Source organism: Micromonospora sp. CA-111912, from assembly GCF_050948415.1.
Lineage (GTDB): Bacteria > Actinomycetota > Actinomycetes > Mycobacteriales > Micromonosporaceae > Micromonospora.
In genome coordinates, this window is record NZ_CP192007.1 from 6,927,501 (window position 1) to 7,042,843 (window position 115,343).

At 70.0% G+C, this 115,343-nt stretch carries 92 protein-coding genes, 2 tRNA genes and 9 pseudogenes (1 of these 103 only partly in view); 26 read left to right on the forward strand and 77 right to left on the reverse strand.

Going from position 1 to position 115,343, the window contains the following annotated elements; translation table 11 throughout:
- The 8 genes and pseudogenes from ACQPZO_RS29615 to ACQPZO_RS29650 all read left to right on the forward strand — a co-directional run.
- Positions 1-207, forward strand: partial view of a DUF6069 family protein gene (locus ACQPZO_RS29615; RefSeq protein ID WP_433345392.1) — the 3' portion only. It extends 249 nt beyond the left edge of the window; the window shows 207 of its 456 coding nt (coding positions 250-456); its start codon lies beyond the left edge, outside the window; its stop codon occupies positions 205-207.
- Between the two features lie 75 nt (positions 208-282).
- Positions 283-777: pseudogene (locus ACQPZO_RS29620) on the forward strand (DsbA family oxidoreductase); the annotation flags it as partial.
- A gap of 99 nt (positions 778-876) precedes the next feature.
- Positions 877-1,329: a nitroreductase family deazaflavin-dependent oxidoreductase gene (locus ACQPZO_RS29625; protein ID WP_433351342.1), complete on the forward strand. Its 453-nt coding sequence runs from the start codon at positions 877-879 to the stop codon at positions 1,327-1,329.
- Positions 1,330-1,483: 154 nt separating this feature from the next.
- Positions 1,484-1,972 (forward strand): redox-sensitive transcriptional activator SoxR, encoded by a 489-nt coding sequence (gene soxR, locus ACQPZO_RS29630; RefSeq protein ID WP_433345394.1) that lies wholly within the window; start codon positions 1,484-1,486, stop codon positions 1,970-1,972.
- Between the two features lie 346 nt (positions 1,973-2,318).
- Entirely contained in the window at positions 2,319-2,846 is a 528-nt protein-coding gene (locus ACQPZO_RS29635) for a DUF6244 family protein (RefSeq protein ID WP_433345396.1), read from the forward strand.
- Positions 2,847-3,900: 1,054 nt separating this feature from the next.
- Positions 3,901-4,224 carry a MerR family transcriptional regulator gene (locus tag ACQPZO_RS29640; RefSeq protein ID WP_433345398.1) on the forward strand — a complete coding sequence of 108 codons (324 nt, stop codon included), beginning with the start codon at positions 3,901-3,903 and terminating at the stop codon, positions 4,222-4,224.
- Between the two features lie 229 nt (positions 4,225-4,453).
- Complete coding sequence (locus tag ACQPZO_RS29645; RefSeq protein ID WP_433345400.1) at positions 4,454-4,834, forward strand: ATP-binding protein; 381 nt, start codon at positions 4,454-4,456, stop codon at positions 4,832-4,834.
- 2 nt (positions 4,835-4,836) lie between these two features.
- Positions 4,837-5,178 (forward strand): STAS domain-containing protein, encoded by a 342-nt coding sequence (locus tag ACQPZO_RS29650; RefSeq protein WP_433351344.1) that lies wholly within the window; start codon positions 4,837-4,839, stop codon positions 5,176-5,178.
- A 246-nt stretch (positions 5,179-5,424) separates the two neighbouring features.
- Here the strand turns inward: ACQPZO_RS29650 and ACQPZO_RS29655 are convergent, their stop codons facing one another.
- Together ACQPZO_RS29655 and ACQPZO_RS29660 are read right to left on the reverse strand one after the other, a co-directional pair.
- Positions 5,425-6,591: a pentapeptide repeat-containing protein gene (locus ACQPZO_RS29655; RefSeq protein ID WP_433345401.1), complete on the reverse strand. Its 1,167-nt coding sequence runs from the start codon at positions 6,589-6,591 to the stop codon at positions 5,425-5,427.
- A gap of 335 nt (positions 6,592-6,926) precedes the next feature.
- Complete coding sequence (locus ACQPZO_RS29660) at positions 6,927-7,424, reverse strand: hypothetical protein (RefSeq protein WP_433345403.1); 498 nt, start codon at positions 7,422-7,424, stop codon at positions 6,927-6,929.
- A 371-nt stretch (positions 7,425-7,795) separates the two neighbouring features.
- On the opposite strand from ACQPZO_RS29660, the gene ACQPZO_RS29665 reads away from it, so the two are divergent.
- Positions 7,796-8,200, forward strand: a complete 405-nt coding sequence (locus ACQPZO_RS29665) for a hypothetical protein (protein ID WP_396672025.1) — start codon at positions 7,796-7,798, stop codon at positions 8,198-8,200.
- Positions 8,201-8,247: 47 nt separating this feature from the next.
- Here ACQPZO_RS29665 and ACQPZO_RS29670 read toward each other — a convergent pair whose 3' ends face one another.
- Together ACQPZO_RS29670 and ACQPZO_RS29675 are read right to left on the reverse strand one after the other, a co-directional pair.
- A complete protein-coding gene (locus ACQPZO_RS29670) occupies positions 8,248-11,355 on the reverse strand; it encodes an AfsR/SARP family transcriptional regulator (protein WP_433345405.1) in 3,108 nt (1,035 codons plus the stop codon).
- Positions 11,356-11,477: 122 nt separating this feature from the next.
- On the reverse strand, positions 11,478-12,362 hold the full coding sequence (locus ACQPZO_RS29675; protein ID WP_433345408.1) for a calcium-binding protein: 885 nt from the start codon (positions 12,360-12,362) through the stop codon (positions 11,478-11,480).
- Positions 12,363-12,562: 200 nt separating this feature from the next.
- On the opposite strand from ACQPZO_RS29675, the gene ACQPZO_RS29680 reads away from it, so the two are divergent.
- A complete protein-coding gene (locus ACQPZO_RS29680) occupies positions 12,563-13,375 on the forward strand; it encodes a class I SAM-dependent methyltransferase (protein WP_433345410.1) in 813 nt (270 codons plus the stop codon).
- 42 nt (positions 13,376-13,417) lie between these two features.
- Here the strand turns inward: ACQPZO_RS29680 and ACQPZO_RS29685 are convergent, their stop codons facing one another.
- From ACQPZO_RS29685 to ACQPZO_RS29710, 6 genes and pseudogenes are all read right to left on the reverse strand, one after another.
- The gene (locus ACQPZO_RS29685) at positions 13,418-15,283 is read right to left on the reverse strand and encodes a hypothetical protein (RefSeq protein ID WP_433345412.1); all 1,866 of its coding nucleotides are present in this window, start codon (positions 15,281-15,283) and stop codon (positions 13,418-13,420) included.
- A gap of 11 nt (positions 15,284-15,294) precedes the next feature.
- The gene (locus ACQPZO_RS29690; protein WP_433345414.1) at positions 15,295-19,608 is read right to left on the reverse strand and encodes a DUF6603 domain-containing protein; all 4,314 of its coding nucleotides are present in this window, start codon (positions 19,606-19,608) and stop codon (positions 15,295-15,297) included.
- Between the two features lie 10 nt (positions 19,609-19,618).
- On the reverse strand, positions 19,619-21,478 hold the full coding sequence (locus ACQPZO_RS29695) for a ComEC/Rec2 family competence protein (RefSeq protein WP_433345416.1): 1,860 nt from the start codon (positions 21,476-21,478) through the stop codon (positions 19,619-19,621).
- 31 nt (positions 21,479-21,509) lie between these two features.
- Positions 21,510-24,743, reverse strand: a complete 3,234-nt coding sequence (locus ACQPZO_RS29700; RefSeq protein WP_433345418.1) for a LamG domain-containing protein — start codon at positions 24,741-24,743, stop codon at positions 21,510-21,512.
- Positions 24,740-28,759: a hypothetical protein gene (locus ACQPZO_RS29705; RefSeq protein WP_433345420.1), complete on the reverse strand. Its 4,020-nt coding sequence runs from the start codon at positions 28,757-28,759 to the stop codon at positions 24,740-24,742. The genes ACQPZO_RS29700 and ACQPZO_RS29705 overlap by 4 nt, the downstream gene beginning before the upstream one ends.
- Positions 28,760-29,616: 857 nt before the next feature.
- Positions 29,617-29,943, reverse strand: a pseudogene (locus tag ACQPZO_RS29710) (DUF4143 domain-containing protein); the annotation flags it as partial.
- A gap of 109 nt (positions 29,944-30,052) precedes the next feature.
- Between ACQPZO_RS29710 and ACQPZO_RS29715 the strand changes: the two are divergent.
- Positions 30,053-30,298 carry a hypothetical protein gene (locus ACQPZO_RS29715; protein ID WP_433345422.1) on the forward strand — a complete coding sequence of 82 codons (246 nt, stop codon included), beginning with the start codon at positions 30,053-30,055 and terminating at the stop codon, positions 30,296-30,298.
- Here the strand turns inward: ACQPZO_RS29715 and ACQPZO_RS29720 are convergent.
- From ACQPZO_RS29720 to ACQPZO_RS29750, 7 genes are all read right to left on the reverse strand, one after another.
- Complete coding sequence (locus ACQPZO_RS29720; protein WP_433345424.1) at positions 30,283-31,050, reverse strand: glucose 1-dehydrogenase; 768 nt, start codon at positions 31,048-31,050, stop codon at positions 30,283-30,285. The two genes, ACQPZO_RS29715 and ACQPZO_RS29720, sit on opposite strands and share 16 nt — an antisense overlap.
- An 18-nt stretch (positions 31,051-31,068) precedes the next feature.
- Positions 31,069-32,277, reverse strand: coding sequence for an ROK family protein (locus ACQPZO_RS29725; protein WP_433345426.1), 1,209 nt, complete (start codon positions 32,275-32,277; stop codon positions 31,069-31,071).
- Between the two features lie 22 nt (positions 32,278-32,299).
- Positions 32,300-33,106: an aldose 1-epimerase gene (locus ACQPZO_RS29730; RefSeq protein ID WP_433345428.1), complete on the reverse strand. Its 807-nt coding sequence runs from the start codon at positions 33,104-33,106 to the stop codon at positions 32,300-32,302.
- An 11-nt stretch (positions 33,107-33,117) separates the two neighbouring features.
- Entirely contained in the window at positions 33,118-33,861 is a 744-nt protein-coding gene (locus ACQPZO_RS29735) for an ATP-binding cassette domain-containing protein (protein WP_433345430.1), read from the reverse strand.
- Positions 33,858-34,868, reverse strand: coding sequence for an ABC transporter permease (locus ACQPZO_RS29740; protein WP_433345432.1), 1,011 nt, complete (start codon positions 34,866-34,868; stop codon positions 33,858-33,860). Before ACQPZO_RS29740 ends, ACQPZO_RS29735 begins: the two co-directional genes overlap by 4 nt.
- A 90-nt stretch (positions 34,869-34,958) precedes the next feature.
- On the reverse strand, positions 34,959-35,936 hold the full coding sequence (locus ACQPZO_RS29745; RefSeq protein ID WP_433345434.1) for a substrate-binding domain-containing protein: 978 nt from the start codon (positions 35,934-35,936) through the stop codon (positions 34,959-34,961).
- Between the two features lie 663 nt (positions 35,937-36,599).
- On the reverse strand, positions 36,600-36,929 hold the full coding sequence (locus ACQPZO_RS29750; RefSeq protein WP_433345436.1) for a GNAT family N-acetyltransferase: 330 nt from the start codon (positions 36,927-36,929) through the stop codon (positions 36,600-36,602).
- A gap of 129 nt (positions 36,930-37,058) precedes the next feature.
- On the opposite strand from ACQPZO_RS29750, the pseudogene ACQPZO_RS29755 reads away from it, so the two are divergent.
- Positions 37,059-37,250, forward strand: a pseudogene (locus ACQPZO_RS29755) (hypothetical protein); the annotation flags it as partial.
- Between the two features lie 158 nt (positions 37,251-37,408).
- On the opposite strand, the gene ACQPZO_RS29760 reads toward ACQPZO_RS29755, so the two are convergent.
- The 10 genes from ACQPZO_RS29760 to ACQPZO_RS29805 form a co-directional block, all read right to left on the reverse strand.
- On the reverse strand, positions 37,409-38,173 hold the full coding sequence (locus ACQPZO_RS29760) for an endonuclease/exonuclease/phosphatase family protein (RefSeq protein WP_433345438.1): 765 nt from the start codon (positions 38,171-38,173) through the stop codon (positions 37,409-37,411).
- Positions 38,174-38,199: 26 nt separating this feature from the next.
- A complete protein-coding gene (locus ACQPZO_RS29765) occupies positions 38,200-39,228 on the reverse strand; it encodes a glycoside hydrolase family 43 protein (protein ID WP_433345440.1) in 1,029 nt (342 codons plus the stop codon).
- A 511-nt stretch (positions 39,229-39,739) separates the two neighbouring features.
- On the reverse strand, positions 39,740-39,991 hold the full coding sequence (locus tag ACQPZO_RS29770; protein WP_433351404.1) for a hypothetical protein: 252 nt from the start codon (positions 39,989-39,991) through the stop codon (positions 39,740-39,742).
- 37 nt (positions 39,992-40,028) lie between these two features.
- Positions 40,029-41,588: a phytoene desaturase family protein gene (locus ACQPZO_RS29775; RefSeq protein WP_433345442.1), complete on the reverse strand. Its 1,560-nt coding sequence runs from the start codon at positions 41,586-41,588 to the stop codon at positions 40,029-40,031.
- 14 nt (positions 41,589-41,602) lie between these two features.
- Entirely contained in the window at positions 41,603-43,393 is a 1,791-nt protein-coding gene (locus ACQPZO_RS29780; protein ID WP_433345444.1) for an ABC transporter ATP-binding protein, read from the reverse strand.
- Positions 43,390-44,160 (reverse strand): class I SAM-dependent methyltransferase, encoded by a 771-nt coding sequence (locus ACQPZO_RS29785; RefSeq protein ID WP_320069458.1) that lies wholly within the window; start codon positions 44,158-44,160, stop codon positions 43,390-43,392. The genes ACQPZO_RS29780 and ACQPZO_RS29785 overlap by 4 nt, the downstream gene beginning before the upstream one ends.
- Positions 44,157-44,723 (reverse strand): hypothetical protein, encoded by a 567-nt coding sequence (locus ACQPZO_RS29790; protein ID WP_433345447.1) that lies wholly within the window; start codon positions 44,721-44,723, stop codon positions 44,157-44,159. Before ACQPZO_RS29790 ends, ACQPZO_RS29785 begins: the two co-directional genes overlap by 4 nt.
- Positions 44,720-46,579: an alpha/beta fold hydrolase gene (locus tag ACQPZO_RS29795; RefSeq protein ID WP_433345449.1), complete on the reverse strand. Its 1,860-nt coding sequence runs from the start codon at positions 46,577-46,579 to the stop codon at positions 44,720-44,722. The genes ACQPZO_RS29790 and ACQPZO_RS29795 overlap by 4 nt, the downstream gene beginning before the upstream one ends.
- Before the next feature lie 144 nt (positions 46,580-46,723).
- A complete protein-coding gene (locus ACQPZO_RS29800) occupies positions 46,724-46,951 on the reverse strand; it encodes a hypothetical protein (RefSeq protein WP_350920193.1) in 228 nt (75 codons plus the stop codon).
- 37 nt (positions 46,952-46,988) lie between these two features.
- Complete coding sequence (locus ACQPZO_RS29805) at positions 46,989-47,210, reverse strand: hypothetical protein (RefSeq protein WP_433345451.1); 222 nt, start codon at positions 47,208-47,210, stop codon at positions 46,989-46,991.
- A 161-nt stretch (positions 47,211-47,371) separates the two neighbouring features.
- On the opposite strand from ACQPZO_RS29805, the gene ACQPZO_RS29810 reads away from it, so the two are divergent.
- The 4 genes and pseudogenes from ACQPZO_RS29810 to ACQPZO_RS29825 all read left to right on the forward strand — a co-directional run.
- Positions 47,372-47,851 carry an XRE family transcriptional regulator gene (locus tag ACQPZO_RS29810; protein WP_433345453.1) on the forward strand — a complete coding sequence of 160 codons (480 nt, stop codon included), beginning with the start codon at positions 47,372-47,374 and terminating at the stop codon, positions 47,849-47,851.
- Positions 47,841-48,353, forward strand: a complete 513-nt coding sequence (locus tag ACQPZO_RS29815) for a hypothetical protein (RefSeq protein ID WP_433345455.1) — start codon at positions 47,841-47,843, stop codon at positions 48,351-48,353. Before ACQPZO_RS29810 ends, ACQPZO_RS29815 begins: the two co-directional genes overlap by 11 nt.
- A gap of 15 nt (positions 48,354-48,368) precedes the next feature.
- Positions 48,369-49,532, forward strand: a complete 1,164-nt coding sequence (locus ACQPZO_RS29820; RefSeq protein ID WP_433345457.1) for an MAB_1171c family putative transporter — start codon at positions 48,369-48,371, stop codon at positions 49,530-49,532.
- Between the two features lie 117 nt (positions 49,533-49,649).
- Positions 49,650-49,889: pseudogene (locus ACQPZO_RS29825) on the forward strand (hypothetical protein); the annotation flags it as partial.
- Here the strand turns inward: ACQPZO_RS29825 and ACQPZO_RS29830 are convergent.
- From ACQPZO_RS29830 to ACQPZO_RS29875, 10 genes and pseudogenes are all read right to left on the reverse strand, one after another.
- Positions 49,867-50,073 (reverse strand): annotated as a pseudogene (locus ACQPZO_RS29830) (IS701 family transposase); the annotation flags it as partial. The pseudogenes ACQPZO_RS29825 and ACQPZO_RS29830 sit on opposite strands and share 23 nt — an antisense overlap.
- A 324-nt stretch (positions 50,074-50,397) precedes the next feature.
- A complete protein-coding gene (locus ACQPZO_RS29835) occupies positions 50,398-51,621 on the reverse strand; it encodes a glycosyltransferase (protein ID WP_433345459.1) in 1,224 nt (407 codons plus the stop codon).
- A gap of 90 nt (positions 51,622-51,711) precedes the next feature.
- On the reverse strand, positions 51,712-53,124 hold the full coding sequence (locus ACQPZO_RS29840; RefSeq protein WP_433345461.1) for a glycosyltransferase family 2 protein: 1,413 nt from the start codon (positions 53,122-53,124) through the stop codon (positions 51,712-51,714).
- A gap of 118 nt (positions 53,125-53,242) precedes the next feature.
- Positions 53,243-53,608, reverse strand: coding sequence for a GNAT family N-acetyltransferase (locus tag ACQPZO_RS29845; protein ID WP_433345464.1), 366 nt, complete (start codon positions 53,606-53,608; stop codon positions 53,243-53,245).
- A 229-nt stretch (positions 53,609-53,837) separates the two neighbouring features.
- Positions 53,838-54,557 (reverse strand): IS6 family transposase, encoded by a 720-nt coding sequence (locus tag ACQPZO_RS29850; RefSeq protein WP_433345465.1) that lies wholly within the window; start codon positions 54,555-54,557, stop codon positions 53,838-53,840.
- Positions 54,558-55,305: 748 nt separating this feature from the next.
- A complete protein-coding gene (locus tag ACQPZO_RS29855) occupies positions 55,306-57,051 on the reverse strand; it encodes a hypothetical protein (RefSeq protein ID WP_433345467.1) in 1,746 nt (581 codons plus the stop codon).
- A 101-nt stretch (positions 57,052-57,152) separates the two neighbouring features.
- Positions 57,153-58,334: a toll/interleukin-1 receptor domain-containing protein gene (locus tag ACQPZO_RS29860; RefSeq protein WP_433345469.1), complete on the reverse strand. Its 1,182-nt coding sequence runs from the start codon at positions 58,332-58,334 to the stop codon at positions 57,153-57,155.
- Between the two features lie 183 nt (positions 58,335-58,517).
- A pseudogene (locus tag ACQPZO_RS29865) lies at positions 58,518-58,721 on the reverse strand (ArsR/SmtB family transcription factor); the annotation flags it as partial.
- Between the two features lie 447 nt (positions 58,722-59,168).
- The gene (locus ACQPZO_RS29870; RefSeq protein WP_355170872.1) at positions 59,169-59,594 is read right to left on the reverse strand and encodes a toll/interleukin-1 receptor domain-containing protein; all 426 of its coding nucleotides are present in this window, start codon (positions 59,592-59,594) and stop codon (positions 59,169-59,171) included.
- Between the two features lie 453 nt (positions 59,595-60,047).
- On the reverse strand, positions 60,048-60,494 hold the full coding sequence (locus ACQPZO_RS29875; RefSeq protein ID WP_433345471.1) for a DUF4231 domain-containing protein: 447 nt from the start codon (positions 60,492-60,494) through the stop codon (positions 60,048-60,050).
- 380 nt (positions 60,495-60,874) lie between these two features.
- Between ACQPZO_RS29875 and ACQPZO_RS29880 the strand changes: the two genes are divergently transcribed.
- On the forward strand, positions 60,875-61,027 hold the full coding sequence (locus ACQPZO_RS29880) for a hypothetical protein (RefSeq protein ID WP_433345474.1): 153 nt from the start codon (positions 60,875-60,877) through the stop codon (positions 61,025-61,027).
- Between the two features lie 70 nt (positions 61,028-61,097).
- Here ACQPZO_RS29880 and ACQPZO_RS29885 read toward each other — a convergent pair whose 3' ends face one another.
- The 4 genes from ACQPZO_RS29885 to istA form a co-directional block, all read right to left on the reverse strand.
- The gene (locus ACQPZO_RS29885; protein ID WP_433345476.1) at positions 61,098-61,730 is read right to left on the reverse strand and encodes a hypothetical protein; all 633 of its coding nucleotides are present in this window, start codon (positions 61,728-61,730) and stop codon (positions 61,098-61,100) included.
- Positions 61,731-61,879: 149 nt separating this feature from the next.
- Positions 61,880-62,599 carry a hypothetical protein gene (locus ACQPZO_RS29890; RefSeq protein WP_433345478.1) on the reverse strand — a complete coding sequence of 240 codons (720 nt, stop codon included), beginning with the start codon at positions 62,597-62,599 and terminating at the stop codon, positions 61,880-61,882.
- 173 nt (positions 62,600-62,772) lie between these two features.
- Complete coding sequence (gene istB, locus ACQPZO_RS29895; protein ID WP_433345480.1) at positions 62,773-63,561, reverse strand: IS21-like element helper ATPase IstB; 789 nt, start codon at positions 63,559-63,561, stop codon at positions 62,773-62,775.
- Complete coding sequence (gene istA, locus ACQPZO_RS29900; RefSeq protein WP_433345483.1) at positions 63,561-64,790, reverse strand: IS21 family transposase; 1,230 nt, start codon at positions 64,788-64,790, stop codon at positions 63,561-63,563. The genes istB and istA overlap by 1 nt, the downstream gene beginning before the upstream one ends.
- A 116-nt stretch (positions 64,791-64,906) precedes the next feature.
- On the opposite strand from istA, the gene ACQPZO_RS29905 reads away from it, so the two are divergent.
- A complete protein-coding gene (locus ACQPZO_RS29905) occupies positions 64,907-65,848 on the forward strand; it encodes a toll/interleukin-1 receptor domain-containing protein (protein WP_433345485.1) in 942 nt (313 codons plus the stop codon).
- A 195-nt stretch (positions 65,849-66,043) separates the two neighbouring features.
- Here ACQPZO_RS29905 and ACQPZO_RS29910 read toward each other — a convergent pair whose 3' ends face one another.
- The 14 genes from ACQPZO_RS29910 to ACQPZO_RS29975 all read right to left on the reverse strand — a co-directional run bounded on the left by ACQPZO_RS29910 (position 66,044) and on the right by ACQPZO_RS29975 (position 80,348).
- Entirely contained in the window at positions 66,044-66,796 is a 753-nt protein-coding gene (locus ACQPZO_RS29910; RefSeq protein ID WP_433345487.1) for a hypothetical protein, read from the reverse strand.
- A gap of 114 nt (positions 66,797-66,910) precedes the next feature.
- A complete protein-coding gene (locus tag ACQPZO_RS29915) occupies positions 66,911-67,690 on the reverse strand; it encodes a transposase family protein (RefSeq protein WP_433351346.1) in 780 nt (259 codons plus the stop codon).
- A gap of 498 nt (positions 67,691-68,188) precedes the next feature.
- Positions 68,189-69,796: a vWA domain-containing protein gene (locus ACQPZO_RS29920; RefSeq protein WP_433345489.1), complete on the reverse strand. Its 1,608-nt coding sequence runs from the start codon at positions 69,794-69,796 to the stop codon at positions 68,189-68,191.
- A gap of 26 nt (positions 69,797-69,822) precedes the next feature.
- Entirely contained in the window at positions 69,823-70,941 is a 1,119-nt protein-coding gene (locus ACQPZO_RS29925) for an AAA family ATPase (RefSeq protein WP_433345491.1), read from the reverse strand.
- 162 nt (positions 70,942-71,103) lie between these two features.
- On the reverse strand, positions 71,104-72,261 hold the full coding sequence (locus ACQPZO_RS29930; protein ID WP_433345494.1) for a DUF4314 domain-containing protein: 1,158 nt from the start codon (positions 72,259-72,261) through the stop codon (positions 71,104-71,106).
- Positions 72,262-72,602: 341 nt separating this feature from the next.
- Positions 72,603-73,673, reverse strand: a complete 1,071-nt coding sequence (locus ACQPZO_RS29935; protein ID WP_433345496.1) for an NlpC/P60 family protein — start codon at positions 73,671-73,673, stop codon at positions 72,603-72,605.
- On the reverse strand, positions 73,670-74,167 hold the full coding sequence (locus ACQPZO_RS29940) for a hypothetical protein (RefSeq protein WP_433345498.1): 498 nt from the start codon (positions 74,165-74,167) through the stop codon (positions 73,670-73,672). Before ACQPZO_RS29940 ends, ACQPZO_RS29935 begins: the two co-directional genes overlap by 4 nt.
- Before the next feature lie 50 nt (positions 74,168-74,217).
- Positions 74,218-74,481 carry a hypothetical protein gene (locus ACQPZO_RS29945; protein WP_250100378.1) on the reverse strand — a complete coding sequence of 88 codons (264 nt, stop codon included), beginning with the start codon at positions 74,479-74,481 and terminating at the stop codon, positions 74,218-74,220.
- Entirely contained in the window at positions 74,478-75,056 is a 579-nt protein-coding gene (locus tag ACQPZO_RS29950; protein ID WP_250100379.1) for a hypothetical protein, read from the reverse strand. Before ACQPZO_RS29950 ends, ACQPZO_RS29945 begins: the two co-directional genes overlap by 4 nt.
- A gap of 82 nt (positions 75,057-75,138) precedes the next feature.
- Complete coding sequence (locus ACQPZO_RS29955; protein ID WP_433345500.1) at positions 75,139-75,774, reverse strand: GGDEF domain-containing protein; 636 nt, start codon at positions 75,772-75,774, stop codon at positions 75,139-75,141.
- 101 nt (positions 75,775-75,875) lie between these two features.
- Positions 75,876-76,688 (reverse strand): MarR family transcriptional regulator, encoded by an 813-nt coding sequence (locus ACQPZO_RS29960; protein WP_433345502.1) that lies wholly within the window; start codon positions 76,686-76,688, stop codon positions 75,876-75,878.
- Between the two features lie 128 nt (positions 76,689-76,816).
- On the reverse strand, positions 76,817-77,332 hold the full coding sequence (locus tag ACQPZO_RS29965; protein ID WP_433345504.1) for a hypothetical protein: 516 nt from the start codon (positions 77,330-77,332) through the stop codon (positions 76,817-76,819).
- A 693-nt stretch (positions 77,333-78,025) separates the two neighbouring features.
- Positions 78,026-78,844: a hypothetical protein gene (locus tag ACQPZO_RS29970; RefSeq protein ID WP_433345506.1), complete on the reverse strand. Its 819-nt coding sequence runs from the start codon at positions 78,842-78,844 to the stop codon at positions 78,026-78,028.
- Positions 78,845-79,421: 577 nt separating this feature from the next.
- Positions 79,422-80,348 carry a replication-relaxation family protein gene (locus ACQPZO_RS29975; protein WP_433345508.1) on the reverse strand — a complete coding sequence of 309 codons (927 nt, stop codon included), beginning with the start codon at positions 80,346-80,348 and terminating at the stop codon, positions 79,422-79,424.
- Positions 80,349-80,821: 473 nt separating this feature from the next.
- Between ACQPZO_RS29975 and ACQPZO_RS29980 the strand changes: the two are divergent.
- The 3 genes and pseudogenes from ACQPZO_RS29980 to ACQPZO_RS29990 form a co-directional block, all read left to right on the forward strand.
- Positions 80,822-80,956 (forward strand): annotated as a pseudogene (locus tag ACQPZO_RS29980) (transposase); the annotation flags it as partial.
- A gap of 789 nt (positions 80,957-81,745) precedes the next feature.
- A complete protein-coding gene (locus tag ACQPZO_RS29985) occupies positions 81,746-83,098 on the forward strand; it encodes an SWIM zinc finger family protein (RefSeq protein ID WP_433345510.1) in 1,353 nt (450 codons plus the stop codon).
- Positions 83,098-85,692 carry a DUF6493 family protein gene (locus ACQPZO_RS29990; protein ID WP_433345512.1) on the forward strand — a complete coding sequence of 865 codons (2,595 nt, stop codon included), beginning with the start codon at positions 83,098-83,100 and terminating at the stop codon, positions 85,690-85,692. The genes ACQPZO_RS29985 and ACQPZO_RS29990 overlap by 1 nt, the downstream gene beginning before the upstream one ends.
- Positions 85,693-85,717: 25 nt before the next feature.
- Here the strand turns inward: ACQPZO_RS29990 and ACQPZO_RS29995 are convergent, their stop codons facing one another.
- Positions 85,718-85,870, reverse strand: a complete 153-nt coding sequence (locus tag ACQPZO_RS29995) for a hypothetical protein (protein ID WP_433345514.1) — start codon at positions 85,868-85,870, stop codon at positions 85,718-85,720.
- Positions 85,871-85,996: 126 nt separating this feature from the next.
- On the opposite strand from ACQPZO_RS29995, the gene ACQPZO_RS30000 reads away from it, so the two are divergent.
- The gene (locus ACQPZO_RS30000) at positions 85,997-86,101 is read left to right on the forward strand and encodes a hypothetical protein (protein WP_433351347.1); all 105 of its coding nucleotides are present in this window, start codon (positions 85,997-85,999) and stop codon (positions 86,099-86,101) included.
- A 356-nt stretch (positions 86,102-86,457) separates the two neighbouring features.
- Here the strand turns inward: ACQPZO_RS30000 and ACQPZO_RS30005 are convergent, their stop codons facing one another.
- Both ACQPZO_RS30005 and ACQPZO_RS30010 read right to left on the reverse strand, forming a co-directional pair.
- Entirely contained in the window at positions 86,458-88,995 is a 2,538-nt protein-coding gene (locus ACQPZO_RS30005; protein ID WP_433345516.1) for a type IV secretory system conjugative DNA transfer family protein, read from the reverse strand.
- Complete coding sequence (locus ACQPZO_RS30010; RefSeq protein WP_433345518.1) at positions 88,992-90,467, reverse strand: helicase HerA domain-containing protein; 1,476 nt, start codon at positions 90,465-90,467, stop codon at positions 88,992-88,994. Before ACQPZO_RS30010 ends, ACQPZO_RS30005 begins: the two co-directional genes overlap by 4 nt.
- Before the next feature lie 217 nt (positions 90,468-90,684).
- On the opposite strand from ACQPZO_RS30010, the gene ACQPZO_RS30015 reads away from it, so the two are divergent.
- Positions 90,685-91,572, forward strand: a complete 888-nt coding sequence (locus ACQPZO_RS30015; RefSeq protein WP_433345521.1) for a PIN domain-containing protein — start codon at positions 90,685-90,687, stop codon at positions 91,570-91,572.
- Positions 91,573-91,829: 257 nt separating this feature from the next.
- Here the strand turns inward: ACQPZO_RS30015 and ACQPZO_RS30020 are convergent, their stop codons facing one another.
- The 16 genes and pseudogenes from ACQPZO_RS30020 to ACQPZO_RS30095 form a co-directional block, all read right to left on the reverse strand.
- Entirely contained in the window at positions 91,830-92,567 is a 738-nt protein-coding gene (locus ACQPZO_RS30020; RefSeq protein ID WP_433345523.1) for a hypothetical protein, read from the reverse strand.
- 235 nt (positions 92,568-92,802) lie between these two features.
- Positions 92,803-93,435, reverse strand: coding sequence for a GNAT family N-acetyltransferase (locus tag ACQPZO_RS30025; RefSeq protein WP_433345525.1), 633 nt, complete (start codon positions 93,433-93,435; stop codon positions 92,803-92,805).
- Entirely contained in the window at positions 93,432-94,088 is a 657-nt protein-coding gene (locus ACQPZO_RS30030; protein ID WP_433345528.1) for a GNAT family N-acetyltransferase, read from the reverse strand. The genes ACQPZO_RS30025 and ACQPZO_RS30030 overlap by 4 nt, the downstream gene beginning before the upstream one ends.
- Before the next feature lie 12 nt (positions 94,089-94,100).
- A complete protein-coding gene (locus ACQPZO_RS30035; RefSeq protein WP_433345530.1) occupies positions 94,101-95,594 on the reverse strand; it encodes an APC family permease in 1,494 nt (497 codons plus the stop codon).
- A 42-nt stretch (positions 95,595-95,636) separates the two neighbouring features.
- On the reverse strand, positions 95,637-96,236 hold the full coding sequence (locus ACQPZO_RS30040) for a GOLPH3/VPS74 family protein (protein WP_433345532.1): 600 nt from the start codon (positions 96,234-96,236) through the stop codon (positions 95,637-95,639).
- A gap of 1,247 nt (positions 96,237-97,483) precedes the next feature.
- Complete coding sequence (locus ACQPZO_RS30045) at positions 97,484-98,212, reverse strand: hypothetical protein (RefSeq protein WP_433345534.1); 729 nt, start codon at positions 98,210-98,212, stop codon at positions 97,484-97,486.
- Between the two features lie 911 nt (positions 98,213-99,123).
- Positions 99,124-99,993, reverse strand: coding sequence for a phosphotransferase enzyme family protein (locus tag ACQPZO_RS30050; RefSeq protein ID WP_433345536.1), 870 nt, complete (start codon positions 99,991-99,993; stop codon positions 99,124-99,126).
- A 244-nt stretch (positions 99,994-100,237) separates the two neighbouring features.
- Positions 100,238-101,401, reverse strand: coding sequence for a hypothetical protein (locus ACQPZO_RS30055; protein WP_433345538.1), 1,164 nt, complete (start codon positions 101,399-101,401; stop codon positions 100,238-100,240).
- Complete coding sequence (locus tag ACQPZO_RS30060; protein WP_433345540.1) at positions 101,398-102,357, reverse strand: thiopeptide-type bacteriocin biosynthesis protein; 960 nt, start codon at positions 102,355-102,357, stop codon at positions 101,398-101,400. Before ACQPZO_RS30060 ends, ACQPZO_RS30055 begins: the two co-directional genes overlap by 4 nt.
- A complete protein-coding gene (locus tag ACQPZO_RS30065; RefSeq protein ID WP_433345542.1) occupies positions 102,354-102,959 on the reverse strand; it encodes a lanthionine synthetase LanC family protein in 606 nt (201 codons plus the stop codon). The genes ACQPZO_RS30060 and ACQPZO_RS30065 overlap by 4 nt, the downstream gene beginning before the upstream one ends.
- A gap of 181 nt (positions 102,960-103,140) precedes the next feature.
- A pseudogene (locus ACQPZO_RS30070) lies at positions 103,141-103,557 on the reverse strand (lanthionine synthetase LanC family protein); the annotation flags it as partial.
- A complete protein-coding gene (locus ACQPZO_RS30075; protein ID WP_433351349.1) occupies positions 103,554-106,589 on the reverse strand; it encodes a lantibiotic dehydratase in 3,036 nt (1,011 codons plus the stop codon). The gene ACQPZO_RS30075 and the pseudogene ACQPZO_RS30070, both read right to left, overlap by 4 nt.
- 117 nt (positions 106,590-106,706) lie before the next feature.
- The gene (locus tag ACQPZO_RS30080; RefSeq protein WP_101415307.1) at positions 106,707-106,895 is read right to left on the reverse strand and encodes an FxLD family lanthipeptide; all 189 of its coding nucleotides are present in this window, start codon (positions 106,893-106,895) and stop codon (positions 106,707-106,709) included.
- Positions 106,896-106,951: 56 nt separating this feature from the next.
- The gene (fxlM, locus tag ACQPZO_RS30085; RefSeq protein ID WP_433345544.1) at positions 106,952-108,130 is read right to left on the reverse strand and encodes a methyltransferase, FxLD system; all 1,179 of its coding nucleotides are present in this window, start codon (positions 108,128-108,130) and stop codon (positions 106,952-106,954) included.
- Between the two features lie 618 nt (positions 108,131-108,748).
- Positions 108,749-109,813 carry a hypothetical protein gene (locus ACQPZO_RS30090; protein ID WP_433345545.1) on the reverse strand — a complete coding sequence of 355 codons (1,065 nt, stop codon included), beginning with the start codon at positions 109,811-109,813 and terminating at the stop codon, positions 108,749-108,751.
- 167 nt (positions 109,814-109,980) lie between these two features.
- Positions 109,981-110,224, reverse strand: a pseudogene (locus ACQPZO_RS30095) (hypothetical protein); the annotation flags it as partial.
- On the opposite strand from ACQPZO_RS30095, the gene ACQPZO_RS30100 reads away from it, so the two are divergent.
- Entirely contained in the window at positions 110,186-110,368 is a 183-nt protein-coding gene (locus ACQPZO_RS30100) for a hypothetical protein (protein ID WP_433351406.1), read from the forward strand. The pseudogene ACQPZO_RS30095 and the gene ACQPZO_RS30100 sit on opposite strands and share 39 nt — an antisense overlap.
- Before the next feature lie 936 nt (positions 110,369-111,304).
- Here the strand turns inward: ACQPZO_RS30100 and ACQPZO_RS30105 are convergent.
- Both ACQPZO_RS30105 and ACQPZO_RS30110 read right to left on the reverse strand, forming a co-directional pair.
- Positions 111,305-111,377 (reverse strand) — tRNA-Arg (locus ACQPZO_RS30105).
- A 35-nt stretch (positions 111,378-111,412) separates the two neighbouring features.
- A tRNA-Ser gene (locus tag ACQPZO_RS30110) sits at positions 111,413-111,503 on the reverse strand.
- Between the two features lie 709 nt (positions 111,504-112,212).
- On the opposite strand from ACQPZO_RS30110, the gene ACQPZO_RS30115 reads away from it, so the two are divergent.
- Positions 112,213-113,145 (forward strand): hypothetical protein, encoded by a 933-nt coding sequence (locus tag ACQPZO_RS30115; RefSeq protein ID WP_433345547.1) that lies wholly within the window; start codon positions 112,213-112,215, stop codon positions 113,143-113,145.
- Positions 113,146-113,220: 75 nt separating this feature from the next.
- Here ACQPZO_RS30115 and ACQPZO_RS30120 read toward each other — a convergent pair whose 3' ends face one another.
- Positions 113,221-113,991 carry a CPBP family intramembrane glutamic endopeptidase gene (locus tag ACQPZO_RS30120; protein ID WP_433345549.1) on the reverse strand — a complete coding sequence of 257 codons (771 nt, stop codon included), beginning with the start codon at positions 113,989-113,991 and terminating at the stop codon, positions 113,221-113,223.
- A gap of 144 nt (positions 113,992-114,135) precedes the next feature.
- Here ACQPZO_RS30120 and ACQPZO_RS30125 point away from each other — a divergent pair, with 144 nt between their 5' ends.
- Positions 114,136-115,254, forward strand: coding sequence for a globin domain-containing protein (locus tag ACQPZO_RS30125; RefSeq protein ID WP_433345551.1), 1,119 nt, complete (start codon positions 114,136-114,138; stop codon positions 115,252-115,254).
- The last annotated feature ends 89 nt before the right edge of the window (positions 115,255-115,343 follow it).

The following is a 115,343-nucleotide window of genomic DNA, read 5'->3' on the forward strand; positions in this document are numbered from 1 at the left end:
TGGGCCTCGCTCGCGGTGCTGGAGAAGATCACCAAGCGTCGGGGGGGCCTCATCTGGGCCGTCGTCGCGACCATCGTCTTCCTCGTCACCCTGCCCTGGCAGATGCCCGGCTTCAGCACCGCCAACCAGCTCACGCTGGCCCTGCTGCACATCGCGGTCGCGGCCGTGCTGATTCCGGCGTTGCCACGAGCGGCCCGGCTCGGCTGACCGGATTGACCTCTACCGCTGTTGAGGTTGGAGACTGGGCACATGACGATCGGAGATGCCAAGGTCCAGGTGGACATGGTGTTGGACCTCATTTGCGTGCACTCGTACATCGGGTACGCCCGGCTGACCCGGGCCGCCGAGCGGTTTCGGGCCGGCGGGGGCGAGGTGGAGATCCGCTTCGCCCCCTTCGAGCTTGCGCCTGGCGCGCCCACCGAGGGGATGCCACTGATCGAGGCGCTCACCCAGAGTTTCGGCGAGAAGACGGTGCAGCAGTTGGGTTACCTCGTCACCGAGGCGGCGAAGGACGGTCTGGAACTCCACTACGACCGGGCCATCGCCACCGGGACGTTCGGGGCGCACCGGCTCATCGCCCAGGCCGCCCACCAGGGCCGGGGGGAGGCGATGGTGGAGCGGCTGTTCCGCGCGCACTTCACCGACGGGCTGAACATCGGGGACGCCGGGACGCTGGCCCGGCTGGCCGCCGAGGTCGGCGTCACCGCCGACGACTCCGGCACCGAGGAGGTTCGCGCCGCGCTGCGCTTCGTGCGGGAGGCCGGGATCACCAGTGTGCCGCTCTTCCGGATCGAGGGTGCCCCGCCGATGCTCGGCGAACAGCCGGAGGAGGCGATGTTCGCGGCGCTGACGGCCGCGAGTCGGACCGGATCGGTGATCCCGTCGAGCGAGCCGGACGCGGCCGGGGTACGCAACAGCCCTCTGCCCGACGTGCAGAACCATGTGCAGCGGTACCTGGCCACCGACGGGGCCGACGGTCACGACTACTACGGCTTCCCGACGCTGCTGCTGACCACGCGGGGGCGGCGCACGGGCCGGCAGATCCGCACGCCGCTCATCTACGGCCGGGACGGCGACCGGGTTGTCCTGATCGCCTCCAACGGCGCCTCGCCGAAGAACCCGAACTGGTACCAGAACCTCGTGACTGACTCGGAGGTCAGGGTTCAGGTGCGCGCGGACAAGTTCGTCGCGACGGGCCGGCTCGCCACCCCCGAGGAGCGACCGCGCCTGTGGGAGCTGATGGCAAAGATCTTCCCCAAGTACGACGAGTACGCCACCGAGACGACCCGGGACATTCCGGTGGTCGTCCTGGAGCCCCGCAGGGACTGACCTTGGCCCGGGGCGGGCCCGTGTCCAGTTGAACAGTTCGGCGGCCGAGACGCCCGGGCGATCCTCGACGTCACCGCCGGGCTGCTCGCCCAGGGGCCGGGCGGCGGGCCGCCGCCCGGCTCCGACGCCCCATCCGACGGCAGGGGACACCACGATGATTGACCACCGCCCCGATCAGCCCGAACTCACTGTCGGACAGCTCTCCTCCCGCAGCGGGGTGAGCGTCTCGGCCCTGCACTTCTACGAGCGCCAGGGCCTGATCAGCAGCCGACGCACCACCGGCAACCAGCGGCGCTACCCCCGCGACGCGCTGCGCCGGGTGGCGTTGGTCCGCATCGCCCAGCGCGTCGGTGTGCCGCTGGCGAAAGTCGCGGCGGTGCTGGCGCTGCTGCCCGACGGCCGCACCCCCACCCGGCAGGACTGGAAGCGGATGACCGAGTGCTGGCAGTCGGACCTCGATGCCCGGCTGCGCGAGCTGCAACAGCTCCGCGACGACTTCGCGGACTGCGTCGGTTGTGGGTGCATCTCGCTGGACCGCTGCCCGATGATCAATCCGATGGACCAGCTCGGGGCGGACGGGCCGGGCCCGCGATGCCTCATCGAACCGGTCGGCACCGGGCGGGACGACGTCACCGCCGGCTGACCGGCTCCTGCGGTCGAACATCGTCCCGGTGCGCCAGGACGTCGCCGGCGGGGCGTCCGCCAGGAGTCGTCCTGCGGGGCCAGGAAGCCGTGCCCCACCCCCTCGGGCAGTCCACCACGAGTCGCGCAGCGCGTCCCGTACGCAGCAGATGTTCGTTTCTCGCCTGCTCCGCCGCGTCCTGGTTGCTCTGGTGGGACCCCCGCCTCCGGGTCGAGCACCCGCCACGGATGGTCACAGATGCGGCAGCGGAAACCCCGGGGACCTCCGGCGGACAGCGGGGGCGGCGGCTGATCGGTACGGTCGATGTACCGACCTCTCCGCCGCCCCCGATCGAGAGAAGCCCGCCGTGTCGCACGTCGAAAAGATCACCGGTGAGCTGCGGGCACTGACCACCGGCGTCGAGCGTGCACAGGGGCTGGCCGCCGCCGCCCACAAGCAGGCGCAGGAGGTGGCCCTGCGTGCCGCCGCCGCCGGCTTCGCCGCCGTCGCGGCCGGCATGACCCGGGTACAGGCCGCGGTCTCGGAAATCCAGGGTGTCCTGAACGGGCTGGCCACATCCCTGGGCGAGGCGACGAAGACCACGGCGGCGGTCCCCCACCGGGCCACCCCGCAGGAGACCATCACCGGGCTCACCCCCGTGCGGAACGCCGTCGACGGTGTCCGCGACACCACAACCAGGACCATCGGCCAGCTCGGCGAGGCCCGGCAACTCGCCACCATGGTGCTCCAGGGCGGGCAACCCGGTCCGATGCTGTCGGCCCTGGAGAGCATCAGGCAGGTCCTGACACTGGTCGTCCAACGCACCGGCGTCACCCGCCAGTCCGTCGAGGCGGCCATCGCCGAGGCACGACAGCTCGGTTCCTCTGGGAACTGACCGGGGCGGCGGCCCGGCACCGGCCGACCCCGTCCCTCCCCACGTCGGGGCTCGACCTCAGCCGCCACTGCGAGCGGGTGCCTCACCCGGGCACGCGGGGACGCCGTGCCCCAATTGCCACGCTCCTAGTCCCTGGCCCGGGCCCTCTCCGCCGCTCACATACCCGGCAGGCGATACCCGAGGTGGATGATCCGCACATCGGAGTCCGCGAAGTCCGCCGGCTGCTGCTGCACCGACACCAGGCGAAGCCGGTCCGGCGAAGGAACGCCGTGCAGATTCCTGGGGCCTACGAGTCGCGGAGTCGTGACGAGGGTTTCGGTCGATCACTGATGGCGCTGGCCGCGTCGGCGGAGCGTGCGGGTGGGAGTACCCATTCTGCGCACCCTCCGTCGCAAGATGCTGACCCGCCGTCCACCGACCGCGCCACCCGCCAGCCTTCCCCGACGCCCCTGCCTGGCCGCCGTGCCTGCCGGCGGCCGGGTAGAAAATCTATGCCGAACCAACTAGACATTCCTGGTGGTGCGGGATAGTCTTACTCCCGTCGAAAGCAGAGGGTCACCAAAGACGCAGACGGACCGCCCGGCCGTGAGGTCACGACGGGCAGCGAGGAACGGGAGCGGTTTCCCCGCTTCTCACGAACGACGGCAGAAGCACGCCAGCCCTGACGCGATTGTGCGACGGGGCGCCGCAGGTGGGGCCAGGCAGTCTCAGGGCTCCAGCTGATGTTCGCCGCACCTGTACGGGGCCAGAAGTCGCGTGGGCTCCGACACCGGCGGACCGCACGTCAGTAAGGGAAAGAGGAAACAGAGGAAAGGGAGGGCCGCACACCGTTGGATCGCCCGCCGCCGGCCGTCAACCCAGGCCGGGCGGACACCGCAGTTTCCATCGATAGAGAGGTGGTCTCCGGTCACGCTTATGCGATCCTCGCACCCAAAGCCCTCACTTGCGGCTGGTGCGGATACGACGAGCCGACGGTCATGTCGGCAGATGGTGTTCTGACCCGTAACCCTGGGCCCCGGCGCGTGAGCGCCGGGGCCCTCGACGTGGAGGTGGCATGGGGCAGAACCCCGATGACATGTTCGGCGACGAGGACTACCCCGCCTACACCATTGGTCGGGCCGCAGAGATACTCGGCGCCTCGCAGGACTTCCTGCGCCGTTTGGACGAGGCGAAACTGATCGACCCGCACCGCTCCGCCGGCGGGCACCGCCGATACTCCAGATACCAGCTACGCCTGGCCGCCCGGGCCCGCGAGATGGTCGACCAGGGCACCGCCCTGGAGGCCGCCTGTCGGATCATCATCCTCGAAGACCAACTCGAGGAAGCCCTGCGGCAGAACGAGATGCGGAAACATCGTGGGACGAGGCAGCACGACTGACCGCCGCGCCCTCGCGTGAATTCGTCGGCGGGCCGCTGGTGCCGCAGGACAGGACAGCCGCCAGGCCCGGCGGTCCGGGCACCGCCATTCGAGCGGCCGGCCGTGCCCGAAAGCGGCTGGTCGGCGGCGCGTGTAGCGTCCGACCATGGGCAGCGGCGGGACGGACGACGCCGGTACGGGATCGGACGCCTCTCGTATCGGAGGCGAAGTGACGTTATTGTCGGAATCGGTGACCGCTGCAAGGGTGACCGGGTTGCGACACGCGGTCGCCGCGGCGGCTCACTCGGCAGGTCTGGTGGACCACGGGTTGGAGGACTTCGTCTTGGCGGTACACGAGTTGGTCACCAACGCGGTGCGCCACGGCGGGGGCAGCGGTGAGGTACGGCTGTCGCAGCGCCACGACATGCTCACCTGCGAAGTCAGCGATCACGGGCCCGGCCTGGATGACGTGGCCGTCGCCCTACCTGCGCCGGGGGAGGTAGGACACCGGGGCCTGTGGCTGGCCCAGCAGCTCACCGGGGGGCTGATGATCGTCACCGCCGGCCAGGGAACCAGCGCCTCGGTGACGGCGCGACTCCCCACCCGACCGACCGTAGGCGAGGAACGGTGACGATGCCCCCGGAGCAGACCTGGCACTGGCGCGTCGACGCCAGCGCCCGCCGCAGGGTCCTGACGCTGTTCGGTGAGATCGACATGTCGGGAGCCGATCGACTCGACGGTCTGCTGCACGAGACGATCTCCCAGGCCGGGGCGGTCGAGGTGGATCTGGAGCGGGTGACCTTCATCGACTCCATCGTGCTCAGCATTCTGGTCGGCGCGCACCACCACGCGGCCGACAGGGGCGTGGACCTCATCTTGGTCAACGCCGCCGGACAGGTCCGCCGGGTCCTCGACATGACCGGCATCATGCAGCTCCTCGGCAGTCCCGCCGGGCCGTCGCCGGTCGCGACCTGACCGTGTAACTCGCCGCAGCCGGAACGCATGCCGTCCGGCGTCAGGCGTGGAGGCCGGCCCAGCTCGGCACCCATACCTCAGCCGGGGTGGCCGGCCGTGATGCCACCAGGTGCCGGCGGTGCTCGATGATCCGGGCCGTGCTCGGCATGGTCGTGACCGGGAACGACCATGGGGTCCGCGGGCAGGTGGTCACTCTTGGCCCTGGTTGTGTGCGACGACGCCTACCCGGCTCGGAAGCGACGTGGTCTACTCGTCGCCCCGCAGCCATGGAGGCAGTCGTAGCCCGACGGGTACCGGATGCCACGCCGGCCACAGTTCCGACGCCGATGGCGACTGCCCCTCGTCGATCCTCGACAGATCGACCACACCCCCTTTGAAGTTGGCGCCGGTGAGGGAGATGCCGCCTCCGACGAACCGGGCACCGTCGAACGAGACGGTTCCGCCGGCGAACGTGGCACCGTCGAACGAGATCGGGCCGGTGATCGTGGCGTCGGCGAACGTGACGGCACCGGCACCGTCGAAGGTCGCGCCGCTGAAGTCCGCTCCGTCCAGGACCGCCCCGGAGAAGTTGAAGTCATGGCCGCGCCAGGTGCGGGGATCGTCGTCGGGCCGGTGAAGGTTGTCGCGAATGAGCCGGATGATGGTGAGCCGGACCGAGCGTTCCTGCCTCGGGTCACCGCCGGCGTCGGCCAGGTCGGTCGTGGCGTGTGCCTGCCCGCCCTGGTCCTGGGGGATAGCACCGACACGGTCGTCCTCCGGTCGAGAACGGTAGGGCTGCCGAAGGTAGGCACAGAGCACGTCTATGCAGCCCTGGCGGGCCTCGGGTGCGTCGTTGGCCAAGGCCGCGAAGGCGTAGACGCTCGCGATGCGGACAGCACTGTCGGGCGACCCCAGCAGTTCAGCCGACTTACAGAAGCGATCGAGCATGACCTTCGTGTCCTCGCGGTAGGCCTCTACTTCGCTCAGGCGCTGCCGCCGATAGCTCGCGGTCAGCGCCACCACCGCTCCGACGCCACCCACCACGGTCAGTACGATCTTCACCGCGTCGAGCGCCTCCTGCGCACTCCACGTCGTCGCCGTTGGCACCACCGGCGTCGGCAGCTGGCCGGGGGCGGCCCCGACAGCGGGCTGTCCAAGAACTCGCCACAGCAGCACGCCGACGACCCCCGCGACCGCTGTCGCCACCACGAGCAGCAGCACGACCTGCACGAGGAAGGGCATGGCGGGGGTACGAGGTCGCCTTCCGACCGCCATCGTGAACTTCCGGCGTCGGCCGCTGGCCAACAGCGCGGCGGCCAGCAGCACCAGGACCACCACCGGCCAGAATCGGCCGACCCACCGGGCAGCCGAGAACGCGACCTGACACCACCAGCCTGGTGCGAGGAGCACGACCGCGACGACGAGCAGCCCCACCGCCAGCATCTGCCGCAGGGGCGGCCTACGTGGGAAGCCCCGCACCGCCCGACTCACCTGTAACCGCTCGCTCACACTGACACTGTGACCGAGTCGCGCCAGCCCTCACGCGCCCACCGACGCCCGCCAGCGGAGGGCCGCTCGGCGTCGTACGACCGCATGGCGGACCCTGTGCGGACGGTGGCTTCTCACGTCGACACGGACAGCCAAGGTGGTCTCTCGGATCGTCGCGGGAAGGGAACCGGCTGGTTACTCGCCGGCCAGCACTGGACCGCGTCTCGGCCGGGCGAAGGTAGGTGGCGAGAGGTGTCCTGCTGGAGGCGTCTGCTGCGTTCTCAGACGTAGCCGATCGGGCAGCCGTGCCGCAGCGAGTGTTCGGCGGCCTGTCGAAAGACCGCGACGTAGAAGGTGACGGGGTCCTCGATGCTGGTGGTCAACGCGAGCCCGCCGCGTGGCAGGTCGACGGGCAGGCCGATTTCGGTGGCCATTGGTTCGACCGCGTCCCGAAGGCGGTACGAGCTGAGAACCCGGGTCTGCTTGTCGTACCCGTTGCCGACCGGCAGTGTGATCAGGCCGTCGAACGGCACGGGGACGAACAGGGCCGCGTTGAGCACGTCTTCGGCATCGTGGCGGGCGCACAGATCGACGAAGCCGTCCAACGCCGGCAAGATCTTCTCCTCGAAGCTCTCCTCGGGCGGCACCTCGCGTAGCGGCCCGGGGTAGGTGCCGAGGCCTCGCTTGGCGAGGGCGTGGTCGAGCAGTGAGCCGATGCCGGACGTGAGCTCGTCCTGGGCCCAACTGTCAGGCCCGAGGTCGACCAGGTAGATGCCCACGGGGCAACGGTACAACCTGGACCGTATGTGTCGTCCCACAGTTGTACCTGACCGGCGACGCACGGGGGCGATGCTGTCGGCGTACGCGTTCTCGTTGAGCTGCCGGGGTTGCCCCGGTTGCTCGCGGGCTTCCAATGGTGGAGGTCGGCCGTGGGCATCAGGTAGGTGGCGTTCGGAAGGTCGGCACCCACTGGCGCGGGTGTTCCAGCCGACGTGGCCGACGTGCAGGTCCCGTCTGCACTGATCAGGTGCCGACCAGGCCGGCGACCGGGCGATCGCAACCCGATCACAACCGGTCCACAGCCGCCGGTGCCTAGAAATGGGTCAGTCCCCGACGGGAAGTTCCCGGGACCGGTGCAAAGGAGAACGACATGTTGAAGACCACGAAGGCCCGCCGGATCGGGGCGATGCTGGGGGCCGCCGCTGCGGTGGCGGCGCTCAGCGCGGCGGCGGGTCCGGCGCCCGCCGTCGCCGGCGTCGACGCCGAGGTCGGTTCCGCGGGTGCTTACAAGATCGCTGACGTGACCGCGCTGGCACCGGGTTCGAGCACCTCCGGAGGGTGGAACAACACGCCCACCACCCGGTACTACAACGTGGACGTCCGGCCGGTCGCGACCACCGTTACCCAGAGTTGCCAGCTCGAGGTCACCCGGCAGTGGCGCAAGCAGAACTGGAACGCCGACAACACCCGCGAGCTCGAGATCTACTGGACGGTCAAGAACGTCGGTTCCTACACCTGCGACGGCGACGTCTACCTCTCCTGGGTCAGCAACTGACCGAGCACGCCCGACCGGGCCCCGGCCAGCCGCCGGGGCCCGGCCCGTCAGCCACTGGGCACGGGTTGCCGCCCGGTGGGCACCAGCTCGCGGAGGCGGGCCGGCAGTTCCTCCAGCCGGTACGACTCGCCACGCGCCCAGGCGGCGTAGAAGGCCCGCTCGGTCAGCGCCAGACGGACCCGGTCGAGGGTGGCCGCGTGTGCGGCGTGTTCCTGCGCCGGCACCGGCGCCCCGATCGCGGCACGGATGGCGCTGGCCGCGCCGAGCAACTCGACCGCCGCCGGATGCCGGTTGTCGGCGGCGAGGACGGCGGCGAGCGCCTCCAGCAGGCTGGCGCCGCGCCACCGGTCACCGACCGCACAGTGCAACTCCAGGCTGCCCCGGAGCAGTTCGGCCGCCCGCCACCGGTCGCCGTCGCGGGCCTCGACCAGCCCGACGATGTTCAGTGCCCAGGCGATGCCTTCCTGAAAGTCGAACTCCCGGAACCGGCACAACGCGTCCTCGGCCAGCCAGCGGGCGCGGGCGTCCTGCCCCCGGTGGTACGCCACGGCGGCAAGGTGGACCCGGGCGGACGCGATCCCCTCGGGATCAGCGAGCTGGTGGAACTCCGCCAGGGCCGCCTCGACGAGGGGTTCGGCCCGGTCCAGCTCGGCGCCGAGCCAGGCCGTGAAGCCGGTCATCAGCAACGTGTCCGCGATCCCACGCCGGTTGTCGACGAGCCGGTGGACGGCCAGCGCCTCGGCGTACCGGGCCAGCGAGCGGTCCAGCCGGCCCTGTTCCCGGTCGACCGAGCCGAGCAGGCTCAGCGCCCGGGCGGACCCGCTGTCGTCGGCGAGCTGCCGGTGCACCTCCAGCGCCCGCTCACCGTGCCCGGTGGCGGCGACGTAGTCGCATTCGAAGAGGGCCAGGTACGCCGCGGAGAGGCAGGCCCTGGCCAGCTCGGGCGCGGGCGCGTCGTCGGTGCCGGTGAGCGCGTCGGCGAGCCACCGCCGGCCCTCCCGGTACCGGCCGCGCAGATGGCAGTACCGCCCCAGGCCGGCGGCGAGCCGGAGCTGTTCGGAGCGGGAGCCGTGCCGCCGGTGCCACTGCTGCGCGGCGACCAGGTTGTCGTGCTCCACCGCGAGCCGGTCCAGCAGCGCCTCCAGTTCCGGGCCGTGCAGTTGCCGGTCGACCTCCTCGGCCAGCCGCCGGTAGTGCATGGCGTGGCACCGGTACGCCTCGGCGGACTCCACGGCGGATTCGGCGAGCCGCTCGGTGGCGTAGTGCCGGATCGTCTCCAGCAGCCGGTAGCGGGCCCGGTCCCGGCGGCGGTCGGTCACCACCAGCGACCTGGCGACCAGGTCACCGAGCACGTCGATGGCCTCCTCGGCCGGACCGGGCGCCACCGCCTCGACCGCGTCGAGGGTTCCGCCGCCCCGGAACACCGCGAGCCGGCGGAACCACCGCTGCCGGGCCGGGCTGAGCAGGTGGTAGCTCCAGGCCATGGCGGCGTCGAGGGCGGACGGCCGGCCGGCACCACCCGGGCCGGTGCGGAGCAGCCCGGGTTCACGCAGCCGGTCGGCGATCTCCGGGAGGGTGAGCACCGACGTACGGGTGGCGGCCAGCTCGATCGCCAGTGGCAGCCCGTCGAGCCCGGCGCAGATCGCCACCAGCGCTTCGGCGTCGGCGTCCCGCAGGTCGCGTACGACCGGCACGGCCGCCCGGTCGAGAAAGAGCCGGACCGCGTCGTAGCGGCGGGCCTCGGCGAGGCCGCCGGTGAACGGGCCGGTCGGTACCGCCAGCGGAGCCACCGGGAACGCCCGCTCCCCCGGCAGGCCGAGGGTCTCCCGGCTGGTCGCCAGCACCCGCAGCTGCGGGCAGCGGCTCAGCAGGGTGCCGGCCAGCGCCGCGCAGGCGGTGGCGAGGTGTTCACAGTTGTCGAGCACCAGCAGCAGCCGGGCCCGGCGCAGCTGCCGCGCCATCGCGTCGACGGGCGACGGATCGCCCTGGTCCGGCAGGCCGAGCGCGGTGCCCACGGTGCCCGCCAGCCGGTCCGGGTCGACGAGCCCGGCGAGTTCCACGAACCGGACCACCGGGTCGTCCCCGGCGCCGAGTTCCGCGGCGACCGCTAGGGCCAACCGGGTCTTGCCGCACCCCCCGATACCGGTGAGGGTGACCAACCGGTGGTCGGCGAGGAGCGCGCCGATCTCGGCCACCTCGGCACGGCGGCCGATCAGTCGGGTCAGTGGTGCCGGCAGCGGTGGGTCGGCGACGGTCGGCCAGCCGGATGGGCCGGCTTCCTCCGGTGCCGGATCCGCCGCCGCCCGGCCCGCGTCGCCGCCAGCCGGTCGGTCGAGGGCCGGTCGGTCGAGGGCCGGTCGGTCGGGGGCCGGCCCGACGGGCGCGACGATCTCCCCGGCCAGGACGGCAGCCTCCACCTCCCGTAGCCGCCGGCCCGGCTCGATGCCGAGCTGCGCCACCAGGACACCCCGGGCCCGCCGGTACGCGGCCAGTGCGTCGGCCCGTCGACCGGCCAGGTGCAGCGCGGTCATCAACAGTTCCCAGAGCCGTTCCCGCAGGGGTTCCCGGGCGACCAGGGTCTCCAGCTCGGCGGCGACCTGGGCGTGCTCGCCGAGCGCCAACTCGGCGGCGCAGAGATCCTCCACGGCGTTCCACCGGGCCTCGTGCAGGGTGGCCGCCTCGGCCCGGGCCCACTCGCCGATCGGGCAGTCGGCCAGGACGTCGCCCCGCCACAACCGCAGGCCGGCCCGGAGCAGCTCGGCCGCCTCGGCAATCGCACCGGAGCGCAGGGCCCGGTTGCCCCGTCGGGCCAGTGCCTCGAAGCGCCGCGCGTCGGTCTCGCCAGCGGCCAGGGCGTACCCGGGTGGTCGGGTGGTGATCAGCTCGGGCAGGCCTGCGGCGGTCAGCGCCCGGCGCAGATGGGCCAGGTGGGCGTGCAGCGTCTTGGTCGCCGAGGCGGGCGGTTCCTCGCCCCAGATACCGTCGATCAACTGGGCCCGGGAGACGACGTCCGGGGCGCGCAGGGCCAGCAGCCCGAGCAGGGTCCGTTGCCGGGGCCCACCCAGCCCGGCCCGGCCCCCGGCACCCGTGGTCACCTCCAGTGGCCCGAGCAACCGGACCTCTGCCACCACCGTCGGCCCAACCTCTGCGGCCATCGCGCCCCCCCTCCCCCGGGGAGGAGGAGAGCACGACGGGGCTCCGCAGGCAAAGCGGCCGTCCGAAATCCGTCCGACGTCGACTGCGGCACCGGGCAGTCAGCCGAGGGCTGATTTACCGGTCAGCGGACGACCTCGCAGCCGGAGGCGGTGCCGCCACCCGGACCGAGCTCGCAGACGTCCCGCCCGACCGGGCCGAGCACGAGGGGCGACTGATCGCCGAAGACAGTGTCGGCCCCGGCCTCACCGAGGATGAGGTCGTCCCCGCCGCCGCCGACGAGCGTGTCGTCCCCCGCCCCACCGGCCAGGACGTCCGACCCGCCGGTGCCGACGAGCAGGTCGGCACCGCCGCCGCCGACGATCTTCTCGACGTCGGCGCGGATGGTGTCACCCTCCAGCGCCGCACCGTCGTCCCCGGCCACGCCGTCCGCGTCGGCGCTGACCGACGTCGCGTGGTCGGCGTAGGTGACGGTGTCGGTGCCGGTGCCGCCGGACATCAGGTCGGCCCCCGCTCCGCCGAGCAGGATGTCGGCGTTGCCGAGACCGTAGAGCCGGTCGTCGCCACTACCACCGTCGATGGTGTCGCCGGCTTCGCTGCCGTACACGACGTCGTCGCCGTCCATCCCGTAGACCGCCGTGCCGCGCACCCCCCGCAGCTCGACCAGGTCGTCACCGGCCCCCACATTGATCTTGGCGAGCATCACGGCGGCCGTGACGCGCACCTCGTCGGCCAGATCCCCGGTCCAGACCGCGACGGTCACCGCCCCGGTCACCTGGCAGGTCACCCGGTTGCTGGTGACCGACACGCAGCCGACGCCCGGCACCACCGGCGACCCGGTGTCGGTGACCGCGACACCGCCGGCAACCGATTCCACCGTCACGTCGTTGGCGACACCCGCCGGGGCGACGTAGGACACCGTCGATCCGCTCACCTGCACCGTGCCGCCCGAGGCGTGGGCCGGGGCGGCGGCCCAGAGCAGGTGCGCCACCCCCACCGTCAGTGACATGCCGGCACCGAGCGCGGTCCTGCGCAGCTTCTCGGACAATTCAGCCTCCAGCTTTCTCCCCCGGCGATCCGCCGCCGGTGCCGCGGAGTGAACCAGCCGGCGGTTGTGATCCGGTTGCGGCCCGCGGCCGGTCCGACGGCAGCGATGCCGCACCAAGGACACCTTCCACATATCAGGAAGTTGCTACTAACATGTGGGACATGGATGCCGCTGTCTACACCCACGGACACCACGAGTCGGTGCTGCGCTCACACCGCTGGCGCACCGCCGCCAACTCGGCCGGCCATCTCCTGCCGGTCCTGCGGCCCGGGCTGACCGTGCTGGATGTCGGCTGCGGGCCGGGCACCATCACCGCCGACCTGGCGGCCCTGGTGGCCGCCCCGGACGGGACCGGGCGGGTCACCGCCGTCGAGATCACCACCGGGGCACTGAAACTGGCCCGGGCCGAGATCGGGGCCCGACGGCAGGGGAACGTCGACTTCACCGTCGGCGACGTGCACGCGCTCCCCTTCCCGGACGACTCCTTCGACATCGTGCACGCCCACCAGGTGCTGCAGCACGTCGGTGATCCGGTCGGGGCGCTGCGCGAGCTGCGCCGGGTCTGCCGGCCGGGCGGGCACATCGCGGTACGTGACAGCGACTACGCGGCGTTCACCTGGTATCCCCGGCGACCCGAACTCGACGAGTGGCTGGCGCTCTACCAACGGCTGGCCCGGGCCAACGGTGGCGAGCCGGACGCCGGGCGCCGGCTGCTCTCCTGGGCACACGCCGCCGGGCTGACCGACGTCACGGCGACGTCGAGCACGTGGTGTTTCGCGACCCCGCAGGACCGGGCCTGGTGGGGTGGCCTGTGGGCGGAACGGGTGGTCGACTCGACGCTGGGGCACCAGGCCCTCGCCACGGGAATCACCCCGGAAGCGTTGGCACGGATCGCGGCCGGCTGGCGGGCCTGGGCCGCCGAGCCGGACGGCTGGCTCTCGATCCTGCACGGCGAGTTGCTGGCCCGGCCCTGAGCGCCGCCCACCGGCCGGAGGCCCTGCGGTGAGCCGGACCGTTCAGGAGCGGCGGAACAGCACGCTCGGCACGCCCTCGATCATCTCCTTGGCGAACCGGGCCGGGGTCATCGGGCCACCGATGTCGCCGGCCAGCGCGGCCACGTCCACGACCTGCTCGACTGGCCGGGCGGTCCCGGCGCGGGTGATCCGGCGCCACCGCACCGGGACACCACGTCCCTTCTTCAGCTTGCCCGCGTCGTCGCGCAGCAGCTTGCGCCAGCCGGTCGGGGCGTGCGGGTCGTGGTCGACGCCGAAGTGCAGGGTCTCCGGTCGCAGGTGCAGGTGCAGCGTGCTGACGTCCCCCACGAACAGGCAGAGCAGCACGTTCTCGCTCAACCGCCGGGCGGGCAACGCGGTCATCGGGGTCAGCCCGGTCAGATCGCCGTTCTCCGGCACCGGCACGTCGTACCCGTCGATCAGCATGCCGGGAAAGCCGGAGACCAGTGCGGAGCGGACCAGGAAGCCGCTGACCACCGGATAGCGCTGAGCGCCCAGGTCGGCGAGGTGTTTCCGGTCGTAGGCGACGTCCCCCTCGGTGACCCGGCCGAGGCTGAGCGCGCCGTCGAACAGGCACCTGATCCACCACGGGTCGAGGTGGAAGAAGCGCAGCGACTCCGCCGGCAGCATCCGCTCATCGGGTACCAGGTAGTTGAACGGCACGTCGGTGAGGCGGTTGAGGTCGGCGAGCCAGGTGCCGACGACCTCGGGCGGGGTCGGGTCGGCGGCACCGATGGCGCTCAGCACGGGTACCGGGGTGACCTGCCCGTCGGCGTGGTGCGCCCGCCGCCGGGCCTGCCGCCAGTTCCCGTACGCGGTCGAGAACCGCTTGCTGCGAAGCGCGAGCAGCCGTCCGAGCTGCCACGCCGAGGCGTACGAAACGTCGATCATGCCGTTGTCCGGGTCGACCCGCAGCAGCGCGTCGGCGGCCCGGACCGGCAGCAGGTCGGTCGGGCCGGGGCCGGCGGAGCGTTGCGGGCTGAGCGGCCCGTGGTACCAGGAGACGGTCCGCTCGGCCTGGCGCAGGCGGTGCGGGAGCGGGACGAATCCCCGCGCGAGGTACGGGTCGACGGAGGGCCGCCCACGGGCGGGCAGGCTCACCGTGGCCGGGGTGCGGTCCAGCGACTCGGCGATGCCGGCGAAGCCGGGGCCGTCCTGGACGCAGGCGAACCGCCAGCTCTTCAACGAGATCAGGTGGACCACATCACCGGTGCCGGCGTCAAACGCGCCGTCCCGGTAACGGCCGGCCACCGACACGAGATGCGCGGTGCTGGTCCGCCCCGCCCTCGGCAACCGGGCGCTCAGCACCGCCGCCAACTCGGCGCCGTCGGCACGGCCGGCCACCATCTTCTGCCGCACATGGGTGAGCAGGGACAGTTCGGCGGCGGTCGGGATCAGTTCCGCCAGCCGGTCGCGCGGCACGCCGAGCACCACCGCACGGTCGTCGTCGCGCTGCCCGACCATTGGCGGTTCGTCGCCGAACCCGGGCAGCGCGGCGATCTCGGCCAGGGTGAGCACCCTCGTGTCGACCTGGTCGTCCTCGTCGAAAAGCAGCAGCGCCAGCCAGGGCAGGTCGGAGGTGTCGTCGCCGCCGGTCTGCTCCCAGGGCAGCGTGCCCCGGCCCAGCAGCACGTGCGGCAGCACGTTCGCGTGGTCGCCCAGGCTCCCCTCCGGCGGGAAGACCGACACCACGTCCTCCGGGGCCAGGGCCCGGTGGTCGCCCGCGACGACAAACCGTCTGCTGACGGCCCGCACCCCTCTGGCCTGGCCACGGATGGTCAGGTCCTGCCGGACCGTCACGGTGTAGGTGCCGTCGCGCAGTTGCGGCGCGGGCCGGTGGGTGGAGACGAAGCGGGTCTCGTTGGTCATGCCGTTTCCCTTCACTGCCCGATCAGTTTGCCGACCAGCGGCGCGACGAGGAACGCAGCGGCGGTACGGCCGCCGACCGTGATCTGCTCGTCGACGCCGAGATCGGCAAGCAGGGTGTCGCGTCCGGTGCTGCCGAGTGCGCGGTCGACGGCGTCCCGGCCCTGTTCCGTGGCGGGGCGGAAGACCTTCTCGTCCACCAGGTCGAAGGCCTGGTCGATCTGTTCCATGCTGTATCCGGCCTGGCTGTCCGGGATGCTCTGCGGCGGGTCCACGGCGGGTAGCACCGGGGCGATCGGCGTGATCGCGAAGCCGGCGAGGCTGTCCGCGATCAGCGGGTCGGGGTCGGCCCGGGTGGTGACCGACTCCCCCCACAGCGCGCGGGGAACCCGCTTGGGCACGGGCTCGAAGGCGAACAGGTTCGTCACGTCGGTGCTGCCGTCCCGGGTGATGGTGACGGCGTGGGTCGATCCGAACTGGGTCGCGGGCACGTCCATCGGCGCGATTCCGAAGGTGGCGGCCGGTACGGCGCCGTCGATCCGACCGGCCCCCACGTCGTACGTCTTGGCCGGCACCACGGAATCGGTGACCAGGGTGAACTTGCGCGGGCTGAGCACCCAGTCGACGCCTCCGTCCCCGGCGCGGACCAACCCGTCCCGCACCGCGAGGGTGCAGATCGGCTGCTCGGCGGAGTCGGCGGGCAGGAACGCGGCCTGGAACGCCGGCCAGTCGATCGGCGCCGGGCGTTGGTCGGTGCCGGCGCCGAACGAGACCTCGAAGCTGATGATGGACAGGTGCACCCGGGCCCGGCCGGAGAACTCCGGCCCCCAGATGGAGAGGTCGGCGCCGACGTCGACGGAGAGGGTGTGGGTGCCGAAGAAGTGGTACGTGTACCGCACCCCGATGCCGACGTACAGGCTCGCCTCGTAGTGGTACGGCTGCCAGCCGATCAGGAAGTCGACCCCGGCGGTGAACCACGCGCTGAGGTTGCCGCTGTTCCAGGTGGCCGCCAGGTGCCCGCCGGCCATCAGCACCGACGGGGTGAGCGCGAAGTAGGCGTCCCCCTTGACCGACACCTCACTGTCGATCTGCCAGTTGAAGCCCAGCCGGGGCACCACCGGATAGTGGGCCGGTGGGACGAAGCCGGGGCGGTAGCCGCCGACGGTCACCACGAAGTCGCCGCCGTGCGTGCCGCTGAACCAGCTGTAGAAGGCGAAGCCGCCGCTGAGATGGCAGTCGCGGGAGAACAGGTACGAGGCCGAGGTGAGCTGTGCGGCCACCCCGAGAAAGCCCTCGTCCGGGATGAAGCTGGCCTTGACCGCCATCTGGATCTCGGCGATCGGCGGCACGTCCGGCGCGGCCGGCACCTTCATGGTCGACAGGCCGAGAATGTCGATCTCAAAGCGCTGACCGAACATGAGGGTCAGCAGCGCGAACGAGTCGATCTGCTTGAACGAGGTGAACCTGATCCCGACCGCGAGGAACTGGTCGCCCTCGGACGGGGTGAGGTACGGACGCAGGGTGCTCAACTCGGTCATCGGGTCCGCAGCCGGCGCGGAGCTGTCCGACATCACCTTGCTGACCAGCGGGAACTGGGCGATCTGGTCGATCGCCGGGACGCGTAGCCGGCGGTTGTAGCCGAACCCGGCGGCGATTCCGGTGACGTAGAAGAAGGCCGGGCCGCCGATCGGGTAGTCCAGGAAGGCGTACACGAACAGCGAGGGGTATCCGCCGACGTAGGCGTACGCGCCGAGCGCGGAGACGGTCAGCTCGCGAATGGTCAGCAGGGCCGAGCCCTCGTACTCGTCGTACGGCTGGCCGTCGGCGCCGGTGAGCGGAACGCGGAGCAGGCCGGCGCTGACCGCGAGCGGGCCGTTGCGGTAGTCCAGCCCGAGCCCGTGCAGGTCGAACTCGGGCGCGAAGTCGTTCAGCGGCGAGCCGACCGCCAACCCGTCCAGGGCGAAGGTCAGGCCGCCCAGGGAGATGCTCGCGTCGAGCAGGAACCAGAGCTTCTGGCGTTCGTACTGGAAACCCACCCGGTTGAGGTGCAGCGGCCCGAAGGTGCGCTGCAGGGTGAGCCACTGCGTGTTGCCGGTGGTGACCACGGGCTGGCCGCCGACCGGGGCGGGCGGGGCGGCCGGCGGGTTGCCGCCCGCCGCCGGTGACACCGGCAAAGCGAGTGGGTACGGGTCGCCGCCGAGGTTGAGCTTCGCGCCGACGGTGATCCCGGCGGGCAGGGCCGACCCGTCGCCGGCGGGGCCGGGCAGCCGGGTGATCCCGGCCGGCAGCAGGGCGTTGACCGCCGCCACGTCGGCGGCGGTGAACGCCGTGACGGCGACGATGATCTGAAGGTCGTCCACTCCGGCCCGTTGGCCGTCGGGCAGTTCGCGGCCGACCAGCGGCAGTTGCGCAAGGTCGAGCGACGCGCCGAGGTCCAGGCCGAACAGCACCCTGCCCGGCCGCGCGGGGCTGCCGTCGGTCGCCGGGCGGGCCTGGTCCAGAAAGACGAACGCGTCCTTCAGCTCGATCTCCAGGCTGTCCGGTATCAGCGGGGCGAGTGCCGGACAGGCGTCGAGGACCGGCGCGAGCAGGGTGGCGATCTTCTGGGCGGTCCGTTTCGGCTGTGCGCTGTACGCGGCCAGCAGGGACAGCGCGCCCTGGGTACGGGCGAAGTCGACTTCGAAGTGCAGATCCCCGATCACCACCGTGGCCCGGGACCGGATCTCCGACGGGCCGCCGTCCCGGGCGGTCACGTCGATGATCAGGGTCAGGTCGAGGTTGCCGGTGTCGCTGACCGGGAACCGGGTGTGACAGGTGAAGGTGAAGGTGCCCCGGGTGTCGAAGCGGATCAGCAGCTCGTCGATCAGTAGATCCCGCACGGCGGCGGGCAGGGTGAAGGCGTCGAAAGTGGTGCCCAGATCGGTGTGCAGGTCCGACACCCGAAGCTGCTGCCCCGGCCCGGTGGTGCCGGTGAAGACCCAGACGCCACCGCTGTCCGGCCGGCTCGCCTCGATCAGCAGTTGCGCGCCGCCGAGCGTGAGGCCGGCCCTGATCGACCCGGTGTACCCGCTGGCGTCCTTGGCGATGGTGGCGCTGAGCTGCTGGAAGGCGACCGGCCCGAGGACGAACTCGTCGTCCTCCACGGTCAGCTCCAGCTCGTACGAGCCCTCCTGCGGGTACGCGGTGAGGCCGAGTTCGGTGACCACCACGTCCGGGAAACCTTCGACGGTGCCGAAGAAGTGCTCGAACAGCCGCTTGAGCTCGATCGTCTCGCCGTCGCCGAGGTGCCCGCCGAACTGGAATCCGGGTAGCTGGGCGGTCAGGTCGAACCGGACCCCGGCCAGCACGAGGTGACCGGCGACCGCGATGTGTCGCAGGGCCCCGGCGTGCGGGTCGAAGCCGATCCGGACCCCGTCGATGCCGATCTCGCCGAGGCCCACGGCGGCCAGGCCGGTGCGAACCGAGTCTTGCAGGCTCTGCCCGCCGATCAGCCCGGCGAGGTCGGCCAGGCTCGGCAGGACGCCGTCGGCCGGGACGATGTCGAGTTCCCACGGGCCGCCGGAGCCGAAGCCCAGGGTGACCGTGAACTCGCGACCGATGAGCAGGGTGGCGTGCAGCGATGCGCCGAACCCGACCTGGGAGAAGCTGTTCGGAACGGCGGTGTGGGTGGCGTTCAGGGTCACCCCGATGGACCGCAGCACGAACCGGCCGGTGACCACCGGCCAGTCGACGGTGCTGTCCAGGGTCAGCACGAGCGAGGTCAGCGGTGCCTCGCCGAGCCGGGTGAGCAGTTCGAGGTCGTTGATCGTGAGGCCGGTGGCGAACGGGGTGCCCGGTGGCAGGCCGGTGGTGCCGGCCGCCCCGCTGACCAGGGTGAGCAGGTCGGCGAGGTCCTGCGGCGGGTGGTCGCCGGCTCGGAGCGTGCTGGCGAGCACGCCGTCCGGGGTGAGCGCACCGGTGACCGGCAGCGCCAGCGCGCCGACCCGCAGGGTGGCGTCGACGGTGACGCCGACCTGGGCCGGGCGGCCGGCGGCGGCCCGGGTGACGGTCAGCACGAACGTGCCGGCGTGGAAGGCGTCGACGGCGAACGCACTGACCGGCCAGGCGGTTCCGACCTGGCCGGTGACGGTCAGGCGCTGCGGCCAGGCCGTGTCCGCCAGGTCGAACCCTGGCCCGGCGAGCACGGCCCGCCCGCCGGGCAGGCCGGCCAGGAAGCCGGCCAGCGTCGGATCGCCCAGCAGGTCCGGCGCGAGGGCCAGCTTGCCCTGGTCGACCTGGGATTCCAGCCGGGTCTTCAGCTCGGCCAGCGAAAGGCTGGTGATGTCCATCTGTAGCCCCTCAATGGTGGGTGATGACTCGGTTGCCGGCCCCGCCCATCGCGTTGCGGTCGTAGAAGGTGACCGTGAACCGGCCGCCGCCCGGCGCCGCCGCGATCACCGCCGCGTTGGCAGCGGCACCGGCGGCGGCGGCGGGTCCGCCCGCGACGCCGGCCAGGGTCGCCGCCGCCTGGGTGGCGGTCTGGGCCAGGGCCGGCACCATCGCCGCGGCGGCCAACGCCAGGTCGCAGACGAGCCCGCCGGCCGCTGCGGCGACCGCGGCCTGGGCCGCTGCGGCGCCGGCACCGGTGGCCGCGGCGTAGACCGCCGGAAGGACCGCGGCCATGCCGCCGGCCAGCGTGGCGACGGCGATACCGGCGGCCACGGCCGGGGCGGCGGCGCCAGCGGCGCCGAGCCCACCGAGCACGCCGGTGATGACTGTGGTGACCAGGGCCGCGCGCGGGCCGGTGGCGACCAGCCGGTGTATCGCGTTGGGCACCAGCGCCGCGGGCAGCACGACACCGGTCACGGCCGCCGTGGCGATGATCGTCTCCGCCAGCGAGACGGCCCACAACCCGCGCGCGTCCCGGTCGGCCTGCACCTGGGAGACGTCGACCCGGAGGTTGCCCTGGGCCATCGGGGGTATCTGACTGCCGGCGGTGCGCGAGGTCGGCCCGCCGCGTGACTGCGGCGGCACCAGCGGCGTGCCCCGGACCTGGTAGCCGGTCAGGTAGCTCGGCACCGCCCGCCCGGGCGCGGCCGGTGCCGGCGGCGCCGGAGTGGCCCCGGCGTACCCCTCCAGGATGCCGACGGTCCGGTCGGCCGGGTGGGAGAACTGGTTCCTGGTGCCGCAGGAGATCAGCACGACCTCCGGTCGCATCCGGTCCACGAAGGCGCGGGTGGTCGCGGTGTTGGCGCCGTGGTGGCTGGCCTTGACTATGTGCACCCGTTGGGCCACCGAGTCCACCGGGTTGAGGTACGCCGAGACGCTCTGCTCCTGCATCGCCTCGATGTCCCCGCCGATGTAGTACCGGAAGTTGCCGAACCGGACCTCGAAGGCGAGGCTCTTCTCGTTCTTGGTCTGCTCGGGCGGGGTGAGCATGCCGCCGCTGCGGTAGGTGGCAGTCGCGGCGCCGTTGCGGACGAACCGGTTCGCCGCGATGCAGATGATGGTCGGTGGCGGCGCGGCCGGCGTGGGCGAGTTCAGCGGCTCGCCGGCCGCGTCGGTCCACAGAATCTCCCGGCCGACCAGCCAGTACGGGTGCCACCAGTTCGCGAGGGTGAACGGAGCGATCACGGCTCCGCCCGGCGCGACCAGCGCTGGCGGTGGCGCGATCGCCGCGTTCCCCCCCAACGGGACCGGCACGCCTCCGCCGAACATGACCGGTGGGGTCCGCACGCCGGGCACCGGCCCGGCGAACAGCCACTGTGCCGCACGCTGCTTGTGCACCGGTGTCGTGTCGCTGGACACGTTGCGGGTCACCCGGGTACGGGCCGTCCCCGGTCTCGCGATCGCGTTGACATAGAGCAGGTAGGGATCCTCGTCGGCGTTGACCGGCTCGCCCTGGTCGAAGATGAGCACGTTGTCGTAGAGCTGCGTGTTGCGCCGCGCCAGCAGCCCCCTGACACCGCCCATGTGGTCCGCGTCGTAGTGGGTCACCACCATCACGTCGAGGTCATCGGTGCCATTGGCGAACTCGGGCACGGCGGCGGTCAGGTAGCCGTCTATCCGGGTGGCGTGGCCGAGCCGGCCGCCGTCGATCAGCACGGTCCGGATCTGCGCGGCGTGCCCGCCGCCGACGCCGTCGTCGCGGGCGACGATCAGGGTCGAGTCGCCCGATCCGACCAGATCGATGTGGTGGATCTCCAGGCTCCAGGTCATCGGTGCCGCTCCCTCCGGTGCCCCACGCGGCTCACGACTTGCCGAGCATGTAGCGGGCGAGCACCTTGTAGACGCTGTTGGTGGCGAACCCGCTCTGGCTGAGCTGGGCCTGGATGTCGTTGCCGACGGCGACGACGTTGGCGTTGTAGATGCTCCGCGCGCCGGTCTTGCGGTACGGCTGGGCCAGCACCTCGATCTTCGGGGCCTCGGTCCACTCCCGGTACACGGCGTACTCGACCCGGGTCAGCAGTCGATGGGTGTTCGAGTTGGCGTCGTGTATCAGCACGGTCAACTCCAGCCACGACGTGCAGTGGTTGGTCAGGTTGTAGAGCTGGTGGCTGCGGCTCTCCCCGTCGTTCATCCGCCCGTTGAACAGCATCGTCATCAGGCCGACCGGTGCGCCGTCCGCGCTGATGTTCGTCGAGCCGTGCACGGTCAGCCGGGATCGCGGGTCGGCGTGCCCGAGCGCCACGTTGCCGTCCGGGTTCATGTGGATCGCGTCGACGATCCTGCCCTGGGTCTGGGTACGCAGACGCATGCCGAGCGACGTCCGGCCCGAGTCGTCCCGGGCCTGCACGAACGCCGTACCGTCGTGGCCGTCGCCCTCGAAGGCGTACAGGTAGAAGTGGCCCCGCCCGTAGTAGTCGCCGTCGACGTGCAGCTTGGCCTTCGGGTTCGGGGCACCGACCCCGACGTTGCCGGTCGGTTGCAGGATCACGTGGTCGTCCGGGTCGTTGCCGGTCCCGACGATCAGCCGGGCGCTCTCGCCGGCACCGCCGGCCGCCGCGGCGTCCTGGTACTGGATGAAGCCGTAGTCGCTGCCCCGGTTGACCCGGCTGCGGAACACGATGCTGCTGGCACCGCCGCCGTTGTCGTGGTCGATCAGCAACGAGCCGCTGTTCGGGCCGTGCCCGGTGCCGGTCGTCTCCTGCACGTGCAGCGGGGCGGCCGGGCTGCTGGTGCCCACCCCGACGGACGACCCGTTGGCCACCAGCGGGCCCTTGACCACCGGGCAGATGAACTGGCCGTCCTGGTAGCCGGGAACGTTCTCGTAGCGCAGGTAGAGGTTGGCCGGCCCGGACGGCAGGGAGGAGCGGATCCGGGCCAGCGGGATCTCCACGATCTCCCGGAGGTCCAGGCTGGTCTTGCTGATCGGGGTCAGGATCAGCTCGGTCGCCTCGCCCTCGACCGAGGTCCGTTCCACCTGCCAGCCCGCGCGTACCGCGGCGTTCGCCGGGATGTCGACGTCCTTCAGGTCGTTTCCGGTGCCCAGCGCCCACGGCCGGTCCAGGGTGGCCCGGGTGGTCGGCTCGTGGTCGAAGGCGATGCGCAACCGGGTCGGGCTCTGGCTGGTGTCGCGCGGGGCGAGCGGGATCGGCCCGTCGGCGGCGAGGTTGGCCACGTGCAGCACCAGCATCGACTCGGAGCGGCTGTCGTTGAGCACGAAGTTGCCGCCGGTGAAGCCTGCGTGCAGCGGAATCTCCGGCTTGCCGAGCCGGTTGACGATCTTCAGGGTGCGCCGGCGGTGGCCATCCAACGCGGTGGTCTGGCCGGCGTACCGCAACTGCCGGTAGTGCAACTCGACCCGGGTGGCGCGGGTGCCGCCGGCCACGTCCGCGATCGCGTGTTCCAGGGTGAGGTGCCAGGTCCGGCCCTGCTCCAGGGTGCGGCCCTTGGTGCTGGCCAGGTAGAAGACCACGGTCTGGTTCTCAGCGACCGGCTTGCTGATCTGCCACCCGTCGGCGGCGACCCGGACCAGTTGGTGCGGCTTGGCCGGATCGAGGCAGGGCGCGGCCAGCGTGCCGGCCCGGAACCGCAGCGCCAGGTGGTGATTGGTCGCGGTCGGCGCGGTGGTGATCGGATCCAGCAGGACCGGCTGGTCGGCGCTGTTGGTGATCTCCAGGAAGAGTTGGTGGCCGGTCGGGTCGCTGTCGATCGGCAGCACCGTCTCGTCGTCGCCGTCGAGCAGGTCGAAGACGAGCGGGTGGCTGCGCCGGACCGAGGTGACGGCAGCCTGGTCCGCCGCCATGCCGCGCTGGATCGCCTCGGCCGGCAGCGCCGCCCGGAAGATCCGCAGGTGGGCCAGGCTGCCCTTGAACCGGCGGCCGGACGCCGCACCGTCGAGGTCGCCGGCGAGCAGCAGCGGGGAGATGTTGACCACCGGGGCGCCACCGGTCGGTCCGGTCGCGGCGAGCACGCCGTTGATGTACGTGGTCGCAGTCGTACCGTCGTTGGTGATCGCGACGTGGTTCCACGCGTTCCAGGCGATGCTGCCCGGCGGGGTGTCCGGGGCGCCGGTGTTCCAGTTGCCGCCGGCGTTGAACCGGTGGTGGATGTGACCGGCGCTGTTCAGCCAGATGTTGAAGTTGCGGCCGGGCTTGCCGACGATGCCCTGCCAGAGCGTGGGGGTCGGGCCGTCCGGCTTGAGCCAGATCGACACGGTGTACGCGCCGAGCCGCAACGCCTCGGCTTCGGGCATGGTCAGCATCTCGTTCGTCCCGTCGAACCGCAGGGACCGTCCGAAGACCTCGTCGAGCACGGTCGAGGGGGTGCCGGTCGCGCGGGCGGCCAGGGTGGAGCCGGCGGCGTCCACCGCCGCGTTGTCGCGCAGCTCGTCCAGCGGCAGGTGCAGTACGAGTTTCGCCAGGTCGATCTGCATGAGCTGGCGGATCTGGTCCTCGGTCAGCGCCCGCCGGTAGATCCGCAGCGAACCGATCCGGCCCTGGAAGTAGGTGCCGGTCTTCCGGCCGCCGATCCACGCGCCGGTCAGGTTGACCTCGGCCGTCTTCCCGTACTGCCGGGTCTCGGTGAGCTCGCCGTCGACGTACAGGGAGATCCGCTGGTCCCGGCGGCTGTAGCTGACCGCCAGGTGGTACCAGCGGTTCACCGTGAACGGGTACCCGAAGATCTGGTCCCCCGGCTCGCCTCCGGTCAGGTTCACCTTCAACCTGGTGCCGACGAACTCGATCAGGAGGTTGCCGGTCGGCCAGTCGGCGCAGGCGAGCACCGTGCGGTTCCGGTCCAGCGCGTCGGCGCGGACCCACAGCTGGATGGTCACCGTGTCGGTGCGACCCAACGACGGGATCTCCACGTAGTCGGTGGTCCCGTTGAACTGGTAGCACCGGCCCAGGGTCGGATCGTCCACCGGCTGTGACTTGCCCCGGGCCGTACCGTTGTTGCCGTTGCCGGAGCTGTCGACGACCGTGCGCTTGTCGTCCTGGGTGAGGGTCAGGTGCAGGGCCAGCCCGCGGTCGAGAGCGGTCATCGTGTCCTCGCATCGTCGCTGCGCGCCCGCGCTGGGCGGAGGGTGAGCCAGCCTTCCCGGATCTCCTGGGGGCCGGTGAACAGGGCGTCGGCGCGCATCGCGGCGATGCCCGACTGGTACAGGTCGAAGATCAGCCCGATCCGGGCGGCGAGCCCGGCGAACGGTCCGTTCAGGTCCGGCGGCTCGGCCCGGTTCTCGGCCGGGGCGTCCACCACGGCGCCCGGTCGCTGGTCGGCCGGCACGATCCTGGCCCGGATCGGTTCGCCGTCCAGCGGCGTCAGCCAACCGGTCTCCGGCCGGACCAGGTGAGCCCAGACGTCCGCCGCTGCCGGCAGCGCCGCGCTGAGCCGGGCCGGGGTGACCGGGTCGGCCGGCGCCGCACCGGTCGCCGGGTCGATGCCGAGTACCTCGTCGGCCCACTGCTCCAGGCCGGCGAAGTCACCGGGCAGGGTGGCGCTCCTGCGCTGCGCCGGCGCCAGCACGGTCGCGCCGCCCGCGCCGGCCGGCACCAGCCACCGGGTCCGCGGGTCGAGCAGTTGGGTCCACAACGCCGCCGCGGTGGGGAAGTGGGCCAGGAAGGCGGTCCGGGTGATGGTGGCGTCGGCCTCCGTCTCGACCCACACCGGCCCGTTCGGCCCCGGCTCGGGCGCCAGCCAGGACCAGCGGTACCCCGGCTCCTCGCCGAGCGAGATCCGGACCTGGTCACGCGGGGTGATCAGCGGCGCGGTCAGGAAGGTGACCTCGATCGCGGCCAGCGCGGCGGTGAACTGGTCCGGCGGGATGTCGATCACCTTGGTGGGCAGCACGCCGCTGCTCGCGTGCACCTTGCCCCGGGGATCGACCAGCAGGGTCAGCTCCTCGGGCGGGTCGTCGATCGCCTGCCCGACCAGGGCCGCCGGGCTGTCGTACGGCACGATCCGGGCGTGGTCGGACGGCTCGTCCAGCGCGGCGTAGAACGTGTTGTCGGCGTACCCGTCCCCGGTCTCCTTCCAGAAGCCCAGCAGGCCGTCGTCGAACTGGTCCCGGGCGCCGATCCGGACCGGAAACCGGACCCGGGTGAAACCCTGCGAGTCCCGGGTGCCCCGGCGCAGGTCCTGGTCGAAGGAGGGCCAGCTCTGGCTGACCGCCGGCAGCCCGCACAGCTCCAGGTTCACCTTCGCCCGGACCACCGCGACCGGGCGACCGAACAGCAGCCCGAGGCCCTGCTGCTGGGCGGCGCTCTCCGGCGCGACGGTGTCCAGCGCCGACTCGATCACGTCCAGGAACTTCGCCAGGAAGCCGGTCTGCCCGGTGTCCGGAGCGCCCGGCGCCCGGGTGAGCTGGGCGGCGACCCGGCGCAGGTGCGGGTTCATTCCGGCGAAGGCCGGGTCGTGGACCTGAGCGGGGCTCACCGGGGCGGTCGCGCCCGGTGCCGGCTCCCAGCTGGCGGACTGGTCCACCTGCCCCAGGGCCGCGCCGCTGCGGTCGTAGAACATCAGGCTGTCGTCGAGATGGTTGGGCAGGATCCAGCCGCAGATCGGGGTGCTGACCGCGTGCGCGCCGGCCTCGACGTGGTCGGCGTCGGCGGCCAGCCAGCGCAGGTTCAGCCGGGCCGGCTGGACCAGCCGGGGCGGCAGCCCGATCCAGGTGGTGTTGCCCGGCTCGGCCAGCGGCTCCGGCCGGACCAGCCGGTCCCAGGTGAGGTCGCGTACCTGCCCGAAGCTGTCCACCAGGCGCAGCCGGCTGATCTGTAGCGCGCCGGCCCGGATCGGGTTGAAGTCGTCCAGCGGCATCGGCGCGCTGTGGTTGCCGCGCTGCACCGCCCCCCGTACCCGGCTGATGAAGTCCGCGTCGTCGGCGAAGGCCAGCGGGTCGGCGACCGGTAGCTGCATGGTCTGCCGGTGGGCCAGCAGCGCCTCGTTGAACCCGCTCAGCGCCTGCGACAGCGCGGCGAAGTCGGGGCCGAGCCGCCGGTACGCGGCCACCACGTTGGCGACCGGGTCGTCCGGCCCGTCCGGGCGGTACCGCTGGGCGTACCAGGTGACCACCTGGTCGATGTCCTGGAGCAGGAAGTCGGCGGTCCGGTCCTCCTCGGCGATCTGCACCACGGCGAAGAACTGCTCGTGATCGCGGTGCAGCACCAGGTCGACCAGGTACCGGGCGATGACCGTGCGCATCTGCTCGGCGGCGAACGAGGTGAGGATGCTGCTGCCGTGGTAGAACCGGGCGCCGACCGCGAGGTGCTGCCTGTCGTCGCGCAGGGCCAGCTCGACCGAGCCGCCGTCCAGGTGGTAGTTGGTGTTGATGTAGTCCGGGTCGTACGCGCCGTCGCGGTTGACCTGCTCGGCCCGGGGAAAGAACTCCACCTCCCAGTCCAGCAGCACCGGATGCCAGGGCTGCCGCCGCCAGAGCGCGAAGCCGACCGTCTCGCGCCCGGCGGACACCGCACCGGCGAGTTCCCGCCACACCGCGTCGACGGCCTGCCAGAGCGCCTCCGGTTCGGCGAAGTCCACCTCGGGCAGCAGGCGGGTGTCGAGCATGTCGTCCGGCCGCAACCGGTGGTCCTGGCCGTAGCGGGTGGAGGGGCGTACCGCGTCCCCGGCCAGCAGCAGCACCGGCTCGGTGGGCTGGTAGTAGCGCGGGCCGGCCACCTTTCGCAGCGTGTAGCCGGCCCGGTCCGTGCCGGTGGCCCGGTCGGCCAGGCTCCGGCGGATCTGTTCGGCGGCCTGGTGCCGCTGCTGGTCGAGCCGGGCGGCGGCGATTACCTGCTCGTCCAGCGTCGCGAGGTCCGACTCGATCAGCACCCGGACCGTGTCGGCGTCCGGATAGTCGTCCACCTCGTCGTGCGGCGGGTAGCTGCACAGCAGGTACTTGTACCAGTCGGAGAAGATCTGGCTGCGGGTCGACTCGATCCGCTGCCGGGTCCGGTCGTACGCGTCCTGGAGGTGGTTCAGCTCGCCGAGCGCGGCGGAGACGTCCGGCGGCAGGTCGGCGAGGTCCTGCTCGGCCGTGGCGTCGGCGGTGCCGGCTGCGAGCTGCGAGCTGACCGTCCAGCGGGACTCGCCGTCGACCGGCCGGAAGGTCCGCTCGTGGTACGCCTCGGCGAGCTTCGCGTTGGTGTCCAGCACCCGCTGCTGCGCCCCGGTCAGCTCCAGCACTGCGGCGAGCTGCCGCTCGACGGCGGCGGCCTGGTCCGGCCCGGCCGCGTCCGCGTCCGCCAGGTACGCGGCGAGCGCCTCGGCACCGCTGTTGCCGACTGCCAGGGTCAGGCCGGTAACCTCGGTGGCGCTCGTCGGGGCGAACCGCAGCCGGGCGTGACAGGCGACCCGCTCGGGCGGGATGTTGCCGAGCACGGTGGTGGCGGCGTCGTCCAGCAGTTGCCCGACCCGCTCCGCCGCGTCCTGGAACGGCGTGCTCAGCAACCGGCCCGCGCGCCAACTGGTGATCGTGGCCAGCGCCGTCTGGTTGTCCACCGGTGCCAGCCAGTCCCGGGCCAGCAGCTCCCGCCAGAGCGGATCGGAATCCGTGGATATTGCACGCAATTGGTCCTTGGTAACGGTGACCCGAGGGGTCCAGCCGTATTCCTCGGCCATTCTCTCGAGCAGCGGACCGGGCGCGACCGTAGCCGGCAAGGCCAGTTCGAGTTCGGTGGCGAGTTGGCGGACCAGTCGCCCGACACAGTCGTTACCGGGCGCCCGGTACCAGCCGATCACGTCATACTGCAGATCCGGGCCGAGTGGTCCCGGCTCGGGATCGTGAAAACCGAACACGCTGTGGCAGTTCGGATAGATGGCGGCAAAGGCGGGGTGCCCGTACCCGGCTGCGGTCAGCTTGTCGAGATATTCTGGCGCCCGCCCGGCGTCGCGGTCCGGATCGAGCCACTGGGCCAGCGACATGGACCGCCCCAGGAACCGGAACGGGTGGATTTCGGAATCGTCCAGATGGGCAGGCACGGGGAAGGCTATGGCACCCGACAGTGCTCCCTCACCGGCTGGGTGCAGGTAGTCGCTCTCCACCACCCAGCGCCGCTCGACCACGCTGTCTCCGCTGGCGGCAAGCCTGCTGCGGGTTACCAGCCAGCGGGTTGGCACGGCAGGGAAGGCGGTGCCGTCCGCTGTGTGTCCCCCCTTCGTCAAGGCGTCCGGCAGCGCCCAGTGCAGATGCACGCCGGCCTTGAGAATGAGGTTCTGGTCATGGAACGGCGTCGCGACAATCGATTCGCTCAGGTAGGCGACCTCGGGATTGATGTCGCGGGTTCCATCGAAATAGGGCAGTTTTGAGAAATCTGCCGCGCCCTCGGTGACCGCGAGATCTCCGGTGAGATGCAGCGCATCAAGGTGAATCGGGACAAGCAGTGCCGACCCCATACCACTCCGTTCGGGTTGTGGGATGCGGGATGACGTGGGAATGCCACTCTGCGCGACCGGCGGGCAGGCGCTCGCGGCTCCCGAACCCTAGCGAGTGACGGCGCCGAACAGGAAGCCCCGCGTGCTGTCCAGGAACTGACGTACGCCTGGTTTTCCGAGATGTCGAACCAGCCCCGTCGATTGGTCCCGGGGCGGGAAATCATCGGTGCTCGGTCGATCGAGCCGGGGTGTGCCGCGTTCCGGCAGGGTGGGCGCGGTCCGGGTCGATTCGGGTCGATGGGCAGCGGTGGATCGGCCGTGTCTGCCGACGGCGACCGTCGGTCCGTGCCGGACGGCAGTCCGTGCCGGCCATCGATGAGTCGGAAACCTGACCCGGCCCGGAGCGCCCTGAATCGCCCCGCTGCGCTGTCAGGCTTGGTTTCTTCTCCGCACACGGCCAGGCGGGCACCGGCTGGAAGATGTACAAGATCGTCGTCTCAGCTGACCCAGACGACCGACGCAGCCCAACGCCCTACATGAGGTCGAAATCAGCCTCCGCCGGGCGCGGGAACTTGCCACAGTGCGCTGACTGGCATGGCGCGTAGTCTGGCGCCGAACGGCAGCGTGAAGGTGCCGGTGTAGAGAACAACGCCGGCGATGAAGTCGTCGCCGAGGCGCTCGGCGAGCCTGCGCAGCCCGCGGAAGTCATCGGGTCCGACAGTCGAGGCGGCCTTGACCTCGATGCCGACGACGCGGCCGGAGCGGTCCTCGAGTATCGCGTCGACCTCGAACTTGCTGTGGTCACGGTAATGAGACAGCTCAGTGGGCTGCGCGGACCAGCTGAGCTGACGGGACAACTCGGACAGGACGAAGGACGGATTTACGAACCCGCAGGTCAGCAACCGGAGCTAGCTTTGGCACCCTACAGGTGCCCTCCTTGCTGACAACTCCGTCCGAGTTCAGCCAAGGGAGGCGCCGACGAGCATGATCATCGGGATGGACCCGCATAAGCGTTCGGCCACCATCGAGGTCGTCGACGAACGCGGCCGGGTGCTGGCTACAGGCAGATACGGCACCGACAAGGCCGGCTACGCCGACATGCTCGCGGCCGGTCGCAAGTATGCGGATCGAGTCTGGGCGGTGGAGGGCTGCAACGGCATCGGCAAACCCTTGAGGCCGGCGGACAGCGGCTGGGCCGCCGGCCTCCGCCGCCGTCAGAAGAGGGTGTAGCCGCCGTCGATGACCACGATTGAACCGGTCATGAAGCTGGACGCGTTGCTCGCCAGGAAGACGGCCGCAGGGCCGAGTTCCTCGGGCAGCCCGTACCGCTTCATCGCCGCCGGTTCCACGCACCAGGGCTGGTATTCTGGCTGGTCGACCGGCGACGCCTCGGTAAGGATGTAGCCGGGAGCGAGCGCGTTCACCCGCACCCCGTGCGGCGCCCACTCGGCGGCAAGCGCCTTGGTGAGTTGGTGCACCGCCGCCTTGGACGCGAGATAGGGGGCCTGCCAGCGAGGCCGGTTGACGATCATCGCGGACATCGAACCGACGTTGACGATCGTGCCGGAGCCACGGGCGACCATCTGCCGGCCGACGGTCTGCGCAACGTGCCACACGCCGTTCAGGTTCACATCGAGTACGGCCTGCCACTGCTCGCCGGTCATCTCGACCGCGGTCGCACCGAAGCTGATTCCGGCGTTGTTGACCAGCACGTCGATCGGGCCGAGTTGGTCGGTGATCCGGTCCACCGCCGCGGTCACCTGCTCCGGTTTGGTGACGTCCGTGTCGAGCGCCATCGCCCGTACGCCGAGGGAAGTCAGGTGGGCCAGCGCCCGCTCGGCCCGGGCGGGCTCCCGGGCGGTGATCGCGACGTCCGCCCCGGCCTCGGCGAGCGCGGTGGCGAGCGCGGCGCCGATGCCCCGGCTGCCCCCGGTCACCAGCGCCACCTTGTTGTCGAGCCGGAACGTGTCCAGGACGCCCATGGGTATCTCCTCGTGTAGTCAGACGGCCAGTTGCAGCGAGTGGGAAAGAACCAGGCCGGCCCCGCCGAGCAGGGTCGCGCGATCCTGAAGTTCGGAAAAGGCGATGCGCGGCTCCCCGCCGGGATGCGGCGGCAGTGCGGCGCGCACGTTGCGCTCGATGGCGCTTCGGAACGCCTCGCCCCCGAAAACCGCGTCACCGTGCAGTATGAACAGGCCCGGTGCGAGGATCTGTTGCAGGTTCGCGATGCCGAGGGCGAGGTTGTACGCGTATCTTTCGAACAGCTCGTCTGCCCCGGGGTGCCCCTTCGCAGCGAGACGAGCCAGCGGGCCGGTGGTCATGGTCCGGGCCGCTGGCAGTCCGAGCTGCCCTGCCTCGCTGCGCAGCCACCGGTGGGTGGCGATGGTCTCCCAGCACCCGCGTCTGCCGCACCGGCACTGCTGCCCGCCGGCATGCACGATGGTGTGCCCGATCTCGCCGCCGGAGCCCTTCGGTCCACGGTGGATGACACCGTCCAGCACCATGCCGACGCCGATTGCCTCGCCCGTGTAGATCGACGCGAACGAGGGGACACCACGCCCCTGGCCGAACCAGCGGTCCCCCAGCGCCTGGGCCCGAGGATGCAGGTCCAGGAAGACCGGCAGCCCGATCCGCTCCGACACCAGCGGGCCCAGCGGCAGCCCGGCCAACCCGGGGGCGAGGTTGATGGCGACTATGCTGCCCGCGTCGCTGTCGACCATGCCGCCGACCGCAATACCGACGCCGACCAGATCGTCGCGCTCCTGCGGCAGCACCGCCTCCAGCGCCCGTACCACAGCGTCCACCACGCTACCGGCGTCCCTGGTCCGGGCCGGGAACTGCTCCTGTGCCGTGGCCAGGACATTGCCGCCCGCACTGACCAGCGCCGTGTCGATACGTCCGGGACGTAGGTGCACCGCCCCGATCGGCCAACTGGTCGGGGAGAAGAACAGCGGCCGGGCCGGCTTGCCGCCGCCGGCGGCGACCGGGGCGGGCTCCCGCTCGACCAGTAGCCCCCGCTCAAGCAGCGGCAACACGATGGTGCCAATGGTGGCCCGGGTGGCACCGGTGAGCCGGGCCAGATCGGCCCGGGACAGCGGCCCGATGTCGTAGAGCGCCTGCAATACGCGGGCCCGGTTGGCCTCAACCGCCATCGCGGGTGACACCAGGGTTGGCGCCGGCCGGTTCGCCCCCGCCTCCGCCAGTGTCATCGGGCCCCCGCCTCCTCCAGTGTCATCGGGACAGCCATCGCCAGGCCCAGGACATGGTCGCGCGCAGCGGCCGCCCGGGACCGACCGTGGTGGGGTTCGGCAGGTTCAGCGAGTTGGGCGGACCGGTCCACGGCTCGACGCACACACCCTCCTCCTCCATGTCGTAGAGCACCCAGTATGGACACTCCGATCGCACCTCCAGCTCCAGAAGGTCGGGCCAGCGCAGTACGGGCGGCGCGGCCAGGTCCAGGAAGCAGTAGTCCCACGGGCGGGGTACCGGGGGCACCAACCGGCCGTCGGGCACCCGGTCCGCCGCGTCGGCATACATCAGCGACGGCGCGACATCCAACTCCACCTCCGCTGACCGGCTCCCGTCGGGCCCCACCAGGTAGCGGTTGAACCACGGGTGCCAGCCGACGTCAACGGGCATCCGCTGCTCGGAGTGAACTTCGATGGCGAACTCAAACCGGTCCGGGTGCAAGGTCGCGGTCTGGCTGACGCGACCTTGCCAGGGCCACGGTGGGGCAAGGTCAAGGCTGAGCCGCCCATCGTCCTCGACCCGCCAGGCGCGATCGGTGACCAGCCCGTGCAACGCGTGCGGAGCTTCGTTGGCGGGAAGTTTGTGCTGCTCGCCGTCGAAGGTCAGTAGCCCGTCGCGGAGCCGGCCGACCCACGGGGCAAGCACGAAGCTTCCCCAGTGGAAGATGTCCGCACCGTGTGGCACCAGCAGTTCGTGCCCGGCGATGCTGAACGAGGCGAGCCGGCCGCCCTGGTCCGGGTCGATGACGGCGGTGCATTCGCCGGCCGCGAGATGAATGAGCTCGCTCACCATGTCACCCGTCAGCCCTTCGCTACCAGGGACGTAATCTCGTCGATGTCGGCCGTCCCCCTATCGAACTCCCCCATCACCCGACCGCGGGCCAGCACCAGAACCCGGTCCGCGACGGAGAGGGCCTGCTGCAGGTTGTGCATGATCAGAATGACCGCTTGGCCGGCGTCCCGAGCCGCCCGGACCTGGTCGAGCACCTGTTCGGTCTGCCGGACCGCCAGCGCTGCGGTCGGCTCGTCCAGGATCAGGCAACGGGATCCGTACGCGATGGCGCGGGCGATGGCCACGGCCTGCTTCTGGCCGCCCGACAAGGTAGCCGCCGGGTCGCTGAGCCGGCGGCGGATGTCGACGCCGAGCGTGGCCAGGGCCTCTGCGGTGATCTGATCCGCGCGACGGCTGTCGAAGACCCGGAACGGCCCGAACCCCTTGGTCGGTTCGTTACCGAGCACCATGTTGCGGGAGATCGACATCAGATCACAGACGGCGAGATCCTGGAACACTGTGGAGATGCCGCGGGCACGGGCGTCATGGGCGCTTCGCAGCACCACCGGATTCCCGTCCACCTCGACGGTGCCTGAGGTGGGCTGGTGCACGCCGGAAAGCACCTTGATGAGGGTGCTCTTGCCCGCGCCGTTGTCCCCCAGCAGGGCCAGTACCTGCCCGGCGTGCGCCGAGAGGTTCACGTCGCGCAACGCAACAACCGTCTGGAACTGCATGGTGACGTTGCTTAGTGCCATGACCGGCGGAGTTGTCATCGGGCCCCCTCCTCCCCTGATTCCTTCCCGGCAGATGGCCGGTTCGGGGTCATCACGAAACGCTTCAGGAAGAGCCGGTTGAGCAGCACGGCGGCCAGCACCACGATGCCGACGAAGATGTTCACCCAGTAGCCCTGGAGCCCGACCAGGAGCAGCCCGGCACTGACCATGGCGTACATGAACGCGCCGAGGACGGTCCCGAGAACGCTGCCGTAGCCGCCGGTGAGCAGGGTCCCTCCGATGACGGCGACGGCGATCGTGATGAGCTCCCAGCCCACGCCCCGGTTAGCGTCGATGGAGAAGTACTGCACCGCCATGATGACCCCGGCGACCGCCGCGGTGAAGCCGGAGATGGAGAAGAGTCCGATCGTGGTTCGGGCTACCGGCACGCCCAGATTCCGTGCACTGGTGCTGTTCTGCCCGATCGCGAACGTCCAGTTTCCCGCCCTGGTGCGCAGAAGGAACACCGTCGCCAGCACCGCCAGCACAAGGAACCACAGCAGCGACATGCGGAAGCCGAACAGATTCGGTCCGGCGAGCACGTCGGCGTACGTCTCGGGAAAACGGACCACCACCGGGAAGCCGCTCGTCTGCATGGTGAGTACGCCCCGGAACACCAGCGCGGTGGCGAGCGTCACGATGAACGAGGGTAGGCCGGTGGTCACCTGGATGACCCCGTTCAGGGCGCCGAGCGCCGTCCCGAAAGCGAGCGCACAGACGATGGTCAGGATTGGCGGGAGGCCCAACTCGTTGCCGAAGAAGTACATCGCCCAGCCGGTGAGCCCCACGATAGTGCCGACGGAGAGGTCGAAGTGACCGCCGATCATAAGGATGGTCACCCCGATCGCGACAATTCCGTACTGCGCCGCGAGGCTGGTCACGTTCACGCCGTTGGAATGCGACAGGAACAGGTCGGGCACGATCAGCGCGAAGCAGACGAAGGCCCCCAGGAGGCCGCCCAGTGAGGCGAGTTCGGGACGCTGCAAGATTCGGTTCAGCAGCGGCACCCGCTGGTGGGCGTCTCGCCTGACGGTCGAGGTACCTGCGGTGAGCGGTGACCGGGTCTCAGATTTGGTTACCACGGTTGGCTCCCTGCCTCAGCGGACGCCGGCGCTGACGAGACCGGCCACCGAGTCGGCGTTGGTCTTGTCCACGATCGCCGGGCCGGTGAGGAAGTAGTTCGACTGCACGAGTCGATACCGGACGTAGTGCACCAGCTCCAGCACCGACATGTAGCCGCGCCACCAGCCCTGCTGGTCCATCGTGAAGTCGAGGTCGCCCTTCTGGATCATGCTGACGATGTCGGGACTGACGTCGAAGCCCGCGGTCTGCACCGGCCGGCCGACGGCGGTCTTCGCCGCCACGATGCCTGCGGTGGCCGGCTGTCCGGTGGCCACCATCGCGTCCACGTTCGGGTGAGCGCGTAGGTAAGCCTCGGTGATGGTGGCGGTCTTGCCTGGGTCCGGCTCGCCGGCCACATGGGCGTAGGCGACACCGGCCTGGCGGGCCACGTCGGAGACGCCCTGACAACGCTGGGTCTGGGTGCCGTCGCCGACGGTCTCCTGAACGCAGATGACGGACTTGGCGCCCTTGTCGACAAAGCGTTGCGCGGCTGCGGAGCCCGCAGCGTACTCGTCCGCGCCGACCCGCGAGACGTAGACGTCGTCCGCTGCCCGCAAGGGCTGGTCCTTGACCGGAGGGGCTGGGTTGAACGCCACCGCGACGCCCTGCGCCGTTGCCTGCTTGGCGACCGCGTCGAGGTCGCCAATGCCCAGGAAGAGGATGCCGTCCGGCTTCGTGGCGAGCGCCTCCTGGATCTTCTGTGTGTAGGAGGCGAGGTCGACACTCGCCGGGTACACGTACTTGACGTCGACGCCGAGGTCCTTGCCGGCCTGCTGGGCACCGTTGTTGAGGACCCGGAAGAAGCCGCTGCTCGGGTCGGCCAACCCGGCCACGTAGATGGTGAGCCGCTTGCCGTTGGTCAGATCACCCGGGTACGCGCTCCCGCTGCCCCCCGTGGCCGGGTTGCTGCTCTGACATCCGGCGAGAAGTACAGCGGCGGCGGCGGCTGCCACAGCTGCGGTCCTAATTCTCATCGTCAAGCCTTCCCATGCGGCGAGGTTTGGTCAACAGTCGTACATTTTTAGCGCACTCCCAGCGAGTGGTCAAGAGCACGTTGGACCGATGTTTGCACTGTTCAAGCGGGCTTGTTGGGCACCGACGCTCCGTCGGGTCCCCGGCGGCAGCAGGGACGGAGTGGCAATGATTGTATGTTCCATGAACAAACCGGCCGTGGGGTGAGACGCCAGCCGAACGACGGGGTGGAGTGGGATGGACCGGCGCGATCCGGCGTTGGCCCGGTCAGCGCCGACCGGTCAGGGAATCGCTGGGGCACGCTTGCAGACCGCGTTCACCGGGCGGCGCCGCCGAGGTGCGCGCGTGAGGTCCAGGGTGCTCATTGAGGTCAGCCGCGCCGAGGTTGAAGCCCCGCGCCGGTCGGCAGGTACTGGTTGATGGCCGTGGCAATCTGCGCGGGGCCCGGCCGGCCCCAGCGATCGTCCGTCCCGCTCGCTGGTCGACGAAGCCGGGGAGCCGGGCGAGCACCTCCACCGCGCTGGCCGCCCCGTTGATCCGCTGCTGGGCGGTATGGGTTCGTTGCACGACGGCCTGGTGGTCCTGAGCTCTCGGTTCCTCGACTCGCTAGCGGTCGAGTTGAAGGCGTTCCCAGGCGACGATGGTCAGTACGGTGAAGCTGGCGGGCACGACGACGACCAGGATGAGTTGGATGGGCGTGACGGTGTGAGGCTGTAGCGCCCACAGGGCTGGTGCGGCGCGTAGAAGCGCTGCGCGAGGGTGTTGTCCCGATCGGTGGTCCACTCGATCCGGCTGCACGAGTTCGCGACGGCCACGTCGATCAAGCCGTCCATGAGCAGCCCGACGCCCCGCCCCCTTGCCGTCTGCGCCACGTACAGCTCCTTGGGGTAGAGCGAGCGGGTCGGGCCGACGGCTGGCCACAGGAAGGAGTACGTCCCAAGCCCGGCAAGTGCCTGCGCGTCCCAGGTCAGCACGGCACGGGCCAGGGGGGAACACCGAAGAGCGCCTCATTGATCTGACGGATCCGCACGTTACGAGGCTCAACCTCGGTCTCACCGTAGAACGGTGTCCAGCTCTTCAAGGAGCGCGGCGATCGCGTCGACATGGACGGGTTCGGCGGCTCGCGTGTTCGGTCCTGGTCTCCGCCGTCGTCGGCGTTCGTCGGATTCCGGTTCCCGCCCGAGGTGATCGTGCTGGCGGTCCGTTGGTACCTGCGGTTCAACCTCTCGTACAGGGATGTGGAGGAGCTGCTGGTCGAGCGTGGTGTCGGGGCGGATCACGTCACGGTCTACCGCCGTTCACCGAACTGGCCCAAGCGATCTGACCAGTGCCTGCTGACGCGGCTTGGCATGCCCACCGATCCGCCAACGCAACAGCACCCGTCGTGGTCTTGGGCCATCCGCCCTCTGACCGGCGGCGGCGCCGCCACGGCCGCCGCACCGGCCGGCGGGTACTACGCCGTCGGGATCCCGACGTGCATCTGGACCGGCCGGTGGTCGCTGCCGGTCTGTTCGAGGTGGCGCACGTCCCGGGTGGTGATGGCAGGCGAGACGTAGAAGCCGTCGATGCGCAGGCCGCTGTTCGGGCCGCGCGGCTTGAGGCCGGTGCGCGCGCCGATCTCGTTGGGGTCCTGGTCGACGATCTTGTTCCAGTCGGCGCCGAGGATCGTCAGCACGTCGGACCGGTTGGCGAACTCGACCACGTTGTCGGCCATCACGGCATACGGGCTGCCGGGCCCGGACTGGCAGCGCGGCGGCGGCGTGTGCAGCGACGCGAGCCGCACCGGTCGGCCGTTGGTGAGCCGCAGGCGCAGCTTGGTGATCCACCGGGTCATGATGGGCTCGCCGCCGCAGGACGCGCCGTCGGTGCCCTTGACCAGCTCAAAGTCGACGATCTCGGCGACCAGCGCGCGGCGGATCGCCACCGCGCTGCCCTGCCGGTCCTCCGCGGAGGTGTCCTGCCGGACGATCCACCCGTCGCCGAGGACGTCGACGAGCCGGACGTTCTTCGCCTCCTGGAAGAAGACGATGTCGGCGTACGGGCCGATCTTCGTCCAGTCCTGCCGGACGCCGGGGGCCTGGCGGAACGCCAGGTTGGCGGTCACCACCCGCAGCTCCATGGCGGCGGCCGACGCCGGCCCCGTGAACGTCACGATGGTGAGTGCCCCGGCGGCCAGCACGGCGGCCAGCAGGCCGGCGATGCGTGCTCTGATGCGCATGTCGTCCTTTCTTGCTCGGTGGTGGGTCACAGGAACGCGCCGACGTGGGGCGTCGCGCCGTCCCAGCGCAGGATCGCGGCGTACAGGGCGCGGCGGGCCCCGGCGGGCAGCGAGCCGTCGGCCCGCTGCCGGCACGGGGTGGTGCCGGAGCAGACCCAGCCGTGCAGGAAGATCCGCTGCTCGTCCTCGACCAGGGCCGGGACGAGGTCCGCGCCGCCCGGGCCGCAGATGCCGGTGTTGCCAGTGGTGAGCAGCGGGTGCTCCGCCTTGCCGTGGAAGTTCCACCGGTCCGTGGAGGTGAGGTACACCGTGGCGTAGCTGCAGTTGTTGTAGCCGTACCGGGAGGCGAACAGCACGAACGTGGAGCCCCGCTGGCGCAGCACCGGGTTCTCGATGATGCCGGCGCTGCGGACCAGTTCGGCGCTGGGGTTGCCGATCCAGCGGGTGCCGTTGTCGTTGACCCGCAGCATCCGGATCGACGACGGCGTCTGCTGCGTCTTGTACAGCACGAACCGGCGGCCCTCGGTGTCCTCGAACGGCGCCGGGTCGATGACGCCGGCGGCGGCCACCGGCCGGCCCGGCGCGGCGTCGTCGGCGCCATGCGTGCCACCCGGGCAGATCAGCGGGGCGTCGCCGACCGGCTGGTAAGTCCCGCCGACGGTGTCGGAGGTCGCGACGCCGATGCACCGCTGCCCGTTCTTGCCCTTGGCCGGGGCCGAGTAGTACAGCACCCAGCCGGCCGGGGTGTGCACCGCATCCGGTGCCCACACCGCGCCACTCTCGGCCCACCCGGGAACCGACCCGAGCACCGTGCCGAGGCTGGTCCACGGCCCCGAAGCGGTGCCACCGCGGTACGCCGGGGCCCGACCGCCAGTGGCGAACACGAAGAAGTTGTCGTTGTGCCGCACCACCCCGGGGTCGGCGATGCCGCCGGCCGGGGCATAGACGGGCTGCGGGGTGGCGGCCGAGGCGGGGACGGCGACGGCGCCGACGGCGGCGAGCGCGACCGCCGCGACGGCGGCCAGCAGCGGTCGCCGGAACCTGGGCAGGGGCATGTGAGTCCTTCGGGAGAGGGACGGCGAAGACCGCTGGGGCCCGACGGCGCGGCGCGGCGAGCGCCGCCATCCGAGCGCACCGGGCATTGACGAGTGTGCCCACCAGTCCCAGGCTTGTCAATATCTGCCACCGGCATCCGAACTGTCGTTACTTTTGTTCATACATTGACGACTGTAAATGCAATAGGCGACCGGTCGCGGGGGGCGGTGCGGACGTCCGGCCGACGGCGGCCAGGACGCCACGGCCCAGCACGATCCGTCCGGTGGCGTCGCTGGCCCGGAAGACCACGCAGTCCCTCGCCAGGCGAAACTGACCCTTCGCAGCCACCAGGGCTGGTCAGGGGTATGCGTGATGAGATCATCGACCAGGGCGGGCTCGTAGACGGCGGCGGTAACGTCGTCGGCCTGGTACGTGGTGGCGCAGGAGTCGAAAAGCCGCGGGATGGTGGTGGTGATCTGAACGCCGGCACTGGCGTGACCGGCGATCCACTCCACATCCGGGAGCGACCTGTTACTCCTTCTCGCCCCGGCGTCCCTCACGCCAGAGTTCGTGTCCCCTCAGCACCCACGCCAGCCAGTAGAGGCCGAACGAGATCACAAAAACAGCACCGACGCGACGACCATGGATGACCACTCCGGAATCACGGGCCGGCCAGAGACCCTGCTCCTTCGCCGCCCGAACCAGGTCGGCGGCGGCCTTCGCCTCCGCCGACGGCTCAGGCCGCTTCTTCCGTCCGGTCGGGTCGTTCAGTGTCGCGGTCATCACGGCACCCTCCTTACCAGGCACAACGCCTGGCAGGTCAGGCCGGAAACACCCTTAGATCCACAGACCCCGCAACCCCGGTCCTGACCGGTTCCCCTGCCGGGCAACGGAGCAGGTCGAGCGGATCGGTACGGACACCGAACCGGTGCCGCAGCGCCCGCCCGGCGGCGTGCAGGCCGGACATCCCGTGCACGGCCGGGCCCGGCGGGGTCGAGGCCGAGCAGAGGTACACGCCGGGCAGCGGGGTCCGGTACGGGTCCCACCGGGGCACCGGGCGCATGACCAGTTGCCACGGCGTGACCGCCCCGCCGGAGATGTCCCCGCCGACGTAGTTCGGGTTGTGCGCGGCGGCCCGCGCCGCCGGTACGACGTGCGTGGCCAGGATCAGGTCACGGAAGCCCGGCGCGAAACGTTCCACCTGCGCCACGATCTGGCCGCTGACGTCGCGCGGCGAGCCGTTCGGCACGTGCGCGTACGTCCAGAGCACCTGCCGGCCGGCGGGCGCGCGGCTCGGGTCGACGACACCGGGCTGTACCGCCAGCACGTACGGGCGGTCCGGGTGCCGGCCGCGCAGCACGGCGGTCTCCGCGGCCTGGGCCTCGGCGGCCGAACCGACCAGGTGCAGGGTGCCGGCGCTGGCGCAGTTCGGTTCCGCCCACGGCACCGGGCCGGCGAGCGCGAAGTCCACCTTGCACGCGGCCCCGCCGTACCGGAAGGAGCGCAGCCGACGCGCATAGCCGGCGGGCAGCCGCTTCCCGGCGATGCGCAGCAGCCCGGCGGGCGAGACGTCGAGCAGGACCGCGCGGGCCGGCGGCAGTTCGGCCAGGTCGTCGATCCGGACACCGGTCACCACCCGACCGCCGAGCTGCCGTAGTCGGGTCACCATCGCATCGGTGATCGTCCGGCTGCCGCCTACGGGGATCGGCCAGCCGACCGCGTGCCCCAGGGTGGCCAGCAACAGCCCGGCCCCGGCCGGCGCGAGCCGGCGGGGCGGGGCGATGGCGTGCGCGGCCACCCCGGCCATCAGCGCGGCGGCCTCCTCGCCACGGAAGCGGGTCGCCCTCACCGGCGTGCCCTGTTCGAGCGTGCGCATCCCGAGCAACAGCGCGGCGAGCGGGTCGCCGGGCACCCCACGCAGGTCGGACATGGCGGTGTCGACCACACCCTTCCAGCGCCGCACCAGAGGACCGAGCAGGGACAGCCAAGCCGCCCCGTCCCGGCCCAGCCCGTCGGCGGTACGGTCCAGGTCCCGCCAGGCCAGCGCCGCCCGGCCACCGTCGAGCGGGTGCGCGTACGCGATCTCCGGTTGCCGCAGCCGTACGCCGTGCGCGGCCAGGTCGAAGGCGCGGAAGAACGGCGAGCCGAGCGCCATCGGGTGCACCGCCGAGCAGACGTCGTGCCAGAACCCGGGCAGGGTCAGTTCCTCGGTGCGGGTGCCACCGCCGATGGTGTCTGCCGCCTCGTAGACCTGGACGGTCAGTCCCGCCGAGGCGAGCACCAGCGCGGCGGCCAGCCCGTTGGGGCCGGAGCCGACCACCACCGCGTCCAATCCGCCGGTACCGCCGGTACCCGCCCGGCCATCCGTCTCCGATCCCATGTCGCCCTCCCTTCTCAGACCAGTGCCTGCTCAGCGGCCAGGCTGGCGTAGAGCGCATCGGTCCGGACCAGGTCCGGATGCGAACCGACGGAGCGCGCCTCGCCGTTCTCCAACACCACGATCTGGTCGGCGGCGAGCACCGTGGAGAGCCGGTGCGCCACCACGAGCACCGTGGTCCGGCGGGAGATGTCCAGGATCACCTCACGCAACGCGGCCTCGTTGGTGGCGTCCAGTTGCGAGGTCACCTCGTCGAGCAGCAGCAGCCGGGGCCGGCGTAGCAGCGCCCGGGCCACCGCGATCCGCTGCCGTTCCCCGCCGGACACGGAGAGCCCCCGGTGCCGGATCGGGGTGTCCAGGTCCCCGCCGAGGCGCTCCAGCAGGGAATCGAGCCGGGTGGTCCGCAGCACCGCGCGGATCTCCTCGTCGGAGGCGCCGGGCGTCGCGTACGCGACATTCTCCCGCAGCGTTCCAGCGAGCACGGAGACGTCCTGCTCGACGTAGCCGATCGCGGCCCGCAGTTCGCCCAGCGGCCAGTCGGACAGTGGCCGTCCGTCGAACAGGATCCGGCCCTGCCGCGGTTCGTGGAAGCGCTCGATCAGGGCGAGCACCGTGGTCTTGCCCGACCCGGACGGACCGACCAGGGCCGTCAGCCCGCCGGCCGGCACGGTCAGCGTGAGGTCCCGCAGGGCTGGCTCGTCCCGGTCCGGGTAGCCGAAGAAGACCCCCTCGAACACCACCTCCGCTGGCGGGCCGTCAGCCCGTCGCGCGCCCCGGGGGATCGCGGTGGCAGCCGCGGCAGTGGCCCGGACCGGCGTCGCCGGGGGAAGGTCGATCGGCTCGGTGGGCAGCGCGTCGATCTCGGCGATCCGGGTCAACGCCGCCCGCCCGACCTGCAGATAGGTGCTGGCGCCCACGAGCTGCATCACCGGCTGGCTCAGGTAGGCCACGTAGAGCAGAAAGGCCACCAGCGCCGAAACCGGCATCGCGCCGCTGGCCACCCGCGCGCCGCCGACCCCGAGCACCACCAGGAACGCGACCTGGATGGCCAGGCCGGCGCTGGTTCCGGCGACCGAGCCCCAGCGGGCCAGGCTCACCCCCTGGCGGTACGCGGTGAGTGCCGCCTCGTCGATCCGGGCCGCCTCGGTGGGCTCGGTGCCGGAGGCCTTCATGGTGGTGAAGGCGCCCAGCGCACGCTCCAGGGCGGCGCCCATGTCGCCCACCGACTCCTGCGAGAGCAGCGCGGCGGTCCGGATCCGGGGCATCAGCAACCCCATGATCAGCACCAGCAGCACCACCACCACCGCGGTCACCCCGAGCAGGGCCAGGTCGACAACCGCCATCAGCAGCACCGCGCCGAGCAGCATGATTCCGCCGGTGAAGAGGTCGATCAGGGACTGGCTGGCGATCTGCCGCAACAGCATGGTGTCCCCGGCGACCCGGGCCAGCAGGTCACCGGGGGCCTGCCGTTGCAACGCCGGCACGGTGAGCCGCAGCAGGTGCCGGACCAGACCACGCCGCCCGTCCAGGGCGACCGCTTCGGCGGTACGCAGGATCAGGTAGTTGCCGAAACCGAGCAGCACGGCGGCGAGCAGCACGAGCCCGGTCAGCGCGGCCAGCGCCCGACCCACCCCCTGCTCGGCGGTGAGGCCGTCGATCAGGGCCTTGGCCGCCAGCGGCTGGGCCAGCCCCAGGAGGCTGGACGTGAGCAGCAGCGCGGCGGCGGCCAGGAACGGCCCGCGGTGCGGCCGGACGTACCCGGCGATCATGCTGAGCCAGTGCCGGTCCCCGGCCGGGGTCGTGCTCATCGCTCACCCCGGTGGCGGTAGACGTTGACGTACATCGGTTCCGTGCCGGTGAACTCGTTGCCGGCCCAGTCGGCGTGCCGGGCGACGCGGACCAGGCCGGCCCGCTCGGCATACCCGTCGACCTCGTCGGCGGTGGTGAGTCGGCTCAGTTCCGAGGCGATCCGGGAGCGGCCCTCCTCGATCCAGATGTGCGCCAGGTGCCAGATCCGGTTCTCCACGTCGATGGTGGAGTACGACAGCAGCCCGGTGTCCTGCCCGGGATAGGGGACGAAGAAGGAGTCCCGGGCCCGGCCCTGGTTGAGCACGGCCAGCGCGAACTCCGGATTGTGGGTCTCCACCACGAGGGTTCCGCCGGGGGCTAGCCGGGCGGCGGCCGCCCGCACGACCCGCTGCTGGTCCGCCGGGTCCAGCAGCATCGACAGCGTGCCGCAGACGCAGTAGACCAGCCCGTACCGCCGGTCGTCCGCCCAGTCGCGGATGTCGCCGTGCACCGGCGTGACCGGGCGGGGTTGGTCGGTGAGGGCCGACCGGAGCGCGTCGAGCATCTCCGGCGAGGAGTCCACGCCGACGATCTCCCCGACCCGGTCTGCCAGCGGCAGGGCGATCCGGCCGGTTCCGACGCCGAACTCCAGGGTGGGCTGCCCGCCGCCCGGGTGCAGGTCGGCGAGGAAGCCGACGAGCGGTTCCACCGCCGGGCCGCCGGGGAAGAGCCGGTCGTAGAAGTCGACGAACTGCCGTCCGTAGCCGATGTCGGCGATCTCGGTCATTGCACGAAGCCCTCCGGCAGCGGTACGAACGGGGAGACCAGCAGGTAGTCCGGCTTGTGCGACTCGTCGTAGCCGGTGCTTCGGGCGATCACGAACTGGAACCCCCGGGGCAGGTCCGGCCCGGGGTGCTGCCGCCGTACGACGTGCTCGACGAAGTCCCGCATCACCTCGTACGGCGTGGTGGTGGTGATGTCGACGTCGGGGGTGCCCAGGTACCCGATGAGGTCGGCGCAGATGTCGAAGATCGCCTTGTCCTGCCGGCGTTCCGGGAACCAGACCATCTGCCGCCACTGCCGGGGTGGGATGAGGGCGGTCTCGACCCACGGGGTCTGCTCGCCGTCGGCGGTGAGCACGCGGTGCAGCAGGTGGAAGTCGTGCTGCGCCGGTTCGGGGGCGAAGAACCGCCAGTTGCCGATGAACAACCCCGGTACGTCGTAGCGGCGGAACCGGTCGAAGACCTGCTGGGGGTGCTGGCTGAGCACGGTCACCCCGAACCAGCCGACCAGGCCGGCGGTGATCGCGGTGGTCAGCGGGCGCAGGTCGGAGCCGACCCGGCGGCTCACCGGTCCCCCTCCACGCCCGGCTCCATGACGTCGTCGACGAACGCGGTGAGAATCTTGACAACCTCTTCGGTCCGCGCGGCGTCGGTGAGGATCTCGTCGTGGTCGGCGTCCTCGACGACGTGTCGCTCGGATCGGGGCGCGGCGGCGGCGAACTCGTCGTGCAGGTCGGCCTGGACGGCGTCGGTGCGCGCGGTCGCTCCCGCCGTCACCACCACCAGCGGTACGTCGATCCGGGGCAGCTGGACGGCCTCGTCCTCGAAGCGTTCCTGCACCACCTTCCACTCCCGCCGGGCGGCGGCCCACAGTTCGGGGTCGCGGTACTGGGCCAGGGCCAGCTGGCGTACCGGCTCCGGCAGCCGGTCGACCCAGGGGGCCCGGGGCAGCAGCGAGCCGAACCCGGCCCGTAGGGAGCCGGGCATGATGGCCAGGGTGCTGGTCAGCGCCTTGCCTCCCTCGGCCTGACGCAGGGAGCGGCGCAGTTCGTCGGGGTGGCTGGAGTCGACCAGGGCGACCCCGCGTACCTGCCCGGCCAGTCGCTCGGCGGCGAGCAGGGCCAGGTAGCCGCCGAGCGAATGGCCGACCAGGATCACCGGGCGCTCGCCGGCCACGTGCCGGGTCAGGTCGACGAGATCGTCCACCATGGTCTCGAACTGGTACTCCCCGCCGCCCTGGTAGCGGCTGGCGCCGTACCCGGCACGCTGGTAGGTCACGGTGGTGAACCGGGTTCCCAGCGGGGCGGCGATCCGCTCCCAGTGCTCCGCCGTGGCGGCCAGGCCGCTCTCCAGCAGCAGCACCGGTGCTTCGGCGCCCGGATCGGCCGGCTGCCCGGCGTACCGGTAGGAGAGGACGTTGCCGGCGGCGGTGGTGAAGGTGCGCTCGTCCCCGCGTCCCCGCTCGATCATCCGCCGCCGCCGGATCCGGGCGACCTGCCCGGCGGCGAAGAGGGCCAGCCCGGCGGCGGCCGCCATGGCGGGCAGGGTGTCGTCGCGACGCACGCCGGTGGCGTCGCCGGTCCGCTCGCGGGGGCGGGTGGTGTAGGCGACCGCGGGGTAGGTGGAGGTGAACGCCCAGAAGAACCGGCCGAGCCCCATGACCCTCGCATTGACCAGGTGGAACGCGCCGGCGGCGGCGAGCAGGTACGGCGCGGGGCGGCCCCGGGCTGCGTAGGCCAGCGGGAAGGCGCACTCCATCGCCAGCACCCCGTGGGCGGTGAGCTTGGTCAGCCTCGGGTAGCGGCGCATCAACTGCCAGACCTGCGGGTCGCCGTAGGTGAGGGTCCGGGTGATGCCGGGCAGTGCGCGCCCGCTGCGCCACGTCTCACTGGGCAGCTTGGCCCAGCCGGACACCGTGTAGGAGAGCACCGACTGAAGCGAGACGAACCAGAGGCAGGCGTCCACGACGGCGGGGCGACGCTGGCCGGCGCGGGCGACGGTGGTGAGCGCCTGTACGAGGAAGGAGACCTGGTCGGCACCGTCGCTGCCGTACAGGTGCTGGGCGTGCAGCGCGGCCTGGCTGCCGGTGAGCACGGCGTTGGCGGCGACCCGTTGCCGCCGGTTGAGCGGAAGCCAGAGCGCGGCCGCCGCGGCGGCCCGGCTGACGTGCAGAGCGGTGACCACCCGGTCGTCGGCGACCAGGTCCAAAGCCCGGGTGAGGCGGGGGGCGTGGGCCTCGAAGGTGCGCCGGTTCACCGCCCAGTTGTTCGCCCCGCCCCGCTGCCGGTCCCGGCCCCGGGTGAGGTACTCCAGGCTGGCGAAGAGGTGGGTCACCGAGCTGATCCGCTCGGTCCAGGTCAACACGGTGGAGCGGTCGAGGACGGCGGGTTGACGGCGTCGGTCACGCCAGAGTGGCTTCTTCATGGGGGCAGCGCTTCCTGACAGTGCGTGCAGAACCGGGGTGGGAGGGTCCGACGGCGACGGCCGGGTGGGCCGGTGTGCCGTTGCGGCGGCACACCGGCCCGGTACGGCGGCAACCGGTCGCCCGGCCGCGTGCCTAACCGCCTGTTACTTTGGGCGGGGCGTAGGGCTGCCGATGGCGCGCCCCATGGCGTAGCCGGCGGCGAAGAGCCCCGCCACCGAGCCGACCAGGCCGACCCCGGCCGCCACGGTGACGATGGTCGCTGGGGTGGCCAGCACGGGCATCCCGCCGACTTTGTTGCACGCCTCGTCGGCGTCGATTCGGATCGCGGCAAGATCGGGATCCGCGTTCACCCTCATGGCGAGGACGGACATGGGTCACCTCCTGACTGACAGTGCCGGTTGTCGGCAATCACTGCGGCTTCGGGTACCTGCCCTCGGCCATGTTGCGGGCGATACCCACCATGTAGCCGGCGTGAAGGGCCACGGCGCCGACGGCGACGCCGAGCGCCACCGCGGGGGTGGCGAGCACGGGGGTGAGCCCGGCCAGGCCCTGGGCGGTCCGGTCCTTCTCGCTGAGCTCGCCGAACATCTCCAGGGAGATGTCGTTGGTGTGGTCGACAAGTGCGGTCATCTGATTCACCTCCTTCGGGTAGTCGGTTAGCTACAGTGGATGACGGCGCGCACGTCATTCATTTCAGCTAAAAACCGGTGAGTCGCTAGGATGTCCGCTGGAGTCATGAGCGTCAACCAGGTGGGCAAGATCCACCCGATCGGCGAGGGGAGGGGAACCACATGGACCAATCTCCTACGGGCACCCTCGCGGAAAAGATCAATAGACTCTTCGAGGTGATCCGCCGACCCGACCGGGAGCGCTACCGCAACGAGGAGGTGGCCACCGCCTGCCGCGAGGCCACCGGCGAGAGCTTCTCCACCACCTATCTCTGGCAGTTGCGCAGTGCCCGGCGGACCAACCCCACCAAGCGGCACCTGGAGGCCCTCGCCCAGTTCTTCCAGGTGCCGGCGGCGTACTTCTTCGACGACGAGCAGAGCTCCCGCATCGCCGAGGAGCTGGAGCTGCTCGGCGCGTTGCGGGACAGCGCCGTACGACAGATCGCGCTCCGGGCGATCACCCTCTCGCCGGAGGGGTTGGACACCATCAGCGACATGATCGACGCCATCGGGCGGCGGGAAGCGCGCCGGGCCGGCGCGGACCATCCTGGTCACGGCGACCGGCGCGGCATCGGCGGGTCGGCGGGCCGCGATGGCGGTTGATCGGAGCATGTGGCGCCGGTGCCAGCGGATCGTCGACAGGCTGTCGATTCCGACGCCCTTCGAACCGGACCGGTTCGTCGACGCGCTGGCCCAGCAGCGGGGCCGGCCGGTCGAGCTGGTGCCGATGCCCGGTGGCGTGAGCCAGTGCGGCGCGCTGGTCGCCACCGACCAGGTCGACTACCTCTTCTACGCCACCAGCACCACCCGGCTGCATCGGGAGCACATCCTGCTGCACGAGGTCGGGCACCTGCTCTGCGGCCACGTGGACGACCGCTCCCTCACCGCCCTACCCCCCGCGCTGCTGCCGAACCTCTCCGCCGACCTGGTCCGCCGGGTGCTCGGCCGCTCCGACTACTCGGCGGCGCAGGAGCAGGAGGCCGAGCTGATCGCCTCGATGATCGCCCAGCGCGCCCGCCGTGGCCCGACCGGCGGCACGGGCCCGGTCGACCCCGAGATGGCCGAGGGGCTGGCCCGGCTCGGCTCGATCTTCGACACCGGCTGACCAGGGCGGGGCGCCGTGCTGACCTGGCTCAACTTCGTCGCCTTGACGCTCGCCATCGTGGTCGCGGCCTACAAACTCATCCCGGTGGTTGGCAGGCGTCATACCGGCGGCACCCGCTACCTCTCCGCCTTCTTCCTCTGCATCGGGCTGGGGCTCGCCGTGATGGCGCACCCGGTCCTGGTGGCGATCAGCCGCGTCGAGCCGGTGCCGAACCTCGGTCGGCTGCTCGGCAACGCCCTGGAGATGCTCGCCGCGTACTTCCTCGGCGCGCTCGGCCAGAGCATCGCCCGCCCGGCCGAGACCCGACGCTGGCTGCGCCGGCACGTTGTCCTGCTGGCCGGCGCGACCGTCCTGATGGGGGTACTGCTGGTCAGCGCCGACACCACGTTCACGTTGAACTTCGTCAACGTGTACTCGCAGGACCCGATGGTGGTCGCCTACCTCGTCGTGTTCTTCAGCTACATCGCGGTCTGCCTGGTCACCTTCATCGCCAGCGTTGGCGGCTACGTACGGCACGCTGCCGCCGGGGTGCTGCGGACGGGGCTGAGCCTCGTCGTCGCAGGCTCCGCGCTCGGCATCGTCTGGGCGGCGTGGTCCGGGGTGCGGCCCGTGGTCACCCTGGTCACCGGCCGGTCCCTGGCCACCTCGCTGCCGATCGGTTCCACGCTGGGCTCGGTCTGCATGCTGCTCTGGCTGATCGGCGCGACCCTGACCGCCTGGGGTGACCGGATCACGGCGCCGCTGCGCTGGCTGCGCGCGCTGCGCCAGCTGCACCGGATCGAACCGCTCTGGCAGGCGCTGCGGGCCGCGATGCCGCACATCGCGCTCGACACCAGCGGCGGCTGGCCGTTCCCCCACGCGGAGTTCGCGCTCTACCGGCGGGTGATCGAGGTCCGCGACGCGCAGTTGACGCTACGCCCGTACGCGCATCCAGACGTGTCCCGCTGGCTCGGCCCGGCGGTGGACCCGGCCACCGTGGAGGCGGCGGTGATCGCCGCCGCCCTCGTCGGCCACGCCCAGGGCCGCAACTACCGCGTCGAGCACCCGTTCCAGGACGTGGACGCCTCGCTGGCCTCGGAAAGCGCCTGGCTGGCGCAGGTGGCCCGGCAGTTCGTCGGCTCGGCGGAGGTGGAGCGGGTCCGCCGGCTCGCCGCCGCCGAGGCCGACCGGGACCGCTGACCCGCAGCGACTCTGTTCAGGCGCGTACGTCGTCTCGCATCGGGTCCGCCAGGACGTGCGGTAGACGAGTTCGATCTTCAACGTCGACCAGAAGTTCTCCATCAGAGCGTTGTCGAACAGGCAGCCCGCAACCTCCTGAGGGACCTCGGCGAGCACGCGGACCAGTTCAGGTTCCTCATCCGCGACCGCGCCGGCCACCGTCATCGACCTTGCCAAGCAGCGCCGGCTACGGCGAACACCGATCCTCGGCGGGCTTATCAACGACTACGAACGAGCCGCGTAGATCCTCAAGAAACAGCAGGTCACCACAGGTGCCAAGGTTTTGAGCCCCTACAGGGTCCCAAGCGGACCTGTTGAGCAGCCGCTGCATCCTGTCCGGCGTCGCGTCGCCGGCGGCCTCGGCCAGGGTCCAGCCGTTCTTGCTCGCTAGGGGCGACAGCAACCCGACCAGGTAGGTCAGCGCCTGCCGGCGCGGCTCCGCACGCCCGGAACGGTGGGCGAACCGTGCCAGCAGATCATCCAGACCCGTCCGCCAGCCCACGATTTCATCGATCAACACAAGCACGGCAGCCTGCCCGCCCTGCACCCGACCACAACAGACAGACGGTGCGATCCCCCGGCCCATCCGCCGAATAGCATCGACATCCGCAGCTACACGGCCGGCGCAACTCGAACGTCGATCATGCCGATGAGCTGCCGAAACTTCAGATCGGGCAACTGCGGCTGGAGTACTAGGGACCGAGGTGCAGCGGCTGTACTCCCCAGCCTACGGGCGCGCTCGCGGCACACCTGCACGTAGTCCGTCACAGGAGGGGCCGGGCGGCCCGCCCCGCCAGCGTACGACCGGCGGGACGGGCCGCCCCGCTCAGGCCCCCAGAGCCACGGTCAACCGCTTTGCGGCGACCTGCGCCGCGTCGGTGCGTACGACGCCGGCGATCTCGCGGGCCCTGGCGGCCACCTCCGGCCGCAGCGCGGCGCCGAGAGCCTCGGTCAGCGACTCGACGGTCGGCACCGAGCCGGAATGCATGGTGCCGATGCCGAGCGTGGACACCCGGCTCGCGAAGTAGTGCTGGTCGTACACCTGCGGTATGACAACCTGCGGCGTTCCCGCCCGCGCGGCCGTGGTCGTAGTGCCCGAGCCGCCATGGTGGACCACCACGGCCACCTCTTTAAACAGCGACTGCTGGTTCACCTCGCCGACCACCAGGCAGTCGGGTGTCCGGTCTCGCGACGAGAGCGGTGCCCAGCCTCGCGAGACGACCAGCCGGCAGCCGACCGCGCGCACGGCCTGCACGGCCGTCTCCAGCAGGCCCGGGGGCGCGACGACACTGCCGAATCCGACGTAGACGCACGGCCCGCCGGCCTCCAGGAAGGTCGTCAACTCGGCGGGCAGGGCCCGCTCATCCGGCAGGAGCCAGGCGCCCGGCTGGTAGACGGTCAGATCGGCGGCGTCCGGCCAGGGTGCCAGGGTCGGGTCGGTGGCCAGCCACGGCTCGTCGGTGTGGATGTGGTCGGTGACGTCATCCACAGTGTCCAGACCCACCGCCGACCGCAGCGCGTTGAGCGGCGCGGCGAAGGTGTCGTTCACGTGCCGCAGGTTGGCGGCCCACAGGCCGCGGTTGTCGGCCGACGCGGGCGTCGGTGCCCCCCCGAGCACCGGCAGCGGCAGCGGGGGGTGGTGCGGTGAGGGCAGGGCCGCCGGGCAGAGCGCCGCGAAGAAGTACGGGATGCCGCGCTTTTCCGCCACGGTGCGGGCGGCGATCTGGAGGCCGGTCGACGCGACGAGGACGTCACAGTCCCGGGCGGCGGCCGACAGCACCTCGAACTGGATGCCGATGGAGGACTCGGCCATCTGGCGGATCTGGGCGGGCGAGGGTTTGGGTACGGCGGCCCGCGACCTGGGCTCCGCCGACCTGCGCCAGGGCGGGCCGATGGGTACGAAGGGAATCCTGAAGGTGGCCACCCACCGGGCGAAGTCGGGCGGGGCGCAGAGGCGGACCTGAAGGCCGAGGGCCTTCAACCGCGACGCGAGCGCCACCAGCGGTTGGACGTCGCCACGCGACCCGAGAGTCGACAGCAGTACGCGCATGATAATCGCCTTTCCGTCACTGGCGGGCGGATCCGAGCACGGTGGGACAGACCCGACAGCACTGTCGGGCCTGGCTACACCGTCGATCTGCTATCCCCGCGTCGCGGTGCGCCCCGGTGCCAGTGCCGTGGGTCGCACCTTGGCGGCGGTCTGAGCGGGTACCCGGCGCGCGGCGCCGGCCGCGGGCTGGAGGGCCCGCAGGGCCAGTACGTGGCCGAGTCCCTCGACGACGCGCAGTTCGGCCGTGCAGGCGGCGGCCTGCGCCTGGCGCAGGTAGTCGAGCGTCTGCGGGTCGGCGGCGCACATACCCGGCGTCGAGTCGGCGGTGGCGACCAGGTGGACCTCGCCGGCCAGCAGCAGCGAGGCGGAGATGAACTGGCAGAGTTCCGGCCACAGCAGGTACCGCCAGAAGTCCACGCTGATCACCGCGTCCAGGCTGCCCGGCGGCATGGGCGGGGCGACGCCGAGCAGGTGGAAGTTGGTCCGCCCGATGGGCGCGGCGTAGTCGAAGCTCAACGCCGAGGCGGGCAACCCCGACTCGGCGCGGCCGGTGCCGATCCAGAGCGTGCGGTGCCCCCGCAACTGGCCGGCAAGGCGCGCGGCGGCGGGCCCGATGGCGCAGGCCGACCGCTCGACGCACTCGTCGATCAGCGCCCGGTAGTGCAGGATCCGCCGGATCGCCTCGTACCCCATGACCGCGGTGAGGAACTCCCATTCGAGGCAGGGGTAGAGCCGGGCGGCCTGCTGGAAGTTGGCCTTCATCTCCATCCAGTTGCGGGTGATGTTCTTGTGGTGCGGCAGGTGGACGACCCGGGCATCGTCGTCGTAGCCGAAGTTGACGCCGTCGGGCAGGCTGCGGTCGACGCGGTAGAACAGCTCGACGTCCTCCACCCCGTAGCTCAGGCCGAACGCCTCGCGGTAGCCACCGACCTGCGCGAAGTGCGCGCTCGACAGCGAGATGTTGTGTGTGTAGGCGATGACCCAGCCGGCCCGGAGCCAGTCGCCGCCGTCGTCCGGAAGCCCCGTGCCGAACCGCAGGTCGCCGCCGTGCGGGAAGGCGCGCGCGATCGCGCGTGATTCCCCGGCCAGCACGGCGGGCAGGTCCGCCAGGCCGATCTCGTCCCGCCGGCCGATCAGCACCGCCGCGTTGCCGGGCGTGCTGTGCCAGGCCAGGTGCCGCTCCAGCAGGTCGGGCACCGCCCACGAGTCGGCGTCGAGGAAGACCAGCAGGGGTGCGCCGGCACGGCGTGCCCCCTCGTTGCGGGCGACCGAGCGACCCTTGCGCTGGGCGAGTTCCAGCACGCGCAGGCGGAGCCCGGCACCCTCGGCGAGAGCCTCGGCGTACCCGTCGGACGAGCCACCGTCCCGGACCACGATCACCTCGAAGCGTTCCGGCGGGAGCGTCTGTCGGGTCAGCGCCCTGAGGGTCAGTCCGAGGCACTGCGGGTCCTGATACGTCGGCATCACCACGCTCAGCGCCGGGGAAATGGTGGGCAATGCCATGGCGATCCTCTCCGTCAGACGAACTTGCCGTCGGAGGTCGGCGACGTCGTCAGAGGATAACGCTCCGCAAAGGCGAACCTTACTCATGAATAGGGGTCGATAGGAGTGCACTGTCCCTTCACGAGTTGTCGCCTCGGCCGGACCCACACCCACGCTGACGCGAAACCACACCGGGCGGAAACCGGCCCTCAAGCCGGTAGAAGATCTTGTAGTCGTTGGGCGCGACGTCGATCTTCGCGTAGAAGCGCTGCGCGAGGGTGTTGTCCCGATCGGTGGTCCACTCGATCCGGCTGCACGAGTTCGCGACGGCCACGTCGATCAAGCCGTCCATGAGCAGCCCGACGCCCCGCCCCCTTGCCGTCTGCGCCACGTACAGCTCCTTGAGGTAGAGCGAGCGGGTCGGGCCGACGGCTGGCCACAGGAAGGAGTACGTCCCAAGCCCGACGAGTGCCTGCGCGTCCCAGGCGAGCACGGCACGGGCCAAGGGCGGATCACCGAAGAACGCCTCGTTGGGCAGGTTCAGCCGGTCGTAGCATTTGATCTTGGCGGTTGGGTGGGACAGGATGTTCCGCCGTGCGCGCGATGTTGACTCTGGCTGATCGTGGAGAGATATCCCGTGGCCTGGCCGAAGGCCTGCGGTACGCCGAGATCGGTGTCCGGCGCTGTTGCGTTGTTCGATCGGTGGCCATGCGGAACTCGGCGGGGAGCTGCGGTCAGATCGCTTGGGCGAGTTCGGTGAACGCGGCGGCCACCCGCAGCCCTGGCGGGACGTCGGTGGCGAGTTCGTAGTGTCCGCGTCGGAGGTTCTGCACGAAGGCGTGGCCGGTGATGATCGTCTGCGTGGTGCGGTCGGCGCGGAGTCCGCGCATCGGTCTGAGTCGGTGCTTGAGCTGGCTGTGGTCGGCCTCGATTGGATTGTTGGCGTGCCGTTCGACGTGGTGCCACGCCGACGGGACCAGGTCCTCCAGCACTCTGGCGTAGGCGGGGGCGGCGTCGGTCACGACTTCGCTGGGCGTGACCTTCAGCGTGGTCAGCGCCCGGTGGAAGAACCGCCGGGCCGCAGCGGCATCCCGGCGCGTCGAGACGAGCACGTCGATGATCTGACCATGCTGGTCGACGGCCCGGTAGACGTACCGCCAGATGCCGTTGACCTTGACGTAGGTCTCGTCAACGTGCCAGCGGTCACCAGGTGAGTGGCGAGCGAACCGGGCGGCGTCGGCCAGCAGCGGGGTGAACCGCTGCACCCACCGGTAGACGGTGACGTGATCCACCTCGACACCGCGTTCGACCAGCAGTTCCTCCACGTCTCGGTAGGAGAGGTTGAACCGCAGGTACCAGCGGACCGCCAGAACGATCACCTCAGGCGGGAACCGGAACCCGACGAACGCCGACGACGGCGGGGACCAGGGCCGGACACGAGACGACGACCTCACCGGGCAAGCAGACCACACCCGGCAAGCTGAAATCGATCATGCTTCCGCCCAACGCAACAGACCCCGCCCGGCAGGTCAGGCCGGAAACACCGTTAGATCCACAGACCCCGCTGCGGATCTATCACCAAGCCCGCCCCTCCACAACGCCACATGGGCACGACAGCCACATTGACGGGAAGCGACGTCACCCTAACCGATCACGACAAACCCGGCCAGTAACTGCGGACAGCCACCACCGCATCCCAGCATTTGAACCCGGAAGTCGGCAAGCCACACCATGATCAAAACCCAACCGCACAGGGCAACCCTCGGTCGGACGGGCACCGACGCGAGGGTTGCTCGTCGCACGAGCACCCACCGAGCACCCAACCGACCACAAGGGACAGAAAAGCAAAGGGGCCTGACTGCCATTCAGGCAGGTCAGACCCCTTTTGATCTTGTGCGCCCGAAGGGACTCGAACCCCTAACCTTCTGATCCGTAGTCCGAACCCGTCAGATGCTCTCTACGCTGCGTGATCATCACTTCGTACGTCTCGCTGAGTGCTGCTGCGTGCCGAAACAAGCGGCTGAGTATCTGCTGGTCAGGGCGTTACCGCGAGTGGAGTGCGACGTCCTGGGGGGCGACGATCGGCCGTGCAGGACGTGCTGTGCTGGTTTTGTTCCGAGCGTGCTGGTCATGCGCCGAACGTCCGAGCACCAACGGAGCACCATCACCCGTGGTAATCACCGGCAGCGGGCCATCGTCGTGCTACAGCGGGGCGATCCGAGCCACTGGCAGATCGGTCACGTCTGAAACGGCGGTGATGATCGCGCGGTCGGTGGATCCGGGTACGAGGCGCAGCGGTCCGCCAGCCTGGTCGGGCTCGGTGGGGGCGGGTTCTACAAGTCGAGCCGCGTAGTACACGATTCGGCGACGCATATTGAGGCTACTCTCGCGGCCGTTGATCCGGACGGTCATCGGGAAGACTCCGGCGAAGGTGAATTCGTCGGCGCCGACCGGCAGGTTTTCGGGGGTCGTGACGGTAAGGGGAATTTCGGACCAGGTCCCCTCGACGTTTTCGCCGCTCAGGAGCCGGCCGACCCGCAAGATCGCGTCCAGGTCAGCCGTCGATGTGGCGTCGACGTCCGGCACGGTGATGCGTTTGTAGGTGTGGCGTTGGATCGCGATCAGTGCTTCGAGCAGACGCACATGCCAGCGGGCCACGGGCGTCACTGGCTCGTCGCTCATCTCCCAGACGGGGGTGACGGCGGGGCCGCCCCCTCGCACGGCCGCCATGATTCCCATGCCGGGTCCGAGGTCAGCGGTCAGGCGCACGGCCGGGAGCACGTCGGCGGACGATTTTCCCGTGAGCGATTGAGCGTTCATTTGCACGGCATTGCCGTCCCTGCCGTTGAGGAAGAACTGGAACTGCACCGCGCCTCCCCGGTCATATCCGGACAACCAGGACCCGGTGCCGTCCAACCCGCGCGACACCTCCACGTCGACGAGATCCAGGGTGTGACGCACTGCGCCGGCTGTGTCGAGCAGGCGGATCTCTAGATCCGGTAGATCAGCCGCAGACTGGGGAGCGACCATGAACCAGAAGCGTCCTTCGCCGGGAGTGGGCCTGGCGACGCCGGGTGACCCACTGACCTCGGTGACGGTTCCTGGCACGTCCGCGAAGGGGGTACCGAACTGCACGAAGTTCTCGACTGCCTGATGCTCGGGCGATCCCGGGGTGACCTCCAGCCGGCCCGAGATGGTGATGGGTCGCAACCGCGCCGACTCTGCGGACTTCGGCAGCAGCCGCAGCACCGAGTACTGGCCATCGGGCAGTTGTTGGTACTGCACGTAGGCGGCACGGGCCCATCGGCCGAGTTCCGTGTCCCACGGCAGGTCGCCGACGGCCCCGGTGCGGATCTCCAGTTCGTAGCGGTAGAACGGATCAAGCTGGTTGAGGTTGGCGACGATGGCGCGCTGACGTTCGACGGCGGCGGCGAGCATGTCCTCGGCGGGGACTCCGCGTGGCAAGTCCCGGCCGCCCTGAAGAGCGTCGGCCATCAGGCGGTGTAGCCGCTCTCCACCGTCGCCGAAGTAGTAGTCCACCAACTCTGGGCGGCGTGCTGCCAGCACATCCAGGTTCGTGCCGCCCATCCATCGGCACGGAAACTGAGCTTCCGCGGTGAGCTCTGCGAGCCAGTCCAGTCGCTCGTTGGTGGGGTTCCACGGCGTCACCAGGGTCCACGACCGCACGGGAAGCCGAGGCAGGGTTTCCCGCACGAACGTCGACCATGACTTCCCGATCTCCGCTGCCTGCCGGGCATCGAGCCGGCTCGCGTACCTTTTGACCTGGTAGATGTCGAAACCATCGGGGTGCTCGACCCGAATGTCGACGCCGCGGTCGCCGCGCGACGGAGTGATGAGGTTGCCGTGCGGATGCTCCAACAGCAGCAGAGCCGCGACGAACTCCTCCACCCGCTCTCCGGGCTCACGCTCCCAATTGACGGTGGTCACCGGTCCAGCAAAACACGGACGCAGCGGCATCAGCCTCATCCGTGCAGCTGAGGGAGATCGGCCGAGTTCCCGGGCGGCCTCCTACCGATGTCAGCGGTTCGTCAGCGTAGGCCCGTGGCGGCCCGGTGGTCGGCGATGAGACGTGCGACGAGTTCGGCGGCCACGTCGGCGGGGCGGGCGACGACGCTGCCGTAGTCGATGGCTTCTTCTGGGGAGACGTGGATGTGGTCTGCCTGCCCGAACCCGTAGGTGGCGGTGTTGCTTGGCACGTTGACCTTGCCGTAGGAGATCATGGTGGCGGGGTCGAGCCCGATGGCGGGTACGACGAGGTCGCCGTGAGGTAGATCCAGCATCGTCAACGTGTTGAGCATGTGCGTGAGCTGCTTGATCAGATCGTCCCCATCGAGCACCGCGCCCATCTGACCTCGGGGCAGCGGGGCCCACGCCGACCGCTGCCCGGATCGGGTGACCACGAGCCCCTTCTCGCTGTCCCTGCCGCTGCTCGTCACCTGGGCGACGGCGGAGTCGGCGTGCGCGTGCAGGGCTTCCAGCCGGGTGAACACGCCGTGCTGCCGGCCATGGTCGGGCAGTAGGTCGGCGAGGCCGGCCAGCTCGCTCACCTGCAGTCGCGCATCGTCGGCGGCGAAGGCCAGGTGCACCTCGACGGCTGCGGCACCTAGCCGGCGGTCCCGCGTGCGTTGGCCGAGGTCGCTGCGCCAGGAGACGCTGACCGGCGGGGCCGGGCTCTGCCAGCGCAGCCGCGACGGACTGGCCAGAGCGGCAGCGCTGGCTGTCGGATATGGCACAACCTGGGCGGGCGTATCACGGGACGCCGCCGACGTGCCGGGGAAAGGCGGGGGCGTGGCGGGCTTGTTTCGCTCGCGGCGGACGCCCTCGAGAATCTGCTTCTGCGCAGCGGCCTCATCGAGTCCGTGAATGCGAATCTGCACCACCTGACTGAGCAGCCCCTCCGGCTGGCACTCCTGCACCATGATCGGCACAAGGGCATTTTTCACGCCCTCCGGGTCGCTGGCGAATACGGCTGCCCACTCCGAGGCCGGAAAGGGCGCCTTCAAATAGGCAGGGGAAAGCACAGCAATCATCCTCGGACACTGTTTCAGGGCCTTGTCCATCTCAACGGCAAAGTTGCTGCCCGGCCGGAAGTCCCACTCCTGAATCGTCACGGCGAAGCCGTCCGCCTCGAGGATGTAGGCGATCCAACTGGCCCACGCCTTGTCAGCGGCCGTATACGAGATGAAAAAGTCCTTCGCTACACCGTCCACCTGGCCAGGATAGGCACAGACGGCGACATCGCCCCGTCCTGGACCGCCGCGACGGGCCATGCCCGAACGTAGAGTCCACTGCTCAGGGGCCGAGCCACGCGCGGTGAGGACGCTCAACCTCCGCTTCTCGGCTCTCGCACGGCCGGGCCGTGAGGCATCGGCGGCGGTCGCCGATGGCGTCGGTCAGCGGGTCTTCTTCATTGCTCGCTTGCGAGGTGGAGTCAGCAGGTCGGCGATCGTGGCGATGGCGGACGGCACGAGCTTGTAGTAGACCCAGACGCCGCGCTTGTCGCGTTCGAGCAGGCCAGCCTCGGCGAGGATCCGCAGATGGTGGCTGACGGTCGGCTGGGAGAGTCCGAGCGGCGCGGTGAGGTCACTGACCGACGCCGCAGCCCAGATGACCGGTCGAGTATCAGCCAGGCGAGCGGAGTGTCCGGAAGGTCTAGCGTTGGTCGGGTGTCGGTGTACGGGTTCCGGTGCAGAGCTAGGTACGCCAAATGTGCAGAGGCCTGGGCGAGTGGCGCTGGGGGACCTTGCGGTGCCGGTCGCCCCCGGCGACGCACGTCCGTTGCTTATGATGAGTAACCGGTGGAGGTGGGCCTTCGCCCGAATCGCGGCAGATCCGGATACTGCAATAGCTCACATCGGCTGGGCGTTGATCTGTAGCCAACCGGGTAGCCCTCCTATAGGATCCACCGTACAATCCGGCACCTACGCGCCGCGTCCGGGCCGATTGCAGGCTTAAGGCTTGGCCCAGACCGGAATGGAAACGTAGGCGCAGAGGCGCTGATCGAGCGGTGCGGAATACGCCGTCATCCCGCACCCCCCTCGACGTCACGAACCGGCTGGACGAACCACCGCAGCGATTTCCGCAGCGATTTGAGCAATAGAGTAATCGGAGGTTCGCAACGCCAACACGTTGGCCAAACTGGGACTATTGGCGGTCACCTCGTTGACTGAGATCTTGTGCCAGATGGGAAGGCATACCTGCTTCCGCCGCTCGTGCATCGACATATGCACCAAACCATCCAGCTCGTACTGCGTCCATTGCTTACGGAAGAACGCCTCGGAGAGAACAACGATTCCGAACTTGCTGTTGGCGATGCCGCGATCGATGGCCTGCCGAAGGCTGTCTCCGATCCTGAGTACGAACTCGTCGTACCAAACCGAAAGTCCATGTTCCTGCAAGGCGACTGCTAGGTCCCGAACCACCGTGTCTTTGTCCTCCCAGGCGTGGGAGATGAACACGTCGTACGTCACTGCCGTAGTACCTAAATGGCCGGTTGTTGGCCGAATTTCCGCCGAGTTCTCCACGATCTGCTGGATCTGTGGACGGAGAGTCTGAATGCTGGGAACCTGCCGCCCCGCGGTGGATCGAGCACCTCCGCTCGACCCGTACCTGCCGCCGCTGGAGGAAGGGTATGAGCTACCGCCTCCACCGGATGAATAGCCGCGAGATCTGAAGCGTCCGCCGCACGCAGGACACTCCGCACGGGCACTAGCCGTCCGATGGCCCCGTACCGGGGCCGTGCATGAACTCATTCACACATGGTATCGACGCGAACCCCGGGGCCGTCTCGGCGATACGTAGCCGCTGGACCGCCGTCCGACACTGCTCAGTGACCGAACCGGCAAGCGCCCTCGGCCAGCCGTGTTCTCTCTCTAGAGACAACAGCCCAACGGACACGACACCTCACAGCCAGTCCCGTCGGGCTACTCCGTCTGGTTCTGCCTCGACACGGTCCGACCTACTGCGACCTGCGTCCACTGGCCCATCTCGGCCTGCTCGATCCGGGTGATCGCCTTAACCAATTCCTCGTCACGGGTGGCCGGATCGTCGTACGGGGCTGCCAAAACGTGGAACAGCCGGCGCTGCTCCTCCACCTCCTCGCGTGCGCGGCTGAAGCGGAGGTAGTTCTCCGACCAGTGGTAGATGGCACGGACACCGGCGATGACCACGAGCACGCTGCCAAGGACCGCGGTAATCGCCGGCAGACCGGGCGCGATCACGGCGACGACCGGGATGGACGCTGAGATCACCACGGCGCCGACGTCGACGATTCGGTGCGCCCGCCGCGACCGTTTCGAGGCGATCACATACCACCGGTAGGAGGCATCGGCGATGCCGACGGCATACGAATTCTGCTCTGGCACAGTCACCGACGCATTGTGACATCAGGACAACGACGATCAGCCTCCGAGCGCCCGCCGGACGGCTGCGAGCCGGGGACATTGGCGTCCGCGAGCCTGCCGAACACTTCGACGAAGGTGGCCCGGCCGGCCGCCGCGCGCGGTCGGCGGCAGATCCGGATGGCGGCGGGGGCTCGCGGCCAGGGAAGATCGAGATCATGGGGCAGGGGTCTGCCAGGTGGGCATGGTCGAAAGTCAGCACGATTCACGGGGTCCGTAATGGGGACGGCGCAGCGTGTGCTGGCGGGATCTACTCCTACAGGTACCGCTTCTACGCGCCCTCCCACAGCTTCTACGAGCGCTGCGTCGGCTTGGCGTGGTGCTCGATCTGCCGCGAGTACTCCGGTGCCATGGTGTTCGTACCGCGGAACGAACGTCTCCCGGACCTGCTTGCCGATCTGCCGACGCCCGAGCGTGAGAGGCTGGTTCGCAGCGAGGTGAAGCTGCTCGACTACCTTGATCGCCTCGTCCGGCGAGGATCTTGGCCGACCCGCAAGCCGTGATCGGCGGACGAACTAGCGGCGCACTTAACTCGGCACGAGCGGATCGCGGCTATCCGGATGCCCGTGGATGTCACCGGCTCGATGCTTCGTTGATGCCGTACCGCACCATGTCGTGCAAGCCCTCGGCGAGTAGATCCCTCACGAGGCCACGATCCACGAACGCTGCCAACGAGCGGCCGATCTCGTCTCCCGCAACATCAACCAGGTCCTCATCGTGCGCGGCGCGCCGCAAGGCGTCCAACGCGCGCGGGTCGTTCCAGTTCGCGAGGTCGACCGCGGCATGGCACCGGAACTCCAGTTCCTCCGACTGGTCCAGCAGCACCGAGTGCAAGCGCTCGGCGCGCCGGTCCCACCGCAGTTGGCCGGCCGCCTGCAAGCCGTCGCGCAGTTCCCTGGGTGGCCGGTATCCGTGTTCTTCAACGTAATGCAGGATCATCATCGGTGCGGCGTAGATCTCCCCGTCGGGTAGGTAGTAGTGATACTCGCCGTTACCCTTAAAGGCTCCGCAGAAGTCGCAGTCGTGCCAGCCGAGTGTGCGGCTGGCGAGCCGCCAGGAGGCAGCCGTGAGCCGCTCCAGCTCGGCGCCGGTCATCGGTGCCATGTTTGCGCACTGCACCCCGTAACGGCGCCCCAGCCACCGGACGGTCCGCATCGGCAGCGTAAAGCCGAGGTAGTCGTATGGCGACAGGTCGAGGTACTCCACGCCACGATCATCCGGCATGCAGAAACCAGGGCCGACATCCCCGGCCGGCCCGGGCATCGGTACAGCTGCGTGACGGTGACTCAAAAGCCTGGCGCGCCACGTCTGCGGCAAGAGAGGATGCCCAAGGTAGAGTTACTTGCCGCCAGTTGCTAACTGTCGAACCACACAAGCAGCCGTACGTTGTCGCCGCCATGCCGCTCGGCGAGATCACGCATGCTGTCCAGCAGTGCCCGCAACTGCGGGTCGACACGCAACACGTCACCGTGGGAGAGGCGCTCCACCCGCCACAACCGATCGCCGGCACGCCATTCAGTTCCCTCCGAGTAGGCGCTGCCTCTGGGATCGGCGCGCTCGCCGGCAACCGCGCGCCAGGCATGCCCATGATGGCTGGCCTTGCCGATGAAACGCGGCCCGTCGCTTGTCAGCTTGTACTCGTGAATCCGGTCGTCAACGCGGGGCGCTTGTACGCTCCAATCGATGTGGGCCAGCTCCGTCCATGACACCCAAGTGTGACCGTGTTCGCTGTCCGCGAATTGGAGGCCAAGCAGTTCGGGGCTGGCGTCTTCCGGTAGGCCGCGGCCGGGCGCAACGGATTCGAACCCGGCGAAGTTTCGTTCACCGAACAGCAGCCCGAAGGCATCGTAGTGGCGAGGTAGGGCGTCCAGGTTGACATCGGCCATTAGCCACGGCGAACCACGACCGTGCGGGCGGATTTCTACTCCACCAGCGATATCAGTGCCCATGTTCAGCTCGCCTTCACCCAAGATGGCCCGAACGATGCCCGGCGCGGAGACCTCCCACAGCTCGGGCAGCGAGGAGATTACGTGAGCCCTGGCGAACGCATTCAACTCGGCACGTCCGTTCGCCACCCGTCGGCCGGCTGCGCTCCACGACGCGCGGTCTGCGGCAAATGAGGATGCCGGTGCGGCACGACCCGAGACACGGATCGGTCCACACGAAGTCGGATTGTGTCGTCGGCGCGTGAAATCGGACCCTGCTGGGGCGTCTGAATTTGGACCCCTTTGCCTGTGTGTGACCTTACTCAGTCGTTGGTCTTGGTGGCTGGGGGGACGCGGCCGAGGTCGCGGTCTTTAAGCCGGTAGCTGTCGCCCTTCATCGAGATCACTTCGGCGTGGTGGACGAGGCGGTCGATCATGGCTGCGGCGACGACGTCGTCGCCAAACACTTCGCCCCAGCGGCCGAAGGGTTTGTTGCTGGTGACGATCAGTGAGGCTCGTTCGTAGCGGTTGGAGACGAGTTGGAAGAACAGGTTCGCGGCTTCGGCTTCGAAGGGGATGTAGCCGACCTCGTCGACGATCAGCAGGGGGATCCGACCGAGCTTGACCAGTTCGTCTTGCAGCCGGCCGGCGTGGTGGGCGTCGGCGAGGCGGGACACCCACTGGGCGGCGGTGGCGAACGCGACCCGGTGTCCGGCCTGGCAGGCCCGGATCCCGAGGCCGATGGACAGGTGGGTCTTGCCGGTGCCGGGCGGGCCCAAGAAGACGACGTTCTCCTTCGACGCCACGAAGTCGAGGGTTCCCAGGTGAGCGATCGTCTCCCGCTTCAGAGAGCGTTGGTGCTCGAAGTCGAACTCCTCCAGACTCTTGCGGGCCGGGAAGCGGGCGGCCCGGATGCGTCCTTCACCGCCGTGGGCTTCGCGGGCGGCGACTTCGCGTTGCAGGCAGGCGGCGAGGAACTCCTCGTGCGTCCATGACTCCGCCCGGGCCCGCTCCGCCAGGCGCTCGACGGAGGCAGCGAGGGACGGCGCCTTGAGGGCGCGGGTGAGGAACGCGATCTCCGAGGCGACGTTGCGGCTGGTCTTGGTGGCCATCACGCAGCCACCTCAACGTCAAGGCCGAACAGGCGGTCGTAGTCGCTCAACGGCCGGCGTTCGACCTGGGCGTCAACGGCGGTCGTCGAGGTGCGTTGGGCAGCGACGCGCAGGTCCGCGGCGGCTTGCCGGTGGGCGGGATCGGTGATGCTCTGATGCTTGGCCCAGCAGCGGTCGTGCCGGGCCGCGGGTCGGCCGTCGCAGAGCACCGTCACGTGGTCACAGTCGGCGGTGACCTCGACCCGCCGGCCGACCACCGATGGGTGCACCGAGTAGTCGTTGCCGTCCAAGCGGACGTAGTGATCGCGGGGAAGGCGGGTGGTCTGCCGCCATCCGACCACCGGCGCAACCGGTGGCAGTGGCAGCATGGCGGCCCGGTCGGCGTCCCACCGGTCCAGCGGGCGGCAGCCCAGCATCCGGTGTTGGCGGTTGTTCGCCCGCACCAGCCAGTCGGTGAGCTGGGCGTTGAAGTCCTGAGGTGAGCCGAATCGGCGTCCGGGCAGGAACGACGTCTCCAGATAGCCGTTGGCCCTCTCGACCAGGCCTTTGGCCTCCGGGTCCGCCGGCCGAAACTGGATCACCTTGATGCCGAGGGTGCCGCGGAAGGCGTTCATCGCCTCGGTCAGCTGAGGCCGCCCGGCCCGCCACTGCCCGACGGCAGACTCGTTGTCCCACACCAACGCCTTGGGCACCCGACCCCAGCCGGAGATCAGTGTCCAGTGCCCGACCAGCAGGTCCGGCGACTGCCTGGTCGGGATCATCACCGCTGACAGCCACCGCGAATACCCCGACACCATCACCAGCACCGGCGGCCTGCCGACCTGCCCGAAACCCAACGGCACGTCCGCCGGCGGGAACCACAGATCACACTGCACCAGCTCACCCGGCAGATACTCCGTGCGCTGAGCCGGGTCCGGCGGCATGAACAACGGCCGCAACAGGCGCACCCGCTCCTTGAGCACGGTCAACGACCGCGTCCAGCCGATCCGCTCGGCGATCACCGTCGCCGGCATCGACGGCCACTCCCGCAGCAACTGCCGGATCTGCGGCTCCACCGCGTCCACGATCGAACCCTTCACCGGCCGCTGATACTTCGGCGGCCCCTCAGCGGCCAAGGCCCGCCGAACGGTGTTACGACCCACCCCAAGCTTGCGGGCGATCGCCTTGATCGGCATCCCCTCAGCCCGATGAAGACGACGGATCTCCGCCCAGTCCTCCATGCTCAACACCCCTCCGATCCTCGAAGAGGGGTCCAGATTCACCCGCCGATCCGGGGTCCGATTTCACGCGTCGCCGACAGATTGCCGACCGGGTGATCTCTCCTGCCACTCACTAATCTCCAAGGATGGACTCGGATCAGTTCGACTTCTTCATCAGCTACGCGGCGCCAGATCGAGCTTGGGCTGAGTGGATCGCGGCACAGTTGCAGGAGGCCGGCTGGACGGTTTGGCTGGACGCCTGGGAGATCAGGCCGGGTGGGGACTGGATGCAAGCTATCGCCGCTGCCGTCGACCGTTCACACAGCGTGATCGCCGTCATCTCGCCCGAGTCGCTTGGGCCGCGGCGACACACGAGCGAAGAGTGGTTCAGCTTCCTCGTCGGAGGTCCGGAGAAGCGCGTTATCCCGGTCCTGGTTGCACCCACCGACGTGCCGGCCCTACTGCGTCCGATCAGCCAGATCCGGATATATGGTCTCTCCGAGGAGGAGGCTCGAACTGCTCTACTGTCAAGTCTGGCGCCTCCGCGAGCACGACCATCGACCGCGCCGACCTTCCCCGGCGCCAAGACCGGCGATCGACGGCTCGACCCGGATGCCATGTCCCGTCCCGCGAGGCGACGAGACAAGAAGAAAGTGTTCATCAGCTACAGCCACAAAGATGCCGATTGGCTTGAACGCCTACTGGTCTTCCTGAAGCCGATTCAGCGCGACGGCATCATCCAGCTTTGGTCGGACAAGGACATCAAGCCTGGCCAGAACTGGCGCGGTGAGATTAACGAAGCGCTGGACGCGGCCGGCATGGCCATTCCGCTGATCAGTTCGGACTTCCTCGCATCGGACTTCATCGTCAACGAGGAATTGCCTAGGCTGTTCCAGGCCGCCGAGCACAAGGGAACGAAGATCCTGCCGCTTATCTTGCGACCGAGTCGGTTCGAGCGAACGCCGATTCTGTCGGCATTCCAAAGTATTAACCCGCCGTCCCATCCATTGTCAGCCCTTCGCCGGTCGCAGTGGGAAAAAATTTTTGTCAACCTCTCCAATGCGATCGAAGACGAGCTCAGCGAATGAGGCGCCGTGCCTAAGATCTGCCGGAGGGATTTGGTGCTACCCGAAGGCTCAATCAAGCTGACTGAGCGCCTGCAATCACGACGAGTTCACTACTCTCGGCACGTGCGGACGGCAGCCAGGCCACTTCGGCGTGACGCTGCATAGTGCGCGGATCGCGGCAGAAGAGTGCATCAGTGGGTGGCGTTAACGCACCGCCTAGTACATCGTCACCAGATTGATGACGCGCTGCTCCTGGTCATGCTTCAGCGCAAGCCGGCGACGTGTCAGCCTTCCGTCCGGCTTCTCGAACTCGGCTGCGACCGCGAAGAGCGGCGTCCCGTTCTCCGCGAACCGGAGATCGTAGATATAGCTCTGCGAGAGCTTCGCCTTGACCACTGAAGCGAGTTCGTCCGGCGTTACATCTTGCAAGCCGATATTGGTCATGAGGCGAAGCTTATTTTCATCGCGGAGTAGGTACTTGTCGAGCTTGTTTGGATGGACCGAGACTTTCGCGGACTCAGTGTCAATCAGCTCTCCCGTGATCGCCGCGAGGTTGAGGATTCGGTCTTCCGCCGCTTGCCGCGCGTCAGTGGCCTCAATTTTATATGAGAGGAAGCAGGCGAAGTAGGTGTCCACCAGGCTCACTATCTCGTATCCGTACGCCGGCAGGTCGAACCCAACTGGATCCTCATCGCTTACCGCTGGATCATCACCGCCGTGCGTGAGAATAGCCTTGCGTCCATGAATGATCCAGAGGGGCGTCATCTTCCGCTCGATAAAGTTCCGGACAGGGCCCGCGAAGGACGCATCAATGTATCCAGTATATCGGGTCTCGTCCGAAAGTGACCTATGAATGCTTGCAACGTCGCTTGGGCGAAGATTATTAAAGTAGACCGCGTACTGAGTCTGCCAGTTAACCGGCTGAGGGCGCGCTTTAACGAGAGCATCCTCCATGGCGAGGATCGGCATCGCAACATGCCTATCGTCGAGATCCCCGTGAAGCAAGCTCGTCCGCAGGTCCCTGCGAAGACTAAAGGACGTCTCGTAACTCGATGAAGGCGTTGCCCGGCAACGGTGCTGGTGTCACCCCGCGAGGATGATGTTGTGCAGGTGGGCGATGCCAGAAGCGGTGTCGGTCAATGTGTGGGCGGCGCGGCGGTAGTCGCGCAGGATCTTGAAGCACTTCATGCGGGCCAGGGCGTGTTCGACCTGCGCTCGGACGGTGCGGTGTTGCTTGTTCAGGTCGGCCTTCCACTCGGGTAGCTCGCTGCCGTCTGCCGGCTTGCGGTACGGGATGATCACCTCAGGATTGCCGCGGTAGGCGCCGTCGGCCATGACCGGCCGCCCGTCGAGTTTCTGCTGGATGCCGCTGGTGCGGTAGACGATGGTGTCGTTGCGGTTGCCGGGCTGCGGGTCGCCGAGTGCGACCACGAGGCGGGTGTGGGCGTCAATGGCGACCTGCAGGTTCGTGCTGTAGCGATAGTTCTTGCTCGGGGCGGCCATGCGGTGATCCCGGGTCGGGATCAGGGTGCCGTCGACGATGGTGATCTGGTCGACCCGACGCCGGCGCCCCGGCGCCAGAGCGAGCAGGGGGCCGACGGTGTCGATGACCCGGTGCGCGGCGGAGTGCGACACCCCGAACAGCGGGCCGATCTGCCGCATTGTCAGGTTCGTGCGCCAGTACGCCGCAACCAGCAACACCCGGTCGGCGAGGTCGAGAGACCACTGCCGCCCCGGCCGACCGTCAGCGATCGCGTCACCGCCCCGCTCGGCGACCAGCCGGACCAGTCTGCGGAACTGGGCGGGCTGCAGCCCGGTGAACGGAAAGATCCACTCCTGGCGGGCCGCCGAGATCACCTGCACCCCGCCATGATCCACCATGGACGGGTCACCGAGTTACGAGACGTCCTTTAAAGAGAGGGCTCCGCCGCCGTGGGGCGTGCGGAGCTTCGAGGTAGTGGGCTTGCGGCAGATCACGGCTTCGTGACCGCCGCTGCCTGTTGGCTCAGGTCAGGGGTTGGTCATCTGCGGTGATCGCGAGGAGAAGCGCCGAGGCCGAGGCAGGCGCCGCATGGGCGGGCCTTAGCGAACAGCGGCGACGCAGGGGCGCCAGCGCGGCGTCGGGCAGCAGCCCGGCGGCACCCGGGCGTTGCCAGCCGCGCAGGCTTCGCCTTGATGTCGACGCCTGAGCGGGTGGTGTTGGGGAGGGCGGCTGCGAGGCCGGCGCCCCTTCGATGCCGTGGTCGCGCTGCGGGCGGCGTGCGCCCTGCCCCGGGATGAGGGGCGCGTTTCCGAGTAGCGCCGCCTAGCGGGAGTGCGAGCCTCGGCCTCGCCTAGCTCGTGTCTCGCGGGACCTCATGGTCAGGCGTGTTCGAGTGCGGTGACGGCGGCGTCGGCAATCGCAGCGGCCGCCTCGATGGGGTCGGTGACCACCAGCGTGCTGGTGTGGGTGAAGGTGTGCCCGGTCAGGTCGGCGGGGCGCAGCCACAGCACCGCGCACCCGGACTGGTGCAGGGTGGTGATGAGCCGTTGCGCCGGGTCGAGGTTGGGTAGGTCGCCGTCGGAGACGACGGCGAGCATCCGCAGCCGCCCCGGCTGGCGCAGGTGCAGGAGCTGGTCGGCGAGTTTCACCGCGTCGAGGAATGCGGTGGTGCCGCCGACCGCCCGCATTTCGAGGACGTGGGCGGGGTGCTGTCGGGGTGGCACGAGCAGGGTGGCTCGGCTGCCGAATCCGATCGTGGTGGTGGTGGCCTGGTTGGTGTGGGCGGCGTGGGCGGCGTGGGCGAGGATCCACCCGGCTGAGGACATCGGCGCCGCGTAGGGATGCATGGAGAAGGAGGTGTCGACGAGCACGGCCAGGTGCAGGTGTGGCTTCGGCGGTGGGATGTGCGCGCGGCGCTGCCAGGGTGTGGCGGTGGGCAGGCTGCCGGCGGCGATCTGCGCTTGGGCGGTGATGGCGTGCCGGGCGCGTAGCCGCCCGGGTGGTAGTGGGCTGGGGCGCGTGTCGGGTTCGGGTTGGTGGGTGCGGGCGCGGCGCAGCCGCGCAGCGAGGTGGCGGGCGGTGGCACGTTCGGCGTCGGTGGGGTCTCGGCGTGTCCACGACGCGGGTGCGCGGTGCCGGGCGCGGATCTGCCCGGTGGCGTACTCGGCGGGGGTCAGGCCGGCGGCGTGCGCGAGGTAGTCGGCGAGTGCTTGGGCGAGCTGGCCGGGGAACTTGCCGGGGTCTGGCTGTGGTGGTTCCGGTTGCTGGTGGGGGTCGATGTTGAGGATGCGGCACCACCGCCACGCAAGGTCGATCATGCCGATGGCGTCGGTGTCGTCGACGGTGTGGGCGTGGCGCCACAGGTCGCGCAGCTGGCGCAGGGTGGCGCGGCCGAGGACGGCGGTGACGGCGGCGCGGACGCCTTTGATGTCTTTGGCGGTGATAATGCGGGCGTCGACGCGGGCGAGGAGCAGCCCGGCGAGGTGGGCGGCGTGCCAGGCGTCGTCTACGGGTGCGTCGCCGGGGTTGAGCAGGGTGGTGACGGTGTGGCGCAGCCACCGGCGGTCGCCGCGCCGCCGGGTGCGTTGGCGGTTCTCGGCGCGGGATTCCTCGAGCAGGTCGGCGACGGTCGCGACGATCGGCGGGGTGCCGGCGGGTGTGGTCCACAGGCTGTGGGTGGCGTGGGCGGCTTCGTGGACGAGCAGCCCGTAGGCGGTGGGTACCAGGCGTTTGTGTCCGGCCTTGCGGGGGTCGGTGATGTCGGGGGCGCCGATGTGGGTGGCGTCGACCTCGATGCGGCGGTCGTCGGGGTAGAAGCAGGCGGGTGCGCCGCCGCCCGCGCCGGGGGCGACGGTGACGGTCAGATCGAAGCGGCCGGTGAGAACCGGGATGTGTCGGGTCCAGGCGTCACTCCATGGGCGCCAGTCCGGGACGCTGGCCGTCGAGGTGCTCGAGCCGGCACGCCGGTGGGTGGAGGGATGAGGCATGAATGGTTTCCCTTTCTCGGGAGGGGTCAGCGTTGTTTGCCGAGGGTCAGCGGGTTGATGTCTCTGCCGAACTGCTGTTTGAGAGCGGCGTGAACCTGCTCGCGGTCCTCTTGCGGGGCGCGGCCGACGAGGTTCGCCACGGCCGCCGCGGACCCGAGGGTTTTGCTGACGCGGGTGAAGCCGAGCAGTTCGCGTAGCTGCGGCGCCCAGCCGACGCGTCCGGCGGCGAGATCGGTGTTGAGCGCGATCGCGGCTTCGACGGCGGGTCGGGGGACGTTGAGATGGCGGGCGAGGTCCCAGTCGGTGGTGACCTCGATGTGCACGTCGAAGCGGGACGCGAGGGCCTCGGTGAGGATCGCGCCGTGCACGCCGGGGTTGTGTCCGGCGATGACGTAGAACCCGTCGGTGGCTTCGACGCGTTCGTTGCGGTACCCGGGGATGGTGATGACGCGGCGGCCGTCCATCGCCGGGTACAGCACGGCGAGGACCTTCGGCGCGATGAGCGTGGCGTCGTCGACCAGCAGCGCCCGCCCCTCGCGCATCGCGATGACCAGGGGGCCGTAGACGAACTCGAACCCGCCGTCGGGCAGGGGGATGAAGTTACCGAGGAAGTCCTCCACCACCGTGTCGCCGGTGCCCGCGACGGTGAGCAGATCGGGAAAGGCGGCTTCGACGAGGGCGGTCTTGCCGGTGCCTGGCGGGCCGTAGAGCAGCACCGGGATACGCTTCTCGCGCAGCCGGCGCAGCACGTCCACGTCGGTGGCCCCCGCCAGCTTGCGGGGGAAGTACAGGTCACCGTTCGGGCGGGTGACCGGCTGCCGTCGACCTGCCCCGCGATGTCCTTGGCGGGGTGTCCGCGGGGTGGGCGGCGGCATCGCTCCGGCGGCATCGATACCGGCCTGGGTGATCTGGAAGCGGTGCGGGCCGGTCAGGTGGGTGGCGTAGCCGGCGGCGGCCATCTTCTTCAGCGCCTCGAAGACAGCCCCGGTCGAGGGGACAGACAGGGCTTTCGTGATCTCCCCGACCGTGAACATGCGGTCCGGATGAGCAGCGAGGTGCGAGGCGACCTTGTGGTACAGGTAGCCAGGACGCCTGCCGCCACCGGCCGGTGTGGGCGGGGTGGCTGGTCCGGTTGTGGGATCCATGCGGGTCCTCCCGTCAAAGGGGTAGGGCCCGCGCACCCGTCTCCGGATGCGCGGGCAGGAGCGAAATCCGCGCAGCGGAGACAGGAATCGGGTGGAGCTAGAGCCGTCGCACAGCAGGACGGTTCAACACCGTCGGTGTGAGGGTTTGCCGCAGGTCATCCCTCAGTGAGGCTTTGCGGGGGTGGGGGTGGTGGCCGTCGGCGCGTCGGGGATGGTGCCGGCGATGCGGTCGCAGTCGTAGGGATGCACCGGCAGCCAGGTCCAGGACCAGCCCATCACCACGTAGCAGCCCTTTGGATTCGGGCTGATGCGCTCGATCGCCCCCGGGTCGTCCTGCACCCGGGTGTCGTCAGCGACGATGACGTCCCCGTCGAACCACATCCGGCCCATGGCCTGGTCCACCCGGCGGTGCAGGTCCGCCGCGGCGGCGCCCTCCGTGGCCAGGTAGCGGCGGTAGCGGTCGCGGGCGGCCTGTTGGTCGGCGACGATCGCCCCGGCGACCTCGCGGGTGCAGGTGAACACCGCCCACCCGTTCCACGTGTCGACCAGGGTGCCGACGAACCCGACCGGGATCCGCATGTCCCCCGCCTCGTTGGGCGTCCACGCCCAGTCCCCGGCGAATACGCCGGGGCCGCCCAGGCGCACCCGCTGCGGGTACACATGTTGCAGATCCCGGTCGTCGCCGTCGGGGTGCAGAACCCTCCGGCACTGCCGGGCCGCCTCGGCCTCGACCGCCTCGTCGAAGCCGTCGCACCACGCCCACCGCGCCTGGTCTAGCTGCCGCCCCCGCAGGTCCTCCCATGGGGGCGCGTCGGGCGGGGCGTGCTCGGCGTAGCGGGCGGCGCCGGCGGCAAGGTCGTTCCGGTCGGCGAACGGCAGCCCGTGGGTGTCGCGCCCATCGGCGGCCTCGATGGTGGTGAGGACCTGCCGCGCGGTCGCCGCCACATCTCCGCTGGCCCGTGCGCCGATGGTGTCCTGCGCCCACCACTCGGCGGCGTTTCGGCCGGCTGTGGCGCCCGTGTGGTGAAGGGCGTCGAGCACGCGCTGCCATCCGGCGTTCGGCACGTGGCGGACGCGGTCGCCCGCGTCGAGGAGCATCGACAGCCGGGATCCGCTGTCCCAGTCGACGTCCAGGACCCGCTGCTCGGGGTCGTAGCGACGCACGGTGCCCTCGTCGCCGGGGTGCAGCCGGGTGTGCGGATCGCTGGTGTGCTCGAGCGCGACTCGGTCTCCTTTGCGGGAGGTGTCCAGGGCCGAGCGGTGGCCCGTAGCGGAGTCATCTGGCTGCGGCGGGCTTGTGTGGTTGTCTGAGCGGGTCATGTCATGTCCTTCTGTTGATTTGTCTCGGGGGCATGGGGTGTCGGGTAGCCGGCCATTCAGCGGGTCGTGTCCTGCGAGGGCTCATGCTTCGAGCTGGTCTCGATGAGCGCTGCGTCGTGCCACAGAACGCGGCGCACGCCTCCTGGAACCGGCTGTGCGTCGTGTCGCGCGCTTCGCGTACGTGGGCGTGCGCGTCCTCGGTGGCGCGCATCCGTTCTTCCGGCAGTGACTGGGGGTGTCCAGGTCGGCGGTGCCGTCGTGCACGGCGAAAGGTCGGTGCGGCCTGGGTTAGCGCTTCGCGCCCTGCGATGCAGGGCGACATCCCCGTTCGGCGGGCGCGGTCATCTTGTCCGCCCATACCGGTAGGGGATCATCGGGTAGTCACCGAAGTACGGGTAGGGAATGAGTCGGTGATGCGTTCCCCCGTCGCCCGTTTGTTCGTAGCCGTAGTAGTGGCTCATCGACGGGTCGGACCAGCGCTCGAACAACACCACGTGCCCGCGCAGGTCGGGAGCGGTGTTGATCAGCAGGTCTCCCGGCCGCAGATCGGTCTTTGCGATGACCGTGGACCGTGCGGCCAGCCCGGCGGTGTTCAACCCGGGCCCGTCCAGGCCTAAGGCCATGGACACGTAGCCCGAGCAGTCGCGCCGGTAGCCCTGGAACCAGTCGCCCGGATTCCCGCTGGACAGGTACGGCACTGGACCACCCGACCAGGCGGTCAACCACGAGTGGGCACGGGCGAAGACGGTGGCAAGGTCAGCGCAACCAGCGGCGCCGCCACTGCCTGCCGACGGGCATATGCTCAGACATGGCGCAAGATCAACGGGGAGGGCTGAGGGGTTGGCGGAACCCACAGCGCGGGCCAGGGCGATCGCGTCGTCTTCCCACTTGGCGTAGGCGTCGGGGTAGGCGGAGCGTTGGACGGCTTGGGCGGCGTCGGTCAGGGTCATGGCCTGCCAGCCGTCGACGGCCAGCAGCGCGGTGTAGAACTTCCCGGCCGCATAGCGGGGGTCGCGCAGTTGGGCGGGCGTGCCCCAGCCTTGGGAGGGGCGTTGCTGGAACAACCCGACGGAGTCGCGGTCCCCGCTCGGCAGGTTACGCAGGGTGGATTCCTGCATGGCGGTGGCCAGGGCGATGACCCAGCCTCGGGGCGGGACTTTCAGCTCCACGCCGACAGCAACGATCATGGCGGCGTTGGCCGTCTGTTCGCTGCTCCACCCACCGCCGGCGCCGACCACGGGAGGGGACACGGGGACGGTGGGCAGCAGCGGCTGCTCGTCCGGACCGACCACGCCGTAGCAGGCGGCGGAGGCTGCGCCGCCGCCGGTGAACAGCGCGCCGATCCCACCCGCGCACAGCACCAGCGAGGCGATGACCCCGGCAGCGATCGCGCCGAGAGCGCGGGCGCTCACCGCGGTGCTCCCGCCGCTGATCGCGGCCCGCACGGCCGCTCGCCCCGTTCGATGCCGCCAGGGCCCAGGCAGTTGACCAGGTGGTAGGTGGCGACGCGGGTGCCATCGCTGGTGTGCACGGCGAGCGTGCCGGTGTCCGCCTCGATAAGGTAGATCCACTCGGCGTCAAGGTGCGCGGCGTGGCACAGCGGGAACACCGTGACCGGCTCCGGCGGATCCACCTCGGACGCAAGCGTCATGCCGACGCCCGGCACCGGGCTCTGCCCGGCAAACGCGGAGCGGGTGGTGGCGGCGATGTCCGGGTCGAGGTACTCCCAGTCGTGCGTGAGGACCGCGGTGATCAGCGCCCGCGTGTCGTGCTGAGCGTGGCCGGCCCAGACGGCGGCCAGGGTGGGCAGCACCACGGCGGGGTGGCCGTCGAAAAGCACGAACCGGGCGTGCACGAGGTGCAGGCTGTCGGGGCTGGTGGCGCCGATGTAGCAGTGGGTGCTCACAGAACAGACTCCTTCAGCAAGAGGGCGACAATGCGGCGGGCGGACAGCCGTCAAGGGTGGTCGTGCTCGGGCTGGGGCGGCCAGGTGGCGGGCTTGGCGCGCCAGCCGAAGACCGGGTCGGTGGTCTCGACAGAGCCGCAGCGGGTGCAGCGGACGTACGTGTCCTCGCCGTAGCCGGCCATGGACGGCATCTCGTCGGCGTCGATCTCGTCGACCGCGCCGCAGATCTCGCAGCGGATGGACGCGCCGTCGGGTCCGCACCCGCTGAAGACCGGCTCATCGGGGTCACTGCGGGGCGGGATCGGTGGGGTCACGGCGTGCCCCCGGCAGCGCTGGTCTGGGTGTAGCGGGCGGTGGCGGCCAGCAGCGCGACCAGGCCGGGACAGGTGGTGGGGATGTCGGCCGATGGTGGGCTGTCGTCGACGAGGACGAGCGGGTGGTCATCGCCGCGCAGGTGGGAGAGCCGGTAGACGCGGCTGTTGATGTCGACAGCGTCGATGCGGCGAGCCGGCCGTTGCTGGCCGTCGACGGTGAGTAGGTCGTCGTAGCAGGTGGCCCATGCCAGCAGCCGCGAGGCTGGCGTGGCGGCGCGGATCTGCGTGATGATGGTGTCCAGGACGGTCTGGTAGGGCGTAGGTGCCGTGGGGTTGCCGAGGCCGGCGGCGAGGCGGTGCAGCAGTGCGGGCAGCCTGGCCGGGTCGGTGAGCAGGTCGTCAGGGTGCAGCGGAAACTCCACGCCGCGGATCTCCCGTGGTGATCCGGGGATGGTCAGGGGCCGGTCGTGGATGAGCAGCATCGTCGCGGGCTGGCCCCAGCCCATCGTGTCGGCCTCAGCGTCAGCGGCGATGAGGCACGAGGTGATGTCGTGGACAACGGCGAAGGACAACACAGTGGTCTCCCTGTCGGGAAGCAGATATGACAGGACCCCGCAGCCAGAGGGCTGCGGGATCCTGTGCGTGGGGTTGGGCAGGTCAGCGGGGATAACGGTCGCGACTGCGCACTGTCGGTGTGCGCTGGTGTAGGTATCCGCGTACGCCGGCGCCGTCGCGTTTCGCCTCGTACATCGCGCAGTCGGCCTGGGTGAGCAGGTGCCGGATGCTGATGTTCGGGTGGTGGGTGTGGGTGTAGCCGACCGAGGCGGTCACGCGAAGGTCGCCGTTGACGACGCGAATGGAGTTGCCGGCGATCGCCTGCCATGCGGCATGGGCTGCTGCGGTGGTGTCGTCGCGGTCGCCGGTAACGAGCAGTGCGAACTCGTCGCCGGAGAGCCGGGCGGCGAGACGCACGGGGGTGGGAAGGCCGGCCAGGCGGCGGCCGACTTGGTCGAGCAGGTCGTTGCCGACTTCGTGGCCGAGGGTGTCGTTGACGGCCTTGAAGTGGTTGAGGTCCAGCAGCACCACCCCGATCGGAGTGTTGCTCTCCAGTGCGGTACGCAGGTGGGCCAGGAACAGCCTGCGGTTGGGTAGGCCGGTGACATCGTCGTGGGTGGCGTCGTGGCGGGCCGCTCGCAGGGCGTGCTGCTGACGCCACAGCATGGCTGCGGCGAGAGCGAGACCGGCGAGGATCCCGCCGACGGCGGTGAGCGTCGCGTGCACGATCTGAGACACTGAGTTCGCTCCTTGCAGTGGAAGGAGCAACACCGGGGGCGGGCGGTAGCGGTCAACTTCACGCCCGCCCCTGGGCTGCCTCTGCTTGAAGAGTCCGCCGGTTAGGGGTTGGCGGGTGCGAGTTGGAAGGTGGCGGGCTTGTCGACGGTCTGCACGGCCTTGCCGGCGGCGACGAGCTTGAACAACGCGTTGTTGACCGCGCCCGCGCTGGCTTTCTTCGCATCGGTGCCGGCGTTCGCGGCGTCGATTAGCTTGCACAGCTCACTGGTCTTGTAGGCCCGGTCAGGGTGTGCTTCGAGAACGTCCAGCACCGCCCCTCTCAGTGAGCCCTTCGTCCGGCGGCTACCGGGGGTCGAAGTGCCCGCCTCGGCGGTCGGGTCCGGCGGGAAGTCCTCGGACGTCCCGGCGGGGTGTTCGCTGTCCGCGTGGGATGCGACTGCGGGTTCTGCCGCTGTGCCATCGGCCTGTGAGAGTGCGTCGGCCGTGGCGCTGGAGGCGGCCGATGGTGGGGCGTCGGCAGGATTGTCGGGTTGCGGGGTGGTTGGTTCCTCGTCAGCGGTGTCGGCGTCCGGGTTGGTGTCGCGGTTCTCGGCGCGGTCGTCGTCGGCACTGGTCTGGGCCGGGGATTCGAACGGCCTGTCGGTGCCGGTGTCGTGGGCCGGCGGGGGGCTGTGGTCGGTGCCGACGGTGGTGCGGCCGGCGTCGGTCAGCCGCCACACCGCGCGCTTGTCTTCGGTGCGGACGGGTTCGGCCTGCCCGGTGTGTTCCAGCGCGCGGAGCTTGGCCGTGGCGGTGGAGTAGCCGAGGCCGGCCTTGTCGGCGACGGCGGCGGCGGTGGCTTCGCCGAGTTCGGCGAGGGCGGCGAGGACCTTGAACATGGCGTGTGCCGGTACGGATTCTGGCGCGTCGGTCATGGGCATCTCCCTTCTGGGGTGTGAGGTCAGCACTGATCCACGCTTCGTTCGCGGCGGCGATCAAGTGCGATGACCGGATCTCGGAACATCCGAGATCCGGTTCGGCGGCAGCTGGGGATGTCGCGGGGTCAGAACGGTGGATCGTCGTGAGCGGCGGGCGACTGCCGAGACGGGCGACCGGTGGCGGTGATAGCGCGCAGGCGGCCGGACAGGGCGGCCAGGTGCAGCCGGAGCCGGTCCCGGATGGGCATGGCGTCGGTGGGTGAGGTGTGCCAGAGCCACCGGTAGGCGCCGATGCTGTAGTAGCCGTCCCGGTCGGGGTAGCAGCGGTCGTCGACGTCGAGACGGATGGCGTCGTCGACTTCGGTCTCTTCGAGCAGCACGGCGGTGGTGCCGTCGAAGCGCAGCAGCGGGTACTCCCCCGGCATCGTGCCCGCGCGCCACGGCCCGGCGAGGTCCGCGGCCATCTGCCGGACGGTGTGGGGGTGGAAGCGGCAGATCAGGTAGCCGTCCTCGCCGGCGTCATAGCCATCGGCGACCAGCGCGGGGTAATCCCCGTCGCCGGTCTTCGATGAGGTGACCATGATCGGGCGCCAACGCACGTGGGGTGGGGCGATGTCGGCGCGGTGGTCGGACAGCTGCACGTGTCTGGCGTTGAGCGTGCAACCGGGCCCGGTGCCGGTGTCGATCGCGAGCCAGTTGCGGGGCGCGGCCGGCGCGTAGGACGTCGATGAGGCGACGCCCGTCGGAGTCGGCGTGCCGCAGCGGCAGATACCAGTGCTGGTCGGGCTTCGTCGTCGCGCCTACGAGCCGCCACGATCCGCCGTAGGCGACCTGTTCGGCGCCATGCGTGGTGTGCCAGACCGGCACGCCGTTGGAACGCAGCTGTCCTTCGGAGCCGGCGCGCCGCAGGGTCAGCGCCGGTGTGTTGTGCTCGCCTGCGGCGACCTGGGCTTTGGTGAGGCGGTGGGTGGGGCAGGCGAGGGCGTGTTCTGCCAGGGGCAGCACGTCCTCGACACGGAACCACAGTCGGTTGGACATGGTGATACGGACCTCCTTGCGACGAACAGGGGACGGGAAGAGGAACAGAGCGGCCTGCCACAGGCCAGCGGGGTGCGGTGCCCCACGCCCGGGGCTCCTGCGTGTGCGGCAGGGGGCGTCACCCGCCTGCGGGGTTGCAGCGGTCACCATCCCCGCAGGCAGTGCGGCATGGCGCAAAGGTGGTGTCGAACGGCGTTGCGGCGACGACCGGGTGCGAGACGAGATGCCTGCGACCGAACCCGCGCTGGGATGCCGCCGTACGCCCTGACTGTGTGGGGCGGGCGGCCCCGGGGTGGCTAGAGGGAGACGGCGAGTAGCCGCTGCTGCGGGCTGAGGGTGTCGAGATGGGTCAGGGCCTGCTCGAGGTAGGTGATGCGGTGGGCGAGGAAGTCGCTGGCCGGGGCGAGGTGGCGGCCGTCGGCAGTGAGCATCGCGTCGCCGACGACGGCGCTGGCGGCGCGGTAGTGCTGGTAGGCGACCTGCCCGGCCTGGTACATCTCCAGTTCACCGACGCTGGGTTGGCCGAGGCCGGGGGTGGCTGCGGCGTGCAGGCGCATGGCGTGCACGCGGGGTTGGGCGTGGAAGTCCTCGCTCGCCCGCTCGAAGGGGTAGCGGTCGGGGTCGGTGAGGTGTCGGGCCTCGAACACGGGCCATGGGATGGCCGGTCGGGTGCCGTGGACGACCTGCTGCCAGCTCTGGTAGCGGATGCCGGCGCCGACGGCGGCTGCGTGCCGCATACCGGGCAGGTCGAGCAGCCGTACGGGGCCGCCCGCGCATGGCGTCGGGTGGCCTTTGCGTGCGCTGATGAGCTGGTGGCGCTGCCACAGCCGTAGCCGCGGGGTGGCCCAGTACAGGGTGGTGAGGGTGCCGGCGACACCGAAGTGCGTGTCGAGCTGGTGGCTGGTCAGTGCCTGGGCCGGCAGGTCGTCGGGCAGGCAGATGACCATGGTCTTGATGGTGGGGGCCGGCGTGACCGGCTGTTGGGAAGCGGTGGTCTGAACGCGGGCTGGCGGTGCAGCAGGCGTCGAGGTGGCCTTCGGCCGGGTGAGTCGCGCCGGGATGGTGGGCACGCGGCTGCCGTGACGGGTCAGCGGGGTGCCGTTTGCAGCGGACATGGCGTAGTCCTCCTTCGATTCGGGTGCGGGTGGGCGTGCGGGACTGGCCGGCTCACCGATTTCGTGAGTCGCGTCAGTGCGGCAGGAACGGAGGGTCGCGCGGGGCGCGCGCGGAGGCGACCAAGCCCACCGGGTACGTGGGTCAGGTCGATGGGTGCGCCGCGCGTGTTGCGCTGGTGCGGTTGGTTGGTGCGACCTTGAGGGATCGCCGCGCGGTGCGCGTGCCGACCGGCGTGAGCGGGTGGGCGTGGCGTACCGGGTTGGTGCGGCGGGGATCCCTGGGGTGGGACCGAACCGGGGGTGGTGCGATATGTGAGGTGTGGTGGTGCCGTGAACAGTAGCCCTGGGCACTCACAGCGGGGCACAGCCGGCGGCGGGTCTGATTAGGCGGGTGACCTGCACCGTGAGAGAGCAACCACCACTGCGGGTCGGTTCTGGTGTGAGTTGCTGTGAGTGGCGGGCCCGCTCACAGACGCTCGCTGCAGGCTCGGCCAGGCCGATCCGAGCCGCCGAGGCGGCTGCAGGAGGGGGCGGGTGCCCTGCGGTGTGAGTGGCTGTGAGCGAGCCGGCGGGGCTGTCAGGCGTCGTCGGGGTCGGTGTAGCGGTGGGGGTTGGTGGCGGTGTTGTCGGGGCCGTGGTCGCTGTGCAGTTCGTGCAGCCAGCGGGGTGGGCCGGGGTCGGCGGCGAGGGTCCAGGCGGGGCCGGCGGGGTGTTCGTGGTGCAGGCCGGTGGCCACGGGCATGGCTGTGGGGATGCCGGTGAGCGCGTCGAGTAGGTGGGCTTCGCGGCGGTGGCTGGGCACGCGCAGCAGGACGGGGTAGCGGGGGCCGAACTCGGCGAGGCGTTCGTAGGCGCGCAGCTTGCGCAGCACCTTGTGCAGGGGTTCGGTGCCGTTGTCGTGTTCGAGGAAGAACCCGACGGTGCGGTCGGCCGCTTGCCAGATGCCGTGGCCGTCGGGGCGGATGTCGGCGAGGGCATAGGCGGCGGTGGCGTGCTGCTCGGACCACCAGCGCACCAGGCGGGCGCTGGGGTCGGTGCGGCTGTAGGCGTGCAGGTCGACGAAGAGTTGGTTGGCGCCGAGCAGGTGCCGCAGGCGGGGGCTGCCGATGATGCGTTCGGTGCGTTCGATGCTGGAGCGCGGCGGGCGGGCGTCCGGGCGCTCGGGGTCGGTGTAGGTGGTGGGGTGCACGAGCATGCCAAGCGGCCCAAGGGTGTAGAGGTGCTGGCCGGTGCCAGTGGTGACATCGACGAAGCGGTGCACGGCGTCGATGCGGTGCAGCGTGGCCAAGCGCAGCCGCGCGGAGCGCTCCGACGGAAACAACGCGGTGGTGATCTGCGCGGTCGACAGCACGTAGTGCTCGGCGAGCCAGGCCAGCAGTTGCCGGTCGCGCAGGGTCAGCCGCCGCAGGTAGGACAGCCGGTGCGCCTTGCTGGAACGCCGATGATGAGCAGGAGAACGAGGTTCGGGCGGGCGATGTTCGGGAGCCGGTGAGCGGGGTGGCATGAGGGATCTCCTCAGCGAGTAGAACGGAGAAACTCCCTCCTGTGAGGAGGGAGTCTGGAACTGTCACCGCCGGTCGGCGGAGCTGACCAGTGGTGGCGTGCTGCGCGGACAGCCACATTCGCGCTCCGCGCGGGAGATGACGGTGGGGTAGAGGTGGTGAAGAAGCGGTGAAGCCGCGACGGAAGACGCCACGGAAACCCACCAGCTCTCCCGTGAGCCACCGCATCGTTCGGGTGGCGTAGGCCTGTATGGCTTGGCGGACGGCTCGGGGGCTTGGGGATCAGTCGGCCGGTGCATGACCTGCGGGAGATCGTCAACGCGATCCCGTACATGGCCAAGACGGGGATCGCTGAGAGTACCTCCCACATGACTTCCGCCAGCGGAAACGGCCTACGACGACTACGCCAAGTGGGAGGCTGACGAGACCACGCAGCACACCCATGACCTGTTGCGGGACGGGTACAGAGCGTGAGGATTCCAGCAACGTTGCGGAGTCGGATCAGGGCATCGACGCGGCGAAGAAGCTCAGGGGACGCAAGCGACACATCGCCACGGACACGCTGGGGTTGCCGCTGGCGGCGATCGTCACGGCGGCCTCGGTGCAGGACCCCCTGCTCGGCCTGGCCGTCATGCTCACCGAAGGCGCAGCACGATAACGCTCGATCCGGCGGTGGCACGAGAAGAAGCACACACCGGTCGCTGACCCTAATGCATGGTGCCGCGCCCCCACTGGCAGTCGCAGTCAGCGGGGGCGCCGCGTATGGCGGAGGCCCCAGCATGAGGAAGCCACTCCAACTGCATGCGTCCACCCACCAGGACGCTCCACGAGCCCGCCGTGACATCCAACGCACGTCGACCCGACCCGTTGCGGCCCCGTCTTCATCGTCACTTGACCAAGCGATTTGTTGCGGAACCCTGAGCGGTTACAGCACTTCCCTGGTAATAAACCCTCTCTGAGAGGACGGTCCGGAATGTTATGTCCGCTTCGGGCTGAGGGTGAATAGGTCGGGTTCGGTTGGGGATCCGTCACGATTCTCCGGTTGACCAGGCGTTTCAGCTTGGCGCGGATGCCTTCGACGTCTTTGGGTTCGGTGCCGATGCCCAAGCGAGACAGACGTCTTCGGCGCGCAGGCCGGCACCGTCAGCGGTGAGCACGGCCAGGATTCGTTGGTAGGACTCGTTGATGATGCCTTGAGAGAGCGCTCCCTATAATGGCTCGACGGAGCATCGGAACCTGGCTCTCCCGGTTGTCCTCCCGTGGGGTGGACGGGCATTCGCGTTGATGTCGCATGCCGCCATCACCTCGACCCACCGACGGTAAGGATCGCCGTGCGACACCACCCTCCAGCATGTACTCCGCTTCGGCGTCGGCCTCCTGCGGTCGGGACGGTCGCACCATGACCGAGACAGCGCATGCGGTTTCGTACGTCCGATCCTCCGAGGTGTACTCCGCAGACGGAAGCAAGATCGTCGGCTTGGAGACCTCTGGCGGTAGAACGTCGAAGGGGGCGGAGGCGAATCCAGGGTTCTTCTCCGGTTTCCTGACCGACCCGCGGATTGCCGCGTCCGGGCTGCTCGCCGTGGCTGACGTGGCCGCCACCCGCTACTACCAGCCGACACTGAAAAGCTCCCTCGATCCGGTAGTCACCGGAAACGGCGACCGGCTGCGCTTCGAGTCCTTCTCAGGCTGTTGCGGGGTGTACGCGCGACTGGACATCCTCAACGACGGTCTCGACGGAGGCGAGGTGGGTCAAGGAACGACCAATGTCGACGTCAACACACCGCTGCGCATCGCACTGTCGCGGATCCATGCCAATGATCCGTTGTATCTGCGGGTCGGCCCGGACGAGCTTGCCGTCACCACCCTCGACGGACCGCTCGTCGAGAAGAAGGTACCGCTGCCGCAACGCTGGCTGCGTGGTTTCGCGGAGACGCAGGTGATCGCCTCGGGGTTCGACCTGTGTGCCGAGGTGCCGGCCGCAGACGCGGCGCGGTTCCTGCGGTCGTTACCGACCCGCGGCCGGGTACCGGACCTCTGGGTGCTGCCCGTCGGGCGGACCCTGCGAACGACGGGCGCTCCGGCTCCGGGTGCTGTCTGCCTTCCCGGGCCCAGCCGGTTGGCGACACTGGAGCGTGTACTACGACACGCTCGGACCCTTCGCCTTTACGGTCCCGCGGTGACCGCAGGCAGTCCACCGGTGGCCAGCGCATGGGAGGTGACGCTGCCCGGCATGCGGCTGACGCTGATGCTGTCGCCGCAGGTGTCCCGCGGGTTCTCCGGCGAGGGCGCGGTGCTGGAGGCCCTGGCCGCGGACGAGGTGCGGGCCGATGCGGACCTGATCTCCGTACTGCTCGCCTGGGAGCCGCGCATCGACGTGGCTGACCTGGCGGCGCGGGCCGGACTGACGACCCATCGGGTGCGTTCGGCGTTGACCCGGCTGGGGACTGCGGGCCGGGTGGGCTACGACGCCGCGGAGGCCGCGTACTTCCATCGCGAGTTGCCGTATCGCGTCGGCCAGGCCGAACTGCACAACCCGCGCCTACGCGACGCCCGGGTGCTGGCGCGGGCAGGCGCCGTGACGGTGGACGGTGAGACGGCGTCGGTCCGCTCCGGAGACAAGGTCTATCTCGTCGACCACCGCAGCGCGGTCATGGGGTGCACGTGCCCGTGGTGGGCTGGGCACCGGGGCGGCCGCGGTCCCTGCAAACACGCACTCGCGGTACGGATGACCACACGGGGAGATGACTGATGGCCACTGAGCGTGATGCGTTGCTGGAAGCGATCCGGGCCGGCGACGAGGAACTGTCCGCCGCCCTCGTCGAGAAGATGGACGTCGCGGCCCGGAGCGGGTGTGTGCCGGCGGTGACGCAGATCCTCCGTGGGCTGCGCCCGGAAAACGAGTGGTCGGTCTTCTACGCGGGCCGGCTGGCCGGCCTGGCCTGCCAATCCACGCCGGCCGGGGCGGCGAAGTGGGTGCTCTGGATCAATCGGCTGCGGAGACAGGAGTTCCCTGCCTCGTCAGCCGAGATCCTGGCCGGGCACGGCCAGGAATGGCTTGGCGAGCTGGCGCATCGGCTCGCCGCCGAACTCGACAAGGAAAGAAGACAGTTCGAGGGGACGCCGCTGCACTATCACCTGGTGCAAAACCTGATCGGACTCTCGGGCTGTGCGACACCGACCAACTTCGGCTATGCGATTCAGCGGCTCCGGTTCGGCGGACTGACCAACCCGGATGCTCCGATACTGGTGCCGATCGCCCTGGAGGTCGAGGGCTTCGGGGCGTGGATGGGCTACCTGGGGCCGGGCCTGGTGGACATGACGGAGTCCGGGAAACTCGATCGCACGGCGCTGATCGACCAGTGCGTGGGTCGGCTGTTCCGCGGCGGACGACCGCATGAGCTGCGCGGCTTCCGGCGGCTGCTGGACGATCTGACCCTCACCGACGACGAACTCGCGGATCGGGCCGGCGATTGGGCCCGGCTGGCTGCGGACGCCGATGCGCCGACCGCCGGCGACGCGGTGCGAAGACTGCGCCGGTTGCTCGATGCCGGACGGCTGGACGTCGGCCTGCTCGGGGACGCCTCGCGGGACGTGCTGGCGCGCCCGGAGAAGGGACTGGTCAGCGCGCAGCTCAAGCATCTCGGTCAAGCCTTGCGGTCGAGCACGGACGGTGCCGGCCAGTTGCTGACAGCGGCGACGGTGGCCTTCGGGCACGAGGACAACGCCATGCAGGAGCAGGCCTGGAAACTCGTCGCCCGGCACATCGCGGCGACGGACCCGGCGGCCCGTGCGCAGATCGTCGAAGCGGTCGCTGTACTCACCCCCGACCTGCGAGAGCAGGCGACCGCAGCACTCGGCGAGAGCACGCCCGGCAGCGAGCGCACGCGAACGCCGTACCAGGAGACGCTGCCGCCGGTGGTGGCGCCGCAACGCGCCTCGGCGCCGCCCGAGACCCTGCCGGAGCTGATCGGCGAGATCGTTGCGATCGTCGCCGCGCCGCACGCATCGACCGTCGAGTCGGAACGCGCCCTCGACGGCCTGGTGCGCTTCGCGCACCGGGACCGGGCGGCCCTGGCCGCAGCGCTGCGGAGCGTCCCCGCCAAGCAGTGGCCCTGGCAGAGCGAGGGCCAGGTGACCTCCCAGCGGTTCCCCGACCGGCAGCCGTACCCGGTTGCGGGCATCGGCGTCATCGTTCTCGCCCTCCTCCTCGGCGGGCTCGACGCCGAGAGTCTTCCGGTCGTACCCCCGGAGATGTCCGACAACGGAACCGGCTTCCCACCGCAGTGCGGGCACTGCGTCTTCCGTGCCGCCTGGCGAGCGCGGATCTTCGAAGTCGCCCGCGCTGTGCTGACCGATCCGCCCCCGTTCCTGCTGTCCGCACCCTCCTGGTGTACCGGTGTGGTGGACACCGACGTCCTGCTGGACCGGCTGGCCGAGTACGCGAGACTCGGCATCACGGCCGGACCGGCCGACTTCGATCAGGCTCTGCTACGGGTGCGGATCCCCGTCGGCCCAGACCGCGACCGGCTGGCCGGCGCCGCCGCCGCACTGGGCACCGCGGAGGGCACCAGGTTCGCGCAGTGGCTGTCGTCCGGAGGGCTCACGGTGGTCGAAGAAAGCACCGGTCTGGCCCTGCCCGCGCTGCGAGAAGGGTTCACCGACCCGTTCCGGCGACTGGACGTCCTGCTGCTCAAGCACCACGACGGTGGCCCGATCAACCAGGACCTGCCCGACTCGTTCATCTATCACCAGCCGGCCCGGCCGCTGGACCTGCCACAGTGGGTCGCCACGTTGCCGCTGGTACGCGAGTACATCGCGGCACAGATGATATCGACGCGAGCCGGGGAATCGGATTTCACCTATGTCTCGGACCTCCCGCTGCTGGCGGCGGCCGACGGCCCGATCGGTCCACTGTTCCACCGACTCCTGGCCAACACCTTGTCACGGGGTCGCCCGGACGGCGATATGGACGCACTGCTCCAGCTTGTCGCCCGCAAGGAGATGGACGCGAAGCATGTCGGCGAATGCCTTATCCCGCGGAACAAGCGGGGTGGACGGCAACCGGCACCTGACCTGCTCGACCTGGTCACCGAGATCGCGCGCATTGGCGCCCACACCACCGCCTGGAACATCCTGGCCGGCGCACTGCCCGGCCTACTCAGCGCAAGTGAGCTTCCACGCCGGCTCGGAGCCCTGCTGTCGCTGGCCGCAGACTGCGCGAGCACCTCCGGCGCGACCGGCGGCATCCCCGAACTGGACGCGATCGCCGACCGCACCGGCAGCTCGCAAACCACCAAACAGGCACGACGCCTACGCCAGATCCTGGCCGAATCGGCGCGATGAGTGCCCGATAGGGCGGTCCGAAGGATTAGGTCCGTTTCTGGGTGCGGGTGAAGATTCCGGGCTTGGTTTCGGTCAGGATTTGGCGGCTGGCCATGCGTTTCAGCTTTGCTCGGGTGCCTTCGACGTGTTTCGGGAGCGGTTCGATGTCGAGGGCGAGGCAGATGTCCTTGGCGCGCATCCCGGTGATCGAGCCGTTGCTGCCAGCACGGGATCCGCGTCGGGGTGGTCGGCCGTTGCGGTATCCGCATCGGTTGTCATCGACACGATCCTGTACGTGCTGCGTAGCGCTGCGGCGTGGCGGTATGTGCCTCACCATCTGGTGCCGTTGGACGTGGTGTACCGGTGGTTTCGCTGCTGGAGCGCCGACGACACGTGGAACTCAAGGCGGCGGGGGGCGCTGGCCGTTTGATCGGTACGCCCGGGACGTCACCGGGAGCACTGCGCTGACGAGCCTGCCAGGCGTCGACCATCCGACACGGCACCGACCTGTGGCCGGTGACCGGCACGTGCCCGGCATGCGCCGGACCCTCCATCTTCCCGCCGCCCTGATCCTGGCCACCGTCGTGCTTACCGGCTGCGGCAGCAGCCCGACCCGGACGCCGCGCCGACCACCTCCGCCGCAGCCGCGAAGCGCCGGCCGCCCGGGCAGTCGCAGGGACGGTGGTCCTCAACGACGGGTCCGGCTTCGGCTGGAACAGCTCGGCCGGCTGCTTCGGCACCGGGTACCGGTGGAACCCATCTCCTCCGTCATAGCACCTGTGACCGTTAGGCCGAGCGGAACGTGCGGGGTGTCCGTTTGGTGTCGCGGGTGCCGGCCGCGCGGCGTTCGCTGTCGTCCTTCTTTGGTTGGGATAGCCGCTCGACGAGGGCGTCGATGGCGCTGGCGTCCTGGGGCTCGACTCTTGTTGCGGCAGCCTGTCTGATCACGGCGGCCTCCCCGACCACCGGCTTGGGCGGGCGAGTCTTCATCGTGAATGCCGGTGTCTGGCGGCCGTCGGCGACGAGGCGGGTCACGGCGGTGTAGGCGTCGAGGTGGGTCAGGTCGTGCTCGTCGAGTTCCGGCAGGGTGTGGCGGGCGAGGACGCGGGCGTCCTCGGGGGCGCAGGAGAAGTAGATCTTGTTGCGGGCGTTGGCGGAGGCGGCGGCGAGGAGGTCTTTGGGGAACTGGGCGAGGTCCTGGTGGGACAGCACGAGAGACAACCGGTACTTGCGGGCTTCGGCGAGCATCGTGTCCAGGGAGTTGGCGAGGGTGAGGAAGTTCTGCGCCTCGTCGATGATCAGCGTGGCGTCGCGGCGCTGGTCGGGGGCGATTCTGGCGCGGGCGGTGGCGGCCTGCCACACCTGCGCGAGGATCAGCGAGCCCAGTAGCTTGCTGGTGTCCTCCCCGAGTTGCCCCTTGGGAATCCGAACGAGCAGGGCACCGCCGTCGAGGACCTTGCCCATGTCGAAGCTCGAGCGCGGGTAGCGCATGGTGCGTTTGACGAAGTCGCGCAGCAGGAACGCGCGCAGCCGGGCCAGCACCGGTCCGATGACTTGGGAGCGCAGGGCCGGGTTGAGTTCGTCGTACCACTGCCAGAAGCCACGCAGTCCGGCCGGGTCGTCGAGGTCGACGGTCATCGCGGAGCGGAACTGCGCCGAGTTGAGCAGGGGCGGGATGTGCTGCAGGGTGACGTTGGCGTGGCGTAGCAGCGTGAGGCAGGCGACGCGCATGACGTCGTCCATGCGGGGTCCCCACGCCTTGGCGAAGATGTTGCCGAAGATCGACACGAGGTTGTCGACCACGAGGTCAGGGTCGTCGCCGGCGAGGGGGTTGATCGTCGGTGGGTTGGGTTGGTCGGGGTCGAACAGGACGACCCGGTCGGCGACGAAGGCGGGGAGCCGGTCGAGGATGTCGAGGACGAGGTCGCCGTGGGGGTCGATGACGACGGTGCCGCGGCCGGCTTTGATGTCATCGACGGCCATGTTGACCAGCAGTGTCGTCTTGCCGCTGCCGGTCGACCCGATCACATGCAGGTGATATCTCGAATCCGGCACAGACAAAGCGATACCGTGTCCGCCGACCTGCGCGTCGCCGAGGACCTTCACGCCGCGTCCGCCGGTGGGGACGGCGACGGGTGCCGGCATGGACTTGGCGCGGGCCCGGTTAAGGCCCGGCACGGCCAGGTCGCGGGGTAGGGCGGCGAGGGCGGCCAGCTCGGGTGTGGAGGTGAGGAATCCGCCGCCGAGGCGCCGCTGGGCCAGCACGGCTGCGGGATGGGGTAGGCGGGTGCGGTGGGTGAGGCGGTTGCGTCCGGAGTACACCGCGAACGCCGAGGCGATGGTGTCGGCGATGCCTCGCAGCCGGGGGCGTTGGTCGGTGGTGGCGCGTCGGGGGTCTTTGGCGACGGCGTAGCGCACGGCGGTTTCCCACAGCGGGTGGGAGGTCTTGTCGAGGATGGCTCGCACGTCGCGTTCGATTCCCGGGTCGCGGCGGCCTGTGGTTGCGGGCCGGGCGGTGGCGTGGGCGGGGCGGCCGGGTAGGAGCACCTCGACGAGCCAGAGCAGCGGCGTGGCGGGGTTGATGGTGGGTAGGGCCGTTTTGCCGTCGCGTAGGCGCGTTGCGGCGCGTCGGGCTCGCAGGGCGCGGCGGGAGGTTGCGGGGCGGGCCAGGATCTGCACGCAGGCGTGCTCGTCGGCCCGTAGCCCTGATCCGGCGGACATGAGGGCGCGCAGCGGGTCGTTGTCGTGGTCGGTGTGGAGCGGCAGCCACTCGGCGGCGGTGGGTAGCAGATGCCCGCCCACGATGGCTGGCGCATTCAGCGGTATCGGCGGTGGAGCGGAGTTGTCGGTGGTGCAGGTGGCGCCGGGCCATGCGGCGCGTATGGCGGCTTCGACGGCGCCGGGTGGGATGGGGCCGGGTACCCACAGGCTGATGAGTAGTCGCCGGCCGGTCCAGGTGTACTGCCACACCACGTGTGGGCTGCCGTAGAGCAGCCGGTGTCGGCGCGATGGGGTGAGGGTGCCGGTGAGGTTGGCCCACAGGGCAGCGGCGCTGTGGGGGTCGACCTCGGGTGGCGGGGCGATGGTGACGAGGCGGGCTCCGTCGGCGTGGCGGCGATGCCGCCAGAGAGCGAGGAGGTTACGGCCGGCGACGTAGGCGATCAGCGTGGCCGCGGCGACGGCGAGCAGCCAGGGCCTGTGTGCGGCCCAGGCGGTGGCGTCGAGAATCCACCGGGTGGCCCCGGTCGGGGGCGTGACGTCCGCGCCCGGTCCGCCGGGGACAGGTACGGGCGTGGGTGTGGGGTGGGTGGCGGGCGTGGTCACAGGTCCTCCTCGTCGTCGAGGTCGGTCAGCTCGCTTGGCCTCGTGGTGCACAGTTGGTGCTCGGTGTCGGAGGCGATGGCTTCGAAGCTGGTCCGGTTGGTGCCGGAGATCAGCAGGCCGGTGCCGACGCGGGCGGCAAGGAGGAGTCGGCGTTCGCCGGCGGTGAGGCCGAACGCGTCGCCGATGGTGTCGATGGCCTGTGGTGCCTGTTTGAGCAGGATCTGGGTGGCGGCGTTCGCGACGACGGCGTGGCCGAGGTCGCTGCCGAGGACGTCGGCGACGTCCTGGGTGATCACGGCTAGGCCGGCGTGGCGTTTGCGGGCGGCTTTGGACATGCGGAACAGGAACCGGGCGCCTTCGCCGTCGCGCATGAGCAGCCACGCCTCGTCCACCACCACGAGCCGCCGCGCCGTTGACGGGCCGGGCGCGTCGATTTGCCGCCAGATGGCGTCGAGGGCCAGGAGGGTGCCGACGGTGCGCAGTTCGTCGGGTAGGTGCCGCAGCGACCACACGACCAGGTGCCCGTCAGGGCGGGTGGTGGTCGGGCCGTCGAACAGGTGCGAGAACGAACCGTGCACCCACGGGGCGAGGCGGGCGGCGAGCTGCCGCGCGGCGGGGTCGTCGTCGGCGTGTAGGCAATCGGCGAGGTCGCGCAGCAGTGGGGCGGGCCGGTGGTGGGTGGCCGGGTCGGCGGTGATGCCGGCCTGGCGGTAGGCGGTGAGGATCGCCCGGTCGAGGGCGGCCCGTTCCGTCGGGGGTGGCTGCTGGCCGAGCAGCACCGCGATGAGGGTGTGCAGGAACAGGCCGCGCCGGGTGAGGACGTCGGGACGGGTGTCGCTGGTGGGCAGGTCGAGGGGGTTGACCTTTACCCCGGCTAGGCCGAGGCGCACCACGGTGCCGCCGACGGCGTCGGCCAGGCGCGGGTATTCGTCTTCGGGGTCGATGACGGCGACCTGCACCTGCTGGTAGAGGTTGCGCAGGATCTCCAGCTTCACGAAGTACGACTTGCCGGCGCCTGAGCGTGCGAGGACGACGGAGTTGTGGTTCTCCTGCGCCCAGCGGTCCCACCACACGATGCCCTGCGAGTCGGGGTTCACCCCGTAGAGCACTCCGCCCTCGGTGGGCGGGTCGCCAGGCAGTGGCGCGGGCGGGTCCGCCGAGGCGAGGGGGAACGCGGCGGCGAGGGCCGCGGTGTCCATGGTGCGGCGCATCTGCAGGCTGTCGGTCAACTGGGCGAAGTTCGTCCGGCCGCGTTCCCAGACGATCAGCTCTCCGTCCAGCACCACGCCGGGCGGGAGCGTCCGGACGGCCCGGGTGATATCCGGAAAGTACGTGGTCAAGTTCTTACCGGCCCGCGACTGGAGGTACACCCCGTCCGCTTCCCGGAAGGCGACCAGACGCCACCCATCCCACTTCGGCTCATGCACCAGCCCGGGGCCCTCGGGCACCGCGTCGACCGGCGCCGCGAGCATCGGCGACACCGGCCGTCGCAGCACCGGCTCGGCTGCCGCCCCAGCTCGGTGCGGAGTCGCCCTCACAGCCTGCCCGATGTATGAAGATCCGTCACCTTCCCCCCCTAGCTCATCCTCGGAGAGAGGTAGCCGAGCGGGGGCGATGATCCGTAAGAACGAATGCCTCATGCGCGTTTTGCGGTGGCGCCACCCGGCCGACCGATGAAGGATTTTCCGCGTGCTCATAACCCCACTGCCGGGCAGCGACCGCAAGTACCTACATACGGCACTAGTCGAGCTACACCAGCGGCTGGTCAACCTCCGCGGTGGCAGCCGATCGGAGGCACGGGAGCGCGCGTTCGCCTACGTCGAGTGGATGCACGAAGCCCGCCGCCGGCTCTACAACCACGTGCGGTCGGCCGAACTGGATCATCTGATTCCCGTGCGGAGCTATGAGCTGCTCATCTCGGTCACCGCTACCGCCCCGCACCCGCCGAGGAGCGGCGAAGAGCGGATCCTGAACGGCCTGATCTCCACCGATCAGTCGGAAAGGGTGGATGTATTCGAACGGGCGCTCAGTGACCTGGAGCAGCAGATCGAGCGCGTCACCCAAAGCGGCAAGTTGGTCGTACTCGACACGAACGTCTACCTCCACCACCCGCAGAAGCTGGAGGAGATGGATCTGGCACCCGTCCTTGGCACTCGCTACGACCCCATCCGAATCATCGTGCCCGTGATCGTCGTAGACGAACTCGACGGCCTCAAGCAGCACCACAAGACCCGCAACCGATGGCGGGCTGCCTACACCACCGCCGTCCTCGACCGGGTGGTCTCCATGCCTGCCGGCACCGGCATTCTCCGACACAGCGACTTCACCCGACTCGTCAGCGAAGGGTTTGCCCGCGGGGAGGTCAGCGTCCAGGTGCTGCTCGGCCCTCCCGGTCACGTCCGGCTTCCTATCGCCGACGAAGAGATCATCGACCGTGCGCTCGCCGTCGAGCTGCTGGCATCCCGGCCGGTGTGCCTGGTCACCTACGACACAGGGATGGCCATGCGCGCGAAGGCGGCCGGGTTGCAGGTGGTCAAGCTGGAGCAGGAGCTGGGCGACGAACCGAAGGCCGGGTGACCCAGCTCCAGCCGTTACCTTCGCGCCCACCAGCGCCGCTTGGGCTGTGCCCGCCGCGCGGCGTCTGCCAACTCCTGCTGGCGTATTTCCCGTCGGGCGTCAGCCAAGGGGATGATCTGGTGAAAGTAGCGACTGCCCAGGTAGGAAGGGCTTTGGAGGGTGGCGCCCAGCGAAGCGAGCGGCATCCGGCGGTGCTTCTCGCAGCCCGGGTGATGGCGGGTGATTTCCCCAGGCAGCTCGGGGCCGGAGCGGGTAGCTCACCGCGCCCGTCGGCCTCGGTCGGTGGTGGTGCGGCCGCGTTCGAGGATTAGCACGTACGAGAACAGACCTGGCCGTTTGCCGGTCACGCGTTCCTGGGCGGCCAGGAGTTCGCCCGTACGTTCGTCGATGATCAGTTGCCAGGTCGACCCGTCGGCGGTCACCGCGAAGCCGAAGCCTGTGCGCCCGGCGATGTCGGTGGTCTCGCCCTGGTAGGTGATGGTGGAGATGCCAGCCAGGACCCGCAGGGTGGCGGTTCGCTGTTCCTGGGTGAGGTATTGGCTGGTGGCGAGTCCGACGATGCCGGAGGCGAGCAGGAAGGGGTACGCGGGTTCGTCGGCCAGTATCGGTGGCGCCAGTGCGTGGGCCAGCGCCGTGGGATCGGTGGGCGGCGGCTCGGGTAGGTAGTGGCGCAGCGTGCCCCGCCCGTACTGGGTGGTCTTCTGCTGGGCGTGGGCGAACAGTTCCCGCTCGTCGGGGTCGGGGCGGTGGTCGACGCCGAGCATGTCCGGTAGCCGTCGGGTGATCTCGCGTCCGGAGTTGTCCGCGCCGCGCCGCCAGCGTCGCAGGTCGGTGCGGATGATCGCGTTCTTGGCGCGGTTCCACATCTGCAGGTGTAGGTAGGTGTAGGGCCGGTCGGTGGCGTCGTCGGCCGGTGTGGCGGCGACGCTGGCAGCCAGGGCGGTCAGGCGTTGCTGCGCGGTGAGGTTCGGTCCGGTGGCGGCCGAGGGCGGCATGGGGGTGGGCTGCTGCGGTTGCGACGGCGACGCTGGTGTAGGCGTCGACCGGCCGGCCGGGGGGCCTGACTGGCAGGCGGTGAGCGAGACGCTGCCGAGAAGACCCACCACAAGTCGGGTGGGATCGTTTCGTCGGGGGATGAGCATGCGGTGTGGTTCCTCGCTGGGTCGTGGCGTTGCGGGTGGGATCGGCGCCGAACCTTCGGGGTGGCCTGGCACCGTTCGGCGTACCGGGTCAATCAGCAGTGGCGGAGGGAAGCATCGGGCGGGCCGGGCGGGCCCCTCGAGTCAGGGGCCAGAGCTTCGGTCCGCTGGGCAAGTTCAGCGGCAGGGCGGCGCGGTAACCCTGCTGGCGGAGCATGTCCCGGGTTGCCTCGGTGGTGACCACGGTGTAGACCGGCCATCCGGTGCCGTCAACGACCTGGTGGTGCCGGCGCAGCAGTTCGCGGGCGAGGCCCTGTCGCTGGTAGGCCGGGTGTACGGCGAGCCACGACAGCCAGTGGTGCGGTGCCCAGGACCTGTAGCTGTCGATGGCGGAGTTCAGCGTGGACAGGCGGGCGGCTGCGGTGCCGGCGAAGGTCGTCAGGTGGTGGTCCCCGAGCGGCAATCGGGGAGCGTTCGGGTCGTGTCTGCGCCATACCGCGACCGCCGAGAGGTTCAGCGTGACGTCGACGGTTCCGGTTTCGATCGCGTGGTCGATGTCGACGGCAAGGAGGCGGTGCAGGACGGTGATGCGCTCTGTGGGGTCGGGCAGCAGCCACTGGATGACGGGGTCGCCGTCGAGTGCGCCGGCCAGCAGTACCGTGATCGCGGCGACATCCTGGGGTGTCGCCCGGCGGAGGGTCGTGCCCAGGGCAGCGCCGCTCACAGTGGCCGCCTGCGTGGCAGGAGGTCCGTCGGGAACGGCGCGGGGCTGCCGTCGGTCGGTTGGCCGCGCCACATCCGCCAGATCAGCGGTCCTTGGGTTGGTAGGTGGATCGGTTCGCCTTGGCGGTAGCCGAGGCGCAGGTACAGGTCCCTGTTGCGGGTGTTGCTGGCCTCCAGGTAGGCCCCCCGGTGGGTCGCGTCCAGTGTTTGGTGTGCGGTGGTGAGCAGCGCCGAGCCGACGCCTTGGCCTTGGTGGCGGGGGTCGACGGCGACGTAGGCGAGGTAGTCGTGTGGGGCGTGTGGGTGGTGTGTTTCGAAGATGGCGTCGAGCAGCAGGAACCTCGGTGCGTACTTGCCGGTGGCTTTCTCCACCTCGTAGTAGTGGTCGGTTGACGCGAGCAGTGGGACCTCGTCGCGGGTGTACCAGATCGCGACGGCCGACAGGTCGGAGGTCGTGTCCACGCGGCCGTGCTGGAGCCCGTGGTGGAAGACGAGCTTGAAGTAGCGAAAGTAGACCGCGCGGCGGTCGCCGAGGTCGGGGACGAGCCAGTCGGCGACAGGCCCGGTGAGGAACGCCTCCACCAGCACGGTGATGAGGGCGCCGGCGTCCTCGCGTGTGGCTTGGCGGACAGTGAGGGTGCTGTTCGATTTCATGGTCGCTCCTGGTCAGACCGGCTGGCGGGTGGCGTCGGGGGTGCGTACCGGCGCGGTGGCGCTGTCCGCGCCGAGGCCGATCGCGGTGAACACGTCGGGACGGGTAACGCGCACGATCACCGCCCAGACGGCGCCGAGAACGGCGGCGATGCCGTAGGCCGCGGGGAACCACCAGCGCAGCGGCGACGTCGCGGCGACACCGAGCAGGACGTCGAACTCCTGGATGGTGACGACGAGGATGGCGGCCAGCGCGCCAGCAGCGGCCAGCGGTGCGATCGCGGTGCGCCACAGGCCGTCGCGGTGTGGGGTGCGGGCGAAGAAGGCGACCACCGCGGCGGAGGTGACGGTCATCAGGATCAGGACGCCGAGGCCGCCGGTGACGGTGATCCAGAAGAACAGGTGCACGATCGGGTCGACGCCGGTGACCGCGTAGCCTGCGAGGACGGCTACCGCAATGACGCTCTGGACGATTGAGCCGGCCTTCGGTGCGCCGGTGCGGCGGCTCGTGCGGCCCAGCCATGCGGGTAGGACGCGCTCGCGGCCGAGGGCGAACAGGTACCGGGCGACGGTGTGGTGAAACGCCAGCAGCGCGGCGAAGAGGCTGGTGATGAACAGGACCCGGCCGACGGTGACGACACTGGCGCCGAGGTGCGGGGACACCAGGTTGAAGATGAGGTCGGTGCCGTCGGTGCGGGCGGCGTCGACGATGTTGTCGGGGCCGGTGGCGACGGACATCGCCCACGCGGACAGCCCGTAGAGCAGGCCGATGGCCGCCACGGCGATGTATGTGGCTCGCGGTACGGTGCGTTGCGGGTCTTTCGTCTCCTCGCTGAACACGACGGTGCCTTCGAAGCCCACGAAACCGGTGATCGCGGTGACCAGCGCCGCGCCGATGCCGGCGGCGAAGATGTGCGACGGGGCGAGGGTGTCGAAGCTGACGCTGCCGGCGGCCGGGTTGCTGACCATGACGACGTCGAAGACGACCGCGACGGCGCACTCGGCGATGAGCACGACGGCCAGCACCTTGCCGTTGAGGTCGATGCGTAGGAGTCCGAGGACGGTCACGGCAGCCCAGGCGGCGAGGGCGCACAGCCACCAGGTGGTGTTCCAGCCGTAGCGGCCCTGGAGGAACTGGGCCAGTACCGCGCCGAACCCGCCGTAGAGGCCGATCTGCATCGCGTTGTACGCCAGGAGCGCGACGAAGGCGGTGGCGACGCCCGCCGGCTTACCCAGGCCGTGAGCGACGTAGGTGTAGAACGCGCCGGCGTTGACGATGCGGCGGGACATGGCCACGTAGCCGACTGCGAACAGGGCCAGGATCGCGGCGACGACAAGGTAGGACACGGGGATGCCGACGACGCCGGTGACGGCGTACCCGGTGGTCGCGCCCCCGGCAACGACGGTGAGTGGCGCCGCAGCGGCGATGACGAAGAACACCACGGACGGGATCCCGAGACGGCCGCGTGCCAGCACGGCCGAGACGGTGTCGGGTTTCGATGTACGCATCGGGTCTCTTTCAGCAAGGGTGGTCGGGGGGTTGACTGCGCGTCAGGTGCGGTGACTCAGGACGCTTCCGCCGATGACGCTGCTGACGTCGGCGAGCAGGTCGCGTACCGGTTGTGGGGCCTGCGCGACCACCTGACGCAGGTGGGTGCGGACGGCCAGCGACGCGCCGTCGAGCAGGGCCGTGTCCAGCTGGGTGTGCAGGGCCAAGCCCGCGAGCACCACGTCGAAGGAGTTGAGGCGGCGGGTGAAGCGCAGGTTGACCGACAGCCGCGCCCACGACGACGCGGCGACGTTCATGTCGGTCGGCACGTGGATGGTGCGTTGACGCCACAGCCGGCCGACCTGTTCTTGCCGCAGCAGCCCGACCTGCCACATGCGGTCGGTGACCTGCTCGCTGGCGGTGGCGGCCAGGAACGCCAACCACGTCCGGGTGTCGCTGTGCTGCGGCTGCGCGATCAGCCGGTCAAGCACGACGTGTTGCAACCAGTTCCTCGGCGGCCAGGGCTGGAGCACTTCGATCCGCCCCTGCTTGAAGGTGATCCGGCCTTCGCCGTACAGCTCGGCGAGTAGCGCGGCGGCTAGGCCGTGGTTTAGCGCGGACTCGAACAGGCGTGGCCGGCCGGTCTGGTCGTCGTGGGCCATGAACCAGAATTCATTGGCGAGCAGCGTCGGCCGAGCGGGCGCGTTGCCTACAGCTTGGACGTGATGCTGCGGCGCGGCGGGCTGAACGCGCACAGGCTGAGGGACGTCGTCGGCTACGCCGGGATGTGTATGCACGCGTCTGGCCTTTCTGGGTCGCTCGTCAAGAGGGCTGCAGCGGCCGCGTTCTCTAGGCGGCGGACGAGGTGGAGGGCGAGTTCCTGTTGCGCCCAGGCGTTCTGTTCGCAGCTGCCGTTAGGCATGCAGTGGAAACAGGTGCGGCCGTCGGCGTGCTGCTTGTCGGTCATGCGCGCGGACGCATACCGGTCGGCCGGGCCGCAGGGTTCGTCGCCGCGGCTCATGTCGCGCTCGCGTACTTTCGTAGCGCGGAAGGCGAACCCGCAGCTCCATGCATGGCAGGTGCTCGTCGGCATTCGCGCAGAGGCACTCGGGGCGGTGGCCCGCCACCCACACCCACTCGCTGCTGCTGAGGTGCGCCAGGTCGGTGTGGGGCCTGGTAACAACGACGTCTACCGGGCTGCCGGGGGTGAGGTCCCGACCAAAGACCCAGTCGTCGCTGGCGAGGAGCGGCAAGAGGATCCCTGTGACGACATGGGGAAATCGGCGGTGTCGAGTTCACGTTGCCGCCTCTTCGCCAATCGTCCCGGCTGCCTCTGAGAAGACGACCTCGCTCAGGCAGGGCCCACGAGGGCCCTGCAGCGGAGATGCCTGCAGACCGGACGGCCGGACTGGAACAGTCAGGGCGCTCGTCTGCACCTCGACGAGATCGGCGCCGCCGGTTGCGTGGGTCGGCGGCGGGCCCTCCGTGCGACCTTCGAGCGAGGCCGCAGCAGCCCTGCTGCCCCCGCGAGGGCAGCCGAGAGGATTGAACGGCCGGTCGTCGGCCGGAAGGAACCACTTCATCCGGCGTGTTCACCTCTCCTCGTGCACGTGCCTGGCATTGGCGGGTAGTTCGCTGCAAGCAACGATCACGGAACCGAGCGAGGCTGGGAATGCCGACTTTCCGTCCGACTTGACGTACCGACTTACGGTCCGACCAATGCGTGAACTGTGAAAACATGTCGGATCACTACCCGCACCAAGATCGCCTGTTGGGGTAGCGGGGTCACATTGACCTCGCCCCGGGCGACTAACCGTTCAGCCAGGCATGAGTGGCTGGAGCTGCCGGCGAGCCCTCCCAGCCCGCACGTCCGCCGACGTTGACTCGGGCGCGAAATCCGTCGCCTACGTCAGGAGCATGGCGTAACGGGCGAGTCGATCACTCGTGCTGTCAGGTTTTCGCGGCAACAACACAGTGCCCTGACGTCGACCTCGTCAGCGGAATCTGCGACCACCTCGCGGTAGGCGCCGCCCGCGGCTTCCTTGACCTTGCGTATGCCCGCCGCCACGATGGCGGTAGTGGGTGGCGCAATGCTCATACCACCGCAGTCGAGCGCTCTGCCAGCACGCCCGCCTATCTGCATTAATCCAGCCTGACCTACGGGGAGGATGCGTCGGTGCCTCGTCATCCCGAGACGTTGATCAGGCCGAACACGTTGCTCACCGAGAGACGTGCAGGTCTGCCATCGCCTCGGCGGCCTGGACAGCACATGTCCCGGACCGAGCTGGCCGATGCCGTCAACGCTGCCCTCGATCAGCTCTACCCGGGCCGGGACCTCGCCGCCCACTACGTTGACCACCGATGGGTGGGCAAGCTGGAACGCGGTGAGCACCGCTGGCCCAGCGAGCAACGCCGCGTCGCTCTCCGACGCGCCCTGGGCGCTGCCACTGATGCCTACCTTGGCCTGTACAGCCCACGACGTACCGACGGCCGCCCGAGCCTTGATCGCCACCAAGTGGCGGCTGCGTGGTTCGGCAGGCTGCCAGGTGATCTTGCGCAGCTCCCGGGACCGTGGTTGTCCGAATCCGGATTGCATGCGCCGAGCAGGATCGAGAGGCCGCATGTTGAGGCGCTTCAACGCAGCATCGCCTTGTTCGAAGAATGGGACCACCAACACGGTGGGGAACTCGCCCGCGCAGCGATGGTCGGGCAGCTCGAATGGGCCTGCCGAATCGCCCGTCAGGCGTCGGCCTCCGAGACGGTACGCCGAAGCTGGCTGTCGACGGCAGCCCGACTTGCTGACCTTGCCGGTTGGGCGTGCTTTGATTCAGGCGATGGGCCCAGGACCGCTCAGCGGTACCTCGTCATGGCAATCCGCTTGGCCAGCGAAGCCGAGGACGTGCAGCAACGGGCCCACACCGCCACCACATTGGGCAGGCATCTCACGTACCTTGGGCGGGTCTCGGACGCTCTTGATGTGATTGGCCTCGTCCACTCGGACTGGCGTGCGATTCCTCCCCTCGGACGTGCGGTGGTTCGCATCGTGGAGGCTCGCACCTATGCAAGGAGCCATGACGGGCGAGCGTGCGTCCGCGCAGTGGCTTTGTGTGACGAGGAGTTCTCGGCAAGCGGATTGGACGGAGCGGAAGATCCGGTCTGGGGCTACTACGCCGATGCCGGCCAGATTCTTGGTGACGCCGGACATGCTCTGTTCGACATGGCCATGGCAAGTGGTGACCGCAAACAGGCGGATACGACTGTCAATCGGCTACAGTCAGCGTACTCATACCATCCGATGCAAGCTGCCAGATCGCGGGCTCTTACTATGATGAGGATCGCCTGCCTCCAGGTACGCAACGGCAATCTCGCCAGCGGGTTGAACTCCATACAGGCCGGCTTGGCAGACGCTCGGGGCGTCCACTCCAGCCGGCTACGCGATGACCTCCGCACCCTTGGTTCCATCCTCGCAAGCACCGATCCGGAGCCAAGCCTTGCCGGTGAGCTTGCGGCTGCCCAGGCACACGTAGCGGATACTCTCCGCTCGCAGGTCTAGTAGCCTGTCCAGCCGGCGGGAGCGGTCCCGTCTCGCAAGGTATCGATGCGATGCCTCAGCTGACGCTGCCGTTGGGGATCGATGTCCGCTGACTGAGCCAGCCAAAGAGTCATCCGCAGCATACGAATCAGCCGGAGTATCGACCACGACGGGCTAAGGCGGACATCGAAACCATACGTCTGGGCGAACTCGATGTACTCCTTTGCGGAAAACCATCCACACTCGTAGTAGAGGGCTGTCAGGGTCAGATCCCATTCCGGTGGCCCGATACACACCGTCTCAAGATCCACGAACGCCTCACGGCCGTCGGCCGTCACCAGGAGATTCTCCATGTGCGCGTCGCCGTGCAGCACCGCCTCACCGAGCGCGAACTCAGCCGTGTCCCACCGAACCGAGAGTTCATCGCGGAGCTGGCGAAGGAAAAGGCGGTCGCTGATGTCGAGACTGGTGCCCGTCTTCAGCCGCTCTTCGAACCCGTCAAACGGTGACAAGTAGCGCAAAAAATCCCTAGGTATAGGAATCCTGTGAAGCCGCCGCAAGCACTCGGCGAGGACGACCACGTCGGCCGACCGGCTATCAGGAAGGTACTCCCACAGAGACACCACGTACTGCCCGACGATGATCGGCTCCGGCCGTGCGGGGTGAACGACAGGCACCTGCCGCGACGCTAGCAAGGCTGCGACCTCGATCTCCCGACGAGGGTCGCTGCCCTTGGCCGCCCTTGGTACTACCCGCGCCAGCACGCAGGCAGCCGGCAGCAGAACCACACCGTTTTCGCCGACACGAATCACGGTGGCGTCGTGAGCCGGGACGCCTGCTCCGATGGCCGCCGACGTCACCGCGTCGATCGCCTCTTCTGCCTGCACCCGATCATCCTCCCCTCGGCACAGCCGAACCGCCTCGCTGGCTTCTCCGGACGCCGCTGTTCGTGCAGCAGTCGGACGGTCTCGTCCCAACTTGCCCTTTTCAGGCGCGGCCGTTCCGTCGGCGACGCATGCCCTATCGCTATGGTCGAGGACTATAGAATTTTCTCTTCCGCGATGTCACCGAAGTACGTGCGCTGCTTGCTGACCGGTGGGTGCCAGGCCGAGGGAAGGTGTGGTGCCTCGCTCACCGAGTTCCCGCAGCCGCGACCTCTTCCGTGGCATCGCTAGGCCTATAGGCCCCGACGGAGCGAGCCAAGGCGTCGCGCGCGATCTCCACTGCGCCGTTCAGCGTTCGGAGGGTGGATTCTGGTATTGCACCGGCCCCTAGGCCTGCTGCTGCCACGATGTGGGCGAGAGCTTGCTCTTGCGGCTCCTTGATCTGCAAGGCAGTGCGGTGGCCGAGGATTTCCCAAGCTGCGTATCCGTCGGCTGCTTCGAGCGCTTCGGTCGCCATGTGGTGGAGAAGGTGTTGGGCTGCGGCTTCGTGGTGCCCGCTGGACAGCGTGGCGGCTGTGAGACCCCAACGGGCTCGATAGACGGCGTATCCGTCGACGGGTTCGTGTGCGAGAAACTGATCGGCCATGGCGGATATCTGATGGCTGTCCGATCCTGGTGCTGCGCACATGGCGGTCAGGCAGGAGCCAACCTGGTGCTCCCACGGTTGGGTGATGTTGCTGTCGTCGAGGATCGCGCGGGCGGCTTCGGTTTCCTCGTGCAGAAGGTGGGCGATGATCGTGGCTTGGCGTCCTTCCATTAGGTGCAGTCCGATGCCGTTGAGGGTGTTGGCGTGCTCGACGGCGTCGTCCCACCGGCCGGCGAGGGCGAGGATGCGGATGCCCTCGCTGAGGTGTTGTAGCCAGGTCCACTGGCGGAGCTTGCCGAGTTCGTCTGGGGAGCCGGTCAGGTTGGTCAGTGGCAGTGTGTGCCCGTCGACGAGCAGGTTGGTGCCTGTGGTGACGGCTTGGCTCATCGCCTTGAGTAGTTGCAGTGCGGGCTGACCGTGGTGGGCGCGGATCTGCAGGCGGGCGAGGTTGAGGACGGGTTCGAGCAGGTAGCTGGCCTGCAAGACGGTGAGCGAGTCCCGTTGCCGGTAGATGTCGATGTGCTGCCAGCACCATTGGCGGGCCAGGTCCGGCAGGCCGCAGTCGCTGGCGATCAGCGCGGCTTTGTTCAGGGCGTGTGCCGCGTCGGCCATGCCGTTGTCGTTCTGTGCGGCTGCGTTGGCGGCGATCTCGGCGACCTCGGTGACACGGTCGGTCAGGGCGGGGCAGGCGGGTCGGGGCCGGCCGAGGAGTGGGAAGCGACGGACGGCGACGCGGATGGTGGTGGGGTTGACGGCGGTGTTCATGGTCGGCTCCGGGGCAGGAACGCTTCGAGCGCGGCGCGGGCGAGGATGCCTTGGCTGTGGGCGGGCAGCCCGAGCCGGTTCCAGTGGAAGACCACGATGTGGCTGACGACAGCTCGTAGACCGCGGTTGAGGGTGCCGGCCGTCGCGGCAGCTGCAAGTGCGCGGCCGGCGGACGTGTACGCGGTGTGCCATGGCGCGGCGAAGGGAACCACACCGCTGGCTCCGAACAGGGAGTTGTCCGTGTCGGGCGCTACAGCGAGCAGCCCGCGCACGCTGGCTGTGAGCGCGTCGAGTCGGCTGTTGGCGATGTTGTCGAGGGGGCGCATATGGGCGATGCGAGCGAACACGTCGCCGCGTTCGAACCAGTCCAGCCCGGCGGCCTGCAGGAGGCCGCCAAGCAGCAGGAGGGACAGCTCGCGGCGTCCGAGGGCGGGCTGCGGTTGGCGGAGATAGTTGAGGACGCCGCGGCTGTCGGCGCAGAACAGGTCGTGCACGATTTGGATTCCGGATGTGCCGCCGAAGGCGGCGGTCTCCGGTTCGTACAGGTTGGGCCACCACCTGTTGAGTTCACCGGCTGCGGTGAGCTCGTTGAGGACCTGGTTCACGCCGTCGACCTGCGCGTGGGCGAAGCGGATGCGCCAGCAGGGATGTTTGCGCAGGAACCACCAGCCCCCGCATGCGCCCACGTTCGTGAGCTGGTCGAGCCGGGGACCGAGCGAGGTGACCGCAGTCGTCTCTGCGGTGTCCCAGTCGGGAAATTCGGCACGTATCTCGTAACGTATCTCGTACCAGTGGCCGTCGGCTTGTTCCTGAAGCGCGGCGCGGCCGGCCAGGTGGTAGGTCGTGACGGCGTCGGCGAGGTCGGCTGGATCGATGGCCGCCGTTGCCGCAACTGTCTCCAGCGGGGTGCCGGCGAGCACGTTGAGCACGCTGGCGGCCAGTGGTGTGGTGGTCACGTGATCAGGAGGCATGTGTCCCATCCAGTGCGGGTGATTCCGTGCCGCGCGGTCTCGGCTGCCAGGTGGATGCCGGCGTGGCCGGTCAGCAGCCCGGCGATGCCATGCTGGTCGTTAGTCTGGGCGGCCTTCTGTATGGCCGTGGCCAAGGCGGGTAGCTGTTGTTTGAGGGCTGGGCTCTGGGCGTCGGCAGCGGCCTGGTGTGCGGTTGCGTAGAGGCCGGCGAGGCCGTGGCAGAGGCCGAGGTCGGTGAGCCGGTTGAGGTGGCGGTCGGTGAGGCAGGCGGCGAGGGCGTGTTCGGCATCGGCGCGGCGGGCCGGGTCGTCGGTGGCGATCGCGGCGAGCTGGAGTGCACGGGCAATACCCGGGGTGCCGTAGCACCAGGACGGCCGGCCTGGTGCGGGCTGGCTTAGGCGACCGGTTCTTAGGTCGTCGAGGGTGAGCCACTGTGGCCACCAGGTGCTGCCGTCGGCGTCGTGCTGGCGCCATCGGTCGAACCAGCGGGTGAGCTGGTCGATGGCCTCGGCGTGGTGGTCCACACCGTGGCCGTGGCGCATCGCGAGGGCAAGCAGGGCGAGGATGCCCGCTGCTCCGTGAGCCATCCCGAGGTTGGCGTGTCCACCCGGGCGTGGGCAGGGTCGGGTCGGGGTCGTGGGCGGCCCACCAGCCGGGCAGCAGGAGGCCGTCTTGCTTCCGCGGGCGGATCAGCACAGTCAGGTATCGCAGCAGATCAGCGAAAGTGTCGCTGGTGGGCATGCGCTGCATCAGTAGTGCGCCGATGCCGGTGAGGCCGTAGAAGAGGTCGTACTCGGCGAGCGAGGCCGCGCCGCCGTGCTGCATTCGGGCGGTGGCGGCGGTGAGGCGACGATGGGTAAGCCGGGTGACGTGTTGGTCGAGGGTCGCTGCGGCTGTTTCGTAGCGGTGGTCGGCCTTGGCGGCGCAGTGCAGGAGGAATGCGATGGCTGGGGTGCCGTAGTACAAGCCGGCGTGCTGGCCGCCGTCGAGCGCCCCGGTGGCCGCTGCCCGGGTCTGCGCATGCGCGTCTGGCCAGGATGCGGTACCGGTGAGGGCGCGTTCGAGGTGTAGCAGAGCGATCCCTGCCGTGCCGGTGGCCAGCGACTGGCGGACGGCATCCGGGCCGCCCATCTTCGGTGGTTCGGCACCGACACTGGTTGTACGGCTGATCGGTGGCCCGATCATCGCTGGCCGATCCGGGCGAGAGCGCGCAGCGCGGCGGCGCGGGCCAGGCGGTTGGTGCTCTGTTCGAAGGTGGGATCGACGCCGAGCGCACGGATATGGTGGTCGCGCAGCAAGGTCGGCAGGAGACCAACCGGGTCGCGTTGAACGGCGACGGTGCGGAAGTAGCGGCGTAGGGCGGTGTCGCGAGCCAGCCACGCGTCGACGAGCGCCTCCGCAGCGGTGCGTGGCTTTGGCTGCCGCGCGTCGATAGAGAGGTCGACCAGTTGTAGCGTTTGCTCGCACAGCGTGCGGTCCAACGCCCCGGGCTGCTGCGGCAGGCACCGCAGCAGGGCCTGATTTCCCGAGCTTTCGTCGGTGGCGAACGCGGCGGCGATCCGGGCCATGGACGCGGCGGCCAGCGCCTGCGCCGCGACGCCCAGGTCGTCGGCGGTTGCCATCTGGGCGATGACGCAGGCGGTGTCGGTGCAGAACACGTCCTCGGCGGCAGTGAGCGCCTCGTCGTAGCCGTAGCGGCCGGGATGGTCCTGGTACGGCACGAGTGACAACTGGTTAGGCAAGCCACGGGCTGTGAGCTCGGTGGCGAACGCGGCCAGGGCTGCGGTGACGGCCGCGTGGTGCTCGGGCTCGGTCAGCCGGAGCACGAGGATGAGGTGCTGGTCGGCGTCCATCCGAACCAGGTCGCGCTGGCGCCGAATCCACCACCGGCGTACCTCGCCGCGCAGTGAAGCGGTGAGCGGCGGGAGGTGCCGGATGATGTCGTCGAAGCGGGCCGGGCTGCCGGCCAGACGAGCCTGCACCACGGCCGTGTTGCCGGGCACCTGAAGCCGACCGGGCGGTGCGAGGTGAGGAAGCGGCCGGCGCGGTGGCGCGGTCGCAAGCATCGGAATCAGCAGCTCGGCGGCACGGCCGATCCACCCATGGTCCTCGGGCTGGGCGTCCTCCTGCAGCTCCACCCGTCCGGCCTGGGCCAGACGCCTACGCAGCAGTGCCCGGTCCAGGCGGTGGTCGAGATTCAAGGGCTGGCGAAACTCCCCGTGACAGAGCACGACACGGGCCGGGACACGCCACTGCCGCTGCCACGCCTGCAGCGCGGACTCCCAACCCTGACCGGCTCGGGACGGCAGGTCATTGGTAGTGAGCAGCCATCGTGCGGCAGCGAGAATCGTGCGGCGATACCGGACGCGCGGCAGGTACGGCAGGGTGCGGGCTGCACCGACGTCGAGCGGGCCAAACACCGCGGTGCGCGCGTCGGCGACCTCAGCGAGGAAGCGTGCCAGCGGGGGACTTTGCACGATGGTGTCGAGTGCGTGCGGAATGTTGGGGATGACCCGGCGGCCGGTGGAGATCTGCACCAGGTACATCTGGTCGGCGTCGGCGGTGACGGCCAGGTCATCGAGGCGGATCGGATTGCCGGTGGGGTGTTCGGCGAGCGCGAGGACGTCGGGCAGGAGCTGGGGGACCCGGGTGACGTTCTCGTTGTGCGGGCGCCGCGGCGGGAACGACAGCTGCACCGCCACCGCGTCGCCGCTCGGCGAACTCGGGGCGCAGGCGGCAGCCATCTGAGCCTGCTGGTGCTTGTCGAAGAGGTGGATGAAGCGGCCCGCCATGCTCGTCGGCATGCCCGGCGCCGCAGCGAAGCGCAGCCGAAATTCGCCTCTGTCGAGGGCCTCAATCGACGCGGCGTGGACCGCCACGCCGAGTTCGATGCGTGCCGGCGGTATCACGTCTGCCGGTTCGCCCACGGTTAGCGCCTCGACATCCGCATCGGTCAGGCTGATCTCGTCGCGTCCGTCGAGCGCGGCCCGTTGCACCAGGGCCAGGAACGCCGCGTCACGCTCGTTGATGGCACGCCAGCTGGGGTGCGCGCGGGGCGCACCGAGGTAGCCGGTGGGATAGCCGAGCCCGGAGTCGGCGACCAGGTCCCGCACTGGCACGAGTGCGCCCTGGCCATAGCGGGCTCGGAACCGGGACCGGTAGTCCTGCCAGGCGGTCGACCCAAATGGCTTCGTGCTGACCCGCAGCAGGACGTTCGCGGCCTCGACTGCTTCGGCCAACACCTGCTGTGGGAGGCGGATCTGGGCGTCGAGCCGTACGTCGACGGCCAGCACATCCTGGCTGCCGGGAACGACCTCGCGCATCCGTTGCATGACCGATGCGCGGATCGCGGCTGCCTGCACCGGATCGTCGATGGCGTTGTGTTGGTCGATCAGCTCCCGCACCTTTTCAAGGTCCCGCAGCAGCGGGGCGACGTCAGTGAACTGTTCGCCGCCTGCGGCGGTCACCGTATCGATCACGTGGGTGAGGCCGTCGAGGGTCGTCATCGGTGGGCGCAGTGCACTGATGAGGGCACCCTGCAACAGCAGATTGTCCAGGACCGTGGTGATCTGTCCAGGTCGGGCAGCCGGGAACTGTTCGGCCAGTTCGACGGCAAGGTCGTCGTACCGGACGGGAATGGCGGCGACGGCGAGCGCGGCTTTCACCGGTGCCGTGTAGCGCACGGACGCGTCGCGCAGCGGAAGCGCCTTGCCGCTGCCCGGGTCGGCGCGGCGGGCGGTGATGAACCGGCCGTCACGAACGACGCCGGTGTTGTCGGCAACAAGGTGCAGCTGACGTCGCAGGAGCGGGTACTCCTCCAGCCGGCCGATCACGGCCGTGAGCCACTCGCTGTCGACGCGCGCGATCACGCGGTGCCGTCGTCCCACCGCCACGCTGCCCGCTCCTTCGGCGGCCATCGTGACGCCGGCGAATAAACCGAAAGGTGTAGCGCGGCGCTGCCACCGCAGCAGATATCCGGCGACGGAGATGACCGCCCGGCGAACGGCCTTGACCGGCGCCGTGTCGGGACGCTCGGTGATTCGGTCGAGCTGCGCCGCCAGCGTGGGACTCGCCAGACTGAGCGCGTCGCGGACGTCAGAACGCGCCCACGTCTTCATCAGCCACGCCATGCCGTCATGCAGCATGAGGGCATCATCGGCTAGGTCCAGCTGAGAAGGCACATCGAAATCGCCGGGATCCGTCGTGGCGCGCACCATGACCACACCGGCACGCTGGAAGACAGGCGGGACTGGCACGACGAGGCCTCCTCAACCGCATGGCCGCCGTCGGCGCCCGCACTGGGCGCCGACGGCATCGTCAGGATGAAGCCCGAATCAGACGGGGTCGCTGGACTTGGTCGCGCAGGCACTCGTGCTGCAGCTGCTGCCGCAGCCGTCGCTGGTGCTGCACATCATGATCACCAGCGGGGTCGTGGACTCCACGACCCGCATGTCGAGCACGAAGTCGTCCTCGGTGGTTGCGGTGGCGGCGTCCGTGCGCTCGAGTTCCAGCAGCGGGGCCATGGTCTTCACGCTCCTCGGGTAGGTCGAACAGGGGTGGTTCACCCGGCCGAGGGCGGCTAGCTTGCCACCGGCCAGGAGATCATGAGCAGGCCGTGCGTCTTCTTCAGCACCGCTACGTTGTCCGGCACCGCGCCGGCGCTGGTACCGGCCGGCCAGTAGGCGAACGTCGGCGCCGGCCCGCGGCGGGCCCGCTGATACCAGGCCTGAATCTGCTCCGACATGGCCGCTGCGGAGTCCTTGCCGTGCGCCCCGAAGGCGCGAGCCCCGAGCTCGGCCCTCGAGCCCTCGTCGGTCGGACGCCAGGCCAGGTAGGCGAACGAGTCACCGCGCACGACACCGAACGGAAACCAGCGACGCTCGGCAGCCAGCTCGGTACCGTCGTCCGCCGCGAGCAGGCAGAAGCCGGGCAGGAACCCGGCCAGCCACAGGTGAAGATCCGCGAAGGACTCGCTGAGGCCGATCGTGACTCCCGACCAGACCTCGGTGCGTTCGGTGTCCAGCACACCATCCAGCTGACGGACGTCGTCCGGAGCGCCGACGTCGAAACGCAAGCTGACAAACTGGCCCTGCCGGTCGGGCAGCCGGAAGATCCGCTCGGGCCGCGCACCGTCGCCCTGCAGGGGCACGAATCCCGCCACCTCACTCGAGGTACTGGTCAAGTGGTCGCCGTTGCGGCGGAATGCGATCGTCCGGGTCACGCCGTTCATCCGCAACGGCACCACGATCACCCCGTCCGGTGCGAGGTGATCCAGCCAGGCGGGACAGATGTCCCACGCGCCGACCGTGACGAGGATCCGGTCGAACACACCCTCACCGGGCATGCCGTGCACCGCGTCGGCCTGCAACACCCGTACCCGGCGGTCATAGCCCGTCTCGCGCAGCAGGACCCTGGCCCGGTCCGTAATCTCGGCGTCGATGTCCACGCTGACGACCTGGCTGTCCACACCGACCACCTCAGCCAGCAGCGCCGCGTTGTAACCACCCGAACCGATCTCTAGGACCCGCATTCCGGGTCCGACGCCGGCTTGCTCGATCATGCGGGCCTGGATGTACGCGGCGCTGACCGAAGACAGGTGGACCCCGTGCTCATCGGTCTTCGTGATTACCGACTGGTCGACGTCGTAGACGACCTCGAGTGGTGTGCCCGCAGGCACGAACGCGTGCCGCGGTACCGTCCGGAACGCCGCCTCCACGGCTGAGGAGGTGATCATGTCGTCAGCGATGAGCCGTTCCACGAGGGCATCTCGAATCTGCCCGACTCGATCCGAGGAATCCGACCTGTCAGCCGCGTGCGTCACTCGGCGCTCCAATCTCTGGGTTTCTCGTGCCATCTGGCCGTGACAGGGTGCCGGGTGCAGGTAGCGCGCAATGCAGGGCTGATCTGTGCTCGCTTTCCTGCGGTGGGAGGCACAGCTCCGGGCAATCATCACCGGCTCGTGGAGAGAAGCCGGAGAAGCTGAAGTCCAGCGCAATCGCCTTGTGCGCCAAGGATCTCCCGAGCCGGTGGAGGCTGGGAATGCCGACTTGTTGTCCGACCTTGCGTTGAGCCACCCCCGCTTTGATGGAGCTTCTTGATCACAATCTGATGGCCGTGGGGAGGAAGTCGTCCGTGGCAGCACCGAAGAAGTACCCCGACGAGCTACGTCAGCGCGCTGTGCGCTTGTACCGAGCGTCGGACCCGAAGCCGGTGATCCGCGCTTGGCCGAGCAACTCGGCGTTCACGAGGCGCTCAGGAACTGGATCCGTCAGGCCGAGGCTGACGCGGGTGAGCGCACCGATTGGCCTACCCTGTCCCGCCGACCGGTTCGGACACCGACCGGACTACCCGGCGGCTGGCCGGACCACGAGCTGGCTCACCTGCGGCAGCCGGACGCCGAGATCCCGCGACCGGCCGGTCGCCGCGTCGACGGCGGCGAGTTGCCCGTCCAGTCCGGTGACGAACAGCCACTTGCCGTCCGGGGACCAGACCACGGACCCCGGACTGGCTCCACCGGCAGGCCCAGCACACGAACGACACCCGAGCCCAGATCCAACAAATGGACCCGGGGCGCGCCGGTCGCGTTCATGGCCACCAGGGCGGCCATCCGACCGTCACCGGAGATCGCCCCCCGGTCGAAGGCGGTGATCTCGGCCGGCAGCGGGACCGCCCGCCGGGCACCGCCGGGGTGTGAGATCAGCACGCCCGCGCACCGCAGACGCTCGTCGCACTCCCGGGCCAGCCAGTGGCGCGGGCCGACGGCCACCAGGTCACCCATGGTGATCCGGCGCACCCCGTCGGGACGGATGGTGTAGACCCCGCCGGTCGCGGTGATCGCCGGATAACCGGCCCCGTCCGGCTGGGCGAAGCTGCTGACCCCCGCGGGCAGGACGATCTCCACACCGGTGGCCCTGCCGTCGAACCGGGCCAGCAGCATCCTGGGCCGCACGCCGTCACCGTCGGACACCCACACCGACTCCGGATCCGGCCCGGGCAGCATCGCCCCGGATCGGTCAAGGTCGTTGGTCGTCTCCGTCGACGGCCGGCCGTCGGGCACCCGATAGCCCTCCACCGCGTCGACGGGACGGATGACCACCCCGTCCGGGGAGAGTAGGAAGCTGACCGGGCCGGTGCTCCGCAGCGCCCGCACCGGGGTGATGCTCACCCGGCCCCGCGCGAACTCGATCCGGACCACTGCGTCCGGCCCCCGGCCGTACAACTGCCAACCGCCGGTGATCCCGAGCAAGGGCCGGCCGACCTCAGTGACCGCCGGTGGCGCTCCGGTCGTGGCTAGCCCCGGGGTGGCCGGGGCGGTGGCCTCGGGCGCCGACGACGCGACCAGCGGCGACGGCGACCGGCTCGCCGGGGGCGGAACCCGGTCGGCCCCGGTACGCGCGTACACGGCCAACCCGACCCGGCGGCCAGCACCAACGGCAGCCACTTCGGCCACCGCCGCCAGCGGGGGGCGGCGCCCTCGCGGATCGAGCCGCCAATCTCGATGATGTCGCCCCGCGCCGGTCGGTCCTGGTCCCCCGTCATCCTGACATCATCCACCTCGAACATTCACGGCCCCGCATCCGACTACCACCCGGCCTCCGACCCGTCCCGTCATGGTTCCTGGCCGCCTCGACGTTTGACGGCTCTTCGAAGTTCAGCGGGGTTAAGGTGTCCGCGGTGGCGCCGGATGGTGGCGGTGCGGGCGCGTAGGCGCTGCTCTCCGGGTTGCGAAAGCCGCAGGCGTCGCGGGCGATCGTTTAATCTCGCGGGTGGTGCCTTTTGAGCCTGAGTTGGTGATGCCGATATACAGGAACGCGTGAACCTGCGGCCACCAGGCCTCGATCGTGGTGGCGGCCTGCCCTTTCACCTCGGGTACCCGAGCCAGACCCACCGCGATGTCCGTGTAGCCCGCCGCAACAGCCATGCCAGCAATCTGCTCGACGGCATGGTCGACCGCGGTGTCCGGGTAGCCGAACCATGGAACTGTTTCGTCGCCTGATCATGGTGTCCCGCCCGCCCCCGATGCACTCAGCGACAGCCACCAAAATCGTGGATGGACCGCTCAGGCCGCAGAGATCCGCACCGCGGACGGTTCGGACTTCAGCCGGCTCGACCGGGGACGTCAACCAGTCCGGCAGAATGGAGCTGAAGGGAATCATCCGTGGCAGCACGGCAGAAGTACCCGACGAGGCTGCGTGAACGTGCAGTGCGTTTGTATCGGGAGTCGGACCCGAAGCCCGTGATCCGCCAATTGGCCCGCCAGCTTCGATGCATCATGAGGCGTTGCGGAACTGGATCCGCTAGGAACAGCAGACGTCCACGCCGCGCCGACGGCGAGGCACCCGCTCACCGGCATGAGCGCTCAGCGTCGCCCGCCGTTCCGGATCGCCACGCCGACCGGCCGCACGGCACCCGTTGCACCGCAGGGACAGATACCTGCCCAGACCCTGGGCGGGAGCCGAACGCACGCAAAGGGTGCCCGCCCGATCAGGTGCCGAGCAACGAGAGCGCGGCCCGCCCCTGAGGATCGTGGCGCTGGTCGGTTGGCCGGGCGACGAGTAGAGCGCAAGTCAGATCCGTGGACCTGTCGCCCGTCACCAGTCGTTGCTCGCTGGGCCAACGGGTAGCCCCGCTCGTCACCTGCGCCAGCCCAGGTCAACGGCGACCGACCGCCGAGCACCCACCTCGCAAAAAGATCCACAACAGTGACCACGATGGACAACGGCCACGCGCTGACGCACCGACAGCCGGGCCATGATCCAGACCACGCGACACGCAAACGCACTGGTCAGTACGGACCCCGCCGAAACAGCACAGCGACTACGGAGCACCATCGGAGCACCAGATTCCAAGCCTTGGGAAAATCTGTCCCAAGACGCGGAAGCGATCAAGGCCGTGATCAGCGTTTCCGCTGGTCACGGCCTTGATCGTGAAGTGCGCCCGAAGGGACTCGAACCCCTAACCTTCTGATCCGTAGTCAGATGCTCTATCCGTTGAGCTACGGGCGCTTGCTGCTCGACCAGTCTACACACCGGCTTTCGCGCGGAGACTCCGGGATTCGAACCCGGGAGGGGCTTTAAGACCCCAACCGCATTAGCAGTGCGGCGCCATAGACCAGACTAGGCGAAGTCTCCTCGGTGGCCCGCAGACCACCGCGCCCGAGAATACAGGCCCGCACCCGTCCGGAGCAAAGCGACTACCGGAGCCCGGGCGGAGGCACCTGGGGAGGACCGCCCGGACCTCGGTGGTCGACCGCTTCCCATCCAGGCGTTTTCCTGCTGTGCGGTGCCCGGATCAGGGCTACGATCCATCGACATGGAGGAGCAGCCGCCAAGCGACCCGCCCCGCCGCGAGCCTGGTGAGGGCGCGCGGCGACGCCGTCCTCCGCGCGCGACATTCACGCCGCCTGTCCCTCCCGATCCCGCTGTGGCCCCCGCAGACGCCCCGCCTCCTGACGTGACGAGGTCACATCCGCGCCGGGCCCGGGTGGCGGCCCCCACCGTGCTCTTCCAACCGCCCGATCCCGACCGACCGGCTCCGCCGCTTCCGGCCCCCAGGTCCACCGCGGACCGGCCGGTCCCGGCCGCCGACGTGGTCGAACCGCCTCAGCCGCCGGCGGGTACGGCCAGCCGAGGTGTTCAGGCGCAAAGCGGCGCCGACGATTCACCGCGCCCGGCGGCCGAGCCGGAACCGGCCGCCCCGCGCAACGCCCCTCCCGAGGCTCGTGAGACGGGCGTCACCGCCGTCGGCTCGGCCCTCGGTGCGCGGGCCACCCGGAAGGCCCCCGCTCGGAAGGCATCTGCGGCCAAGGAGGCCGCCAGGGCGGCCCCGACCGAGGAGGGCGTGAATCCGACCACGGCCGGCGGGACCGCCGCGCCGGAGAGCGCCGCCGCGCCGAGGAAGACCGCCACCCTGAAGGAGACCACCGGCGTCGCCCAGCCGAAGAAGGCCGCCGCCCGGAGAAAGACCACCGCCCCAGCGGAGCCAGCCACCCCGGAGGCTGCAACCCCGGAGGCTGCGACCCCCGCGAAGGTTGCGCCCGAGACGGTTGCGCCGGCGATGGCTTCTCCGGAGGCCGCAGGCATCGAGGCCGACGCCGGGGCGGTTGGCCGGGCGCCGGGGGCGGTGTCGGCGCGTACCGACGTGGATGGCCTGCGGGCGACGGCCCTGCGGGTGCTCGACCACCCGGGCTTCGCACCGGAGCTGCTGGCCCTGGCGGCGGTCCAGGCGCTGGGGCCGGGGGCGCGCGACTGGGCGGCGTCGCTCCGGAACGTCTACCCCGACGCGACGGCGGACGGGCTGGCCCGGCTCGCGACCCGGCGGTTCGTCCGGCTGGCGGCGGCGGGCGGGGCGACGGCGGCGCTCGCTGGCCTGTTCGCGCCGGTCGCGGAGCTGGCGGCGGTGCTCTGGACGCAGGCCAACCTGGTGCTGCACCTGGCGGCGGCGTACGGCCGGGATCCGGCCGACCCGGAACGGGCGGTGGAGCTGCTGGTGCTGACCCGAGCACATCCGGACGCGGAGAGCGCCCGGGTGGCGTTGGCGGCGGCAGAGGCGGCGACCGACCCGGTCGAGCAGCCGTGGCCCCGGGTGGCAGAGGCTGCCTGGCGGTTGGCCGCGCCGCTGGCCGTGCAGGCCGGGGGGTGGCTGGGGCTGCGGGTGGCGTCCCGGCTGGTGCCGGGCGCGGCGGTGCTGGCCGCCGCGGTGGGCGGCTCGGCCGCCGCCGAGCGGCTGGCCGCCCGGGCGGTCGCCGCCTACCGGCCACCGCGCGCCCGCTGACGGCAGCGCCCACCGGGATGGGCGGGGCGGAGCGGGATCGACGCGTGGCGCGGGCGTCGCTTGCGGGGCGGCCCGTCAGAGCCAGTCGAACCAGGATCTCGGCAGGAGGGCGTAGCCGACGAAGGCGACCACGTCGAGCAGGGTGTGCGCGATGATCAGCGGCAGCACCCGCTTGGTGCGCAGGTAGAAGAAGGAGAACACGACGCCCATCACGGCGTTGCCGAGGAATGCGCCGAAGCCCTGGTAGAGGTGGTAGGAGCCGCGCAGGACGGCGCTCGCGGCGATCACCGCGCCGAGCCGCCACCGGAGCTGGCGCAGCCGGGTGACCAGGTAGCCGACCACGATCACCTCCTCCAGCACGGCGTTCTGCACGGCGGCGAGGATCAGCACCGGGACCGCCCACCAGACCTCCGGCAGGCCGGCCGGAACCAGGGTGGCGTTGACGCCGAGCTGCGCGGCGGCCCAGAACAGCGCCAGGCCGGGCAGGCCGATGAGCGCCGCCAGGCCCGCGCCCCGGGCCAGGTCGGAGCCGGGCCGGCGCAGGTCCACCCCGAGGGTACGGACGGGGTCGCCGGGGTCGCGCGCCAGCAGGTGTACGGCGAGCAGCACCGGCAGCAGCGCGAAGACGATGCCGAGGAGCTGGTACGTCAGGTCGAGCCAGGGGCGGGCCGACTGGGAGGTGTTCAGCGCGGCGGTCTGCTTCGACAGCGGCCCGTCGGCGGTCAGCTTCGCGATGATCGACACGAGCGCGTAGACCGCCGACTGCCCGAGCGAGAGCCCGAGCACCAGCAGCGTCTCCGTGCCGAGGACCCGGCGGGACGCCGGCCGGTTGAGCTCAACGGTCACCGTCCCACTGTGCCCGACTCCGACGGCCGGCGGAACAACGGGCCGAGGGGCGGCATGAGGAGATCGCACATTCTGTGCGACCGGTGCACACGCTCCGTGGACATTCTATGGGGGCCCGATCCGCCGGTCAGGAGGAGGAGCGTCTTGGACAACGTCGCGCAGCTGCTGAAGGAGAGCTGGACCCTGGTCGAGGAGGACCGGGGCCGGTTGAGCGGTCATTTCTACGCCCGGCTCTTCCTCCTCGACCCCGCGCTGCGCCCGCTCTTTCCGGCGGCGATGACCGGCCAGGGTGACCGCATCCTGGACGCGATCGTCACGGCGACCCAGGTGGTGGACGACCCGGAGAGCTTCGACGAGTACCTGCGCTCGCTGGGCCGGGACCATCGGAAGTACCACGTCGACTCGGCGCACTACGAGACCATGGGCGTCGCCCTGCTGGACGCGCTGCGCAGCACCGCCGGGGACGGCTGGAACCTGGAGTACGACCAGGCGTGGCGGGACGCGTACGCGGCGATCGTCGAGAAGATGCTGGCCGGGGCGGCGACGGACGAGAATCCGCCGTACTGGCACGCCGAGGTGCTGACCCACGAGCGGCACGGCCCGGACACGGCGGTCCTGACCGTCCGCGCCCTCCAGCATCCGCTGCCCTGGCGGGCCGGCCAGTACGTCAGCGTCGAGGTCCCCCGGCACCTGCCCCGGGTGTGGCGGACGTACTCGGTGGCGAACGCCCCGAACGACGACAACGTCCTGGAGTTCCACGTCCGGACGCCGTCGGGGGCGGGCTGGGTGTCCGGGGCGCTGGTGCGCCGTACGAGGCCGGGGGACCTGCTCCGCGTCGCCGCGCCGATGGGGTCGATGACCCTGGACCGCTCCTCGGAGCGGGACATCCTGTGCATCGCCGGCGGGGTCGGGGTGGCCCCGGTCAAGGCGCTGGTCGAGGACCTGACCGGCTGGAACCGGACCCGCTGGGTGCACGTTTTCTACGGCGCCCGGCACGCCGACGACCTGTACGCGCTGGACGGGCTGCGGGAGCTGGTGGCCGCCCACCCCTGGCTCTCGGTCACTCCGGCGTGCAGCGCGGAGCCGGACTTCGATGGGGAGCGGGGCGACATCTCGGAGGTGGTGGCCCGGTACGGCCCGTGGACCGCCCACGACTGCTACGTCTCGGGCTCGGCCCGGATGGTCCGGGCGACCCTGCGGGCGCTCGCCGGGGACGACGTGCCGCCGCCGAACATCCGGTACGACACCTTCGGCGAGCTGTAGCACGACGCCGTACGGCGTCCGGCGAACGCGCCGGGACGCCGAATACGCCGGGACGCCCGGATGCCCGGATGCCTGGACGCCGGGACGCC

What these genes read in the sequence shown, in the direction of transcription:
- ACQPZO_RS29835 (WP_433345459.1), bottom strand. Translation starts at nt 51,621, where the DNA reads ATGCGCGTACTGCTGTCGACTCTCGGGTCGCGTGGCGACGTCCAACCG.
- ACQPZO_RS29785 (WP_320069458.1), bottom strand. Translation starts at nt 44,160, where the DNA reads ATGACCGAGATCGCCGACATCGGCTACGGACGGCAGTTCGTCGACTTC.
- ACQPZO_RS29670 (WP_433345405.1), bottom strand. Translation starts at nt 11,355, where the DNA reads ATGGCCGCAGAGGTTGGGCCGACGGTGGTGGCAGAGGTCCGGTTGCTC.
- ACQPZO_RS29770 (WP_433351404.1), bottom strand. Translation starts at nt 39,991, where the DNA reads ATGACCGCGACACTGAACGACCCGACCGGACGGAAGAAGCGGCCTGAG.
- ACQPZO_RS29650 (WP_433351344.1), top strand. Translation starts at nt 4,837, where the DNA reads ATGCCCCCGGAGCAGACCTGGCACTGGCGCGTCGACGCCAGCGCCCGC.
- ACQPZO_RS29810 (WP_433345453.1), top strand. Translation starts at nt 47,372, where the DNA reads ATGGACCAATCTCCTACGGGCACCCTCGCGGAAAAGATCAATAGACTC.
- ACQPZO_RS30055 (WP_433345538.1), bottom strand. Translation starts at nt 101,401, where the DNA reads ATGAACACCGCCGTCAACCCCACCACCATCCGCGTCGCCGTCCGTCGC.
- ACQPZO_RS29920 (WP_433345489.1), bottom strand. Translation starts at nt 69,796, where the DNA reads ATGCCTCATCCCTCCACCCACCGGCGTGCCGGCTCGAGCACCTCGACG.
- ACQPZO_RS29930 (WP_433345494.1), bottom strand. Translation starts at nt 72,261, where the DNA reads ATGACCCGCTCAGACAACCACACAAGCCCGCCGCAGCCAGATGACTCC.
- ACQPZO_RS30020 (WP_433345523.1), bottom strand. Translation starts at nt 92,567, where the DNA reads ATGCCGCCCTCGGCCGCCACCGGACCGAACCTCACCGCGCAGCAACGC.
- istB (WP_433345480.1), bottom strand. Translation starts at nt 63,561, where the DNA reads ATGGCCACCAAGACCAGCCGCAACGTCGCCTCGGAGATCGCGTTCCTC.
- soxR (WP_433345394.1), top strand. Translation starts at nt 1,484, where the DNA reads ATGATTGACCACCGCCCCGATCAGCCCGAACTCACTGTCGGACAGCTC.
- ACQPZO_RS29800 (WP_350920193.1), bottom strand. Translation starts at nt 46,951, where the DNA reads ATGTCCGTCCTCGCCATGAGGGTGAACGCGGATCCCGATCTTGCCGCG.
- ACQPZO_RS29675 (WP_433345408.1), bottom strand. Translation starts at nt 12,362, where the DNA reads ATGTCACTGACGGTGGGGGTGGCGCACCTGCTCTGGGCCGCCGCCCCG.
- ACQPZO_RS29985 (WP_433345510.1), top strand. Translation starts at nt 81,746, where the DNA reads ATGACCGAGACAGCGCATGCGGTTTCGTACGTCCGATCCTCCGAGGTG.
- ACQPZO_RS29975 (WP_433345508.1), bottom strand. Translation starts at nt 80,348, where the DNA reads ATGCCACCCCGCTCACCGGCTCCCGAACATCGCCCGCCCGAACCTCGT.
- ACQPZO_RS29685 (WP_433345412.1), bottom strand. Translation starts at nt 15,283, where the DNA reads ATGACCAACGAGACCCGCTTCGTCTCCACCCACCGGCCCGCGCCGCAA.
- ACQPZO_RS29700 (WP_433345418.1), bottom strand. Translation starts at nt 24,743, where the DNA reads ATGACCGCTCTCGACCGCGGGCTGGCCCTGCACCTGACCCTCACCCAG.
- ACQPZO_RS29960 (WP_433345502.1), bottom strand. Translation starts at nt 76,688, where the DNA reads ATGACCGACGCGCCAGAATCCGTACCGGCACACGCCATGTTCAAGGTC.
- ACQPZO_RS29690 (WP_433345414.1), bottom strand. Translation starts at nt 19,608, where the DNA reads ATGGACATCACCAGCCTTTCGCTGGCCGAGCTGAAGACCCGGCTGGAA.
- ACQPZO_RS29695 (WP_433345416.1), bottom strand. Translation starts at nt 21,478, where the DNA reads ATGACCTGGAGCCTGGAGATCCACCACATCGATCTGGTCGGATCGGGC.
- ACQPZO_RS30010 (WP_433345518.1), bottom strand. Translation starts at nt 90,467, where the DNA reads ATGCTCGCGGCGCCGGTCGACGCGGTGCCCGAGGGCCCCGGGCTGGTG.
- ACQPZO_RS30040 (WP_433345532.1), bottom strand. Translation starts at nt 96,236, where the DNA reads ATGGCCCACGACGACCAGACCGGCCGGCCACGCCTGTTCGAGTCCGCG.
- ACQPZO_RS29990 (WP_433345512.1), top strand. Translation starts at nt 83,098, where the DNA reads ATGGCCACTGAGCGTGATGCGTTGCTGGAAGCGATCCGGGCCGGCGAC.
- ACQPZO_RS29795 (WP_433345449.1), bottom strand. Translation starts at nt 46,579, where the DNA reads ATGAAGAAGCCACTCTGGCGTGACCGACGCCGTCAACCCGCCGTCCTC.
- ACQPZO_RS29775 (WP_433345442.1), bottom strand. Translation starts at nt 41,588, where the DNA reads ATGGGATCGGAGACGGATGGCCGGGCGGGTACCGGCGGTACCGGCGGA.
- ACQPZO_RS30080 (WP_101415307.1), bottom strand. Translation starts at nt 106,895, where the DNA reads ATGGCCCCGCTGCTGGAACTCGAGCGCACGGACGCCGCCACCGCAACC.
- ACQPZO_RS29680 (WP_433345410.1), top strand. Translation starts at nt 12,563, where the DNA reads ATGGATGCCGCTGTCTACACCCACGGACACCACGAGTCGGTGCTGCGC.
- ACQPZO_RS29905 (WP_433345485.1), top strand. Translation starts at nt 64,907, where the DNA reads ATGGACTCGGATCAGTTCGACTTCTTCATCAGCTACGCGGCGCCAGAT.
- ACQPZO_RS29780 (WP_433345444.1), bottom strand. Translation starts at nt 43,393, where the DNA reads ATGAGCACGACCCCGGCCGGGGACCGGCACTGGCTCAGCATGATCGCC.
- ACQPZO_RS29640 (WP_433345398.1), top strand. Translation starts at nt 3,901, where the DNA reads ATGGGGCAGAACCCCGATGACATGTTCGGCGACGAGGACTACCCCGCC.
- ACQPZO_RS29665 (WP_396672025.1), top strand. Translation starts at nt 7,796, where the DNA reads ATGTTGAAGACCACGAAGGCCCGCCGGATCGGGGCGATGCTGGGGGCC.
- ACQPZO_RS29880 (WP_433345474.1), top strand. Translation starts at nt 60,875, where the DNA reads ATGGTGTTCGTACCGCGGAACGAACGTCTCCCGGACCTGCTTGCCGAT.
- ACQPZO_RS29725 (WP_433345426.1), bottom strand. Translation starts at nt 32,277, where the DNA reads ATGACACTGGCGGAGGCGGGGGCGAACCGGCCGGCGCCAACCCTGGTG.
- ACQPZO_RS29720 (WP_433345424.1), bottom strand. Translation starts at nt 31,050, where the DNA reads ATGGGCGTCCTGGACACGTTCCGGCTCGACAACAAGGTGGCGCTGGTG.
- ACQPZO_RS29840 (WP_433345461.1), bottom strand. Translation starts at nt 53,124, where the DNA reads ATGGCATTGCCCACCATTTCCCCGGCGCTGAGCGTGGTGATGCCGACG.
- ACQPZO_RS29925 (WP_433345491.1), bottom strand. Translation starts at nt 70,941, where the DNA reads ATGGATCCCACAACCGGACCAGCCACCCCGCCCACACCGGCCGGTGGC.
- ACQPZO_RS29735 (WP_433345430.1), bottom strand. Translation starts at nt 33,861, where the DNA reads ATGACAACTCCGCCGGTCATGGCACTAAGCAACGTCACCATGCAGTTC.
- ACQPZO_RS29805 (WP_433345451.1), bottom strand. Translation starts at nt 47,210, where the DNA reads ATGACCGCACTTGTCGACCACACCAACGACATCTCCCTGGAGATGTTC.
- ACQPZO_RS29760 (WP_433345438.1), bottom strand. Translation starts at nt 38,173, where the DNA reads ATGCGCATCAGAGCACGCATCGCCGGCCTGCTGGCCGCCGTGCTGGCC.
- ACQPZO_RS29910 (WP_433345487.1), bottom strand. Translation starts at nt 66,796, where the DNA reads ATGCCGATCCTCGCCATGGAGGATGCTCTCGTTAAAGCGCGCCCTCAG.
- ACQPZO_RS29765 (WP_433345440.1), bottom strand. Translation starts at nt 39,228, where the DNA reads ATGCCCCTGCCCAGGTTCCGGCGACCGCTGCTGGCCGCCGTCGCGGCG.
- ACQPZO_RS30075 (WP_433351349.1), bottom strand. Translation starts at nt 106,589, where the DNA reads ATGGTGCGCGCCACGACGGATCCCGGCGATTTCGATGTGCCTTCTCAG.
- ACQPZO_RS30030 (WP_433345528.1), bottom strand. Translation starts at nt 94,088, where the DNA reads ATGAAATCGAACAGCACCCTCACTGTCCGCCAAGCCACACGCGAGGAC.
- ACQPZO_RS30065 (WP_433345542.1), bottom strand. Translation starts at nt 102,959, where the DNA reads ATGGCTCACGGAGCAGCGGGCATCCTCGCCCTGCTTGCCCTCGCGATG.
- ACQPZO_RS30035 (WP_433345530.1), bottom strand. Translation starts at nt 95,594, where the DNA reads ATGCGTACATCGAAACCCGACACCGTCTCGGCCGTGCTGGCACGCGGC.
- ACQPZO_RS29815 (WP_433345455.1), top strand. Translation starts at nt 47,841, where the DNA reads ATGGCGGTTGATCGGAGCATGTGGCGCCGGTGCCAGCGGATCGTCGAC.
- ACQPZO_RS29970 (WP_433345506.1), bottom strand. Translation starts at nt 78,844, where the DNA reads ATGTCCGCTGCAAACGGCACCCCGCTGACCCGTCACGGCAGCCGCGTG.
- ACQPZO_RS29995 (WP_433345514.1), bottom strand. Translation starts at nt 85,870, where the DNA reads ATGCGCGCCAAGGACATCTGCCTCGCCCTCGACATCGAACCGCTCCCG.
- ACQPZO_RS29715 (WP_433345422.1), top strand. Translation starts at nt 30,053, where the DNA reads ATGATCATCGGGATGGACCCGCATAAGCGTTCGGCCACCATCGAGGTC.